General features: G+C 72.6%; 79 protein-coding genes, 2 tRNA genes, 1 other RNA gene and 1 riboswitch (1 of these 83 only partly in view). Of the genes, 21 read left to right on the plus strand and 61 right to left on the minus strand.

Annotated elements, in window-relative coordinates:
• The 8 genes from ACIBEC_RS24320 to ACIBEC_RS24355 all read right to left on the minus strand — a co-directional run.
• Positions 1-99, minus strand: the 5' portion of a protein-coding gene (locus ACIBEC_RS24320; protein WP_360496958.1) for a DUF4097 family beta strand repeat-containing protein. 741 nt of this gene lie to the left of the window's left edge; only the first 99 of its 840 coding nucleotides appear in the window; its start codon is at positions 97-99; its stop codon lies off the left edge, out of view.
• A gap of 119 nt (positions 100-218) precedes the next feature.
• A complete protein-coding gene (locus ACIBEC_RS24325; RefSeq protein ID WP_360496955.1) occupies positions 219-794 on the minus strand; it encodes a toxin-antitoxin system HicB family antitoxin in 576 nt (191 codons plus the stop codon).
• A gap of 201 nt (positions 795-995) precedes the next feature.
• Positions 996-2,060, minus strand: a complete 1,065-nt coding sequence (locus tag ACIBEC_RS24330) for an adenosine deaminase (RefSeq protein ID WP_360497245.1) — start codon at positions 2,058-2,060, stop codon at positions 996-998.
• Between the two features lie 116 nt (positions 2,061-2,176).
• Positions 2,177-3,472, minus strand: coding sequence for a DUF445 family protein (locus ACIBEC_RS24335; protein ID WP_360496952.1), 1,296 nt, complete (start codon positions 3,470-3,472; stop codon positions 2,177-2,179).
• Between the two features lie 426 nt (positions 3,473-3,898).
• Complete coding sequence (locus ACIBEC_RS24340) at positions 3,899-5,125, minus strand: glycosyltransferase family 2 protein (RefSeq protein WP_360496949.1); 1,227 nt, start codon at positions 5,123-5,125, stop codon at positions 3,899-3,901.
• A gap of 262 nt (positions 5,126-5,387) precedes the next feature.
• Complete coding sequence (locus tag ACIBEC_RS24345) at positions 5,388-6,347, minus strand: ATP-binding cassette domain-containing protein (protein ID WP_360496946.1); 960 nt, start codon at positions 6,345-6,347, stop codon at positions 5,388-5,390.
• A 74-nt stretch (positions 6,348-6,421) separates the two neighbouring features.
• Entirely contained in the window at positions 6,422-7,357 is a 936-nt protein-coding gene (locus tag ACIBEC_RS24350) for an ABC-2 family transporter protein (RefSeq protein WP_360496943.1), read from the minus strand.
• Complete coding sequence (locus ACIBEC_RS24355; protein ID WP_360496941.1) at positions 7,350-8,231, minus strand: ABC-2 family transporter protein; 882 nt, start codon at positions 8,229-8,231, stop codon at positions 7,350-7,352. The genes ACIBEC_RS24350 and ACIBEC_RS24355 overlap by 8 nt, the downstream gene beginning before the upstream one ends.
• Before the next feature lie 312 nt (positions 8,232-8,543).
• Here ACIBEC_RS24355 and ACIBEC_RS24360 point away from each other — a divergent pair, with 312 nt between their 5' ends.
• Positions 8,544-10,892: a transglycosylase domain-containing protein gene (locus tag ACIBEC_RS24360; RefSeq protein WP_360496938.1), complete on the plus strand. Its 2,349-nt coding sequence runs from the start codon at positions 8,544-8,546 to the stop codon at positions 10,890-10,892.
• Between the two features lie 27 nt (positions 10,893-10,919).
• Here the strand turns inward: ACIBEC_RS24360 and ACIBEC_RS24365 are convergent, their stop codons facing one another.
• A complete protein-coding gene (locus ACIBEC_RS24365) occupies positions 10,920-12,101 on the minus strand; it encodes a winged helix DNA-binding domain-containing protein (RefSeq protein WP_360496935.1) in 1,182 nt (393 codons plus the stop codon).
• The gene (locus ACIBEC_RS24370) at positions 12,098-13,009 is read right to left on the minus strand and encodes a LysR substrate-binding domain-containing protein (RefSeq protein WP_360496932.1); all 912 of its coding nucleotides are present in this window, start codon (positions 13,007-13,009) and stop codon (positions 12,098-12,100) included. The genes ACIBEC_RS24365 and ACIBEC_RS24370 overlap by 4 nt, the downstream gene beginning before the upstream one ends.
• A 174-nt stretch (positions 13,010-13,183) precedes the next feature.
• Between ACIBEC_RS24370 and ACIBEC_RS24375 the strand changes: the two genes are divergently transcribed.
• Complete coding sequence (locus ACIBEC_RS24375) at positions 13,184-13,903, plus strand: SDR family oxidoreductase (RefSeq protein ID WP_360496929.1); 720 nt, start codon at positions 13,184-13,186, stop codon at positions 13,901-13,903.
• A 54-nt stretch (positions 13,904-13,957) separates the two neighbouring features.
• Here ACIBEC_RS24375 and ACIBEC_RS24380 read toward each other — a convergent pair whose 3' ends face one another.
• The 3 genes from ACIBEC_RS24380 to ACIBEC_RS24390 form a co-directional block, all read right to left on the minus strand.
• The gene (locus tag ACIBEC_RS24380) at positions 13,958-14,278 is read right to left on the minus strand and encodes a hypothetical protein (protein WP_360496926.1); all 321 of its coding nucleotides are present in this window, start codon (positions 14,276-14,278) and stop codon (positions 13,958-13,960) included.
• Positions 14,279-14,295: 17 nt separating this feature from the next.
• Entirely contained in the window at positions 14,296-14,598 is a 303-nt protein-coding gene (locus tag ACIBEC_RS24385; RefSeq protein ID WP_049655715.1) for a co-chaperone GroES, read from the minus strand.
• Between the two features lie 224 nt (positions 14,599-14,822).
• Complete coding sequence (locus ACIBEC_RS24390) at positions 14,823-15,164, minus strand: DUF3618 domain-containing protein (protein WP_360496923.1); 342 nt, start codon at positions 15,162-15,164, stop codon at positions 14,823-14,825.
• Positions 15,165-15,337: 173 nt separating this feature from the next.
• On the opposite strand from ACIBEC_RS24390, the gene bcp reads away from it, so the two are divergent.
• Entirely contained in the window at positions 15,338-15,811 is a 474-nt protein-coding gene (bcp, locus tag ACIBEC_RS24395; protein ID WP_360496920.1) for a thioredoxin-dependent thiol peroxidase, read from the plus strand.
• Positions 15,812-15,905: 94 nt separating this feature from the next.
• Here bcp and ACIBEC_RS24400 read toward each other — a convergent pair whose 3' ends face one another.
• Positions 15,906-18,218, minus strand: coding sequence for a chitinase C-terminal domain-containing protein (locus ACIBEC_RS24400; protein ID WP_360497242.1), 2,313 nt, complete (start codon positions 18,216-18,218; stop codon positions 15,906-15,908).
• A 392-nt stretch (positions 18,219-18,610) separates the two neighbouring features.
• Here ACIBEC_RS24400 and ACIBEC_RS24405 point away from each other — a divergent pair.
• A tRNA-Leu gene (locus tag ACIBEC_RS24405) sits at positions 18,611-18,694 on the plus strand.
• Positions 18,695-18,773: 79 nt separating this feature from the next.
• On the opposite strand, the gene rdgB is transcribed toward ACIBEC_RS24405, so the two are convergent.
• From rdgB to ACIBEC_RS24425, 4 genes are all read right to left on the minus strand, one after another.
• The gene (gene rdgB / locus ACIBEC_RS24410) at positions 18,774-19,379 is read right to left on the minus strand and encodes an RdgB/HAM1 family non-canonical purine NTP pyrophosphatase (RefSeq protein ID WP_360496917.1); all 606 of its coding nucleotides are present in this window, start codon (positions 19,377-19,379) and stop codon (positions 18,774-18,776) included.
• A gap of 31 nt (positions 19,380-19,410) precedes the next feature.
• Positions 19,411-19,800 carry a hypothetical protein gene (locus tag ACIBEC_RS24415; RefSeq protein ID WP_360496914.1) on the minus strand — a complete coding sequence of 130 codons (390 nt, stop codon included), beginning with the start codon at positions 19,798-19,800 and terminating at the stop codon, positions 19,411-19,413.
• Between the two features lie 170 nt (positions 19,801-19,970).
• On the minus strand, positions 19,971-20,696 hold the full coding sequence (rph, locus tag ACIBEC_RS24420; RefSeq protein ID WP_360496911.1) for a ribonuclease PH: 726 nt from the start codon (positions 20,694-20,696) through the stop codon (positions 19,971-19,973).
• A gap of 219 nt (positions 20,697-20,915) precedes the next feature.
• Positions 20,916-21,149 carry a glucose PTS transporter subunit EIIB gene (locus ACIBEC_RS24425; protein ID WP_030284095.1) on the minus strand — a complete coding sequence of 78 codons (234 nt, stop codon included), beginning with the start codon at positions 21,147-21,149 and terminating at the stop codon, positions 20,916-20,918.
• Positions 21,150-21,551: 402 nt separating this feature from the next.
• Between ACIBEC_RS24425 and ACIBEC_RS24430 the strand changes: the two genes are divergently transcribed.
• On the plus strand, positions 21,552-22,853 hold the full coding sequence (locus ACIBEC_RS24430; RefSeq protein WP_360496907.1) for a PTS transporter subunit EIIC: 1,302 nt from the start codon (positions 21,552-21,554) through the stop codon (positions 22,851-22,853).
• Positions 22,854-23,334: 481 nt separating this feature from the next.
• The gene (locus ACIBEC_RS24435) at positions 23,335-24,606 is read left to right on the plus strand and encodes a PTS transporter subunit EIIC (RefSeq protein WP_360496904.1); all 1,272 of its coding nucleotides are present in this window, start codon (positions 23,335-23,337) and stop codon (positions 24,604-24,606) included.
• A gap of 186 nt (positions 24,607-24,792) precedes the next feature.
• Here the strand turns inward: ACIBEC_RS24435 and ACIBEC_RS24440 are convergent, their stop codons facing one another.
• Entirely contained in the window at positions 24,793-25,806 is a 1,014-nt protein-coding gene (locus tag ACIBEC_RS24440) for a helix-turn-helix transcriptional regulator (RefSeq protein ID WP_360496901.1), read from the minus strand.
• Between the two features lie 201 nt (positions 25,807-26,007).
• Here ACIBEC_RS24440 and ACIBEC_RS24445 point away from each other — a divergent pair, with 201 nt between their 5' ends.
• A complete protein-coding gene (locus tag ACIBEC_RS24445) occupies positions 26,008-26,922 on the plus strand; it encodes a branched-chain amino acid transaminase (RefSeq protein ID WP_360496898.1) in 915 nt (304 codons plus the stop codon).
• Between the two features lie 68 nt (positions 26,923-26,990).
• Here the strand turns inward: ACIBEC_RS24445 and ACIBEC_RS24450 are convergent, their stop codons facing one another.
• Entirely contained in the window at positions 26,991-27,737 is a 747-nt protein-coding gene (locus tag ACIBEC_RS24450; RefSeq protein ID WP_360496895.1) for an MBL fold metallo-hydrolase, read from the minus strand.
• 232 nt (positions 27,738-27,969) lie between these two features.
• Entirely contained in the window at positions 27,970-28,161 is a 192-nt protein-coding gene (locus ACIBEC_RS24455; protein ID WP_360496892.1) for a MerR family transcriptional regulator, read from the minus strand.
• A gap of 225 nt (positions 28,162-28,386) precedes the next feature.
• Between ACIBEC_RS24455 and ACIBEC_RS24460 the strand changes: the two genes are divergently transcribed.
• Entirely contained in the window at positions 28,387-28,845 is a 459-nt protein-coding gene (locus tag ACIBEC_RS24460; protein ID WP_396288846.1) for a type II toxin-antitoxin system PemK/MazF family toxin, read from the plus strand.
• A gap of 30 nt (positions 28,846-28,875) precedes the next feature.
• Here ACIBEC_RS24460 and ACIBEC_RS24465 read toward each other — a convergent pair whose 3' ends face one another.
• From ACIBEC_RS24465 to clpS, 7 genes are all read right to left on the minus strand, one after another.
• A complete protein-coding gene (locus ACIBEC_RS24465) occupies positions 28,876-29,844 on the minus strand; it encodes a cysteine synthase (RefSeq protein WP_360496889.1) in 969 nt (322 codons plus the stop codon).
• Between the two features lie 107 nt (positions 29,845-29,951).
• Complete coding sequence (locus ACIBEC_RS24470; RefSeq protein ID WP_360496886.1) at positions 29,952-30,230, minus strand: MoaD/ThiS family protein; 279 nt, start codon at positions 30,228-30,230, stop codon at positions 29,952-29,954.
• Positions 30,231-30,350: 120 nt separating this feature from the next.
• On the minus strand, positions 30,351-30,470 hold the full coding sequence (locus ACIBEC_RS24475) for a putative leader peptide (protein WP_317621128.1): 120 nt from the start codon (positions 30,468-30,470) through the stop codon (positions 30,351-30,353).
• A 139-nt stretch (positions 30,471-30,609) separates the two neighbouring features.
• A complete protein-coding gene (locus ACIBEC_RS24480) occupies positions 30,610-31,041 on the minus strand; it encodes a M67 family metallopeptidase (protein ID WP_360496883.1) in 432 nt (143 codons plus the stop codon).
• Between the two features lie 124 nt (positions 31,042-31,165).
• Positions 31,166-32,620, minus strand: coding sequence for an amino acid permease (locus ACIBEC_RS24485; RefSeq protein WP_360496881.1), 1,455 nt, complete (start codon positions 32,618-32,620; stop codon positions 31,166-31,168).
• Between the two features lie 352 nt (positions 32,621-32,972).
• Positions 32,973-33,545 (minus strand): DUF2017 domain-containing protein, encoded by a 573-nt coding sequence (locus tag ACIBEC_RS24490; protein WP_360496878.1) that lies wholly within the window; start codon positions 33,543-33,545, stop codon positions 32,973-32,975.
• A 106-nt stretch (positions 33,546-33,651) separates the two neighbouring features.
• Complete coding sequence (gene clpS / locus ACIBEC_RS24495) at positions 33,652-33,945, minus strand: ATP-dependent Clp protease adapter ClpS (RefSeq protein ID WP_360253397.1); 294 nt, start codon at positions 33,943-33,945, stop codon at positions 33,652-33,654.
• 216 nt (positions 33,946-34,161) lie between these two features.
• Between clpS and ACIBEC_RS24500 the strand changes: the two genes are divergently transcribed.
• Together ACIBEC_RS24500 and ACIBEC_RS24505 are read left to right on the plus strand one after the other, a co-directional pair.
• Positions 34,162-35,496 carry a nicotinate phosphoribosyltransferase gene (locus tag ACIBEC_RS24500; protein WP_360496875.1) on the plus strand — a complete coding sequence of 445 codons (1,335 nt, stop codon included), beginning with the start codon at positions 34,162-34,164 and terminating at the stop codon, positions 35,494-35,496.
• 314 nt (positions 35,497-35,810) lie between these two features.
• Positions 35,811-36,401 carry an isochorismatase family protein gene (locus ACIBEC_RS24505; protein ID WP_360496872.1) on the plus strand — a complete coding sequence of 197 codons (591 nt, stop codon included), beginning with the start codon at positions 35,811-35,813 and terminating at the stop codon, positions 36,399-36,401.
• Positions 36,402-36,470: 69 nt separating this feature from the next.
• On the opposite strand, the gene ACIBEC_RS24510 is transcribed toward ACIBEC_RS24505, so the two are convergent.
• Positions 36,471-37,475, minus strand: coding sequence for a hypothetical protein (locus ACIBEC_RS24510; protein WP_360496869.1), 1,005 nt, complete (start codon positions 37,473-37,475; stop codon positions 36,471-36,473).
• Positions 37,476-37,731: 256 nt separating this feature from the next.
• Here ACIBEC_RS24510 and ACIBEC_RS24515 point away from each other — a divergent pair, with 256 nt between their 5' ends.
• Entirely contained in the window at positions 37,732-38,382 is a 651-nt protein-coding gene (locus ACIBEC_RS24515; RefSeq protein ID WP_360496866.1) for a hypothetical protein, read from the plus strand.
• 661 nt (positions 38,383-39,043) lie between these two features.
• Complete coding sequence (locus ACIBEC_RS24520) at positions 39,044-39,484, plus strand: hypothetical protein (protein ID WP_360496864.1); 441 nt, start codon at positions 39,044-39,046, stop codon at positions 39,482-39,484.
• Between the two features lie 30 nt (positions 39,485-39,514).
• On the opposite strand, the gene ACIBEC_RS24525 is transcribed toward ACIBEC_RS24520, so the two are convergent.
• On the minus strand, positions 39,515-40,120 hold the full coding sequence (locus tag ACIBEC_RS24525) for a DinB family protein (protein ID WP_360496861.1): 606 nt from the start codon (positions 40,118-40,120) through the stop codon (positions 39,515-39,517).
• A gap of 89 nt (positions 40,121-40,209) precedes the next feature.
• Positions 40,210-40,614 (minus strand): helix-turn-helix domain-containing protein, encoded by a 405-nt coding sequence (locus tag ACIBEC_RS24530; protein ID WP_360496858.1) that lies wholly within the window; start codon positions 40,612-40,614, stop codon positions 40,210-40,212.
• A 145-nt stretch (positions 40,615-40,759) separates the two neighbouring features.
• Here ACIBEC_RS24530 and ACIBEC_RS24535 point away from each other — a divergent pair, with 145 nt between their 5' ends.
• Entirely contained in the window at positions 40,760-41,446 is a 687-nt protein-coding gene (locus ACIBEC_RS24535; RefSeq protein WP_360496855.1) for an NAD(P)H-binding protein, read from the plus strand.
• Positions 41,447-41,623: 177 nt separating this feature from the next.
• On the opposite strand, the gene ACIBEC_RS24540 is transcribed toward ACIBEC_RS24535, so the two are convergent.
• The 4 genes from ACIBEC_RS24540 to ACIBEC_RS24555 all read right to left on the minus strand — a co-directional run bounded on the left by ACIBEC_RS24540 (position 41,624) and on the right by ACIBEC_RS24555 (position 45,723).
• Complete coding sequence (locus tag ACIBEC_RS24540; protein ID WP_360496852.1) at positions 41,624-42,757, minus strand: S8 family serine peptidase; 1,134 nt, start codon at positions 42,755-42,757, stop codon at positions 41,624-41,626.
• 202 nt (positions 42,758-42,959) lie between these two features.
• The gene (locus tag ACIBEC_RS24545) at positions 42,960-44,411 is read right to left on the minus strand and encodes a hypothetical protein (protein ID WP_360496849.1); all 1,452 of its coding nucleotides are present in this window, start codon (positions 44,409-44,411) and stop codon (positions 42,960-42,962) included.
• Between the two features lie 38 nt (positions 44,412-44,449).
• Complete coding sequence (locus ACIBEC_RS24550) at positions 44,450-44,926, minus strand: type VII secretion target (RefSeq protein ID WP_360496845.1); 477 nt, start codon at positions 44,924-44,926, stop codon at positions 44,450-44,452.
• 95 nt (positions 44,927-45,021) lie between these two features.
• A complete protein-coding gene (locus ACIBEC_RS24555) occupies positions 45,022-45,723 on the minus strand; it encodes an endonuclease V (protein ID WP_360496842.1) in 702 nt (233 codons plus the stop codon).
• Positions 45,724-45,969: 246 nt separating this feature from the next.
• On the opposite strand from ACIBEC_RS24555, the gene ACIBEC_RS24560 reads away from it, so the two are divergent.
• The gene (locus ACIBEC_RS24560) at positions 45,970-46,281 is read left to right on the plus strand and encodes a hypothetical protein (RefSeq protein WP_360496839.1); all 312 of its coding nucleotides are present in this window, start codon (positions 45,970-45,972) and stop codon (positions 46,279-46,281) included.
• 30 nt (positions 46,282-46,311) lie between these two features.
• Here the strand turns inward: ACIBEC_RS24560 and ACIBEC_RS24565 are convergent, their stop codons facing one another.
• Positions 46,312-47,076: an RDD family protein gene (locus tag ACIBEC_RS24565; protein ID WP_360496836.1), complete on the minus strand. Its 765-nt coding sequence runs from the start codon at positions 47,074-47,076 to the stop codon at positions 46,312-46,314.
• A 120-nt stretch (positions 47,077-47,196) separates the two neighbouring features.
• A complete protein-coding gene (locus ACIBEC_RS24570) occupies positions 47,197-48,690 on the minus strand; it encodes an RDD family protein (protein ID WP_360496833.1) in 1,494 nt (497 codons plus the stop codon).
• Positions 48,691-49,155: 465 nt separating this feature from the next.
• On the opposite strand from ACIBEC_RS24570, the gene ACIBEC_RS24575 reads away from it, so the two are divergent.
• Positions 49,156-49,572 (plus strand): SsgA family sporulation/cell division regulator, encoded by a 417-nt coding sequence (locus tag ACIBEC_RS24575; protein WP_350634093.1) that lies wholly within the window; start codon positions 49,156-49,158, stop codon positions 49,570-49,572.
• A 119-nt stretch (positions 49,573-49,691) separates the two neighbouring features.
• Here the strand turns inward: ACIBEC_RS24575 and ACIBEC_RS24580 are convergent, their stop codons facing one another.
• The 4 genes from ACIBEC_RS24580 to ACIBEC_RS24595 form a co-directional block, all read right to left on the minus strand.
• Entirely contained in the window at positions 49,692-51,089 is a 1,398-nt protein-coding gene (locus ACIBEC_RS24580) for a glycosyltransferase 87 family protein (RefSeq protein ID WP_360496830.1), read from the minus strand.
• Positions 51,090-51,262: 173 nt separating this feature from the next.
• The gene (locus ACIBEC_RS24585; protein WP_360496827.1) at positions 51,263-52,819 is read right to left on the minus strand and encodes a cellulose binding domain-containing protein; all 1,557 of its coding nucleotides are present in this window, start codon (positions 52,817-52,819) and stop codon (positions 51,263-51,265) included.
• Between the two features lie 261 nt (positions 52,820-53,080).
• Complete coding sequence (locus ACIBEC_RS24590) at positions 53,081-54,496, minus strand: HAMP domain-containing sensor histidine kinase (RefSeq protein ID WP_360497236.1); 1,416 nt, start codon at positions 54,494-54,496, stop codon at positions 53,081-53,083.
• Positions 54,497-54,513: 17 nt separating this feature from the next.
• Positions 54,514-55,218 (minus strand): response regulator transcription factor, encoded by a 705-nt coding sequence (locus tag ACIBEC_RS24595; RefSeq protein WP_360496824.1) that lies wholly within the window; start codon positions 55,216-55,218, stop codon positions 54,514-54,516.
• 133 nt (positions 55,219-55,351) lie between these two features.
• Here ACIBEC_RS24595 and ACIBEC_RS24600 point away from each other — a divergent pair, with 133 nt between their 5' ends.
• Both ACIBEC_RS24600 and ACIBEC_RS24605 read left to right on the plus strand, forming a co-directional pair.
• Positions 55,352-55,888, plus strand: a complete 537-nt coding sequence (locus tag ACIBEC_RS24600; protein WP_360496821.1) for a hypothetical protein — start codon at positions 55,352-55,354, stop codon at positions 55,886-55,888.
• A gap of 118 nt (positions 55,889-56,006) precedes the next feature.
• Positions 56,007-56,573 (plus strand): Lrp/AsnC family transcriptional regulator, encoded by a 567-nt coding sequence (locus ACIBEC_RS24605; protein WP_360496818.1) that lies wholly within the window; start codon positions 56,007-56,009, stop codon positions 56,571-56,573.
• A gap of 33 nt (positions 56,574-56,606) precedes the next feature.
• Here ACIBEC_RS24605 and ACIBEC_RS24610 read toward each other — a convergent pair whose 3' ends face one another.
• From ACIBEC_RS24610 to ACIBEC_RS24620, 3 genes are all read right to left on the minus strand, one after another.
• The gene (locus ACIBEC_RS24610) at positions 56,607-57,413 is read right to left on the minus strand and encodes a S16 family serine protease (RefSeq protein ID WP_360496815.1); all 807 of its coding nucleotides are present in this window, start codon (positions 57,411-57,413) and stop codon (positions 56,607-56,609) included.
• A 102-nt stretch (positions 57,414-57,515) separates the two neighbouring features.
• On the minus strand, positions 57,516-58,166 hold the full coding sequence (locus tag ACIBEC_RS24615) for a helix-turn-helix domain-containing protein (protein ID WP_355671840.1): 651 nt from the start codon (positions 58,164-58,166) through the stop codon (positions 57,516-57,518).
• A gap of 418 nt (positions 58,167-58,584) precedes the next feature.
• On the minus strand, positions 58,585-60,417 hold the full coding sequence (locus ACIBEC_RS24620) for a DEAD/DEAH box helicase (RefSeq protein WP_396288879.1): 1,833 nt from the start codon (positions 60,415-60,417) through the stop codon (positions 58,585-58,587).
• 307 nt (positions 60,418-60,724) lie between these two features.
• Here ACIBEC_RS24620 and ACIBEC_RS24625 point away from each other — a divergent pair, with 307 nt between their 5' ends.
• Complete coding sequence (locus ACIBEC_RS24625) at positions 60,725-61,150, plus strand: SsgA family sporulation/cell division regulator (protein WP_360496808.1); 426 nt, start codon at positions 60,725-60,727, stop codon at positions 61,148-61,150.
• Between the two features lie 93 nt (positions 61,151-61,243).
• On the opposite strand, the gene ACIBEC_RS24630 is transcribed toward ACIBEC_RS24625, so the two are convergent.
• From ACIBEC_RS24630 to ACIBEC_RS24640, 3 genes are read right to left on the minus strand one after another with little or no spacing between them, the layout of a single operon-like run.
• The gene (locus ACIBEC_RS24630; protein WP_360496805.1) at positions 61,244-63,829 is read right to left on the minus strand and encodes a DUF2156 domain-containing protein; all 2,586 of its coding nucleotides are present in this window, start codon (positions 63,827-63,829) and stop codon (positions 61,244-61,246) included.
• Complete coding sequence (locus ACIBEC_RS24635) at positions 63,826-65,151, minus strand: alpha/beta hydrolase-fold protein (protein WP_360496803.1); 1,326 nt, start codon at positions 65,149-65,151, stop codon at positions 63,826-63,828. Before ACIBEC_RS24635 ends, ACIBEC_RS24630 begins: the two co-directional genes overlap by 4 nt.
• Positions 65,148-65,792: a class F sortase gene (locus tag ACIBEC_RS24640; protein WP_360496800.1), complete on the minus strand. Its 645-nt coding sequence runs from the start codon at positions 65,790-65,792 to the stop codon at positions 65,148-65,150. The genes ACIBEC_RS24635 and ACIBEC_RS24640 overlap by 4 nt, the downstream gene beginning before the upstream one ends.
• A gap of 404 nt (positions 65,793-66,196) precedes the next feature.
• On the opposite strand from ACIBEC_RS24640, the gene ACIBEC_RS24645 reads away from it, so the two are divergent.
• Positions 66,197-67,507, plus strand: coding sequence for a hypothetical protein (locus ACIBEC_RS24645; RefSeq protein ID WP_360496797.1), 1,311 nt, complete (start codon positions 66,197-66,199; stop codon positions 67,505-67,507).
• Between the two features lie 3 nt (positions 67,508-67,510).
• Here the strand turns inward: ACIBEC_RS24645 and ACIBEC_RS24650 are convergent, their stop codons facing one another.
• Positions 67,511-68,950 (minus strand): MFS transporter, encoded by a 1,440-nt coding sequence (locus tag ACIBEC_RS24650; protein WP_360496794.1) that lies wholly within the window; start codon positions 68,948-68,950, stop codon positions 67,511-67,513.
• 93 nt (positions 68,951-69,043) lie between these two features.
• On the minus strand, positions 69,044-69,358 hold the full coding sequence (locus ACIBEC_RS24655; RefSeq protein WP_360496791.1) for an SMR family transporter: 315 nt from the start codon (positions 69,356-69,358) through the stop codon (positions 69,044-69,046).
• Positions 69,359-69,401: 43 nt separating this feature from the next.
• Positions 69,402-69,467: riboswitch (guanidine-III (ykkC-III) riboswitch) on the minus strand.
• Between the two features lie 85 nt (positions 69,468-69,552).
• Here ACIBEC_RS24655 and ACIBEC_RS24660 point away from each other — a divergent pair.
• Positions 69,553-69,624 (plus strand) — tRNA-Cys (locus ACIBEC_RS24660).
• Between the two features lie 68 nt (positions 69,625-69,692).
• Here the strand turns inward: ACIBEC_RS24660 and ACIBEC_RS24665 are convergent.
• From ACIBEC_RS24665 to ACIBEC_RS24690, 6 genes are all read right to left on the minus strand, one after another.
• A complete protein-coding gene (locus ACIBEC_RS24665) occupies positions 69,693-72,020 on the minus strand; it encodes a xanthine dehydrogenase family protein molybdopterin-binding subunit (protein ID WP_360496789.1) in 2,328 nt (775 codons plus the stop codon).
• Positions 72,017-73,252: a 2Fe-2S iron-sulfur cluster-binding protein gene (locus ACIBEC_RS24670; RefSeq protein WP_396288860.1), complete on the minus strand. Its 1,236-nt coding sequence runs from the start codon at positions 73,250-73,252 to the stop codon at positions 72,017-72,019. The genes ACIBEC_RS24665 and ACIBEC_RS24670 overlap by 4 nt, the downstream gene beginning before the upstream one ends.
• Positions 73,249-74,115, minus strand: coding sequence for an FAD binding domain-containing protein (locus ACIBEC_RS24675; protein ID WP_360497233.1), 867 nt, complete (start codon positions 74,113-74,115; stop codon positions 73,249-73,251). The genes ACIBEC_RS24670 and ACIBEC_RS24675 overlap by 4 nt, the downstream gene beginning before the upstream one ends.
• A gap of 298 nt (positions 74,116-74,413) precedes the next feature.
• Positions 74,414-76,135, minus strand: a complete 1,722-nt coding sequence (locus tag ACIBEC_RS24680; protein WP_360496786.1) for a beta-N-acetylhexosaminidase — start codon at positions 76,133-76,135, stop codon at positions 74,414-74,416.
• Positions 76,136-76,222: 87 nt separating this feature from the next.
• A complete protein-coding gene (locus ACIBEC_RS24685) occupies positions 76,223-76,507 on the minus strand; it encodes a DUF3039 domain-containing protein (RefSeq protein WP_188304149.1) in 285 nt (94 codons plus the stop codon).
• A gap of 61 nt (positions 76,508-76,568) precedes the next feature.
• Positions 76,569-77,153: a YqgE/AlgH family protein gene (locus tag ACIBEC_RS24690; RefSeq protein WP_360496783.1), complete on the minus strand. Its 585-nt coding sequence runs from the start codon at positions 77,151-77,153 to the stop codon at positions 76,569-76,571.
• A 299-nt stretch (positions 77,154-77,452) separates the two neighbouring features.
• Between ACIBEC_RS24690 and murA the strand changes: the two genes are divergently transcribed.
• Entirely contained in the window at positions 77,453-78,793 is a 1,341-nt protein-coding gene (murA, locus tag ACIBEC_RS24695) for a UDP-N-acetylglucosamine 1-carboxyvinyltransferase (protein ID WP_360496780.1), read from the plus strand.
• 77 nt (positions 78,794-78,870) lie between these two features.
• Here murA and ACIBEC_RS24700 read toward each other — a convergent pair whose 3' ends face one another.
• The 6 genes from ACIBEC_RS24700 to ACIBEC_RS24725 form a co-directional block, all read right to left on the minus strand.
• Positions 78,871-79,155 carry an HU family DNA-binding protein gene (locus tag ACIBEC_RS24700; protein ID WP_030242980.1) on the minus strand — a complete coding sequence of 95 codons (285 nt, stop codon included), beginning with the start codon at positions 79,153-79,155 and terminating at the stop codon, positions 78,871-78,873.
• Positions 79,156-79,663: 508 nt separating this feature from the next.
• The gene (locus ACIBEC_RS24705; protein WP_360496777.1) at positions 79,664-81,136 is read right to left on the minus strand and encodes an NAD-dependent malic enzyme; all 1,473 of its coding nucleotides are present in this window, start codon (positions 81,134-81,136) and stop codon (positions 79,664-79,666) included.
• 397 nt (positions 81,137-81,533) lie between these two features.
• Complete coding sequence (locus tag ACIBEC_RS24710) at positions 81,534-83,837, minus strand: UvrD-helicase domain-containing protein (protein ID WP_360496774.1); 2,304 nt, start codon at positions 83,835-83,837, stop codon at positions 81,534-81,536.
• Between the two features lie 151 nt (positions 83,838-83,988).
• Positions 83,989-84,371: a transfer-messenger RNA gene (gene ssrA / locus ACIBEC_RS24715) on the minus strand.
• 114 nt (positions 84,372-84,485) lie between these two features.
• A complete protein-coding gene (gene smpB, locus ACIBEC_RS24720; RefSeq protein ID WP_350521768.1) occupies positions 84,486-84,962 on the minus strand; it encodes an SsrA-binding protein SmpB in 477 nt (158 codons plus the stop codon).
• Between the two features lie 44 nt (positions 84,963-85,006).
• Positions 85,007-86,146 (minus strand): S41 family peptidase, encoded by a 1,140-nt coding sequence (locus ACIBEC_RS24725; protein WP_360496771.1) that lies wholly within the window; start codon positions 86,144-86,146, stop codon positions 85,007-85,009.
• Between the last annotated feature and the right edge of the window lie 180 nt (positions 86,147-86,326).

The raw sequence follows: 86,326 nt of genomic DNA on the forward strand, positions 1-86,326 counted from the left end.
GACGACGGCGTCGGTGCGCTTGCCGGCGGTGATCCACACCGCGCCGATCTCGAACTCGAAGGCAGCGGAGATCGGTCCGTCGGTCTCGTACGTAGGCATGGCTGTCCCGTCCTCTTGGCTCGTGTGGGTGTTCCCGCTGGTCGGAGCGGGGGTGACGTCGAAGGTGCGAAGGCTGTGGGAGGTGCGAAGGCTGTGGGGGTGCGGGTGGTGCGGAAGCGTCAGTGGACCCAGCCGGTGAAGCCCTGGCCGCCGAGGGTGCGCGGGGCGCGGGCACCGGAGTCGGCGGCCACACCGGCGGCCGGCCGGCCGCCGTCCAGTGCGCCGGCCACGGCCCGGACCAGCCAGGCGTTGAGGGAGAGGCCCTCCTGTCCGGCGGCCTCCTCCGCCCGGGCCTTGAGGTTGGCGGGCAGGCGCAGGTTGATCCGCGCCGTGCCGCTCTCGTCCGACTCCGGCGCCACCGGCGGCACTATCGGCGGCACCACGGGTGGCACCACGGGCGGCACCACGGGCGGAGCCATGACCGGCACATCGCCGTGGAAGCTGTCGGAGCCCGGCGGAGCGGTCACCACGAACTCGGGGTCGAGCCCGCGCAGGCGCACGTCCACCGAGCCCGGAGCGAGGTCGCGGGTGACCTCGCCCATGGCGGCCGAGAGCGCGTTGAGCAGGGTCAGCCGCACGGCCGACTCCAGCGGGAGCGTCAGCCGGTCGGCCAGCGCCCGGGCTTCGTCCCCGCCGGCGGCGGCGGCCACCGCGAGCTCGTTCCGGAGGTTTTCGACGTACGGCGTGAGGTCCATGGCTTCAGCATGGCACAGCGATGGTGCCATGTCGAGGCATTAGTGGTGCCACTTTGGCGCCATCGGGCGGAGGGGTCCGGCGCCGCAACGGAAACCGCCCCGCCGACCTGGCGGATCCAGGGGTCGACGGGGCGGTCCACGAGGGGGACGTCAGCCGGCGGTAGGCGTCAGCCGGGGGAAGGCGTCAGCCGGGGGAAGGCGTCAGCGCTGCCAGCCCGCGAGGTAGGTGTCGATCTCGCCGACCAGCCGCTTCTTGCCCGCCTGGTCCAGGAAGGAGGCCTCGACCGCGTTGCGGGCCAGCGCCGCCACCCCGGACTCGTCCAGCCCCAGCAGCCGCGCCGCCACCGCGTACTCGGTGTTGAGGTCGGTGCCGAACATCGGCGGGTCGTCGCTGTTGACCGTCACCAGCAGGCCCGCGTCCACCATCTGCTTGATCGGGTGGTCCTCGATCCGCTCCACGGCCCGGGTGGCGATGTTGGAGGTCGGGCAGACCTCCAGCGGGATCCGGTGCTCACCCAGGTAGTCGACCAGCGCCGGGTCCTTGACCGCCTGGGTGCCGTGCCCGATGCGCTCGGCGCCCAGCACCCGGATGGCGTCCCAGACCGTCTCCGGCCCGGTGGTCTCGCCCGCGTGCGGGACGCTGCGCAGGCCGGCCGCCCGTGCCCGGTCGAAGTACGGCTTGAACTGCGGGCGCGGCACGCCGACCTCCGGGCCGCCCAGGCCGAAGCTGACCAGGCCCTCGGGGGCCAGCTCGGTGGCCAGCCGGGCGGTCACCTCGGCCGACTCCAGACCGGCCTCGCCCGGGATGTCGAAGCACCAGCGCAGCACGACGCCGAGCTCCTTCTCGGCGCGCAGCCGGGCGTCCTCGATCGCCTCCATGAAGGCGACGTCGGGGATGCCGCGCCGGACCGAGGAGTACGGGGTGATGGTCAGCTCGGCATATCGGATGTTCTGGCGCGCCATGTCCTCGGCCACGCCGTAGGTGAGCGCCCGGACGTCCTCGGCGTCGCGGACCAGGTCCACGACGCTCAGGTAGACGTCGATGAAGTGCGCGAAGTCGGTGAAGGTGAAGTACTCGGCGAGCGCCGCCGGGTCGGTCGGCACCTTGGACTGCCCCGCGTGGCGGGCGGCCAGTTCGGCGACGACGCGCGGCGAGGCCGAGCCGACGTGGTGGACGTGCAGTTCCGCCTTGGGCATCCCGGCGATGAACGCCTCGATGCCGCTCGGGCCTCCGGTGCTACCGGTGCTCCCGGTGGGGTTTCCGATCCGACTTCCGTCCGGCTGGACCACGGTGGTTCCCTTCTTCCTTCTCCGTGCCTTCTACGCGCGTATCGCGGACACCGGCCCAGGATAGGCCCAAGCCGGCGGGCCCGGTCGGGCGATCACCCGCCGAGCGCGACCGCCGCGGTGTGGATCAGCAGCCCGGCCAGGGCGCCGACCACGGTGCCGTTGATCCGGATGAACTGCAGGTCGCGGCCGACGTTGGCCTCGATCTTGCGGGAGGCCTCGTCGGCGTCCCAGGCCGCCACCGTCTCGGAGATCAGCGAGGTGATCTCGGCCCGGTAGGTGTCGACCAGGTACTGCGCGGCGTCCTGCAGCCAGCCGTCCACCTTGGCCTGCAGCTTGCGGTCGGTGGCCAGGCGCTCGCCGAAGCGGCGCACGCCGTCGCGGATGCGCCGGCGCAGTTCGCTGTCCTCGTCCTCGGCCGCGCCCATCACCAGGGTGCGCACGGCCGCCCAGGTGGAGTTGATCAGGTCCTGCACCTCGGGGCGGGTCAGCAGCTCGCCCTTGGCCCGCTCGACCCGGGCGATGGTCTCCGGGTCGGTCTGCAGCTCGGTCGCGAAGTCGGCGAGGAAGTTGTCGACGGCGCCGCGGGCCGGGTGGTCCGGGTCGTCCCGGATGTCGGTGACGAAGCGCAGCAGTTCCTTGTAGACCCGCTCGCCGACCTGGTGGTCGATGAACCTGGGCGTCCAGCCCGGGGTCTTCTGGGTGACCTTCTGCACCACGTCCTCGTGGTTGGCGGTCAGCCAGTCGTGCACCCGGACGGCGACCAGGTCCACCACACCGTGGTGGCCCCCGTCGGCGACCACCTTGCCGAGCATCCGGCCCATCGGCTCGGCCACCGAGGTGGCGGCGGCCCGCCGGGTCACCGCCTCGGCGACGACCGCCCGCACGTCGTCGTCACGGAGCACCGCGAGCAGGCCGCGCAGCGCCGCCGAGGCCTCCTTGGTGACCCGCTCCGCGCTGCCCGGCGCGGCCAACCACTCCCCCAGCCGGCGGCCGATGCCGAGCGCCGCGAGGCGCCCGCGCACGACCTGGCCGGAGAGGAAGTTGTCGCCGACGAAGTCGCCGAGCGAGCGGCCGAAGGCGTCCTTCTTGGTCGGGATGATCGCGGTGTGCGGGATCGGCAGGCCGAAGGGGCGACGGAACAGCGCGGTCACCGCGAACCAGTCGGCCATCGCGCCGACCATGCCCGCCTCGGCGGCGGCCGCCACGTACCCGGCCCACGGCCCGGCACCGGCCGCCTTGGCCCAGGTGGAGAGGGCGAAGACCAGGGTCGCGAAGGCCAGCAGGCCGGTCGCGATGGTCTTCATCCGGCGGACGCCGCGTCTCTTCTGCTCGTCGGCCGCGGTGAACCGGACCCCGGGGCCGGTCCCGCTGAAGGCATCGTCACTCACCCCGCCAGTCTGCCCGTTGCCCGGCGCGGACGGGGGCGTGCCTCGCGATCACGCGCCCCGGGTCTGCGGCCCGCCCTCCCGCAAGCCCCCTCACGCCCCGCCCGGCACGATCCGCCGTACCCCCTCGACCGCCCACCGCGCCCGGTCCGTGCACCGCCGCCCGTCCAGCAGCACGGTCGAGGCCCGGCCCCGGCGGCGGCGGTGGCGGTGGTGTCGGCGGTGGCGGCCCGGAGCAGGCCCTCGTCGACGACCTGCCTGAGCGCCTCGTCCGGCCCCTCCTCCCGGGGGAACGGCGACACGCCCCGATTGTCGCTGTCCACCATGCCGGGCGGGATGTCCGCGCCGGTCACCCGGTGGCCCTTCAGCGCGAACTGCACCGCCGGCGGCAGGCCCACCTGCCCAGCCCGACCACGCCGACGTCCAGGCTCATCCCCGTCCTCCGTTCACCGAGTTGGCCAGCCGGCGCCACGCCGGGTGGCGTCGCAGCCCGCGCCGCACCTGCGCCGGGACGGCGCCGCGCCACAGCTGCTGGGCGGCGTTCAGCGGCGGGACCGCCTGCACGAGCGGCTCCTCGCGCAGCAGGAACAGTTCGTCCGGCAGCCCGAGCCGGGCGTCCCGGAACGCCGGGAAGCCCGCGTAGTGCCGCCGGCCGTCCACGACCACCGGCGGATCGCCGTGCGCGGCCTCGTACCGGATCTGGTCGCGCAGCGCCTCCGGCCGTCCGGCGGCGGCGAGTTCGAGCCGCATCCGGGCGGCGGCCGGCAGCCGGTGGTACACCTCGCGGGCGCCGAACCGCTCGATCAGTCGGGCGACTTCGGTGCAGACCCGCTCCTGCAGCCCGTCGTCCAGCAGCAGGAATCCGCCCTGCAGCAGGCGCGGCACGTCCCAGGCGAAGTTGCGGGCCCGCAGGGCGTCCAACTCCCCACCGGGCTCGGCGAGCTCGGCGGCCACCCGCTGGAGCGCGGCGATCCCGCGCAGCCGGTCCAGCACACCGGCCCGCTCGGTGAGGTTGCCCAGGTCCTCGCGCAGCACCAGGAAGTAGCAGTCGTAGTCGGCGAGGACGGACACCCGGCGCGCCCGCAGGCAGGCCTCCAGGGTGAACGGCTGGTCCGAGAAGACCTTCAACTCCTCGTCGCGGCGCAGCCCGTGGCGCCGCAGGAGGTCCAGCCGGAACAGCTTGGTGTCGCCCAGCGCCCAGGCCAGCGCGGAGTCGGCGAAGCCCACCGACTCCGCGTCGGCGTGGAAGAGCCCCTGCGGCACCAACCGCCCGTTCACCCCGACCTGCTTGGGCACCACCACGTCCGAGCCCCAGGCGTCGGCGGCCGCGACCAGCCGCTCCAGCGCCTCCTCGCCGAGCCAGTCGTCGGCGCCGAGGAACAGCACGTAGCGGCCGCGGGCCAGCGCCAGACCACGGTTGGTCGGGCCCGCCGGGCCGCCCGAGTTGGGCTGGTGCACCACCCGGAACAACCCGGGATGGCGGGCCGCGTACTCCTCCAGCAGCTCCCCGCCGCCGTCAGTGGAGCCGTCGTCCACGGCCACCACCTCCAGCCGCCCCGGCGCCAGGGACTGCCCGACCAGCGAGTCCAGGCAGGCAGTGAGGTACGGGATGGTGTTGTAGACCGCGACCACCACGGTCACGTCGGGTACGGTCATCGGGCGGTGGGCCTCCGGTCCTGGTCGCGGCGTGCGACGCAGGGTCAACTCGGCGCGAAAGCCCGGGGTCACGACCGTCACCCGCACCGGCGACGGGGACCAGAACAGGCACCCGGCCGCCGTACGGACGCACGGCGGCCGGGAGGCGGGAGACAGCCGGGGAGGCGGGAGAACGGGCCTCCCGCCCGACGAGCCGCCCGACGAGCCGCCCGACGAGCGGCCCGGGAAGCCGCCTGAGGAGCCGCCCGGGGAACGGCCCCGCTCAGCCGATCGCGACCTCCGCGTACATCCGGGCGATCACGTCCTCGATGGCCGGCTCGCGCACCGACAGGTCCACCAGCGGGTACCGCTCCGCGACCGCCGCCACGATCGGCGCGGCGCTCTGCTGCGCCGGGAAGGCCAGCCACTGGCGCGGCCCCTCGACCTTGACCACCCGGGCCCCGGCCACCTCGATCGGGGACCGGGCCTCGGCGAGGTCCACCACCAGTGTCCGCTCGCTGCGCCCGGTGGCGTGCAGGCCTTCCAGCCCGCCGTCGTACACCACCCGGCCGTGGTCGATCACCATGACGCGGCCGCAGAGCTGCTCGATGTCGGTCAGGTCGTGGGTGGTGAGCAGCACGGTGGTGCCCCGGTCGCGGTTGACCTCGCGCAGGAACTCGCGCACCCTGCCCTTGCTGACGACGTCCAGGCCGATGGTCGGCTCGTCCAGGTAGAGCACCTGCGGGTCGTGCAGCAGCGCGGCGGCGAGGTCGCCGCGCATCCGCTGACCGAGCGAGAGCTGGCGGACCGGGGTGTCCAGCAGGCCGCCCAGGTCGAGCAGTTCGACACAGCGGTCGAGGTTCTCGCGGTACCGCCGGTCGGGGATGCGGTAGATGCGGCAGGCGAGTTCGAAGGAGTCGCGCAGCGGGAGGTCCCACCAGAGGGTGGTGCGCTGCCCGAAGACGACGCCGATCCGGCGGGCCAGGGCCACGCGTTGGCGGGCCGGATCGACCCCGGCGACGCGCAGCCGTCCGGAGCTGGGGACGAGGATGCCGGTGAGCATCTTGATGGTGGTGGACTTGCCGGCGCCGTTGGGCCCGATGTAGCCGACGCACTCGCCGGCGTCGACGGTGAAGCTGAGTCCGTCGACCGCGCGCACCTCGCGCTTGGTGCGGCTGAACCGGCCGGCGCGGGCCCGTACGGTGAAACTGCGGTGGACGTCCTCGAGTTCGATCAGTGCCATGGAAGCTCCTTAAGGGCGACGGGGGATCCAGACGGAGGGGGGTACAGACGGAAGGGGTGCAGACCGGGGCGGGTTCAGCTGCCGGTGCCGCGGTAGGCGCGCAGCCCGGCGCGCCAGGCGAGCCCGGCGGCGGCGACGCAGAGGGCGGCGGCGACCGGGGAGGCGTACTGGAAGGCGGTGGGCAGGCCGAGCGGGTCGGGCCGGTCGAGGATGCGCAGGGCGGGCAGCCAGTTGACGAAGGCCAGCGGGACGCCGAAGACCACCCCGGCGACCAGTTCCTTGGCGAAGATGGTCGGCGGGTAGTGCAGCAGGGTCGCGCCGCCGTAGGTGAAGGAGTTCTGGATCTCCTTGGACTCACCCCACCAGAACTGGACGGTGGCGCCGCCGATGTAGATCGCACCGAAGATGACGCTGCCGCAGACCAGCAGGACGGGCACCAGCAGCACCCGGTCCCAGGTCCAGTGCACGTCCAGGGCGGTCAGCGACCAGGCGAGCACCGCTGCGGCCTGCAGCGGCCGGCCCAGCCGGCGCAGCGAGAAGCGTTCGGCGCACAGTTGGGAGAGCGCGGGCGCGGGCCGGATCAGCATGGTGTCCAGCGTGCCGCTGACGATCCGCGCGCCGAGGCCGTCGGCCGAGCCGACCAGCATGTTGGCGACGCCGAGGGAGAAGGTCGCGGTGGCGTAGAGGAAGGCGATCTCCGGCAGGCTCCAGCCGCCCAGCCGGTCGGTGTGCCGGAACATGATCACCAGTACGACGAAGTCGAGGGAGTGGGTGACCAGGCTCGCCAGCAGGTTCAGCGCGAAGGAGGCCCGGTAGGCCATCATCGAGCGCATCCACATCCGGGCGCAGAGCCACCAGGAGCGGACCGCCCAGGCGGTGCGGGCCGCGAAGCGCTCCCCCACGAGCGGCTGCCCGTCCCCGAGGTGACCGTTCCCGAGATGCCCGTCCGGGAGGTGCCCGTCGGGGAGTTGCTCCTCCGCGCGGTGCGCGTCCACGAGTTGCTCAGCCACCCTGCACCACCACCCGGTGGGTCGCCAGCCACTGCGCGCCGCGCCCGGCGGCGAGCAGCGCGGCCGCCCAGGCGAGCTGGAAGCCGAACGCGCCGAGCAGCCCGCCGCCGCCGGCGCGCTCCAGGAAGACGTCCGTCGGCACCTTGATCAGCGCCGCCCAGGGCAATACCCGGCCGAGGTCGCCGAGCCAGCCGGGGAACAGCGCGATCGGCAGCAGCATCCCGGAGAAGAACATCGAGACCACCAGCATCACCGAGCGCACGCCTTCCGAGTCGTGCAGCCAGAAGCCGGTGATGGAGACGAGGAAGCGCAGCCCGAAGCTGACGACCACCGCGAGCAGCACCGAAAGCAGGAAGAACGCCCAGGTCAGCGGCTGTTCGGGCATTCGGATGCGGAACACCAGGGCGCCCACCAGCAGCGGCACGGTGCCGCGGATCAGCAGTTGGAAGGCGGCCCGGCCGAGGTCGGTGGCCAGCCACCAGCTCTGGAAGTCGACCGGGCGGTAGAGGTCGACGGCGATGTCTCCGCTGCGGAAGCGGTCCTGGACGTCGTCCTGGAAGCCGCCGCCCCACACGGCGACGGTGACCAGCAGGGCCTGGCTGACCCAGATGTAGGTGACGGCCTGGCTCTGGTCGTAGCCGCCGAGGTTGGGGCGGGCCTGCCAGAGGGCGAGGAAGGAGGAGGCGAGGATGATGCCGAAGACGGTGTTGGTGAAGGTGCCGGCCAGGGTGGCGGCCCGGTAGGTGGAGTAGCGGCGGAAGGCGCCGCGGGCGACGGCCGCGTACAGCCCGAGGGAGGCGGCGAGGGCCGCCGTGGGATCGGGGGGTCGTGCCTCGGCGGGGGGTCGTGCCTCAGCAGGGGTAGCGTTCAGCATATTGTCTCCTTGTCGACAAATGCGAGCAGAGGACTGCCCGCACGCGTCCACACACGCCCCAGTGGCTCCGATCGGCCGTACCCGGGGGTGCCGGGCCAGGCGGGCGGAGCTGCCGAAGTGGGTGCGCTATGAAGTTCGCATCTTTCACCGTACCTCCGGCCCCCACCGCCCGCACCCGGTTTTCCGGCAACCACGGGGCGTTCGCAGCCGGACGCCCGCGACGGCGCCAAAGACGGCGCCCGAAGCACACAGCCGCGCACGTCAAAGCCCCACCCGCCGCTGATCGGACGTCAAATAGCACATAATCGCGGCATGACCTTGAGCACCCGACGCCAGGCCAGACGGGCCGCCCGCCGCGAGGCCCGCCGCGCCCTCCCGCTCTGGCGCCGAGCCCTGCCCACCTGGCGAGTCACCCTCGGCACGCTCACCACGCTGTTCCTGCTCGCCGTCGGCAGCTTCGCCGTGCTCTACGTCATCGTCCCGGTGCCCGACCCCAACGCCCACGCCGTCGCCCAGAACAACATCTACCTCTACGCCGACGGCACCACCGAGATCGCCCGCACCGGCGCCGTCAACCGCACCGACGTCACCATCGACCAGATCCCGCTGCAGACCCAGCAGGCCGCCGTCTCCGCCGAGGACCGCACCTTCTACCAGAACCGCGGCATCGACCTGAAAGGCATGGTCCGGGCCGGCTGGAACACCCTGACCGGCAAAGGCATGCAGGGCGGCTCCACCATCACCCAGCAGTACGTCAAGAACTACTACCTGACCCAGAGCCAGACCATCGAACGCAAGGGCCGCGAACTCCTCATCGCCCTCAAGGTCGACCAGCAGCGCGACAAGAAGGACATCCTCGCCGGCTACCTCAACAGCAGCTACTACGGCCGCGGCGCCTACGGCATCCAGAGCGCCGCCCACGCCTACTACGGCGTCGACGTCTCCGAACTCACCCTCACCCAGAGCGCCTACCTCGCCTCCCTGCTCCAGGCCCCCAGCCTCTACGACGTCAAGACCGCCACCCCCGCCAACCGCGAGAAGGCCATCGCGCGCTGGAACTACACCCTCGACGGCATGGTCCAGCTCGGCTTCCTCACCACCGCCGACCGCGCCGCCGCCACCTTCCCCGACCCGATCGACCCCCAGCCCGCCACCGGCCTCTCCGGCCAGGCCGGCTACCTCGTCGGCGTCGCCGACGACTACCTGATCTCCTCCGGCACCATCGACGCCGCCACCCTCAAGGCCGGCGGCTGGCGCATCACCACCACCTTCGACAAGCCCAAGCAGGACGCCCTCGTCAAGGCCGTCCAGACCGAACTCACCGACGAACTCGACCCCAGGGCCCGCCCCACCACCGACACCGACGTCCGGGTCTCCGGCGCCTCCGTCGAACCCGCCACCGGCCGCGTCGTCGCCGTCTACGGCGGCCCCGACTACGCCAAGCAGCCCTACAACGACGCACTGCGCCAGGACAACCAGATCGGCTCCACCTTCAAACCGATCGACCTCACCGCCGGCCTGCTCGCCCAGCACACCCTCGACGGCCGCCCGATCACCACCGAGTCCCACTACGACGGCACCAGCGAACGCCCCGTCACCGGCGGTCCCACCCCGTACGCGCCACCCAACGAGGACAACGTCGACTACGGCAGCATCAGCCTGCGCTACGCCATGGTGAAGTCCGTCAACTCCGTGTACGCGCAGGAAGGCGTGGACGCCGGGCTCGCCCGCGTCCGGGAGACCGCCGTCAAACTCGGCATCCCCGACAGCGTCCGCGGCATGGACCCGGCCAACACCTCGATGACCCTCGGCACCGCCACCCCCAGCGCCCTCGACCTCGCCGGCGCCTACGCCACCCTCGCCAACCACGGCCAGGCCCACACCCCGTGGTCCGTCCTCAAACTCGAACGCAGCAACCCCGGCGGCGCCATCGACGTCCCCAAGACCCCCGAGCACAACCCCACCGACGCCATCGGCCGCGGCATCGCCGACGCCGTCACCGACGTCCTGCGCGACGTCGTCAGCCCCCGCGGCACCGGCGCCGCCGCCCTCGACCTCGGCCGCCCCGCCGCCGGCAAGACCGGCACCACGGACGCCAACCTCTCGGCCTGGTTCGCCGGCTACACCCCCGAACTCACCACCACCATCGGCATGTTCCGGGAAAACCCGAAGACCCACGCCAAGGAACCCCTGGCCGGCACCGCCGGACTCACCCGCATCAACGGCGGCGCCATCCCCACCAAGATCTGGACCGCCTACATGACCGCCGCCCTCGACGGCACCCCCACCCAGCAGTTCGACCTGCAGGCCGGCCACGACAACCCCGGCACCGACACCTGGCCCACCGCCACCGGCAGCACCTCCCCCCGCACCGGCCCCACCCTCACCCCCGGCCCCGGCCCCACCGCAGCGCCAAGCGCCACCATCCCCGGGCTCGTCACAGCCCCCATCCACGCCCCCAGCGGACCCCCAGCCGCCACCGGCCCCGCCCCCGACCCGACCACCCCCAGCCCGCAGCCCCCCAAGCCCAAGCCCACCGCCAGCCAGGAACAGCCCAGCCCCACCGCCCGACCCACCCAGACCCAGCCGCCCCGGCCCACCGACCCGCCCACCGCCACCGGCGGCCCCGCCACCCGGCCGGCGGCCACCCCGACACCGTAGGCGCCGACCGGACCACCGGACCGGGCACTACCGCCCCGCCGCCAACTCCTTCTCCACCGACGTCCGGAACCGCGGCGTCACCCGCACCTCCCCCAGCCACCCCGCCAACCGCTCCGCCTCCGCCGCGACCGCCCGCCCGGCCTCCGCCCCGACGTCCCGGAACAGCCGCCACACCACCTCGCCGTCGGCACGCTGCGCCCAGCCGCCCACCACCTCACCGCACCACCACACCGTCGGCCCGGCGTTGCCCGCCCGGTCGAACAGCGCCGGCACGTCCTCCGGCCGCAGGTACCAGTCCCGCCCGCGCCAGCCCATCACCGCCGGATCCAGCGCGGGCAGCAGCGCCGCCCACGGCTCCGGCTCCGCCACCGGCGCGTCATCGCCCGGCAGCACCAGCCCGGCCACGCCGCCCGCCAACTCCATGTCCTGCGCGCCGACGTCCGCCAGCGCCCTGCGGACGTCCCCCAACGTCCACCCCGTCCACCACTTCACGTCCTCGACCGTCGCCGGACCGTACGCGGCCAGCCAGCGGCGCACCACCTCCGCCTTCGCCTCCCGCACCGGCACCTCCGGCCACTGCGGCACCAGCGCCCACGGGTAGCTGCTGCTCAGCCACGAACCGCGTGGACGACAGCGCCGCACGTGCCCGTCCGAGGCCAGCAGCCGCAGCAGCCGACTGCCCACGCTCTGCTTCGCCTCGTACGCCTTGCCCGCCGACATCAGCATCGTCTCGCGCAACTGCGGGACGTCATCGCCGAGTTCCTTGGTCGTCGCCTCGCCGCGCACCGCCAGCGCGGCCAGCACCGCCCGCTCGGTCGCGGCCAGCCGCCCCTCGTCCCAGCCCTCGGCGTGGTCCCGCAGGTGCTTGAGCAGCGTCGCCCGCTCCTTGGCCGCGATCGCCCGCGCCGCCGCCGAACTCACGTACGGGGCGAAGCCCTCCGCCACCGCGAAGATCGTCCGCCGCATCGACAGCAGCTTCACCAGCGAGACGTCCTCGTACAGCGCCCGCTCCACCGCCGCCGCCGAGGGCTCGGCCAGCCGCGCGCACGCCGACAGGTACACCGTGGCCGCGTCCGTCGCGTGCAGCCCGACCACCGCGTCGGTCACGTCCTCCACCCGCGCCGCCCGCACCGAGGGCGCCAGCAACTGCCGCCGCCCCAGTCGGGCCCGGCGCTCACCATCACCGATCACCGGCACACGCCTCGTCATACCCGGACCCTAGCCCCGACCGCCGACAGTTCGGGCTCCGCGCCATCCGCCGCCAGTTCCACCGCGAGCTCCGCGAACTCCACGAGCAACGGCGACGTCCGCCCCGCCGCCCAAGCCAGGCAGACCCGGTTGGGCGCGATGTCGGAGACCGGCACGTGCACCACGTCCGAGCGCGTGTAGAACGCCGCCACCGACAACGGCAGCACCACCATGCCCTCGTGCGCCGCCACGTACTCCAGCTTCTCCTCCACGGTGTCCGCACTCGGCCGGGCCCGCTCCGGCCGCCGCCCGGCCGGCACCGGCAGATCCCGCCACTCCGGCACCGCATCCGGCTCCTGCAGCAGCCGCTCGCCGCCCAACTCGGCCATCACCACCGACCGTTCACCCGCCAACCGGTGCCCCGCCGGCAGCACCGCCACCCGCGGCTCCGCGAACAACGGGCGCAACGCCAGACCCCGCTGGTCCACCGGCAACCGCACGAAGGACACGTCCACCCGACCGTCCAGCACCACCTGCGCCTGGTCCCGCCAGGAGGTCCGGACCACCTCCACCGCCAACCCCGCATGCCGCCCGCACATCGCCCGCGCGACGGCCGTCACCGTGATCCCCGGCATGAACCCCACCACGAACCGCGCCCGGTCGTCCGCCGACCGTCCCACCCGGCGCCGCAACGCCTCTGCCGCCGCCAGCAACTGCGGCGCATCCTCCAGCAACTGCCGCCCCGCACACGTCAGTTCGGTCGACCGCCGATCCCGCCGGAACAGCTGGGCACCGAACTCCGCCTCCAACGCCCGGATCTGCCGGGACAGCACCGGCTGCGCGATGTGCAACTCGGCCGCCGCCCGCCCGAAATGCAGCTGCCGCGCCACCGCGACGAAGTACCGCAGCTTCCGCAGATCGACGTCCATCGCCCGCCCTCCCGCTTCCCACCTCCGCTGATACCCCGAGGGTATGACAGCGGACGGAACAAGTCTTGGACGACACCGACCCGCGCGACACAGGATCGAAGCACCTTCCCCCAACCGCGCTCCTCCCGAACCGCGCCGGCACCCCGAAACACCCGAAGCCCGAAAGGCACCACCATGACCCTCACCGACCAGCGCATCGTCGTCCTCGGCGGCACCTCCGGTATCGGCCTCGCCACCGCCGACCTCGCCGCCCGCCAGGGCGCCCGGGTCATCGTCGCCTCCAGCCGGACCGACAGCGCCGAACGCGCCCTCGCCACCCTCCCCACCGGAACCACCGCCGAAATCGCCGACCTCACCGACAGCACCCAGGTCACCGCTCTCTTCGACCGCCTCGGCCCCATCGACCACCTGGTCTTCACCGCCGGCGAACCACTCGCCCTCATGCCCCTCGACGACCTCGACCTCGACGCCGCCCGCCGCTTCTTCACCCTGCGCTACTTCGGCGCCCTCGACGCCGTCCGCGTCGCCGCCCCCCGGCTGCGCCCCGGCGGCTCGATCACCCTCACCTCCGGCACCGCCGGCCTGCGGCCCGGACCGGGCTGGAGCGTCGCCGCCGGCATCTGCGGCGCGATCGAGTCCCTGGTCCGGGCCCTGGCCGTCGAACTCGCGCCGATCCGGGTCAACGCCGTCCGGGCCGGCATGATCCGCACCCCGCTCTGGTCCGGCCTGCCCGACACCGACCGCGAACAGCTCTACGCCGCGACCGCCGCCGGCCTCCCCCTCGGCCGGATCGGCGACCCCGAGGACGCCGCCGAGGCGTACGCCTACCTGATGCGGCAGCGCTTCGCCACCGGCACCGTCGTCACCGTGGACGGCGGCACCCTGCTGGCCTGAACGCCCCCGGCCGACCTGCACCCCCGGCTGACCTGCCCCCCGGCCGGCGACCGCTCACCGGACCGGGTGGAGCCCGTCCACGACCGTCCACCCCGGGCCGAGCTCCCGGCGCAGCGCCTCCCGGGCGGCCCGGGCGGCGGCGTCGAAGCGGACCGCCTCGTCCCGCGACCACGGCGACGGACCGCCCGGGTCGGCCCAGTCCAGCGAGGACTGGTACCAGGAGGACAGCCTGTCCAGCTCGGCCGCGAGCGCGGCACTGATCGGCAGGCGGTCGAGCTCGGCCGGGTAGCCGTACGGGCTGTCCACGTCGTCCGGCCACAAGGCGGTGCCGACCACCCCGGCCTCGAAGAAGTACCGCAGGCGCTCCGCGCTCACAGGTACAGCCCGACGGCTCACAGGTACAGCCCCGTCGAACCCTCCGTGTCACCGAAGCGGGTCGCGGCCACCGCGTGCAGGTCGCGCTCGCGCAGCAGCACGTAGGTGGCGCCCCGGACCTCGACCTCCAGCTTGTCCTCCGGGTCGTACAGGACGCGGTCACCGGGCTCCACGGAGCGCACGCTCTGGCCGACGGCGACAGCCTCCGCCCACGTGCACCTCTTGCTCAGCTCCGCGGTCGCCGGGATCAGGATGCCGCCGGTCGAGCGGCGCTCGCCCTCGCCGCCCTCGATGCGCACCAGCACGCGGTCGTGCAGCATCCGGATCGGCAGCTTCTCGCCCAGCCGGTCGTGCCGGACGGCATCGTGCGGGTGGTCGGAGCGGGTCTCGTCGTTCGTACTCACGGTCCCGAAGGTACCGCTCCCGGGCGCGGAGCGTGACGCTGGCCCGGCATACGGAAGGCCGGGCGCGCACCGCGCCCGGCCCTCAACCGCGTACCCGCGTGCTCGCGTACCCGCGCTTCCCGCGTACGCGTGTTCCCGCGTCAGCCCTTGCGGCGCTTGCGCGACGAGGCGACCAGCAGCACCAGGCCCACGCCGACCAGCGCGGCCGGAACGATCCGCTCCCGCCGCGGCTGCCCCTTCTCGTCCACGAACTGCGCCTTGACCTTGTCCACCATGCCGCTGGCGGCGACGTACGCCCGGCCGGCCCTCTCCTCGACGGCGGCCGCCGCCCTGGCCTTGACCTGGGCGGAGATCGTGCTCGGGTGAACGCGTACGGCCAGCTCGTCCAGGGTCTCCGCCAGCCGGCCGCGCGTGCTCTCGATGTCCGCCTCGATCTGGGCGGTCGTCCGCGCCGACTTGTCCTGCGTGCTCGCCTCGCCCACTCGGGCCACCCCATTCACTTGCCGATGTTGATCTGTGCGATCCGTTGCGATCTGTACGACTGACCCAGTGTGTCAGCTGCCGCGCACGGCCGCGCGGCCCCACCCACCATCGGAGGTAAGTTTGCCGTGGTACGACCGCCCGTCACAGCAGCACGCACCAGGAGAGTCCACCCATGACTGAGCGTCTCCAGCCCGGCGACACCGCGCCCGCCTTCAGCCTGTCCGACGCCGACGGCAACCAGGTGTCCCTCGCCGACCACGCGGGCCGCAAGGTCGTCGTCTACTTCTACCCCAAGGCGCTCACCCCGGGATGCACCAAGCAGGCCTGCGACTTCACCGACAACCTGGAGGTCTTCGCGGGCGCCGGCTACGACGTCATCGGCATCTCGCCGGACCAGCCGGAAAAGCTCGGCAAGTTCCGCGAGACCGAGAACCTCAAGGTCACCCTGCTCTCCGACCCGGACAACAAGGTCCTGGAGGCGTACGGCGCCTACGGCGAGAAGCAGAACTACGGGCGCACCTACCTGGGCGTGATCCGCTCCACGATCATCGTCGACGAGCAGGGCAAGGTCGAGCGCGCGCTCTACAACGTCAAGGCCACCGGCCACGTCGCCAAGCTGCTGCGCGACCTCAAGATCGAGGCCTGACCGGCCCGCCCCGACACGACGAAGCGGTGGCGGCACACCCCCCGACCGGGTGCGCCGCCACCGCCGTCCCTCACCTCGACGGGCCGCTGTCAGCTCAGCAGGCCCCGAGGTCGCTCCAGACTCCCCACGCGCCACTGGCCGCGGGGTCGTCGCCCTTGGTCCACCACTTGTTCTGGTAGTAGTGGCCCTTCCAGGACACCTTGGTGGGCGTCGCGTAGGTGGTGCCCGCGTCCCAGCCCGGCGCACCCGCGCAACCGGCCGGCGTGGTCGGCGGCGTCGTGGGCGGAGTGGTCGGCGGCGTCGTGGGCGGAGTGGTCGGCGGCGTGGTCGGCGGAGTCGTACCGCCGTCGGTCGCGCCCCGGGTCAGGTCGCCCTTGATCCCGTACAGCGTGCCGCCCACGTTCACCGTCCAGTTCGACGGCGTGGACACCGGCAGGTAGTAGACGAAGTCCATGTCGACCGAGGCGCCCGGCGCCAGCGACTGCCAGCCCGGCAGCTTGACCGACACCCGGTTGTAGGTGCCCTTCAGACCGCCCACGTTGCCCGGGCCCGGATTGTCCTGCCGGATGACCTGCAGCCCGAACCCGGACTGGTCCTTGGCGTTGCCCGGCGCCGAGTTGCCGTAGTCGAACCGGAACTCGGTGCCGCCCGGCAGGGTCAGCGTCGAGTTGTTGACGATGTGCAGCTTCGGGTTGATCGGGTAGTTCGAGTCGCCCAGCGCGAAGTTGGTGAACGACACGTCGACCGGCAGGGTCTGCTGCGGCAGCGCGACCGTCGAACGGGTCGCGCCGTACGGGGCCGCCGACTTGAACTTGTCGTACATCAGCGAGGTCAACGTCGAACCGGGCACGTACTCGCCCTTGCCGCCGTTCGCGGCGGCGTCCCACTTGTAGTCGCCCGCGAGCTCCCAGATCATCGCGCCGCCGGCGCCCTGGTTGACGATGTAGTCCGCCTTGGCGCCCACCGACTGCTCGTCCTCGGTGGAGAGGAACACCTTCTTGGTGTCGTTCCACAGCCACGGCGCCACCAGGGCGGAGCTGTAGTTGCGGGCGTAGGTGCCCTGCAGTGCGGTGTCCGTCACCCCGTACTTGGCGAGGTAGTCGGGCAGGATGCCCTTCTCCAGGTTCTTCGCGTGCCACATCGGGTTCGACCCGGCCGGGGACTCCTTGCCCGCGTCGTCCTTGTCGTTCCAGATGTTGTCGATGCCGACCGCGCCGTCCCCGCAGGAGGTCAGACCGGCCCCGACCGGACAGGTCGTCGCCGACGCCGTACCCCAGAGGCCGTTGGTGCCGCCCTGCACGTTCTTGAACCCGCGGGTGTAGTACGGCAGGCCGACGTTGATCCGGCCACCGGGCATCGCGCCGCGGAAGTAGTGGTACGACCAGTCGGCGTTCAGATAGCCGATGCCGCCGTACTGCCCGGTGCCGTACACGTTGGCGGCCGCCAACTCGCCGTCCTTGCCGTCGTCGAACAACGAGGCGTTCGGGCCGACGTACTTGTTCCAGGCGCCGTGCAGGTCGTACGACATGATGTTGACGTAGTCCAGGTACTGCGCCACCTGGAAGGTCTCCATGCCGCGCAGCAGATAGCCGGACGACGGGGCCGCGACCGACAGCAGGTAGTGCCTGCCGTCGGCGGCACCGGCCTTGTCCAGGCTCTCCCGCAACGTCTTCATCAGCGCCGCGTAACCCTTGGCCAGCGAACCCCGCTTGGAGTTGGCGAGCTGCCAGTCCAGCGGGTTCCCGGCGTCCTTCATCGAGGTCGGGTACTCGTAGTCGATGTCGACACCGTTGAAACCGTACGTGCGGATGAAGTCGACCGACGAGGCCGCGAAGGTGTCGATGCCCGCCTGGTTCACGCTGCCGTCCGGGTTGACGGTCATCGAGTAGAAGCCGCCGGAGTTCACCCGCTTGCCGTCGTCCCCGAAGTAGCCGCCCGTCTCGGTCCAACCGCCCACCGAGATCAGCGTCTTGACGTTCGGGTACTGCTTCTTGAACTTCGTCAGCAGATTGAAATGACCCTTGTACGGCAACGTCGGATCCAGCTCGGCCCCGGGCACTCCCGGGAAGGAGATCCCGGTCGCCTCGTTGGTCGGGCCGTCCGCGCCGACGGACAGCTTGTTGTCGCCGCCGACGTGCCCGAAGGCGTAGTTGAGATGGGTGACCTTGTCCCAGGGAATGTCGCTCACCAGGTACGGCTGATCGCCGTTCTTGCCGGTGCGCCAGCCGGTGAAGTAGCCGATGATGCGGCGCTGGTGGTCCGCACCCATCTTCTCGCGCCCGCCGGTGTCGTAGACGGAACAGTACGGGACGTCCACCCCGGGGGTCTGGTACAGCCCGTCCGGCCGACAGGCCGCGTTGTCGACGGCCGCCGCCGCCTGCGAGGGCGCCGCACCCAGCGTCGCCATCAGCAGCCCGGCCAGCGACGCCGCCACCAACGAGGCCACACCAGCCCGGCCCGCCGGACTCCTACGTCGCCGAACGGCGGTGGGACGCCGTTCGGCAGTGCTTCGGATCAACACTCGGTCCTCCAGGAGAGAGTGTCGGCGCGTGCCTGTGGGAGAGCACGCACGTGGGGGATTCCAATTGGCGCAGAAGCTATGTGGTCTGAACCACATAGGTCAATAGGTCTGTACCAATTGGTAATCAGCAGCCGAACATCCACCGGCCCCGGTGTCCGAAGTGCCCGAACTGCCGCCCCGTCACGGATGCGCGCTGCGAACGGAACAGGAACAGGCGCACGGCGCCGCGCTGAATCTCGCTGTTCCCACCGGAAGTGAAGCCCTAGACTGGAGGCCATGCGGCCTTGGCGGAGCAGGCAGACGCGCCGGACTTAGGATCCGGTGGGGGAAACCCCGTGAGGGTTCGAATCCCTCAGGCCGCACTAGCCTTACACCTAAGGTTTGAAGGCCCTCCCCGAGAAGCATCTCGGGGAGGGCCTTCGGCGTTCCGCGGACGGCGCGTCAGCCGATGAGCTCCTTGACCACCGGCGCGAGGGCGCGGAAGGCCTGGCCGCGGTGGCTGATGGCGTTCTTCTCGTCCGCCGTGAGCTCGGCGCAGGTGCGGGTCTCGCCGAGGGGCTGGAGGATCGGGTCGTAGCCGAAGCCGCCGTCGCCGGCCGGGGTGGTGCGGAGGGTGCCGAGGAGGCGGCCTTCGACGACGCGTTCGGTGCCGTCGGGGAGGGCGAGGGCGGCGGCGCAGAAGAAGTGGGCGCCCCGGTGCGGCTCGGCGATGTCGGAGAGTTGGGCGAGCAGCAGGTCGAGGTTGGCGCGGTCGTCGCCGTGCTTGCCGGACCAGCGGGCGGAGAAGATGCCGGGTGCGCCGTTGAGGACGTCCACGCAGAGGCCGGAGTCGTCGGCGACGGCGGGCAGGCCGGTGGCGCGGGCCAGGGCGTGGGCCTTGAGCAGGGCGTTCTCGGCGAAGGTGACGCCGGTTTCGGGGACGTCCGGGATCTCGGGGTAGGCGTCGGCGCCGACGAGTTCGACGTCGAGGCCGGCGTCGGTGAGGATGGCGCGGAGCTCGGCGACCTTGTGCTGGTTGCGGGTGGCGAGGATCAGGCGGGTGGACATATCGCCCACCCTATCCGGCGTCGAGGGGCCGTCAGCCGGTGCAGACCGAGGTGAGGTTGCCGGCCGCGTCGCCGAGCGGCTTGAGGTCGGGGACCTGGTTCTTGTCGGCGGCCCGCTGCACGTTGTCGACCTGCTTCTGCAGGTCGGTGACGGCCTTGGCGACGTCGGTGTTCTTGGAGTTCTTCCCGACCTGGTCGAGGTCGGTCTTGAGCTTCTGCAGCGCCTTCCCGGCGGCGGCCGAGTCGTTGCTGGCGTTGTCGTAGGCCTTGGTGACGTCGGCGATGTCGCCGGTGATCTTCACGGCGGTGTTGCCGCAGTCGATGGCCTTCTGTGCGGCGGAGCAGCTCACCATGCTGAGCGGGAGGATCGCGATCAGTCCGGCCACGGCGAGGGCGGCGGGGCGGGCGATGCTGGACGGCATCCGGTCCTCCTGTGGGGCGCGGGTTCCGTGGTGTGGGACGCGCGCCGGGGGGTGCGCGGTTCCCGCAGCGGGGGTGCTGCGGGAACCGTACGGTCTCCGGGCCCGGCCTGTACAGCAGGCCGGGCGGCGGGGCGTCCGACCTGGATCACGGTTGTGGGGCCCGCGCCGGTTCAGCCTTCGAGGGCCTTGCGCTGGATCTGGTCGAGCTCCGCGCAGCCGAGGCTGCCGAGGTCGAGCAGCTGGTCGAGCAGGGCGCGGTCGAACGGCGCGCCTTCGGCGGTGCCCTGGACCTCGACGAAGCGGCCGTCGGAGGTGCAGACGATGTTCATGTCGGTTTCGGCGCGCACGTCCTCCTCGTACTGGAGGTCGAGCATGGGGACGCCGTCGATGATGCCGACGCTGACGGCGCTGACGCCGCCGGTGATGGGCTGGCCCTTGGCGCGCAGGAGCTTCTTGTCGCGGGCCCAGGCAACGGCGTCGACGAGGGCGACGTAGGCGCCGGTGATGGCGGCGGTGCGGGTGCCGCCGTCGGCCTGGAGGACGTCGCAGTCGAGGACGATGGTGTTCTCGGCGAGGGCGCGGTGGTCGACGACGGCGCGCAGCGAGCGGCCGATGAGCCGGCTGATCTCGTGGGTGCGGCCGCCGATGCGGCCCTTGACGGCTTCGCGGTCGCCGCGGGTGTTGGTGGCGCGCGGGAGCATGGAGTACTCGGCGGTGACCCAGCCTTCGCCGCTGCCCTTGCGCCAGCGGGGGACGCCCTCGGTGACACTGGCGGTGCACAGCACCTTGGTGTCGCCGTAGGAGATGAGGACGGAGCCTTCGGCGTGCTTGCTCCAGCCCCGTTCGATGGTGATGGGGCGGAGCTGTTCGGGGGTGCGGCCGTCGATGCGTGACATAGGCACTGAGCGTAGTGGCTTCGGGTGGCGGGGCCGTGTCGGTGCGCCGGGGCCCGCTGTCCGGGTGCGCCGCGGCCCGCCGTTCCCTCGGGTGGGGTGGCGGGCCGGGCGGGTGGGCCCGGGTGGCTCGGTGGGTGAGCCCGGGTGGCTCGGTGGGTGAGCCCGGGTGGCTCGGTGAGTGAGCCTCGCGGCTCGATGGGTGGGCCCGGGTGGTTCAGCTCACATCATGTCTTCGATGTCGGCGGCGATCGGGTCGGCGTCGGTGCCGATGACGACCTGGATCGCGGTGCCCATCTTGACGACGCCGTGGGCGCCGGCGGCCTTGAGGGCGGCCTCGTCGACCAGGGCGGCGTCCTTGACCTCGGTGCGCAGGCGGGTGATGCAGCCTTCGACCTCTTCGATGTTGTCGATTCCGCCCAGACCGGCGACGATCTTCTCAGCCTTGCTGGCCATCTGATTTCTCCCTCTGTCTCGGCTCGCCGGCCGCTCTGCCGGGTGCCGTCGTGCGCTGTGCTGTGGGGGTTGTCCCTCGGCCGCGGGGCGGCGAGGTCCGTGCGGCTGACGCGGGTTCAGCTGCGGTCGTGCTGCCGGGCAGCGCGACCAGCATCACCCGCGCAGGTCCGGTTTGCCACGTTAGGCCACATTTGGCCCACTCCGGCGGGCAGGCTCCCGATCGCCGCCCGAGGATGACGATCAGCGGGGCCGGAGTCCCGGAGTGCGACCTGCGTCCGATGGTGGTCTACACCAATATATGTGTACTCCGATGAACGCGGAACCGGCCCCGGGCGTTCCTGAGCCCCGCCCGAGGGTCCCGCAGGGGGCCACCGGCCGGCAACTGCTCCCGGAAGGCGAAGGATGAGTTCGGCAGGCGCCACAGCCCCGCAGACGACGTGGTGGCACTCCTTCTACGGCGGCCTCCAGAAGATGGGCCGTTCGCTGCAGCTGCCGGTGGCCGTGCTCCCGGCGGCGGGCATCCTGAACCGGCTCGGCCAGCCCGACGTGTTCGGCAAGGACGGCCTGGGCTGGGACAACGTCGCCAGGGTCTTCGCCGCCGCCGGCGGCGCGCTGCTCGACTCCTCCTTCGGCCTGCCGATGCTGTTCTGCGTCGGCGTCGCGATCGGCATGGCGAAGAAGGCGGACGGCTCGACCGCGCTCGCCGCCGTGGTCGGCTTCCTGGTCTACTTCAGGGTCCTGCACGCCTTCCCGGAGCGCTGCAAGGGCGGGACGGTCCCGGTCCCGGACGCCTGGACCGGCCAGTGCGTGGACTACTCGTCGGCGAAGATCGCGGCCGCGACGTACCAGAATCCAGGGGTGCTGGGCGGCATCCTGATCGGCCTGCTGTCGGCCTGGCTCTGGGTCCGGTTCCACCGCACCAAGCTGGTGGACTGGCTCGGCTTCTTCAACGGCCGCCGCCTCGTGCCGATGATCACCGCCCTGGTGGGCCTGGTGATCGCCGTCCTCGCGCTCTGGATCTGGCCGCCGATCGGCCGCGGCCTCAACGACTTCTCACAGGACCTCGCCGACCTGGGCGCGGGCGGCTCCGGCATCTTCGGCGTGTGCAACCGCGCGCTGCTGCTGATCGGCATGCACCAGCTGCTGAACACCTTCGTCTGGTTCCAGTTCGGCGACTTCACCAAGGCCGACGGCGCGATGGTGCACGGCGACATCCCACGCTTCCTGGCGGGCGACCCGACGGCCGGACAGTTCCTGTCCGGCTTCTTCCCCATCATGATGTTCGCGCTGCCCGCCGCCGCGCTCGCGATCGCACACTCGGCCAAGCTGCACCGCCGCAAGGAGATCTACGGCCTGATGCTCTCGGTCGGCCTGACGTCCTTCGTCACCGGTGTCACCGAGCCGATCGAGTACTCCTTCGCCTACATCGCCCCGGCCCTGTACGCGGTGCACGCCCTGCTGACCGGCGCCTCGATGGCGGTGACGTGGGGGCTCGGGGTGCATGACGGGTTCAGCTTCTCGGCCGGCCTGATCGACTACGTGATCAACTGGGGGCTGGCCACCAAGCCGTGGCTGATCATCATCATCGGCCTCTGCTTCGCCGTCGTGTACTACGCGCTCTTCCGGTTCATCATCGTCAAATTCGACCTGAAAACACCGGGGCGCGAGGACGAGGACGAGGTCGAGGACGTCACCAAAGCCTGAAACAGAGCGCCCCGGGCAGCATCCCGCAATGGCCTCCGGACCCGCCGGTCCGGGGGCCTTCGGCATTTCGGGAAAGGACTTGTTTCCCTGCCCGGCTGACGTTCGAAAGGCAATTCGGCCGCGATACGGCCACCGACGAAGCGCTCCCAGGCGGCGACCGACCGCGACGGCGGGAAGCCCCGGTCAGGCGGATCTGCGACACCGCGGTCACTCTCAGCTCCCGCCACCGCGACCCCGGCGGCGGCGGGCTCTTTTTGTTGCGCAAATAGCCAAAATCCCAATCACACACGTAATCAAGATCGTCGTTCCGCGACTAGGTTTCGATTTCATAGCGCTTCCCCGCGACGGCGCTTTCCGGGTTCCCCGCCTTCTCCACCCGTGCTAGAAACTGGTCTACACCACCCGTGGTGTAGACCAGTACGCGGTTGGCCCCCTGTGCCCAGCCCCCGACCGACCGCCATGCCGTTAGGAACCCACCCCCATGAGTCAGTCTGCGCAGGCACCGGCGCCCGCCACGGCTCCGGCCGCGCCAAGCCCCGCCAAGAAGTTCGGCCAGAACGTCCTCCAGGGCCTGCAGAAGATCGGCCGCAGCCTCCAGCTGCCGGTCGCCGTCCTCCCGGCCGCCGGCATCCTGCTCCGGCTCGGCCAGCCCGACGTCTTCGGCAAGGACGGACTCGGCTGGGGAAAGGTCGCCGAGGTCTTCGCCACCGCCGGTGACGCCGTGTTCAGCAACCTGCCGCTGCTGTTCTGCGTCGGTGTCGCGATCGGCTTCGCCAAGAAGGCCGACGGTTCCACCGCGCTGGCCGCCCTGGTCGGCTACCTGGTCTTCCACAACGTGCTGACCGTCTTCCCGATGGACGGCACCGTCACCGCGGCACTGCCGGCCGGAAAGCCGCAGAACCCGGGCGTCTTCGGCGGCATCGTCGTCGGCCTGCTCAGCGCCGTGATCTGGCAGAAGTACCACCGCAAGAAGCTCGTCGACTGGCTCGGCTTCTTCAACGGCCGCCGCCTCGTGCCGATCATCATGGCCTTCGTCGGCACCCTGCTCGGCGTCGTCATGGGTCTGGCCTGGGGCCCGATCGGCACCGGCCTGACCCACGCCAGCGACTGGCTGACCGGTCTCGGCGCCGCCGGCTCCGGCATCTACGGTGTCGCCAACCGCGCGCTGATCCCGGTCGGCATGCACCAGTTCCTGAACACCTTCTTCCAGCAGCAGGTCGGCAGCTTCACCGACGCCTCCGGCCACACCTGGACCGGCGACATCCCGCGCTTCTTCCACAACGACCCGACCGCCGGCCAGTTCATGTCGGGCTTCTTCCCGATCATGATGTTCGGCCTGCCGGCCGCCGCCCTGGCGATCGCCCACACCGCGCGCCCCGAGCGCCGCAAGGCCGTGCTCGGCATGATGATCTCGGTCGCGCTGACCAGCTTCGTGACCGGTGTCACCGAGCCGATCGAGTTCTCGTTCATGTTCATCGCCCCGGTGCTCTACCTGATCCACGCGCTGCTCACCGGCCTCTCGATGGCCATCACCTGGAGCCTGGGCGTGCACGACGGCTTCGGCTTCTCGGCCGGTCTGATCGACTACGGGCTCAACTGGAACCTGGCCACCAAGCCCTGGCTGATCATCCCGATCGGCCTGGTCTTCGCGGCGCTGTACTACTTCCTATTCCGCTTCGCGATCACCAAGTTCAACCTCAAGACCCCCGGTCGCGAGGACGACGACGAGATCGAGGACGTCACCAAGGCCTGACGCCCGCGTCCCTCCCGTCCGAAGGGCCCCGCCCCGCCGCCGCTCCCCCGGCGGCGGGGCGGGGCCCTTCGCGCACCCGGACGCCCTGGCGTTCCAGCGCGTGGAAAGGGCGGCGGACGAACCGACGGAAGCCCCGGTCAACTGAGGCGGTGAACGCCTCGTGCCTCACGCCCCCCTGGGCCGGCCCTAGATCCACCCGCGCCGGGCCGCGTGCACGCCGGCCTGGAAGCGGCTCTCCGCGCCCAGGCCGGCGGTCAGTTCGGCGACCAGCCGGCGCACCGTGCGCTCCGACACCTCCAGCTTCCGGGCGATCGCCGCGTCCGTCAGCCCGGCCGCCAGCAGTCGCAGCACGGCGAGTTGACGATCGGTCATCTCGCGTTCCTCCGGTCCGAGCTCCGGCGGCGTCCAGGCCGCCGACCAGAAGTACTCGAACAGCTCCGCCACCAGTTCGACCAGCGCCGGCTCGCGGACCACCACCGCCGCCTCGGCGGCCGGAGCGTCCCCGCCCGGTCCCGAACCGGGCGCCGGCAGGATCGCCAGCCGGGCGTCCACCACGATCAGCCAGAGCGGCAGCGAGTGCGCCGCCCTGATCCTGGCCCCGGCCCCGGTCAGCTCCCGCACGTGCGCCAGCACGGCCGGGCGGCGCAGCGCGGCGGCCGGGTAGATGGTGCGCAGGGCGGCGCCGTGGGCGAGGGCGAGGCGTTCGCGGGCGAGTTTGCCGGCCAGGGCGGGTCCGGAGAGGTCCTGGCCGGGGCGCAGGGAGAGAGCTTCGGTGCGGGCGCCGCGGGCGGCGTCCTCGAGCAGGGCGGCGATCCGGTCGGCGCCGCGGACGAGTTCGAGGCCGGTGCCGGTTCCGCTACCGGTTCCGGTGCGGTGGCGCTGTTGGACGGGCAGGTAGCCGGTGTGCAGCCGGTCGACGGAGTCGCGGGCGTGACGCAGGGCGGCGACGAGGGCGGTGACCTGGGTGTCGGCGTCGAGCAGGAGCTGGCGGACGGCGGTGTCGACCGAGACGGCGGTGCCGGTGGGGGCCGTGTCGGGGGCGGCGGCCGGCTGGAGCAGCCCGAGGGTGTGCAGTTCTGTGGTGGCGGCGGCGAGCCGGGGGGCGTCCCAGTCGAGGCCGAGTGCCTCGGGCGGGTGGCCGGGTTCGGCGAGCAGGCGGGCGTAGAGCCGGGTGGCGTCGGTGCCGGTGGTGCTCTCCATCGGGCGCAGCCTAGTGCGGGTGGGGCGGGGCCGGTCGGGGGTTTCCGCTCCGCGAGACGGCGCGGTCGCCGTCGGCCCGCGGGCCCGGGCGGCCCCGGCGGAGTCCGCGTTGCGGGACGGGTCTTCCGCTCCCGGTCATGGCCGGTTCCGGTCGGCCCGGGTGGGCTGACCTGCGGTGCGGTGGCGCGCAGGATGTGCGGCATGGCTCTTCCCGAAGCTTCGACGATCTGGTTGGACGGCCCCCTGGTGCCCTGGCGGGAGGCCCGGGTGCACGTCCTCACGCACGGCCTGCACTACGGCACGGGGGTGTTGGAGGGCACCCGGGTGTTCGCCACGGCGGACGGTCCGGCGGTGTTCCGGCTGTCCGAGCACCTGCGCCGGCTGGACCGCAGTGCCCGGATGATCCGGATGGAACTCCCGTACGATCTCGCCGACTTGACGAAGGCGACGGTGGAGCTGGTGCGCGCCAACGGCCACCGGGAGTGCTATCTGCGGCACTTCGCGTTCCTCGGGTACGGCTCGATGGGCATCGACATGCGGGCGGCGCCGGTCACCGTGTCGATCGCGAGCTGGGAGTGGCTGGGCCAACTCCCGCCCGCGGAGGGCGGGATCACGTTGAAGACGAGCAGCTGGCGGCGGAACGACCCGAACGCGGTGCCGCCCGCGGCGAAGGCCACCGGCCCGTACCTGAACTCGGTGCTCGCCCGTCGGGAGGCGAATGACGCGGGCTACGACGAGGCGCTGCTGCTCGGTCCGGACGGCACGGTGAGCGAGTGCACCGGGGAGAACGTGTTCACCGTGCGGGACGGGGTGCTGCGCACGCCTCCGTCGAGCGCGGGCGCTCTGGAGGGCATCACCCAGGACACGGTGCTGACCCTGGCCCGCGACCTGGGGGTGGAGGTCCGCGTGGAGGGCCTGCTGCGCTCGGATCTCTACGCGGCGGACGAGCTCTTCGTCTGCGGCACGGCGGCGGGCGTCATCCCGGTCCGGGCCCTGGACGACCGTGCGCTCCCCGAGTCTCCCGGCCCGGTCACCGTCCGGTTGCGGGAGGCGTACCAGGCGGCCGTGACGGGCGCCGACCCGCGCTACCGGCACTGGCTGACGCCGGTGCTCTGACCGGGGTCGGCCGCGACACCGTACGGGTCCCGGCCGCGAACGGGCCCCGGCGGGGCGGGTCGGCCCGGTCAGACCTCGTACACCGCGCCGGCCCGGGCGATGTCGACCGGGCCGGTGTAGGCGGCGGCCGCGTCGCGGCGGTTGTGCTCGGCGTCGGTCCAGGGGGGGATGTGGGTGAGGACGAGCCGGCGGGCACCGGCGGCGGTGGCGTGCTCGCCGGCTTCGCGGCCGTTGAGGTGGACGGCCTGGTAGGTGTCGCGGCCGTCGATGTACGCGGCCTCGCAGAGGAAGAGGTCGGTGTCGCGCGCGAGTTCGACGAGTTCGGCGCTCTCGCCGGTGTCACCGCTGTAGACGAGCGAGCGGCCGCCGTGTTCGAGGCGGAAGGCGAAGGCGTCGACGGGGTGGTTGACCTGGGCGACGTCGATCCGGAACGGGCCGAGGTCGAAGCTGCCAGGGGTGAGGGTGCGGAACTCGAAGACCTCCTTCATGCCCGGGTTCTCCGGCATGTCGTAGGCACGGGCGAGCCGCTCGGCGGTGCCGGCCGGGCCGTACACGGGGAGCAGTTCGGGGCAGCCCTCGGCGCGGTAGTTGCGGGCCACCCAGTAGGCGCACAGGTCGACGCAGTGGTCGGCGTGCAGGTGGCTGAGCAGGACGGCGTCGACGTCGTAGAGGCCGGTGTACTTCTGCAGGGCGCCGAGAGCTCCGTTGCCGAGGTCGAGGACGACGCGGTAGCCCTCCGCCTCGACCAGGTAGCTGGAGCAGGGCGAGTCGGCGGACGGGAAGCTCCCCGAGCACCCCACCACGGTCAGTTTCATCCGAGCCCCTCCACCCCGACACGTCCTGGCTGCTGTTGGAAAACGGCATGGAAAACGGCAGGCCGGGCCGGTGGACCGGCCGGTAGCACTGCGTTGGTGTGTCGAGGGTAAGGGTGGAGCGGCACTTTGCCCCCGTCCCCGTGCCGGGCTGTGGCTGGAATCACCAGAACGCCGGGGACGGGACCGGGGGCGGGAGCGGAGATGGGGGCAGGGGCGGGGGTGTGGGTGGGGATCAGCGGTGCCGGGGGCGGTTCCGGGCCCAGGCGCGGATGGTGTCGGGGTACCAGCGGGGGTGGCCGTTGGCGTCGGTCACGTCCGGGTCGGGCAGCAGACCGTGCCGCCGGTAGTTGCGGACGGTCTCGGGCTGGACGTTGATGTGGCGGGCGATCTCGGCGTAGGACCACGGTTCGGCGCTACGGCTCATGCGCACCGTCCGGTTGTTCGCTCGCTGCGCTCACTCACGAGGCACCTCCGGGGGGCGGGGGCGGACGTTCGTGACGCAGCCTGTCCGGGCGCGGGTCGGACGTACGGCGCGGAACGGGCACGGTGGCGGTTTCGTGACGAACCGGGAGCAACGCGCGGACAAATACTCAACTGTCACAGGCGACACGGTGGTGGCGTCCGCCCCCGGCCCGGTACGGTTCGCCGCATGAACGGCATGACTGGTACCTGGGTCGTCCTGGCAGTGGCCGGCGTCGCGCTGGTGGCGACGGTCGTGGCGCTGATGGCACGGCGCACCCGCCCGGCCCCGCGCCCGGCGGGGCCGACCGGCCCGCGTCCGCGCCCGAGCACCAGGGCCCGCCCGGAGCCGCAGGAGATCTGGTGGGCGGAGGTGCCGTTCGAGGACGGCCCCGGGTCGAAGGACCGCCCGTGCCTGGTGCTGCGGGTGAACGGCCGGACCGCCACCGTCGCGAAGATCACCAGCAAGCACCACGCCGAGCGCCCGGGCGTACTGCCGCTGCCGCCCGGTTCGGTGGGCGACCGGCAGGGCCGGGTCAGCTGGCTGGAGACCGACGAGCTGCGCGAGGTGCCGCTGTCGACCTTCCGCCGCCGGGCCGGCACGGTGGACCGGCAGGTGTGGGCCCGGGCGCAGCAGGTGCTGAACTAGGGCCTGCCCCGAGGCGGGCCCGCGAGCGGGCTACGCCCAGAGCTGGCCCTGCAGCGCCTCGACCGCCGCCTCGGTGGACTCGGCCGTGTAGATGCCGGTGGACAGGTACTTCCAGCCGCCGTCGGCGACCACGAAGACGATGTCCGCGCGCTCCCCCGCGGCCGCGGCCTTGCGGCCGACACCGATCGCCGCGTGCAGGATGGCGCCGGTGGAGACGCCCGCGAAGATGCCCTCCTGCTGCAGGAGTTCGCGGGTGCGGCGGACGGCGTCGGCGGAGCCGACCGAGAAGCGGGTGGTGAGCACCTCGGCGTCGTACAGCTCGGGGACGAAGCCCTCGTCGAGGTTGCGCAGCCCGTACACCAGGTCGTCGTAGCGCGGTTCGGCGGCGACGATCTTCACGCCGGGGACCTTCTCGCGCAGGTAGCGGCCGACGCCCATCAGGGTGCCGGTGGTGCCGAGGCCGGCCACGAAGTGCGTGACGGTCGGCAGGTCGGCGAGGATCTCGGGGCCGGTGCCGGTGTAGTGGGCGCCCGCGTTGTCGGGGTTGCCGTACTGGTAGAGCATCACCCAGTCGGGGTGCTCGGCGGCGGTCTCCTTGGCGATCCGGACGGCGGTGTTGGAGCCGCCGGCGGCCGGGGAGGGGATGATCTCGGCGCCCCACATGCGGAGCAGTTCGCGCCGTTCCTCGCTGGTGTTCTCGGGCATCACGCAGACCATCCGGTAGCCCTTGAGCTTGGCGGCCATGGCGAGCGAGATGCCGGTGTTGCCGCTGGTGGGCTCGAGGATGGTGCAGCCGGGGGTGAGCCGGCCGTCGGCCTCGGCGCGCTCGATCATGTGCAGCGCCGGACGGTCCTTGATCGAGCCGGTCGGGTTGCGGTCCTCCAGCTTGGCCCAGAGGGTGACCAGGCCCTCGGTGTTGCCGGGGACGGCGGCGGACAGCCGCGGCAGGCGGACCAGCGGGGTGTTGCCGACGGCTTCGAGCGGACTGTCGTAACGCAAGGGAGGCCTCCGGCCACGGCGGTGAGGGTCACACGGCGGTGAGGGTCACGAGGGGTGGTTCCCCCGCCGGTGGCGGGGGAACCGGGAGGTCGGCGGGGTAACCGGGATCAGCGGGCGCCGCCGGCCACGGCGGGCAGGATGGTGACGCTGTCGCCGTCGGCGAGGGCGGTGGAGATGCCCTCCAGGAAGCGGACGTCCTCGTCGTTCAGGTAGACGTTGACGAAGCGGCGCAGCTCGCCGCCGTCCAGCAGGCGGGCGGCGATGCCCGGGTGGCGGGCGTCGAGGTCGGTGAAGAGTTCCCCGAGGTTGCTGCCGTTGCCCTCGACGGCCTTGGCGCCGTCGGTGTAGGTGCGGAGGATGGTCGGGATGCGGACCTCGATGGCCATGGGTGCGCTCCTGTGCGAGTCGTGGAGTGGTGGGCCGCAGCGGGCGCGGCAGGGCGGACGGGTGCCCGGGGCTCGGCGCCGCCGCGGGAGCGGCGGGCCCGGGTGGGGGTGCGGCGGCTCTCAGCGCGAGCGCGCGGGCGTGCCTGGACAGATCGCGCCGGCGTGCCGGCACAGGTCGATGTGCAGGCGCGCCACGAGGCGGGTGCCCGGGGCCTGGTTGCTCACATCGACGGAACGCATGGGCTCATCGTATAGATTCCCGGGCCCGCTTAGACATGCCCGTCTCGGGATCCGGATGTTCCCGTTCCCAGTGCTGAGACGACAGGGGCCCGCCGACCGTTCGTGAGGGGTCGGCGGGCCGCGTCCGGGTGGGTGCCGGTCAGGCCTGGTAGGCCTCGACGACCTGGACGTCTTCCTCTGTGATCTCGCCGTCCACGATGCGGAACGAGCGGAACTGGTAGGGGTCGCCCTCGCCGTTGCCGTCGGCGGTGGAGACCAGGACGTAGTGGGCGAACGGCTCGGAGGCGTAGCTCACGTCGGTGCGCGAGGGGTAGGCCTCGGTGGCGGTGTGCGAGTGGTAGACGATCACCGGCTCCTCGTCGCGGTCGTCCATCTCGCGGTAGAGCTTGAACAGGTCGCCCGAGTCGAACTCGTAGAAGGTGGGCGAGCGGGCGGCGTTGAGCATCGGGATGAACCGCTCGGGCCGTCCGCTGCCGGCCGGCCCGGCGACCACGCCACAGGCCTCGTCCGGGTGGTCGGCGCGGGCGTGGGCCACGATCCGGTCGCGGAGTTCTCGGGTGATGGTCAGCATGCGGTCAGGATAGCCACGCCCCGGCGGCTGTCCGCCGGGGCGTCCGAGGCCCGGGCACCGGGCGTCCGAGGCGCGGTCAACGGGTGTCCGCGGGGCGGTTCCGGTGCCCGTACGAGGGCCGGGTTCAGCCGGCCTGCGGGTTGTCGACGGCCTGCGGGTTCTCGGCGGCCTGCGGATTGTCGACGGCCTGCGGGTTGCGGCGCTGGAGGAAGCGGTAGCCGATCACCAGCAGCAGCGCCCAGCCCGGGAAGACGTAGAGCGAGATCCGGTTGTCCTCGTCCAGGCCGATCAGCACCACGACCAGGGCGAGGAAGGCGAGCGCGGCCCAGCTGACCCAGGCGCCGCCGGGCGCCTTGAAGGAGGGTGCGGGCAGGTGGCCGGCCTTCCAGGCCTTCCGGTAGCGGATCTGGGAGATCAGGATCATCGCCCAGGTCCACAGGCCGCAGACCGTGGCGACCGAGGTGATGTACTCGAACGCCCGTGCCGGGACAAGGTAGTTGAGCACCACGCCGATGCCCATCAGCAGGCTGGAGACGGTGATCGCGAAGGCCGGGGTGCGGCGGGAGTTGAGCTTGGTGAGCTGCCCGGGGGCCTGTCCGCGCAGGGCGAGGTCGCGCAGCATGCGGCCGGTGGAGTACATCCCGGAGTTGCAGGAGGAGAGCGCGGCGGTGAGTACCACGAAGTTGATGATGCCGGCCGCCGCCGGGATGCCGATCTTGCCGAAGGCGGCGACGAACGGGCTGACGCCGGGCTGGAATTCGGTCCACGGCACGAGCGAGAGGATGACGACCAGGGCGCCGATGTAGAACAGCGCGATGCGCCAGGGCAGGGTGTTGATGGCGCGCGGGAGGGTCTTCTCGGGGTTCTCGCTCTCGCCCGCGGTGACGCCGACGAGTTCGACGCCCAGGTAGGCGAACATGACGATCTGAAGGGTCATCACGGTGGAACCGATACCCTTGGGGAAGAGGCCGCCGTCCTGCCACAGGTGGGTGATCGACGCGGTGTCACCGGCCTTGCTGAAGCCGAGGGTGAGCACCCCGACGCCGATCAGGATCATGCCGATGATGGCGGTGACCTTGACCATGGAGAACCAGAACTCGATCTCGCCGAACAGCTTCACCGAGATCAGGTTGGCCGCGTAGAGGACGACCAGGAAGGTCAGCGCGCTGGTCCACTGGGGTATGCCGGGTGCCCAGAACTTCACGTACACGGCGGCGGCGGTGGTCTCGGCCATGCCGGTGACGACCCAGAACAGCCAGTACGTCCAGCCGGTCACATAGCCGGCGAAGGGGCCGAGGAACTCCCGCGCGTACTCGGCGAAGCTGCCGGAGACCGGGCGGTAGGTGAGGAGTTCGCCGAGGGCGCGCATGATCACGAAGATCACCAGGCCGGCGATGGCGTAGGAGAGGATCAGGCTCGGGCCGGACTTGGAGATCGCGGTGCCGGCGCCGAGGAAGAGGCCGGTGCCGATCGCTCCGCCGATCGCGATCATCTGGATCTGGCGGCTGCCGAGTCCCCGCTCGTAGCCCTCCTCGTCCGGCTTGGTCTCGACCACATGGTCGGACAACTTCTCGGCCATGATGCACCGTCCTGGTCGTCTCGGGGGTGGAGAAGTCGTACCACGCGACGTCCGGACAGCGGTGCCCATCTGAGCGATATTTGAGCATAACCTGTCAGGGTTTGTCCTATTTTGCAGGGAAAGGACCCAACGAATCGTCCACATGCTGGACGAAACAGCCTGGGCTTGCCCGAAACCGGGCAGGCTTGCCCCGGAAACGCGAACGGGAGCGGACCGAGCCGCTCCACGTTCGCGCAGGAATTGCCTTGAGTTCAGGCCCTGTTCACTTGTCCGGGACTCTGCTCACCCGACCGGGCCCTGCCCACGCGGCCCTGCCCCACGCGGCCCGGACCGTTCGCCCGGCCGACGCCGCTCAGTCGGCCATCGCCTCCAGCAGCGACTCCTGCAGCGCCCCCAGCCACAGGTACGCCATCACCAGCGGCTTGCGCTCGTCGCCGTCCGGCAGCGCATAGAGGCCCTCCTCCTCGTCCTCGGTGACCTCCAGCCGGACGCCGAGGGCCAGCCGCAGGTCGTTCAGCGCACCCAGCCAGCGCGGGCAGTCGGGGGTGCCCAGCTTGAGCACCCCGTCGCCGCCGAGGCCGTCCAGCGCCCGGATGACGAACAGCGCGTCGTCCCGCTTGCGGGCCCGCAGGTCCAGCTCGGTGAAGCGGCGGAACTCCCCGGACGCGGCCGTGGCCTCGTCGTCGTCCGGCTTCTCCGGGTCCCCGTAGGCGTCCGGGAAGAACCGGGCCAGCACCGGGTCGGCGGGCGCCTCGGTCGGCCCCTCGGCGAACAGCGCGGCCAGCGGGTCACCGCCCTCCCCGCCCGGGCCGGGGCCGATCAGCTCCAGCAACTGCACTTCCAGCGAGCGGAGGATGGAGGCCTCCCACTCGTCCAGCGCGATCGTCGCGCCGCCACCGCCGGTGCTCTCGAACAACCCAGCCATCTGTATCGGTCAGCCCGTCTTCGTCGTCTTCGGTCATGCGGCCGGCGGTCCGGCTCCAGTCGCGCCGCAGCGCCGGTCGTGCCGCAGCGCCGGTGATGCTGCGGCGTCAGTCGTGCTGCAGCGTCGCCCAGAGGCCGTAGCCGTGCATCGCCTGGACGTCGCGCTCCATCTCCTCGCGGGAACCGCTGGAGACCACCGCCCGCCCCTTGGTGTGGACGTCCATCATCAGCTTCCGGGCCTTGTCCTTCGGATAGCCGAAGTAGGCCTGGAAGACGTACTGGACGTAGCTCATCAGGTTGACCGCGTCGTTGTGCACGATGGTCACCCAGGGCGTGTCCGGCTCTGCCACCGGCAGCCCTTCGACCTCAGGGCGCTCGATCTCCGCGGGCGCGACACTCACGCCGGGTCCTCCTCGCTGCACACTCGTCCGTTACTCCTCAAGCCCCATGCTGCCATCCGGGGGACACCCGGGCGATTCCGACCCGGCCCACCGGCCCGAGCCGAAGGGCGCGTCGGCGCCGACCCTCGGCACCGGATCCCGGGCGCCCGGGGGCCCGCCGACGAATCACTCCGAGAAATCGTCACTCTGACGCTAAGTGGTAGTAGCATCATCCGCATGGACGCCACTTCAGTGCGCGCGGCCGGCTCGACCGCGCTACTCACCGACCGCTACGAGCTCACCATGCTGCAGGCCGCCCTGCGCAGCGGGGCCGCGCACCGCCACTCCGTCTTCGAGGTGTTCACCCGTCGCCTGCCCGGCGGCCGCCGTTACGGCGTCATGGCCGGCACCGGCCGGGTGCTCGACGCCGTCGAGAACTTCCGCTTCTCCACCGCCCAGCTCGACTGGCTGGCCGGCCAGGGCGTGGTCGACGAGGACACCCTGCGCTTCCTCGCCGACTACCGCTTCCGCGGCGACATCCAGGGCTACCCCGAGGGCGAGGTCTACTTCCCCGGCTCGCCGCTGCTCACCGTCGAGGGCAGCTTCGCCGAAGCGGTGATCCTGGAGACGGTGATCCTCTCGATCCTCAACCACGACTCGGCGATCGCGGCCGCCGCCTCCCGGATGACCGCCGCCGCCGGCGGCCGCCCGGTGATCGAGATGGGCGCCCGCCGGGCCCACGAGCAGGCCGCCGTCGCCGCCGCCCGGGCCGCGTACGTGGCCGGGTTCGCCGCCACCTCCGACCTGGAGGCCGGCTTCACCCACGGCATCCCGACCACCGGCACCGCCGCGCACGCCTTCACCCTGGTGCACGACAGCGAGCGGGACGCCTTCCGCGCCCAGATCGCCTCGATGGGCAAGGGCACCACGCTGCTGGTCGACACCTTCGACCTGCGCGAGGCCGTGCGCACCGCGGTCGAGGTGGCCGGCCCCGAGCTGGGCGCCGTCCGGATCGACTCCGGCGACCTCACCCTGCTGGCCCACCGGGTCCGCCGCCAGCTGGACGAACTGGGCGCCGAGAAGACCCGGATCATCGTCACCTCGGACCTGGACGAGTACGCGATCGCCGCCCTGGCCGCCGCCCCGGTGGACGGCTACGGCGTCGGCACCAGTCTGGTCACCGGCAGCGGGCACCCGACCTGCGCCATGGTCTACAAGCTGGTCGCCCGGGCCGGGACCGACGGCGGGCCGCTGGTGCCGGTGGCCAAGCGCGCGGCGGGCGGCAAGACCAGCATCGGCGGCCGCAAGTGGGCCGCCCGCCGGCCCGACGCCGACGGTGTGGCCGAGGCCGAGGTGGTCGGCACCGGGCCCGTCCCGGACGCGCTGCGGCCGCACCTCGTGCAGGTGCCGCTGGTCCGGGCCGGCGAGACGGTCGGCCGGGAGCCGCTGAGCGCCGCCCGCGAACGGCACATCCGCGCCCGGGCCGCGCTGCCCCTGTCGGCCACCCAGCTCTCCAAGGGCGACCCGGTGCTGCCGACCGAGCTGGTCCTGCCGACCGACCCGACCCACTGACCCGTACGGCCCACCGAACCGTACGACCCACTGACCCGACCCGACGCGGTCCACTGACCCGTACGGCCCTCCGGCCGACGCGGTCCGCCGACCCGGCCCGTCGTCAGTCGGTCGCCACGCGGAGGCCCCGGGTCCGGCCACCGGGCCGGCCCCGGGACTTCCGCCCCCGCGCGGCACTCCCTAGAGTCAGCCGTAGAGTTCCCCGGAGCTCCCCGAGAACCCCCGAGCCCCGCACCGCCGGGCCGAGTACTCCCGAGGGCTCCCCCACCGGGGCGCCGCCTCCCGCGGGCCCCCGACATCCGAGGATGCGAGCCATGCACCGGGCACTGATCGTCGTCGACGTTCAGAACGACTTCTGCGAGGGCGGCAGCCTGGCCGTCACCGGCGGCGCCGAGGTGGCCGCCGCCATCACCGACCTGATCGCCGAATCCTCCCCCGGCTACCAGCACATCCTCGCCACCCGCGACCACCACATCGACCCGGGTGCGCACTTCTCCACCGAGCCGGACTACATCGACAGTTGGCCGCCGCACTGCGTGGCCGGCACCGAGGGCGTGGGCTTCCACCCGAACTTCGCGCCCGCCGTGATCTCCGGCGCGGTCGAGGCGGTCTTCGAGAAGGGCGCCCACTCGGCGGCGTACAGCGGCTTCGAGGGGCTGGACGAGAACAACCGCGGTCCGGTGGAGTGGCTGCGCGAGCGGCAGGTCGACGAGGTCGACGTGGTGGGCATCGCCACCGACCACTGCGTCCGGGCGACCGCGCTGGACGCCGCCCGGGCGGGCTTCGCCACCCGCGTCCTGCTGGACCTCACCGCCGGGGTGGCCGCGGAGACCACCGCCGCCGCGCTGGAGGAGCTGCGGGCGGCCGGGGTCGAGCTGGTCGGCACACCGGTGGTCCGTTCCTAGCGCCCCCGCCTGAAGCCCCCTGACGCCCCGTGATGCCGCGCCGACGGCACCGGGAGGGCACCGGGAGGTTCAGACCACCAGAAGCTCCACCACGTCCGTGCCGCCGACCCGATGGGCCTCGCGCAGCTCGCCGCCGACCGCGTCCGGGTCGGCGGCCAGCCGGGCCCCGGAGACGTACACCACGCGGATGCCCAGGTACTCCATCCGGTGCTGGCCGCCGCGCACCCAGGCCGCCTCGCCCTCGCTGACGCAGCGCAGGTCCGAGTCCACCTCCACCGCGACGCCGCGCTCCGGCCAGTAGAGGTCCGGGACGGCGATGTACGTGCCGCGGCGCATCCGCAGCTCGGGGGCGTTCAGCGGGACCGGCAGCAGCCACTCGTCCACCAGGTGACCGACCCGCTCCAGCACCGAGTCCCGCTCGGCGGCGAGGAGTTCGTCCAGCGCGGCACGCACCCGGGGCTCGTCGGTCAGCCCGGACTCGATCAACTCGGCGGCCAACTCGCGCACCGTGCAGCCGTTCTCGCCACGGGAGACGGCTTCCCGCAGCACCGCGCGCACCGGCGCCGGAGCCCCCGGGTCCGCCGTCCACTCGCCGAGCGCGTCCGCGACCGCCCGGGCCACCGGCGCACAGGCCAGGCCGTGCACCGAGCGGGCCACCAACTCCCGTTCGGTGCGCCGGATCCGCACCTCGCCGATGTCCTTCAGCCGACGCTGGCGGGGCACCAGGACGTCCACCCCGGTCACCGCGGGCAGTCGGGGCACGGCCGCGAAGCCGTACAGCGCCAGCGCGGCCGCCCCGGTGATCACCGCGCCCTCGCGGCGGCCCTCCTCGCGACCGTTCTGCGCCGCGTACAGCAGCGCGGCCCAGATCCGCTGCTCCGGGGTGGGCTCGTCGGACTGCAGCAGGTAGACCCTGGGCAGCAGCCGCCGCCAGGGGCCGCCCCGGCGGCAGTGCTCGGTGACGACACGAGCCGGCACGCCCCGGGCGCGCAGCTGACTCGCGGTGACGACGTTCTGCTGACGCTTCGCCAGCTCCTCCAGCGACGGCGGAGGCGAGGGAATCCGGTAGCTCATGCCGACACCATCCCCAACCGCCGCGACCCGCGACCGGTAGCCTGACGCACTGTTACGCAACCGTCGCGAAACCGGGACCAGCCCGCACTAAAGTCCTCATACCCTCACTCATTTGGAGTAATTGACGCCCATACAGTTGTCATATCTGATTGAAAACGATCGCCGACCTGGTCGCCTGACCCAGAGTGACCAAGGGCATACGGCGAGGGACCCTCCGGGCGTCAATCCCACCCCAAGGATTGCCTAGGCTTACGTCATGTCACGTGACGAGACCGCCGGCCTCCGCGCGGCCCAGCTCCGCCTCGGCCGCCTGCCCGGATACGTCCGCCGCCCGGACCCCGCCCGCCGGAGCGGCGAAAAGGGCCATACGTACAAGAAGGGCTGGGAGGTCCGCTTCACCGCCCGCAGTGAAGCCGAGATAGCAGAGATCCGCGACCTGGTCGTCGCCGCCGGATTCGCCCCGGCCAGACCGTTCTTCAAAGGCCACCAGCTCATCCAGCCGGTCTACGGCATGGCGGCGGTACAGGCCTACCTGGCCGCCAGACAGGCGGCCGAGGAACACGCCGCCCGGGCCGCGGTCGGCCGACGCCGACGAGCCGCGACGGGACGGCCTCCCGGAGGACACGGCACCACCGGCGGACACACTCCGGCGGTGCACGCGGCCGGGGCGCACGGCCCTGGCTCGCACGCCTCCGGGGCGCACGCGACCGGGGCGCACGCCGTCGGTGCGGCACACCGGTGCGAGCGCGAGGAGGCCGCCGCCGGAGCAGCTGCGGCGGCTGCGGCCGCAGCCGCCACGGCCGCGCAGGCCGCCCGGCGACGGGCCGTCGAGTCCTTCCCCGCCCAGCTCGAACGGGACACCGCCCCCGACCGGCTCTCCCCGTCGGAGGCCGGGACGACCTCCTGACGGACAGCCTCCCGACGGACGAGCTCCCGGCGGGCGACCGCACCACTCGTCCGCTTCGGCCGCCCGCTTCGCCCGTCCGCTTCGCCCCGGCCGCCGAAGCCAGCTTCCGGCCGCCGGGGCGTGGTCGATGTGCACGGGGGCGACCGGCAACCGCAGGACCACCCGGATCAGCGGCCCCGCCCCCCGACCACGGCCCCGGATGCGGCCATGCGTGTGGTCGTACGGGCGGTCGTGGTGACGCCCTCGTCCCTGTCCGCACCCCTCGGCGCGTTGATCGCCGCGGTAATCGTGAGCGCGGTTGCGCGGGTGGTTGTGCGGGCGCGGGTTCGCGCCGGGGGCGTGGACGTCAGCCGTCACAAGCCCTACGGTGGCACATCAACTGCCTTGCAGTCATGGCCGTCCTATACCCTCTGACCAGCTGCGACGCGCTCGCACCTACGCCTCCCCCGCCACTGCGCGGCACCGCCCCGCCGGCCCCGCGCCGGTCCGCCGCCCGGCCGCTCCACCACCGCTCCGCACCCGGTCGTCACCGGAACCGGCCGGGCGGCGGCGGGTTCCGGGCATTCCATCGGATTGGTCACCCAGCGCACCGAGGGCCTACCGTAGAGTGAGCACAGATGATCGACCGCCAGAGACCCATCTCCCTTTCCGAGAAGACGAGATGACCAACCGTCACACGACTTCCGCCGAGCCACCCCCGGGGCCCGGCGAGCCGGAGGACGTACCTCTGGAGTTCACCGCATTCTGCGAACTCCACCGCCCCCGGTACCTCAGCTACGCCCGGGTGTGGCTGACCGAGCGCAGCGACGCGGCCACCGCCGTCCAACAGGCCTTCGCCGAAATCGCGGTGCACTGGCGCGAGTTGATGGGCAGCTCCAACCCGACCGCGCACGCCTGGGAGATCCTGCGCGGCACCGTCGCCCAGCACACCCGGCGGGAGTCGCCGGACCCGGACCGCCACCCCGCCGAGGACGACCTGGCGATCCTGCACTACGTCGTCGGCCTCGCCGCCCCCGAGATCGCCGACGTCATCGGCACCGACGCCGCCAGCGTCGCCGGACGACTGCGCCGCACCATGCTGCGCGAGGCCTCCGGCTGGTGACCTCGCGCCCCGCGCGACCCTCGGAGGGTCTCAGACCCGCTCGCCCGTCACGTCGCACAGGTGGTGCACCGGGTCGTGGATCAGGTACCGGGAGAACGACTCGACCGTGAACCGCGCCCCGTCGGAGCGGCTCCCGGTCCGCAGCCACTGCTCGCCGGCCACCCGCTCGAAGGCCGCGGCCAGCGTCTCCGCAGCCTCCGCCAGCTCCCCCGCCACCACCTGCGGCAGCTGCTCCCCGTAACGCTCGGCGACGGCCGTCTCGTCCTGGTCCCAGTTCGCGAACAGCGGGTCGTCCCGGTCGAGCATGAGGTTCAACCGGACGTGGAACAGCCGGAAGACGTCCCGGACGTGGCACGCGTACTCCAGGTCCGACCAGACACCCGGCTCCGGCCGACGGCGCAGCCCGTCCTCGTCCCCGGCCAGCACCGCCAGCCAGCCCTCCGCATTGGCCCTGATCATCCCGGCGACATCCGCGGGCACCACCTTCGGCGTGTCCAACCCACAGTCGGAGCACGGGCGTTCGAGCACCCAGGTCCAGTCCTTGGTGTCGGGGACGATCTCCCCGGCGGCGGCGCCGGAGGCGTTCGTGGCGTCCGTGGCGTTCGCGGTGTCCGTGGCGTTCTCAGAAGTGCTCATGGGCCCAGCATGGCCGCCACCGCAAGCATCCCACCAGCGGCATGAACGCCAGCGGCCGCCGAAATACTGCCAGCCCCGTCGGGCCCCGCTCAGCGCTCCCGCTCGTACTCCACCCGCGCCGCCAGCAGACCGCCCAGGTGCTCACGGCTCCACGCGCACACCGCGTCCATCGGCCCCAGCAACGTCCGGCCCAACGACGTGAGCGCGTACTCGACCCGCGGCGGATTCCCGCCGTACTCGGTGCGGTCCACCACACCGTCCTGCTCCATCGAACGCAGCGACTCCGCCAACACCTTGGCGGTGATCCCCACCAACGGCACCCGCAACTCCGAGAAGCGGCGCGGACCGCCCTCCAGGCAGCGCATGATCTTCCACGCCCACTTCCGGCTGCCCAACACCGGCACGGCCGGCACCGGGCAGTCCGGGAAGAAGTCCGCCGTCAACGGCACCGCGGCGCCACCCTGCTCCACACTCACTGCCGTACCCCCAGTCATACCCCGACCGTACCCGCCGCCGCCCCGGCATCACCCGACGTCCCCCCAGTACCGCCCCGGTACCGTTGAAGTAACCGGCACCCCCCGGTCTACCGTCACCACACCGGCGGGCAACAACGTCCGCCCCAACGGACGGAAGACCGCCATGACCAGCAACGACACCACCGACGCCACCGCCCCGAAGGACGCCCAGCACACCACGGACGTCATCGTCTACGGCGCGGGCGGCCAGGTCGGTCGCGCCGTCATCGCCGAGGCCCTCCGGCGCGGACTCACCGTCACCGCCGCCGTCCGCCAACCCGAACGCCACGCCGACCTCGACCGCGACGGCGTCACCCTCCTGCGCTGCGACGTCACCGACCCCGCCGCCATCGCCACCACCGCCCCCGGCCACGCCGCCGCCGTCAGCAGCATCTACACCCCCGGCACCCCCTCCACCGACTTCTACCGTGCCGCCACCACCGCCCTGGTCACCGGCCTCGGCCAAGCCGGCGTGCGACGCCTCGTCCACGTCGGCGTCGCCACCACCCTGCAGACCACCCCCGGCACCGCCATCCACGACGACCCCGACTTCCCCGACGCCTACCGCGCCTTCTCGCTCGGCCACAGCGCCGCCCTCGACCTCCTCCACGCCTCCCCCGCCGCCCTCGACTGGGTCGTCGTCACCCCGCCGATGGACCTCGACCGCACCGCCCCCGGCACCGGCCGCTACCGCGTCGGCGGCCCCCACGTCCTCGGCCCCCGCATCGCCCAGGCCGACCTCGCCACCGCCATCGTCGACGAACTCGCCACCCCCACGCACCACCGGGAACAGATCGCCGTCGCCGAATGAAACGCGTGGACGAACCGGAACCACCCGGCCATCCTGAGCCGCACGACCGCCGGCCCGCCCACACCTACGCAAATCCGGCTTCACCCTCGAAGACCGCGCCCGCGAGGCCCACCACTGGGACAACCACTACTGGGACGTCCTCCACATGGCCGCCCTACGGGAGGAATGGCTGAGCACTCACTGATACGTCCCGCCAAACGGAGGCTGCTGGTACCCCCCGCCGGCCGCCGCCCGCTTCCTCGCCCGCACCACCAGCGCAACCACCACACCCACCACGAGCACCACCCCACCGGCCGCCGCCCCCACGACAAGCCCCATCCCGTTCCCGCTACTCCCCCCACCATCCGCCCCAGGCGCGACAGCCACATCCGAAGCCTCATCCGTCGGATCATCCGCCGGCGGCGCGCCCCGCGACTCCGGCCGATTCACCAACGGGTTCCCCAGAGGCCCGTTGTCCACGGCAGGATTCGCCTCCAGAGCCTTCGCAGGCGCGAGGATCCCGTACCCGTAATGGTTGTTGGGCACCACCGTCCCATCGGTGGGAGGGGTAGCCGACTTGATCATCCGATTGATGACCTGCCCGGCCGACAGGTTGGGGTACTTGGAGCGAATGAGCGCGGCAGTGGCGGAAACGTAGGCAGTGGAATCGGAGGTGCCGTTGGCAACCCCGTAGCCTGTCGAGGACTTGGCACTCGCCCGGTAGATCTCTGCGCCGGGTCCTGCAAGAGTGGTCTCCGGTCCGTACGTGGACTTCTCCCACAAACGCCCCTGCCGATTCACCGCGCCCACCGCCACCACGCCCGGAAACGCGGCCGGATACTCGACAGGCGCCGCCTCCTGCCCGCTGTTTCCGTTCGACGCGACGAGGACCACATCGTGGTCGATGGCGTACTTGACGGCCGCCCTGGTCTCCTGGTCGGTTCCCGAGTAGCCGCCGATCGACATGTTGACCACCTTGGCGCCGTGGTCTACGGCGAACCGGATGCCCTTCGCCAGCCCACTCTGCGCCACGGCACCATCGGTGCTCCAGCTCACCCGGACCGGAAGGATCTTGGCCTTCGGAGCCAGTCCCATGATCCCGGCGTTGTCACCGTGGCCATGCCCGGCGATGAGGCTCGCCATGCCGGTCCCGTGGCCGTCCTTGTCGATCGTGCCGTCACTGCCCTCGCCGGTGAAGTCGGCACCAGCGAGCACTTGGCCGACCAGGTCCTGATGACTATTCATAACCCCGCTGTCGATCACAGCTACCGTGATGCCGCTGCCTTGCGACACCGGCCACAGCGCGCTTCCAGCGTCGTAGTTGGTCAGCACCCACTGCGCGTCACGGGTACTGTCCGCACAAGCCGGGCCAGCACTGATCGCGGCAACCAAACCTCCCGCCATCAGCGCAGTCACCCCACGCCGAAGCTGCCAGTCTCCCAAGGCCGGTCACCCCACTCAGCACAGCGACGGCCCCGCGGTCCACGAACCACGAAGGCCCTGATCGAATCACCTGGTCTCCTGAGGACCAGGGTCATTTCACCACGTCAGGATTGGCGGGCTCGTCTGACGCCCAGGTCTCCTCGTCCTCCACCAGGTAGCCCGGCCGCTTGCGATCCTTCTCCTTGTCCTTGCCCCGCCCATATCCCCCTCCGAGCGGAAGCGCCGAGCTTGAGGAACCTCCAGACGTGGCCGCCGACTCCGCCCGAAGCCTGCCGCGCTGTCCCAGACCAGACCCGCCCTCGGTGAAGGCCCGCTTGCCGCCCGGCATCGCTTCGCCCGCAGACGCCTTGCCTCCTGGCACAGCTCGCTCGCCTGCCCCGACCACGGTGCCACCCTCTCGGCCGCTTTCGGGGCCTGCCATGCCGGGGCTGCCCCCGTGGATACCCTCAGCGGCGCGTGCCGAGCCGCCACGGACTGCTCCCGGGCCTATCGGATGGTCACCCCGGCTGGCAATCCCTCGCTCGACGAATGCCTGCTTCTGCCCTCCACCGTCGAACAGGCCGGGTTCGGGTTTTCCCCGGCTGGGGCCGAGCCAAGTAGGGCTGGCACCGGTCTGCGGTCCGGATCCGGTCGGGGTCGGCGTGCCCGTCACCCCGACGGGCGACGGCCCGCCCGCCGTCGGCTTCGAAATGGTGTTCACACCGTCGACCGCGGTTCCCGCACCGAAATTGGCCGCCTCGGGCTTCCCTGCAGCCTTTGCCGTTCCGCCCGCGATCCCGGGCTCCGATGGAATCGACGCGTTTCGTGAGGCGGTCGACGGCTTCGGAGCAACCACATCACCCCTGCTCCCGCTGCGGTTCCGGGGCTCAGCCGGGGCATCCATGGACTTGCCGAAGGATCCTCCAACCGAATTGAGATTGCCGACGTTCATTCCGGTCATCACACCGCCCACTGCGGCGAATGCACTCGGGTCACCGGCGGTCTGATCGGAAAAGTCGTCCCGTCCGCCGGGAGTCACCGGCGGCTTCTTCGGGTCATAGGGCGGCGGAGCCTTCAGGGCCGGGGTCGCGATGCGGTAGTGCATGGCGAGGGTTTGCATGATGGTGGCGGCTTCGGCCTTTTTGCGGTCGGCGATGGGGATGTGTTCGTCGTCGCTGTCGCTGAAGACGGCGGAGACGCCGTCGCCGACGGTGTCCTTGAACTTGTCCCAGTTGCCGGGTTCTTCGGGCATGTCGCGTTTGGCCTTGGCCATGGCCTCGGAGACGTTGTGGAGGATGTTGGCCGCGTCGTTGGCGTAGGCGGCGGCGTTGTTGATGCTGGCGGCCAGGTTGAGCATGCGGGTGTGGAAGGCGTCGCTGGTGGTGCCTTCCCAGGTGGTGGCGGCTTCGGTGCTGGCTTTGGTGAGGGTGAGGCGGATCTGCTTGAGGGTGTCGGCGGCGGTGCGCCAGGGGTCGCCGGCGGCCATGACCGTGCCGGGGTCGAGAGCCTGTGCCATGGCGCGGAGTTGGGCGTGGCTGTATTTGGTGAAGTCGGTGTAGACCACGGGCGGTTCGCCTCCGTTCGTGTCCGGGCGGGCGGCGGTCAGATGGTGGCGTTGCCGCGGTTGGACGGGGTGAGGTTCTTCTCGTACGCGGCTTGGCTGGTTGTGGAGGGTTGTTCGACGGACCAGCCGTCGCCGCCGAGTTTGAGTTTCTGCGCGGTGTGCTGGTCGTGTTCCTCGTACGTGGTGGCGGTGAGGTCGGCCTTCTGCTGGGCTTCGTTCACGGCTTCTTGGAGCTGGTTGAGGACGTCGCGCAGCGCGTCCCGCATGGTGCTGTAGCGGTCGTGGATCTCGGTGGCTTCGGCGAAGGTGCCGAAGGTGTTCTTGCCGACGCCGCTGCGTCCGTGTGTGGCGGTGCCGTCGGCGTGTTTCTGGAAGTCGGCGAGCAGGAGCCGTACTTGGCCGGCGAAGGTGCGGAGTTGTTCGGTTTCGACGCGGTAGCCCTGTCCGGCTCCGCCGGTGGATCCGGTACCGGTGCCGGTACCCGTCCCCTTGCCTGTCCCCGTGCCTGATCCCATCTCGGCGCCCCCCGTGCGTCCGTCCCTGGCGGTCGGGGCCGGGCCCCGGTGTCTCATGTCTAACACACGGGGCCCGAATCCCGCCCGGGGCTTGGTCAGTTCGCGGTCGTCCCGCTGCGCTGGGCTTCGGCGAGGGCGCGGCGGCACAGGGAGTCCGCGTGTCGGGTGGTTTCGGGGAGACGGTAGCGGTGGGCGAGGTCGAGGGTGGTGCGGACGGCGGTGTCGAGGCCGATGCGGTGGCCGACGGAGACGAAGACGGGTTTGACGCCGGGTCGGGTGCGGACGGCGCGGCCGACTTCTTCGCCGGTGGTGGGGTCGGTGAGCGGGGTCCAGCAGCCGCGGGCTGCGTCGGGTTCGTGGTGGTCGAAGGTGAAGGGGGTTTTGGCGACGCCGAGGGTGCGCAGGCCGGTGAGGACGCCGAGGTGGCTGGCGAGGCCGAGGCGGCGGGGGTGGGCGAGGCCGTAGCCGTCGCAGACGACGGTGTCGGGGGTGTGGGTGAGGGCGGCCAGCGCGTCGAGGACGGCGGGCAGTTCGCGGAAGGCGAGCAGTCCGGGGACGTAGGGGAAGGCGATCCGGCCGACGGCGGTGGCCTGTTCGACGACGTCCAGGGTGTCCTGGTCGAGCAGGACGGCGGCGGCGACGACGAGGTCGCGGTCGTCGTCGTAGGCGACGTCCACGCCGGCGATCAGCCCGCCGGGGGGCTCCCGGTCGTCGTGGGCCTGAACGAGAGGGCGCAGTCGCTGTTGTTCGGCGAGCGCCTCGGCCTCGGTGGTGGGCCAGTCGGCGGGAATGGGCACGGTCGGTTCCCCCGGTGAGTGGTGATGGTGCGCTGCGGCGCGTGGTGGTGCGTAGTGGTGTGTGGTGTCGACAGGTTCCGCTTCACCGTACAGACCGGGGCGGACGACCCTGGGGTGAGCCCGTGCGCCCCCTGTGCCCCCGGGCCGGTGGATTAGCCTGGAGGTAGCGAACTGCCTTGCCGGGTAGGACTTCTGGAACCGGCACCATTCCCGCCCGTTTCCTCCGACGTGCGAAGGACCCCCGCCATGCCGCGTCCCTCCGCTGCCCAGGCCTGCCTCGGCTCGTTCACTGTCGTCGCCGCCACGGTGGCGCTGCTGGCTGTCTCGGGCGCCTCGGGCGTCCTGGCGGTCGCGGTGCTGGTGGTGTTCTCGCTGGCGCTCGGCACCGTGGTGACGGTGCTCTCGCTGTCCGCTTCGGCCACCGCCGCGAAGCCGGGCCCGGCCGGGACCTCCCACGCCACCCCGGCGCCCGCTGCAACCCCGGCCACCCCCGCCACCCCGGCCACCCCTGCCACCCTTCCCGCCGCCGCCGAACGCGCGTACGCCCGGCAGCAGTGATCCGCCGCCGGGCGCGTCCCGTGCCGCCGCTCAGACGTTCGTGGTGACCACCACGGTTTTCGCGGCCTTGTCGTGCACGCACTGCCGATACGGCTTGTCGAAGACGCCGAAGATCCCGTCGATGACCCACCAGAGCACGGCGCAGCAGAGTACGGCCGGGAGGATGAAGACCGCCGAGCGGGTCCAGGCGGCGGACTGGGTCGGGGTGTTGCCGTCGATGAGCATGGCGACGCGGATGTTCATCGCCTTCTTGCCGAGGGTCTGGCCGTCGTGGCTGAGCATCAGGGCGTCGTAGATGAGGTAGATGCCGCAGGCGAGCCAGAAGGCCTCGGCCGAGCCGTTGCGTTCGCTGAGGTCGACGAAGGGCGCCACCACGAGCACGGCGATGGCCTGAACGATGAGGTAGTCGATCAGCCGGGCGCCGATCCGCTTGGGCCAGGTGCCGAGCGGCGGCATGCCGGGGACCGGTCCGGCGCCGGGGGTCCCGTATGCGCCGGGGCCGTAGCCGGTGCCGTAGCCGGACGGCGGCGGGCCGTACGGGTTCTGGCCCTGCAGGTTCTGACCGTGGGCCGGTCCGCCGTACGTGGTTCCTCCGTAGGTGCCCTGGTACGCGCCGGGGCCGCCGGCCGCACCGTCGGGCGGGCCTTCCGACGTGCCTTCCGACGGGCCCTCGGACGGGGTCGGGCCCGACGGCTCGCCTTCCGGCGTGCCGCCGCCCGGCTGCGGGGACTGCTTGTCGAAGGAGGGCTTGCCGCCCCCCTCCGGCTGGGAGCCTGAGGGGTCGTGGGTGCTCATGCCCCGAGTAGAACATCGCACATTCTTGAGGTTCGGGATATTTCGTCCGTTTTGCTGCCTCAGGCACGGAAAGGGCCGAGGGCTGCAGGGCCCACCACCTCGGCTGCGGGGCCCACCGTCTCAGGCCCGCACCACCCGGGTCCGGGCCGCTCGGTCCTGCCACCCGCGCCTCGCCGGACGGTCGAACACCGGCCAGACCAGGCCGAGCAGCAGCACCACGCCCACCTGTCGGACGGCCCACCGGAGCAGCGAGCGGCCGAGGCTCAGCCGGGTCTTGGCGGCGGGGGCGGCGGCGTCCACCACGCGGATCCGGGCCAGCCTCTTGCCGAAGGTCTGGCCGGTACGGGCGATCGGCAGCACCTCGTGGAGCAGGCTGACGAAGAGCAGGATGCCGATCAGCACGGCGATCTTGCCCAGCACCACGTCGTCCACCAGCCAGACCTGGACCTGACGGCGGGTGAGGGCGCTGACCATCCGGGCCTGGTCGAGCTTCTGCTGGAGGTGCTCGGACACCGAGTTGCCGAGTGGGATGCCGGCGGCGACGGCGACCACCAGCAGCACGGCGGTGTCCACTGCCCGGGCCGCCAGTCGGCGTCCCAGCCCGGCCGGCACGGCGGCGGGGGCCGCGGAGCGACGACGGGCAGCGGCCTGCCGGGCCGGCCGCACAGCGGGCAGCGGAGTGGTGGGGGCGACTGCGGCGGCCGCGACCGGCCGCGTGGACGCAACAGGCCCAATGGACACAGCGGACACGACGGACGCAGCGGGCGCGGCCGGGCCCGACACCGAGATCGCCTGCTCCGAGGCCGCGCCCGAGCCCGAGCGCGTGCCCGCGCCCGTGCCCGCCATCGCTTCCTCGATCACCGACGCCGTGACCGCCGGCGCGACCACCACCGGCACCGCGCCCGAGGCCTCGACGAATGGCGTCGGGGCCGCCCGCACCACCGCCGCCGTGGCGGGCGCGACGGCGGCGGCCAGTTCCACGGCAACAGAAGCGCGCTCCGGTTCCGCGCGCCCTTCTTCCTCCTCGGACGCCCCCGGAAGCACCCCCCAGGAGACCCAGCGCGGCGCATCGCCGGTGTCCATCAGTCCCCGTTGCGCCCGCGGATCGGCCTGCCATCCCGACTCCCCGGGCATCGCCTCGGCCGCGGCCACCGCCTCGGGTGCCGTACCGACCACCGGCTCGTCGATGCCCCCTGCCGTCGGCCCGACGGTTCGGAACACCGGCCCGCCGATCACCTCCGCCACCCGCGGCCCGAGCACGAAGGACGCCCCGCCCGAGGTCTGGTCGAAGTACACCGGCCCGGTGTCGCCCCCGCCGGCAGGTGTCCGCCCCTCCGCCGCAGGCACCGACATCGGCACGGCCGCCGGAACCGCGGCCACCGGCACCACCGGCGGCGGCACCGCTCGCGCCGGCGGCCCGGCCTGGTTGGGCCGGCGGGTCGCGTACCGGGGCGGCTCCAGCACCTCGCCCTCGGCGGGCGAGGGTCGGCTGGTGCCGGGCACCCAGGCCGAGCCGCCCCAGTACCGGACGAAGCCGGGGATGGAGGGGTCGGGGTAGTAGCCCGGCTCGGGTGCGACGGCCGGGTCGCCGTCGGCGAAGGAGCGGTCCGTCATGGGGGTCTTCTTTCCTGGCAGGTCCTGATGAGGGCAAGGAATGGGGGCAAGGAAGAGGCGAGGAAGGACGAGGGGCGGCGACGTAGGCCACGGGGGCGGCCGGTGGATCGGCGTGGTTCGACTGCGACGTGTCCGCCCGCGCGCACAACCCGGCCCACGGTCGGCGCTCGGCGGGCATGGGGGCGCCACCGATCGGCGGACAGTCGTCGGACAGTCACAAAGGGTAGTACCTCGTCGAAGTCGCGACGGGAAGTTCGCGAATCCCCGGACAGCTGAGGGCCGCTCGCGGTAGAGAACCAGGCGCGCGAGCAGCATGCGCGCGCCATGCAACCGCCCGTTCACCACCCCTCGCCGAACATCCCGAAGAAATCCCGGAAACGTGTGTAAGAGCCGGTGCGGACCGCCCTCTCAAAGGTCACAGGGCCCGGAACCGGGCACGCCCCGAAGGCAGAGAGGAAGACGATCATGGAACGCCCCGTCAGCGTCGTCGAGCACGAGCTGGAACTCAACCTGGTGCTCTCGCCGGAGCACAGTGTCCCCGTCCCGGCGCGGCTGTCCTACGGCAGCCACGACCCGTACGCGGTCTACATCACCTTCCACCTGGACACCGGCTCCCCGGTGACCTGGGTGTTCGCCCGCGAGCTGCTGGTCGAGGGCACCTTCCGCCCGTGCGGCCAGGGCGACGTGCGGATCTGGCCGACCCGCTCGGGCCGGCGCAGCGTGCTCTGCCTGGCGCTGAGCTCGCCCGCCGGGGACGCGCTGCTGGAGGCGCCGCTGCCGGCCGTCGCGGCCTGGCTGGAGCGGGCGCACCGGCTGGTGCCGCCGGGCAGCGAGCTGGCCGCGCTGGACCTGGACGGCTCGCTCGCCGAGCTGCTCGCTTAGGCGTGCGTCACAGCGCGCACCACAGCGTGCGTCGCGGTGTGCACCGGCACGCGCCCGAGCCCGATCGAGGGGGCACACGACGGAGCACACGAGGGAGCAGGAGCGGCGCCCCCGCCGGCTCAGCGGGCCGCGGGGGCCTGCTGACGGCCGCGGGCGGCGTCCGGGCCGCCGTCGCGCTGTCCGGGCAGCCGGACCGGCGGAGCGCCGGCGGAGCGCCGCCGCGCCCTAATCCGGATCGCGGCGGCGAGCAGGAAGCAGAGTCCGACCCACGGATAGACCGAGGTCGGCAGCTGGCGCCACGGTGACATGTGGAGGACGGCCGGGCCGAGCGGCTTCGCCGCCCACATGGCGAACGAGAGGAAGGCGACCAGCGTGGCCCAGAAAACGGCCCGCCAGCGCAGTCGGCGGACGCCCGCCGGGCGGGCGTGCTCGACGGAGGCCTCGGCGGCGAGCAGGACGAGCAGCGGTACGCACCAGACCCAGTGGTGGGTCCAGCTGATCGGCGAGATCAGCACGGCGGTGACGGCCGCGCAGCAGACGCCCCAGGCCTCGGCCCGGGGCAGCCAGCGGCCGCTGCGGGCGGCCCAGGCGGCGACGGCGAGGCCGGCCAGCGCGACCAGGCCGGCCCCGAGGGTGGCGACGGTGCCGGGCTCGGCGGTGTGCAGCAGGCGGGCGAAGGCGCCGCGCAGCGACTGGTTGTCGACGATCTGGGTCTTGCCGACCCGGGAGGAGTCGTAGAGGTACTTGGTCCAGAAGCCCCAGGTCGCGTCGGGCAGGACGAGGGCGCCGAGCAGGAAGGTGCCCAGGAAGGTGAGGCCGGCCACGAAGGCGGCCCGGATCCGGCCGGTGATCAGCAGGTAGACGGCGAACAGGCCGGGGGTGAGCTTGATGCCGGCGGCGATGCCGATCGCCACGCCCTTGCTGCGGCGTTCAGCCGGACGGGTGAGGTCCCAGAGGATCAGGCAGGCGAGCGCGAGGTTGATCTGACCGTAGCGGAGCGTGGTGAAGACGGGCTCGAGCCAGACCCCGAGGCCGGTCACCAGGATCACGCCGATCGGCCGCAGCTCACGGCGCGGCCAGCCGACCAGCTTGAACGACAGGTGGGTCAGCAGGGCGAGCAGCCCGAGGTTGCCGAGAGTGATCGCGATCCGGAGGAAGGAAACCGGGAACCAGGTGGTCGGCACGAACAGCATCGCCGCGAACGGGGGGTAGGTCGCGGGCAGGTTCCACTCGGTGACGCGCAGCCCGTACAGGTCGGTGCCGTTGGCGACGGCGGCGCCCTCGGCCCGGTAGACGATCATGTCCACCATCGAGGTGTGGACGAAGTGGCGCACCACTGCGTACACGACCAGGGACAGCAGCGCCAGCGCGGAGGCGGCCAGCAGCGGACGGCGGGGGGCCTCCCGCACGGCCCGGACGGGAGCACCGAGCGTCCGGCGCAGCCGGTCCGACAGCGGGGCGGGCGAGGGATCGGGTGCGGTCCGCACCGGGCTGCGCTCGTCTTGCACCGCTGTCACTGCTCACTCCGTCCACCGCTCGGCCAACCAGCGACGATACCGGATGCCTCCCGAACGGGGCCGGACACGTTCGACTACACAGTGTGACAACAGGGCGCCGGCCGCCCGAGCCCTGCCCGCGGGCAGCTCACGGGCAGGGCACGGGCGAACGGCGTCCCGGCCTCGGAGAGGCCTCAGCGCGTGTACGCCCCCAGGGCCCGGGTGAAGTCCAGCGGCTGCTGGACGACGCTGCTGCAGGTGGCATCGGCGTAGGCCTTGGCGCCGCCCTCGCAGGCCTTGTCCCGGGTGCCGGACCACATGGCCAGCCAGGCGAGGTGCTTGGCCGTGGCGAAGTCGGCGAGCTGCTTGGCGTCGGCGACGGTGAAGACCTCGCTGGCCACGTCGTTGACGCCGATCATCGGGGTGACCGCGACCTTGCGCCAGGCGGCCGCGTCGTCCAGCCCCAGCACGCTCTTGACCTGGGCCTGGGTGGCGGTGGCCGCGGCGATCGCGTACGTGCCCATCCGGCCCTGCGGGTTGGGGGCGACGCCGTCGCCGAAGTCCATCGCCATGATGTTGACGGCGCCGATCGCGACGCCGTTGGCCTTGGCGTCGGCGACCAGGTTGACGCCCTCCTGGGTCAGGCCGGAGGGCAGCGCGGGCAGGGTGAAGGAGACGTCGAGGGCCTTGCCCTCGGCGGCGGCGTTCTTCTGCAGCTGGGCGACGGCCTGGGCGCGCCGGGTGTTGGCGGCGGTGTCGGCGATCGCGCCGCCCTCGACGTCGAAGTCCAGCCTGGTGGCGCCGTACGCGTCCACGACCTTCCGGTACGCGGCCGTGAGGTCGGCGGTGGAGCCGCAGGCGAGGGCGAGCTCGCTGCCGTTGGCGCCGCCGAAGGAGATCCGGACGTCGCCGCCGGTCGCCCGCAGCGCGCCGATCTGGGCGGCCACCGCGTCGGCGGACAGATCGCTGACGCCGCCCCACTTGGGCACGCAGCCGCCGCCGGAGACCACGAAGGCGAGGTTGAAGGTCTTCACGCCGCTCGCCTTGGCGGTGGCCACCAGGTCGTACGGCGGGTAGAGCGAGGTGTCCACGTACGGGGCGAAGCCGGCGCCGACTGGCGGAACGGGCACACCGGTCGCCGTGGGGGTGACGGTCGGGGTGGGGGTCGGCGCCGGGGTGGTCGGTTTCGCCGTGGCGGTGGGACTGGGCTTGGCGGTCGCGGTCGCGGTCGGAGGAGTCGTCGGAGAGGCAGTGGCAGTGGCGGTCGGACGCCCCGAGGGGGTGGGCGCGGTCCCGTCGCCCGCCTTGCAGGAGGCCTTGTTGATCAGGCAGTTGGCCGGCTCGGCCTGCGCCGCGCCCGCGCCCTGGGCGACGAAGCCGACCACCACGCTCTTGCCGGGCTCCAGCCGCTTGCTCCAGGCCTCCGGCCTGACCGTGACGTGCTGCCCCTCGGCGGTGTAGGTGGCGTTCCAGAGCGAGTCGATCTTCGCTCCGGCCGGCAGGTCGAAGCTGAGCGTCCAGTCATCGATCGGGCTGCTGTCCGGGTTGGTGACCAGGTACTGGCCGGTGTAGCCGGCGTCCCAGGTGCTGGTGCGGCTGTAGACGGCGCCGAGCGAGGCCGCGCTGGCCGAGGAGGCGAGGACGACCGTCCCGCCCACGACCAGGGCGGCGGCGACCGCGGCGGCCCCGATGATCGCGCCCTTGCGGTCGCGCCTGCGGTGGCCGGAGCGGCGGGTGGGCTGGATGGTCATGGCGCGTTACCTCCGCGGGTGCCTTCGGTCGGCCGCCGTCCGGGCACGGGGGTGCCTGCGGATGTCCGGGCGGCCGGTCCGGCTCGGTCGGGTGACCGGCGCGACCGACGCTAGCGGCGGCCGGGGGGCCGAACCGGCGTGCTGAGCGAGGGGTAGAACTCCCTTAGGCCGCAGTTAAGGAAGACCCCTCGAAGACCCCCACCCAAGACCCCGGCAAGACCCCCGCCAAGACCCGCACCAAGCCTCCGCCGCGTCACAGCGTCACCGCTGGAAGAGCGCTCCCCGGCTGCGCCGCCGCCCGGTCCGCGTGAGCGCCGCCTCCTGCGGCCGGGTGCGCAGCCGTAGCCGGGTCTCGGCGCCGCCGAGGACGGCGGAGCGGCCGAGCGCGAGGTCGCCGCCGGTGGCCTCGGCGAGCTTGCGGACGATGTCCAGGCCGAGGCCGGTCGAGCCCTCCCCGCCGTGGCCCTCGCCGCGTTTGAGGGCGGCGGCCGGGTCGCTGTACCCGGGTCCGGCGTCGCCGACCAGCACGATCACCGAGCTGTCGGTGGCCAGTACGTCCACGGAGAAGGCGGTGCCGATGGCGGTGTGCCGGAAGACGTTGCCGAGCAGCGCGTCGACGGCGGCCGCCAGGTCGCCGCGCTGGACAGGTACGGGTGCCGCCCGTTCGGCGCCGGCCAGCTGCCAGCGGCGCCCCTCGTCCTCGGCCAGCGCGGACCAGAAGCCGACCCGTTCGCGGATCACCTCGGCGGCGTCGCAGCCGACCGTGACGGCGGGCGCGTCCTCGGGGGCGCGGCGGGCCGAGCGGATGATCTGGTCGACCTCGCACTCGAGTTGGGCGACCGCGTGCCGGGTGGCGTCGGCCGCGTCGCCGTCGCCGAGCGAGGCGGCGTTGAGCCGCAGTACGGTCAGCGGGGTGCGCAGGCGGTGGGACAGGTCGGCGGCCAGTTCCCGTTCGGCGGCGAGGAGTTGGACCACCCGATCGGCCATGGTGTTGAACGCGTGGGCGGCTTCGCGCAGTTCTTCGGGGCTGCCGTCGATCTGCTTGCCCTCCACCGGGACCCGTACGGCGAGGTTGCCGGCGCCGAGCGAGCGGGCGGCGCCGGCGAGCCGCCGGGCGGAGGCGACGATCCGGTTGCCCATCCGGTCGGCGACCAGCACCGAGATGGCGACCAGGCCGAGCGCGACGGCGGAGAGCACCAGCCAGGCGGTGGTGACGCCCCGGGTGAGGTCGCTCTCGGCCACGAACACCTCGACCACGGCGGTCCGCCCGGTGTCCACCGCGACCGGCTGGAGCAGTGCGTAGCCGCCCGGCACCTGCACGGTGAAGGAGCGGCCCTGCCCGCCGGCCGTGGCCACGTCGCCGTCGGCGGCCCGGCCCTCCCCCAGGGTCGGGCCGCCGGGCCCGCCCGTCCCGGGGGTCTCGGGCTGCCCCGCGGCCGGCAGGTGGACCGCCATCCGTCCCTGCCCGCCCGCGTCCGTGCTGGCCAGGGCCCGGGTGACGGCGTCCTGGTCGGTGGTGATCGCCAGGGCCGGTCCGAGTGCCGCCGCCTGCCGGTCGGCGGCGGTGAATGCCCGGTCCCGGGCGGTCTGCTGGACCATCAGGCCGAGCGGGATGAGGAAGGCCAGCGCGACCATGGTGGTCCCGGCCACGGCGGCCTTGATCAGGGCCCAGCGCAGCGAGTGCCCGAACCTCCTCATGTCCGGTGCCCCGCCGGGCCCCCGGTGGCCTCCAGTCGCACCCCCACGCCCCGGACGGTGTGCAGGTAGCGGGGGTTGGAGGCGGTCTCGCCGAGTTTGCGGCGCAGCCAGGAGAGGTGGACGTCGATGGTCTGGTCGCCGCCGTAGGTCTGCTGCCAGACCTCGGCGAGGATCTCCTTGCGCGGCACGACCACGCCGGGCCGGCCGGCGAGGAAGGCCAGCAGGTCGAATTCACGGCGGGTCAGGTCGAGCGGCCGACCGTCCAGGGAGGCCTCGCGGCGCTGGAGGTCGATGGCCAGGCCGCCGACCCGCAGGACCTGGGCGACGGGTGCCGCGCCGCTGCCGAGCCGGCGCAGCACGGCGGCCATCCGGGCGCTGAGGTGTTCTCCGGAGAAAGGTTTCACCAGGTAGTCGTCGGCACCGTCGTTGAGCAGCCGGACGATCTCGGCCTCGTCGTCCCGGGCGGTGGAGATGATCACCGGCACGTTGGTCAGGCCCCGGATCATCTTGAGTGCCTCGCTGCCGTCCAGATCGGGCAGGCCCAGGTCGAGGATCACCAGGTCACAGCCGACCTGGGCGACCTCCCGCAGCGCCTCGAGTGCGGTGCCCACGCTGCGGACCGCGTGGCCGGTGTCCGTCAGGTGGCGGATGAGGGCGGAACGCACGAAGGGGTCGTCCTCGACCACGAGCACTGTTGCCATGGGCCTGCACGGTACGCCATCGGCGGACAGTGGTCTGTACCTCGGGGGCCGGTCCGGACATTGTGCAACTGCCCTGAGGAATACCGGGGGTGCCGGTCTCGGACAGGGGGAAATACGGCAGGATGTGCGGACGATGCGGAACGGACTGGTACAGCTCGGCGCCTGGGCGGCGGCCACCGGGGCGGCGGTGGCGCTGTCCTGGTTCGGCGTGCACGCGGTGCTGACCGGCGCCGCGTTCGAGCGGCCCACGGCACTGCCGCTGCCCTCCCCGAAGGCCGACGGCACGCCGTACTCCCCGACCCCCGCCCCCGAGCAGCCGCGCTCGGCGGCGCAGTCCGCGACCCCGGCCCAGCCGACCTCCCCGCCCGCCACCGCGACGCACGGGCCGGCCCCCGTCACGACCGCCCCGCCGCCCACCCGCCGGCCCGCGCCGGCGCCCACCGCGACGTCCACGGTCAGGAGCTATCCGATCCCGGGCGGCAAGGTCGCGCTGGACCTCCAGGCCGACCGTGCCTCGCTGGTGTCCGCCACCCCGGACCCGGGCTGGCAGATGCAGGTGTGGGACGGCCCCCAGTGGATGCGGATCGACTTCACCAGGGACGCCCAGGCCAACTCGGTCTTCGTCTCCTGGAACGGGCACCCCCCGACCGTGGAGACGGCCGTCCGCTAGCAACCCGTCCGTTCGGCACGCCGACGGCCACCCCGGAGTCGCTGGTCAAGCCGTGCCCCGGGGCGGGAGAATCGGCCGCGCCGCTGTACAGAAATGCCCACCGGAGGACGGTGCCGCGATGCCCCCCGCCCCATCCCCGAGCTCACCCAGCTCCCCCAGCTCCCCCGGCCCGGCCGACCCCGTCGCCCCGCAGGGCGCCGTCGCGGGCAGCACGAACGACACCATCGACGCCCTGGACGGCCGACTGATCCGGCTGCTCGCCGAGGAGCCCCGGATCGGGGTGCTGGAGTGCTCGCGCCGGCTGCAGGTCGCTCGGGGCACCGTGCAGGCCCGGCTGGACCGGCTCCAGGCCAAGGGGGTGATCGGCGGCTTCGGCCCGGAGGTGGACCCGGCGGCGATCGGCTACCCGGTGACAGCCTTCGCGACCCTGGAGATCTCCCAGGGCCAGGGCACGGACGTGCGGGCGCACCTGGCGGGCGTGCCGGAGGTGCTGGAACTGCACACCATCACCGGGATCGGGGACATGATGGTGCGGATCGTGGCCCGTTCCAACGCCGATCTGCAGCGGGTGATCGACCGGGTGGTGGGCTTCGACGGGATCGTCCGCTCGTCCACCGCGATCGTGCTGGAGAACCCGGTGCCGTACCGGATCCTGCCGCTGGTGGACCAGGCCGCCGCCGAGTAGGACGGGGTCCGGCCGTCGGCAGGGCGCGCCCGGTCAGCAGGCGGGGACGCTACCGCCGCTCTTGAGTGCCTGCAGCACCGAGACCGCCTCGCCGAGCGTGCCGACCGGCACCAGTCGCAGCGACGCCGGCGTGTTCACCTTGGCGTCCGTGCACTCGTCCCTGGGGAGCAGGAACACCGTCGCGCCGTCCCGGGCGGCCGCCTGCGTCTTCAGCGGGACGCCGCCGACCGGGCCGACCGTGCCGTCCTTGTCGATGGTGCCGGTGCCCGCGATCGTGCGCCCGCCGGTGAGGTCGCCGCCCTGGCCGTCGCCGGCGAGCTTGTCGACGATGCCCAGCGCCAGCATCTGGCCGGCGCTCGGGCCGCCGACGTCGCCCAGGTCGACCTTGACCTTCACCTGGTCCGGCGACAGGTGGAGGTAGCTCAGCGCGGCCGCGGTGGCGCTGTTCTGCGACTCGGCCATCTGCTGGGCCGTGACCTCCTCGGCCTTGGCCGGGTTGCCCTGCGGGTACACGGTGTCGGTCGGGCGGACCGCCTCCTTCGGATTGAACCAGGCCTGCATGGACCGCAGGAAGGTGTTGCGCTGGTCCGGGTTGGTCGCCGTGATGGTGACCATCCGCAGCTCGCCCTCGGTGGTGCGCAGTGGTGCCCCGGTGATGGTGAGCACCGGCTTGTCCTGGTAGCTGCCCAGGGTGTCCGCGGTCAGGCCCGGCCAGGTGACGGTGTACGGCAGCGGGACGAAGGCGGCCACGCCGAACAGCGCGGTGACCAGCGCTCCGCACAGCGCGAGCGCGCGGGTCCGCGGGGCGGTGAGGGCCTTGGAGAGCTTGGTGTCGGACACAAGGGGAATCCAAACACACCCGACGCCCCGCCGTGGTGCGCCCGCTCGCCTCGGGGCGATCGGGGGCGGGGGCTCTGCCTCAGGGCGCTCGGGGCCGGGGCGCTACCTCAGGGCGTCGGCCACCTCGGTCGCCGCCTCCACCACCCGGGGCCCGACCCGCTCGGGCACCATGCCGTTGAGCATCACCACGCCGACGCTGCCCTCGATGCCGCTCAGTCCGAGCAGCGCGGCGGCCGCCCCGCACGCCCCGGACTGCTCCTCCGCGCGGGTGATGACGAAGCCCTGCTCGGGCCGCCGCTGGCTGGGGAAGGTGCGGGCCTCCAGGATCGCCCGTCCGGCCGCGCTCTCGGTGAGCGGGTGGCGCAGGCCGGTCCGGTAGGCGACGTGGAAGTCGGTCCAGCTCGGCTCGACCACGGCGACGGCCAGCGCCTCGTTGCCGTCCACCAGGGTCAGGTGGGCGGTGGCGCCGAGGTCCTCGGCGAGGCTGCGCAGGGCCGGCAGTGCAGCCTCGCGCAGTAGCGGGTGCACCCGGTGCGCGAGCCGCAGCACGCCGAGGCCGACCCGGGCGCGTCCGCCGATGTCCCGGCGGACCAGGCCGTGCTGCTCCAGGGTGGCCAGCAGCCGGTAGACGACGGTGCGGTTGACGGCCAGCCGGGCGGCGAGTTCGGTGACGGTGAGCCCCCGCTCGGAGTCGGCGAGGAGTTTGAGGACCCGGACGCCTCGGTCCAGGGTCTGGGAGGTCTCGGCTGTCACGACGGGCAATCCTTTCCGCGGCGCTCGCGGGGCGGGCGGCGCCGGCCGGGGGTCGGTGTCGCGCGCAGGTGGGGGTGGCCGCGCTCGGGCCGTACGCGGTGTCGTCCTTGACGCCGGCACGGTCCTGCGACGCCGTCCCGCGGGGGTTGCCCGGCGGAAGAGCGTGGGGGAAAGGTAGTGAAGGAAATGTCGCGGCGGAAGTAGTTGTCCAAAATTCGGGCGTGATCGACTTCAACATCGCCGCAGATTCCGGACAAACACCCACAATTCGCCGGGCAGATCAGGGCATGCGTTCGACTCAGGTCCGAAGTCCGGACACTCCCGGACACGGACCACAGAGTCGGACCGCAGCGTCGGGCCACAGAGTCGGACCGCAGGGTCGGGCCGCGGGGTCGAACCGCGCGCTCCCGCCGAACCGTTACTTCGCCCACTCCCGGATCTTGGCGATCCGCGCCGTGAGCTGGTTGGCGGTGGCCTGCGCGGTGAGCGGCCCGCCGCACTGGCGGCGCAGCTCGTTGTGGATGGTGCCGTGCGGCTGGCTGGTGCGGTGGTGCCAGGCGGCCACCAGCGCGTTCAGCTCCTTGCGCAGCTCGCGGAGCTCCTGGTGGGTGACGACCGGCCGCTGCTCGGCCGGCAGCTCCAGCAGGTCGGCCTCCTCGGCGGGCTTGGTCTTGCTGCGCTGGATCTGCCGGTGCTGGCGCTTCTGCAGCAGCATCTGCACCTGGTCCGGCTCCAGCAGGCCCGGGATGCCGAGGTAGTCCTCCTCCTCCTCGCTCCCCGGGTGGGCCTGCATGCCGAACTCCATGGCGTTGTACAGCACCCGGTCGAAGACCGCGTCGGAGCCCAGCGCCTCGTAGGAGAACTCCTCGCCGCCCGCGCCGTCCGGCCCGTCGTTGGCTCGTTCGGCCTCGGCGAGCAGCCGGTCCTCCTCGTCGAAGAGGCCCTCGCCCTCCTTCTTCGGCCGGTCCAGCACGTGGTCGCGCTGGACCTCCATCTCGTTGGCGAAGCCCAGCAGCATCGGGATGGTCGGCAGGAACACCGAGGCGGTCTCGCCGCGCTTGCGGGCTCGCACGAAGCGGCCGACGGCCTGGGCGAAGAACAGCGGGGTGGAGATCGAGGTCGCGTACACCCCGACGGCCAGCCGGGGCACGTCGACGCCCTCGGACACCATGCGGACCGCGACCATCCAGCGGGAGGTCCCGGCCGAGAAGTCGGAGATCCGCTGGGAAGCCTCGGTCTCGTCGGAGAGCACCAGGGCGACCTTCTCGCCGCTGATCTCGCGCAGCATCTTGGCGTACGCGCGGGCCACGGTCTGGTCGGTGGCGATCACCAGCCCGCCGGCGTCCGGGATCGCCTTGCGGACCTCGCTCAGCCGCCGGTCGGCGGCCTGGAGCACGGCCGGGATCCACTCACCCTGCGGGGACAGCGCGGTGCGCCAGGCCTGGGCGATCAGGTCCTTGGTCATCGGCTCGCCGAGCCGGGCCTCCAGCTCGTCGCCGGCCTTGGTGCGCCAGCGCATGTTGCCGCTGTAGCTGAGGAAGATCACCGGGCGGACGACATGGTCGGCGAGCGCGTGTCCGTAGCCGTAGGTGTAGTCGGCGACGGACTTGCGGATGCCGTCGCCGCCCGCTTCGTACTGGACGAAGGGGATCGGGTTGGTGTCCGAGCGGAACGGCGTACCGGTCAGCGCCAGTCGGCGGGCGGCCGGCTCGAAGGCCTCGAAGCAGGCCTCGCCCCAGGATTTGGAGTCACCGGCGTGGTGGATCTCGTCCATGATCACGAGGGTCTTGCGGGCCTCGGTGCGGTTGCGGTGCAGCATCGGGTTGACCCCGACGCCCGCGTAGGTGACCACGATGCCGTGGTACTCCCGGGACAGCGGCCCGGAGGAGTACCCCGGGTCCAGCTTGATGCCTATCCGCGCGGCGGCCTCGGCCCACTGCTTCTTCAGGTGCTCGGTCGGCGCGACCACGGTCACCTGCTGCACCAGGTGGTTGTGCAGCAGGTACGAGGCGAGGGTGAGCGCGAAGGTGGTCTTTCCTGCGCCCGGGGTGGCGACCGCGAGGAAGTCACGCGGCTGCGACTCGATGTACTTGTCCAGCGCACCCTGCTGCCAGGCCCGCAGCTTGCCCGCGGTGCCCCAGGGGGCACGGCCGGGGAAGGCCGGCGACAGGTGGTGCGAGCCGACGGGCGCGGCATGGCCGACGGCCCGGACGGGCTCCTGCGGCTCCGACGTGTCGGAGAACAGCGGCATCGAGGAGGCGGCGGCAGTACTCACGGTCTCCGAGGGGGATCATCGCAGGTCAGGGGCGGTTTTGCGGCCCCGTCCCGCGGTCGGGCGGCGATCGGACAACCCGCCCAGCCTACCGGTCCGGCGCCGTTCGGGCCTCCAGGCGAGGCCTCGCGCCCGGCTCGCGCGGCCGGAAATCGATGTGACGCGGCTCACGTCCGATCGCTCTCGAAACCCGGTAATCACGGCGGTCACCAGGACTCTCACCAGGGTGAGGCCGCACCGACCCCCTGCCCCAGCGCGGCCTCGCACCGAACCGAAGGGACCGCCCGTGCGCACCGTCGAAGAGACCGTCCAGGCCCGCCTGATCCTCTCCCCCCACCGCTCCGCCCGGCTGCGGGTCGTGCTGTCCTACCTGCCGGAGGACCCGCTGGCCGTCCGGATGGCCTTCCCGGCCGAGTTCTCCCTGGACGAGGCCGAGGAGGGCCAGAGCGCCGAGGACATCGTCTGGGTCTTCGCCCGCCGGCTGCTCTCGTCCGGCATCGAGCTGCCGGCCGGTGTCGGCGACGTCCACGTCCGGCCCGCGCTCGGCCACCGCACCATGGTCGAGCTGCGGGCCCCGGAGGGCGCCGCGCTGCTCCAGTTCGACACCGGCGACCTGCGCCGCTTCCTGTGGCGCAGCCGGCTGCTCGTCCCCGAGGGCGAGGAGCACCTGCACCTGGACGCCGACCGCGCCCTCGCCCAGTTGCTCGGCTGACGGGCGAGCCGGCGTCCGGGAGCGCCCCCGCGCTTCCGGGCCGCCTCTCGCCCGCCTGCCACTCGCCCATCCAGTCGCCTGCTCGCCCCTTCCTCAGCCCGACAGCTTGCGCATCAGCCGGACGCCCTGCGCCGCCGTCAGGTGCGGCAGGTACGCCTTGCCGATCGCCCTGGTGATGCCGGGCAGCGCGGCCGGGTCGGGGTAGGCCATGTACATCGGCCGGTACTCCGGCTGGAACTTCGCCTTGAACGCGAGCAGCGAGCGGAAGCCGTACACCGGCTCCAGCGCCTTGCCCATCCAGTCCAGCATCCGCTGCAGCCCGGTGGGCCCCTCGTCCTGCCCGGTGCGGGCCAGCGGCGCGCCCGACAGCGACAGGAAGCGGGCGCCCTCCTCCTTGAAGCCGAGCGCGGCCGAGGCGATCAGGAACTCGCTGACACCGCGGAAGCCGTCCGAGCGCCGGCGCATGAAGTCCAGCGTCCAGCCGACCGGCACGCCGTTCTCGTACACCGGCATCCAGCTGGTCAGCCCATGCACCACCCGCTGCTCGTCCACCGCGACCAGCACCCGGACGTCCGGGTCGTCCAGCTCCTCAAGCCCGCCGAGCGTGAAGCCCATCTCCGGCAGGCCCTTCTCGGAGACCCACTCCTCGGAGATCGCCCGGATCTGCTCCCGCAGGGCGAGCGGCGCCTCGTGGTACGCCCACCACTCCGCGGTGATGCCCTGCTTGCCGGCCTTGTTGAGGGCGGTGCGGATGTCCTGCCACTTGCGGCCGGTGAAGGCCAGCTCGGGCAGCGGGACCACGGTGTCCTCGGCGACCTGCACCGAGCGCCAGCCGAGCTGCGCGGCGGCGTCCCTGGTCTGCCCGTAGACGCTGTAGAAGCACGGCGTCCAGCCGCGCGCGTCGCAGTACCGGGCGAAGCCGGCCACCGCCCCGGCCCGGTTCTCCGGCGCGCCGAACGGGTCGCCGGTGGTCAGCGCGATGGTGCCGATCACCCGGTAGGCGACGCCCGCCCGGCCCTGCTCGTCGAACCAGTAGTGGTTGCCGTCCCAGGTGGTGATGAAGGACAGCGTCCCGCCGCCGTGCTCGGTCAGCAGCGCCCTGGCCCGGGCCGCCGCCTCCGCGTCGGTATGCAGCACCGGCCGGCGGAAGGCCGACAGCAGCGCGACCAGCGCCACCACCCAGAACGCCAGCCCGGTGTACGTCTCCAGGAAGCGCGCCACCGATCCGACCGCGATCGGGTAGTCCGGTGTCAGGTCGTTGTACGCGGGCGGCAGGAACTGCGCCGGCAGCCCGTGCAGCAGTCGGCGGACGTTCGCCCCCGGCTCGAACTGGTCGGCCACCAGCCGTCCGAGCCCGACGTACGCGGCCGAGGAGAGGAGCGCGGCGCAGCCCGGCACCAGGGCCAGTCGGCGCACCGACCGGCCGGACAGCCGCACCCGGAACCGCTTGTGGGTGGCCAGCAGCAGGCCGGTGGTCAGCAGTGGCAGCAGCATCGCCTCGACGAAGTACTGGACCACGTCCCGGCTGACCGGCCCGGCGTCCAGGTACAGCCAGCCCAGCAGCGCCACCCAGAGCAGTTCGGTGGCGATGGTGACCAGCCAGGCGAACCGCAGCCCCCTGCGCAGCCCCTCGGCGAGCACCAGCAGCAGGGCCGGGAACAGGGCGGCCATCAGCCGGCCGGGGGTGTCGAAGATCCGGACGACGGCGTGCGCGCGGGCGCAGTCGTGCGCCGAGAGCGAGCAGAAGTCGGCGACCTCGTCCGGGCTGAGCCGGTGGGAGAAGTACAGCTCGGAGAAGGCGTTGAACGGTCCGCTGGCGTTGTCGTACAGCGAGGCGATCAGCGGCCCGAAGGCGGCGACGACCAGGCAGAGCGCGACCAGCACCCGGGTCTCGGAGTGCGAGGAGCGGTGCGAGCGCAGGTACGGGCGGCCGCGGCTGAGCAGCGCGCCCACGCCGAGCCCGGCCAGCGCGGCGGCGCACCGCTGGACGCTCTGCAGGTGGCCGACGTACAGCGTCATGACCAGCGGGACGAGCAGCACCAGCAGGTGCAGTCGGCGGCGCCAGAGCACGGTGAGCCGGTACCCGAGGACCCCGGCCAGCGCGAACAGGCCGACGCCGGGGCCGACCGAGATCTGGTCGGCCACCGAGGCGGTCCACTGTTCCCCGGCCGAGGAGCCGAACGCGATGAGCCCGGCGCCCAGCAGGGTGCCGACGACCTGCCCGCCGACCAGCACCGCGAGGGTGCGCAGGCGGCCGAGCCGGTGTTCGGCGGCCGGGCCGACCAGGAGCAGCAGCAGGCTGGTGAACACGTACGAGCCGCTGCCGGAGCACCAGGCCATCGAGGTGACCGGCGTCCACCAGTGGCCTTCGCCGAGCGTGGGCAGGCCGACCCCGGCCTGCTCCAGCAGCCGGTCGGACGGCCCGCTGCCCAGGCTGCCGGTGGCCGCGCCGACCAGCCAGAGCCCGGCCAGCAGCGCCAGCGTCAGCGGCGCGGCGCGCAGCCGGGAGCCGAGCGCCCGGGCCGCCCGCCGCACCCGCTGCGGGCGCGGCTCCGGCGTCCGGGTGACCGGCGCGCGGTCGGCGCCCCGCTCGGAGTCGCGCCGCGCGCCCCGCTGGCCGACGACCTGTTCGGACGTCTGCGCGTGCTCGCCGGCGACCGCGGTGCCCGCCCCGCTCACCGGGTCAGCCCGGTCTGTTGGGCGATCCACGGGATCTGCCGGACGATGCCGGGGCGGAAGACCACCCAGCCGTGGCCGCCCGGCATCAGTTCGAACTTCGCCTTCATCCCGGCCCCCTGAACAGCCTGGTAGATCTTCTCCATCTGCGGCCTGAACTCGTCGTCGGTCTCGCCGACGAGGAGGGCGACGCTGGTGTCCGGGAACTTCCTGCGGGCCATCACGTGGACCGGGTCGACCGCGTCGAACTTCTTCGCGTCGCCGCCGAACGCGGCCCTGATGGTGCCCTCCCGGTTGCCCAGGGTCGGCTCGTCCTGCCCGGACATGTCCAGGACGGTGCCGTACACGTCGGGCGCGTTGACGCCGAGCTGGAGCGCGCAGGTGCCGCCCATCGAGGCGCCGCCGATCGCCCAGCTCTTCCGGCCGGTGGCGGTCTGCAGGTTCTCGTGGATCCAGTCGGGAACGTCCGACGCCAGGTAGGTCTGCATCTTGGCGAGCTTGGAGTCCATGCAGAGCGTGTTGAACCAGGTCGAGCCGAGCTCGTCGGGCATCACGACGATCGGCGCGAGGCCGTTGTGCTGCGCGGCGAACGCGTCCATCGTCTCGTTGATCTGCCCCGAGAGCACCCAGTCCCCCGGCGCCCCGGGCTGGCCGGTGAGCATGACGACCACCGGCAGCAGCGGTCGCGGGGTGGCCTGGTAGGCGGGCGGGAGGTAGACGTAGGCGTCGCGGGCCTTGAAGCCCGACCTGAGGCCGGGGATCGGCACCACCGAGACGGTGCCCTTGTCGGGCAGGTTCGACGGGGCCTGCCAGACCTCGTCGAGTACCTTGTCCGGCGGGGCGGCCACGGTCTGCCCGACCTTCGCGGGGACCAGCCCACTGGTCTTGGTCAGCCACGGCGCCAGCATCACGCGCCCGCTCGGGTACTGCCCGAAGCCGATGTTGACCTCGGAGGCGGCCATCAGCAGCACCAGCCCGCTCAGGCCGAGCGCGATCCCGCGCCGCCGCCAGGTGAGCCGGCGGATGCGGTAGCCGACCAGGCAGAACCCGAGCAGGGCGATGGCTATCCACCAGGTGACGTACTCGGGCGTGCCCTCCGGGAAGGGGTGCCACCAGCCGTCGACCACGATGTCGAGCAGCAGGCTGAGGGCGGCCGCGGTGGCCAGCGCGGCGGGCAGGCGGAACCGCCACCAGCTCCGGTCGCGGCCGACGGCGAGCGCGAACAGCGCCGCCCAGCCGGCCGCGAGCACGGCGTGCGGGATCGGGCCCTCGGTGAGCGGCCAGTCGATCGGATTCCAACGGGTGGCAAGGGTGAGCGTGCTCATGCGGCTATGCCCGGATGGGTGGTGTCGGCCAGGAAACCGTAGGCGACGACGTTGCCGTCGTAGCCGTGTTCCTCGCTGTACGCGCCACCGCAGGTGATCACCCGCAGCTGCGCGTCCGAGGCCTGACGGTAGACCCGTTCGTCCGGGAAGTCCTTTCGATCGTGCACTTCGATGGCGTACAGCTGGTAGACGGCGGTGGCTCCGTCCGCCCGGGCGATCTCGATCCGGTCCCCCCGACGGAGCGCGCCCAGATGATAGAAGACGGCCGGACCCGCCTTGTTGTCGACGTGCCCTGCGAGGATCGCGGTGCCGCGCTGACCGGGGCTGGCCCCACCGCGGTACCAGCCCGCCAGGTTACGGTCCGCCTCGGGCGGGGCCTGCAGGTGGCCCTCGGAATCCAGCCCGAGCGTGGTGACCGGGGCGTCCAGGCGGACGGCCGGGATGCGGATCCGGGTCGGCGCGGACGGCCCCAGCGGCGGGACGACGGAGACCGGCGCGATGCCGGCCTGGGCCTGGCCGCCGTCCGGGGCGGGCGGCAGCACCGGCGAGCCGCCGCCGTGCAGCAGCCAGGCACCGAGCACCAGCGCGGCTCCCGCCGCCAGGGTGCCCGGCCAGGGGCTCCTGCTCTGCTGGACGCCCACGGGCGCTCCCCTCTGCCGACGGATTCCCGCTTTCTGGGAGTTTCCTGGGAACAATTCAACCGGATCGGACTGTAAAGCACGTCCATACGATGGTCATACTGACACCCGCCGATCGGCAGGGCTGCCGGCCGCTTTCCTGCCCGACGTGCGCGGCCGGTCGCGGAGCGCGACGAATACCTCCCGCCGGCGATCACTGCGGGCACCGCGCCCGACACGAGCCAGCGACGGTTCTACGGCCGCGATCGGTTGCGGCGTTCGGGCGATCGGTTACGACCATCCGCTGCGCCTCTTCGACCACTTCTGCCCGCATGCCATGCTGACGCGGTTACGGGTTCGATCCCCCGGATGTCAGATCGGACCCCGCACTCCCGCACGCTGCCGACCGCCTCACGAACGGAGTGACCATGGACGCTCTCTCCCGCCGCACCCTGCTGGCGGCCGGCGCCGCCACCGCCGCCACCCTGGCGGCCGGCTGCGGCAGCAACCACGCCGCCGGCGGGGAGCGGGCGACCGGTTCCGCCAAGCCCACCGGTAGCGCGGACGCCGGGCAGAGCGCCACTCCCACCCCGGCCCCGGCCCCCAAGCCGCAGGCCGTCCTGATCGGCGACGGCTCCACCTCCGACACCGGCGTCCAGCCGCGCCAGCCCGTCCCCGAGCGGCTGCAGCCCGGGCAGCGCCCGCCACAGTTCGTGGTCTTCTCCTGGGACGGCGCCGGCGAGCTCGACAACGGCCTGTTCGCCCGCTTCCGCCGGCTGGCCCAGGATCACGACGCGAAGATGACCTTCTTCCTCAGCGGCCTCTACCTGCTGCCCGAGTCCAAGAAGGACCTCTACCGCCCGCCGCAGCACAAGGTCGGCGCCTCCGACATCGGCTACCTCAGCGACCGGCACATCCGCGACACCCTGGAGAACGTGCACGCGGCCTGGCTGGAGGGCCACGAGATCGGCACCCACTTCAACGGCCACTTCTGCGGCGCCACCGGCGTCGGCAAGTGGTCCCCGGAGGAGTGGGACAGCGAGATCCAGCAGGCGATGGACTTCGTGACGAACTGGCGCACCAACACCGGCTTCACCGACCTGCCCGCGCTGCCCTTCGACTACCGCAAGGAGCTGATCGGCAGCCGCACCCCCTGCCTGGAGGGCCAGCGCAACCTGCTGCCCACCGCGGTCAAGCGCGGCTGGCGCTACGACAGCAGCGGCAACGGCACCCAGGTGTGGCCGCAGAAGATCCAGGGCGGCGCGCTGTGGGACCTCCCGCTGCAGTCCATCCCCTTCCCCGGGCACACCTTCCAGGTGCTCTCGATGGACTACAACATCATGTACAACCAGTGCGGCCCCAACACCAAGGCCGACCCGGCGCTCCACCCGGGCTTCCAGGCCCAGGCTCGCGACGCCTACCTGATGGGCTTCGACCGCACCTACAACGGCAACCGGGCGCCGTACATCATCGGCAACCACTTCGAGGAGTGGAACGGCGGCATCTACATGAACGCCGTCGAGGACGTCCTCAAGACCGTCGCGGGCAAGTCGGAGGTCCGGCTGGTCTCCTTCCGCCAGCTGGTCGACTGGCTGGACGCCCAGGACCCGGCGGTGCTGCGCAAGCTGCAGACCCTCGCCCCGGGCCAGTCCCCGACGGGCGGCTGGGAGGCCTTCCTCGGCACCCCGGCGGCGGCGCCCGTCCCCTCCTCCGCCGGCACCGCCACCACCGCCGGCTGACCGTCAGGACCGGGTACGGACCCGGCCGGAGAGCAGCGCTCCCAGCAGGGCGACCCCGGCCATCACCAGCAGGATCACCGCGAAGGCGCCGGGCGAGCCGGCGCCTTCGGCCTGTCCGTGGCCGGCCGCCAGGGCTCCGCCGCCCAGCGCCGCGAACAGCACCCCGGCCAGGCCCGTGAGCAGCACATTGCCCAGCGCGTCGCTCATCTGCAGCGCGGCCGAGTTCGCCCCGGCGTCCTCCGGCGCGGAGAGCTTCATCATCAGCACGCTGACGCTCGCGATGGCCAGTCCCATCCCGACGCCGCCGATCCCCCAGGCCACCGCCGCCACCCAGGCCGGCACCCCCGGGACCAGCACCAGCGCGGCGCCCGCGATCGCCGCCGCGGTCAGCACGAAGCCGCCCCGGATCATCGCCTCGCGGTAGCGCTCGGCCCCCGGCCGGCCCTGCAGCCAGGAACCCAGCGCCCAGGAGAGGCCGCCGCTGGTCAGGGTGAGCCCGGCCAGCGTCGGCGACAGGCCGCGCTGGGTGGTCATCATCAGCGGGATGAAGGCCTCGGCCGCGAAGAACGCCCCCGCGGCCACCCCGCGCAGCAGGATCACCGTCGGCAGCCCACGCCCCGCCCGCAGGGTCCGCTTCGGCAGCAGCCCCAGGACGGCCGGCACCAGCAGCGCCGCCCCGGCGATCCCGGGGAGCAGCCCGATCAGGTCGCGGCGCTGGCCCGCGTACTGCAGCAGCCCGGCACCGAGCGCCGCCATCGCGGCCAGCACGGTGCGGCGGCGGTCGAAGTCCGCGCCCTTGGCCACCGGGTGCTCCCGCTCGGAGCGGGCCAGCGCCGGGCCCATCACGGCCAGCGGCAGCAGGATCAGCACCGGCACGGCCAGGAACACCCAGCGCCAGCCGAGGTGCTGGGTGACCGCCCCGGCGACCAGCGGGCCCACGATCGAGGGCAGCACCCAGGCCGAGGAGAAGGCCGCGAACACCGACGGCCGCAGCCGCTCCGGATAGGCCCGGCCGACCACCACGTACAGCGCGACGATCACCAGCCCGCCGCCCAGGCCCTGGATCGCCCGGCCGGCCACGAACACCCACATCCCGGGCGCCGTCCCGGCCACCAGCAGGCCGACGCCGAACACCCCGATCCCGGTGAACAGCGGCTGCAGCGGCCCGCGGCGGTCGCACCACTGGCCGGAGACGACCAGGGCGAACAGCGTGGTGGTGAAGTAGCCGGAGAAGGCGAAGGCGTACAGCCCGAGGCCGTGCAGCTGGCGGGCCGCCGTCGGCATCGCGGTGTTGACGGCCGTCGCCTCGAAGGCGATCACCAGGACCACCGAGACGATCCCCAGCGTCAACGCGCGGTAGCGGCCGCTGAGCACCCCGCCGCCGGGGTCGTCGTCGAGGGGTATCGGTACGGGGTCGACCGAAGTGGGGGAGGCAGTGGTCATACGTGACATCGTAAGAGCCGTCCGCCCCGATGACCCCTGACCAGAGTCGGTGACCGACTGGTCCCGTGGGCCTAGGTCCCCGTCGGTGCCACGTCAGTGCAGCACCTTGAGGCCGACCACACCGGAGACGATCAGCAGCAGGCAGGCGATCCGGGCCATGGTCACCGCGTCCCCCAGGGCGGCCATCCCGTAGAGCGCGGTGCCGACCGCGCCGATGCCGACCCAGACCGCGTACCCGGTGCCGATCGGAATGGTGCGCATCGCGTACGCCAGGCCGCCCATGCTGAACAGCAGCGCGACGCCGAAGACGAGGGTGGGAACGAGGCGGGAGAAGCCCTTGGACGATTCCAGGGCGACCGCCCAGACGGTCTCCAGGAGTCCCGAGACGATCAGAACGAGCCAGGCCACGACGGTGTACCTCCGCAGTCCACAGCGGCCGGATTGCCGCTGAACTGCGCCGTCTTGTCGTCACCGGGTACGACGCGCTCGTCCGGGGTGGCGTGAATACCGCCACCGCTCTTCGACCGTAGCACACATTGCCATACAGAATTTACAAAACTTCGTTGACCCTCCTCCCCCGGATCCGCCACCATGAATTCACTGGCCGTGTGCCCGAGTGGCTGAGGGGACCGTCTGCAAAGCGGTGTACGCGGGTTCAATTCCCGCCACGGCCTCGATGAAAAAGGAATTGCCGGTCGACCCGGAAAAGTCGACCGGCAATTCCTTTTGCGCATTTCCCCGCTCAGGCCGTGACGGCGTCCTCCGGCCGGATCGGCAGCCGGCCGACCGGCAGGGCCGTGGCGGCGCGGACGGCCGCGGCGACGGCCGCCGGTGCGACCACCGCGGGGGCCGCGCCGACCGCCTTGGCACCGAACGGGGCGACCACGTCGCGCTCCTCCAGCAGCGCGGCGATCCGCACCTGCGGGGTGTCCAGCGCGGTGGGCAGCCGGTAGCCCGTGAGCGAGGGGTTCTGCAGTACGCCGCCCTCGGTGCGCAGGTCCTCCAGCAGTGCCAGGCCGACGCCCTGGGCCACGCCCGCCTCGATCCGGTCCTCGATCTGCCGCGGGTTCAGCGCCCGGCCGACGTCCTGGGCGACCGTCATCTCGACCACCCGCACGGCGCCCAGCTCGATGTCCACGTCCACCACCGCGCGCATCGCGCAGAACGAGATGGAGACGAAGGCGTCGCCCTGCCCGGCCTCGTCCAGCGGCTCGGTGGGGTGCGGGCGGCACTGCGCGGTGGCCCAGAGCTCCTTGCCCTCCAGCGCCTCGGCGACCGGCATGCCGAGCACCCCGTCGTACGAGGTGATCTTGCCGTCGGCGATCTGCAGCAGCTCCGCCGACATCCCGAAGTTGGCCGCGATCGGCTGCAGCAGCTGGTGGCGGACCATCAACGCGGCCCGCTCGACGGCGCCGCCGGAGACCCAGGTGTGCCGGCCGCGGGCGGAGGGCCCGGCGATCGACTGGTCGCTGTCGGCCGGCGCGATGTAGACCTCGCTGACTCCCAGCACGGTCTGCACGATCTGCCGGGCCAGCGTGGCGAAGCCCTGCCCGGCGTCGACGGCCGCGCAGATCACCGTGGCGTGGTCGCCGCTGACCCGCACGGTCGCGGTGGACACCTCGTCCTCGCCCTCGGCGCCCAGCATGTGCACCATGCCGACGGCGTAGCCGATGCCGCGCCGCACCGCCGCCGGGTCGCCCGCGCCGCCGGGCCCGCCCGGCAGCAGCCACTCGGCGTCCGGGTCGTCCACCGGCAGGGCCGGCAGCGGCTCGTCCGCGACGGCATCCAGCAGCGCGCGCACCGGCGCCGGGCAGGTGACCGCCTGCCCGGTGGGCAGCAGGTCGCCGGTGGACATCGCGTTGCGCCGGCGGATCTCCACCGGGTCCACGCCCACCCGGGCGGCCAGCTGGTCCAGCTGCGACTCGTACGCGAAGCAGGCCTGCAGCGCGCCCTCGCCGCGCATCCGCCCGGCCGGCGGGTTGTTGGTGCGCACCGCCCAGGCGTCCACGAAGACGTTGGGGCAGACGTACGGGCCGGCCGAGAAGGCCGCCGCGGCGGCCAGCGCCTCGGCGGAGACGTCCGCGTAGGCGCCGCCGTCCAGCAGGATCTGCGCCTCGACCTTCACCAACGTGCCCTCGGCGTCGGCGTGGTGGCGGTAGCGCAGGAGCGCGGGGTGGCGCGAGGTGTGGGTCTGGAAGGACTCCTCGCGGGTGAGGGTCATCTTCACCGGGCGGCCGGTGCGCAGCGCCAGCAGGGCCAGGGTGACCTGGAAGGAGATGTCCTCGCGGTCGGTGGTGGCGCCGGGCACGCCGGTGACCACCAGCCGGACCCGGTCGGGCTCCAGGCCGAGGCAGGCGGCGGTGCGGTCGCGGTCGCCGTGCGGGTCGGTGGAGGACAGGTGCAGCTCGACGCCGCCGTCCGGGCGCGGCACGGCCAGGCCGGCCTCGGCGCCGAGCGGCGCCGGGTCCTGCCGGCCGACCTGGTAGAGGCCCTCGACGACGATCTCGCCGACCGCCTCGGAGTCCCCGGTGCGCAGCGGCAGGTGGCGGAAGAGGTTGCCGTCCGGGTGCAGCGGCGGCGCGGTGAAGGCCTGCTCGGGGTCGGTCACGGCCTCCAAGGGCTCGTAGTCGACCGTGATCAGACCGACCGCCAGCCGGGCGGTGTCCGGGTGGTCGGCGGCCACCGCGGCGATCGGCTCGCCGTGGTGGCGCACCACGCCGGCGGCCAGCACCGGCCGGTCGGCGACGACCGGGCCGGCCGGGGCGCCGTCGGGGGTGCCGTCCGGGCCGGGCGGCAGGTCGGCGGCGGTGACCACGGCGTGCACGCCGGGCAGCGCGAGCGCGGCCGAGGTGTCGATGCCGCGGATCCGGGCGTGCGGGTGCGGCGAGCGCAGCACCGCGCCCCACAGCAGCCCCTCGGCCCACAGGTCGGCCGCGTACGGGTAGATGCCGAGCGCCTTGGGCAGCGCGTCGCTGCGCAGCGGGGAGCTGCCCAGGCCGAACGGCTCCGGTGCGCCGCCCTCGCCGCCGTCCTGCTGGAGTGCTGCGCCGATGTCGGTAGGCGACGTCATGATGCGTGGTCGTCCTCGGGGAGCCGGATGCCGTGGGCGGGGGTGGCACCGTACGGGACGCCGGCCGGGGCACCGCCCTCGACCGGGGCACCGTGCGGGTGCTGGGCGGCGTACGGGGTGCCGTGCGGCGGCGTGCCGTCGAAGGCGGCGCCGGGCAGCGGGGTGCCGTGCGCGGGGGTCGGCTCGTAGACCGGGGCGTCGTACCCGGTGTCGTAGCCGTTCTGCTGCTGGTGGCCGTCCGGGTAGGGCAGGTAGGTGCCGTGGGCGGGGGTGGTGCCCTGGTACGGCTGCTCGGGGTAGCCCTGCGGCGGGTAGTAGACCTGGTCGCCGGAGGCCTGGGCGGGGATGCCGCCCTGGAGCGGGGCCGGGACGGTGTCGTACACGCCGGTGTCGTAGCCGCCCGACGGGTCGCCGTACGGCGTCGGGGCGTGGGCCTGCTCGACGGGCTGCTGCTCGACGGGCTGCGGCGCGGCCGGGTGGGCCTCGACGTGCTGCGGTTCGAGGTGCTGCGGCTCGACCTGCTGGTGGGGGACGTGCTGCTGCGGGACGTGCTCGATCCAGGCGTCGGCGTCGGTGTAGACCGGCAGCTCGACAGCCGGCTCGGGTTCGACGGCCACAGCCGCCTCGGCGGACCGGTCGTCGGCCTCCGGAGCGGGAGCGGCGGCCTCCTCCGCTTCCTCGGCCACCGCCGCGCGGGCCTCCGCGACTGTCTGGACGGCGGCCAGCACGCCCTTGTAGCCGGTGCAGCGGCAGAGGTTGCCGCAGAGCGCCTGCCGGGCCTCGACCTCGGTGGGCCGGTGGTTGCGCTGGAGCAGGTCGTGCACCGCCATCGCCATGCCGGGGGTGCAGTAGCCGCACTGCACGGCGCCGGAGGCGGCCAGCGCCTGCTGGACGTCGCTCGCGCCGCCGGCGGCGGACAGGCCCTCGACGGTGTTGATCTCGCTGTCGGCAGCCAGCGCGGCGGGCACCAGGCAGCCGGCCACCAGCTGGCCGTCCACCTGCACCGAGCAGGCCCCGCACTCACCCTGTTCGCAGCCGTCCTTGGCGCCGGCCAGGCCGAGCCGCTCGCGCAGCACGTAGAGCAGGCTCTCGCCGATCCAGGCGTCGGTGACGGGCCGTTCGAAACCGTTGACCCGCAGCGTGTAGGAGGCGCACGGGCGCAGCTCGCGGCTGACCTGCGGGGAGAGGCCGAGCGGGTCGGCGTCGAGGGTCTCGATGGGGTCTGTGGTCACTTCAGCGCCCTTCCCAGTGCCCGTCGGGCCAGCACCGCTACGGTACGCCGCAGCCGAACGGCCGCTGCGGTCGGCCCCTCGGTCACGGCCTCCCAGGCGCCCTCGGCGCCGTAGTTGTCGGGGACGCAGGCGGTGGCCACGTACTCGCCGAAGGCGGCGTTCGCGGCCGGGTCGATCTCCCGGCTGCCGTCCCAGTCGATGCAGCCGGCCACCCAGGCCTCGGCTTCCAGCGGGCGCAGCGGCACCGGGGCGACGGCGCCGACGGCGCAGCGCACCGAGCGCCGGGCCGGGTCGAGGACGAGGGCGACGGAGGCGGTGGCGCGGGCCGGGCCGCTGCGGCCGGTGGCCTTGAGGAAGACCTGCGGGGCGTGCAGCAGCGGGACGCGCACCCAGGTGAGCAGTTCGCCGGGGCGCACCGGGTCGAGGCCGGTGAGCAGGTGACTGACCGGCACCTCGCGGCTGGCGCCGGCCCGGGCGAGGGTGACGGTGGCCTCCAGTGCGGCGAGCACCGGGAGGGTGTCGCCGGCCGGGGCGGCGGTGACGATGTTGCCGCCGAGGGTGCCGACGTTGCGGACCTGCGGCGGGCCGGCGGTGCGGGCGGCGTCGGCGAGCGCGGGGATGAGCGCGGCGAAGTCGGGGCGGTCCATCCGGGCGTGGGTGAGTCCGGCGCCGAGGACGGCGGTGCCGCCGTCCTCGTAGCGCCAGCCGCGCAGTTCGGTGATCCGGCCGAGTCCGACCAGGGCGGCGGGGCGCAGCCGTCCTGCGTTGACGGCTTCCATGAGGTCGGTGGCTCCGGCCACCGGTACCGCGGCCGGGGCGGCGGCCAGCGCGTCGACGGCCTCGTCGAGCGAGGCCGGCAGCATGATCGTCCGGTTCACCTGGGTCCCACCGTGCTCCACTTGCTCATCGATCGCCTGCCGCCCGCGGCCTTGGGCCGTGGTGTCCGCGTCAGCAGCCCGGCCTGGCCCGTAGGGTACGGGCGATCGGGCCGGGTTGGGCAACTCTGGCACACAATGCTCGATGATCACTTCGGGGCCGGTGAACGGGACTGCCCGATTGGGACGGATACCGGGCGGTATCTGCCCCGTCCCTGGCCGGGCCAGGGCAGATGTTCATCAGTTCTTGACGTCCGACGACCACTCAGAAGTTCCCGGAAGGCGATCACCGCACCGGCGGCGGGCCCGCGATCGGCCGGCCGGCCACGCCGGGGCGGCGCTGCCAGGGCAGCGGCCCGTCGGCCGGGCGGTACTCGACGCCGAGCGCGTCCAGCACCTTCAGGTGCGTCGCCAGCCGCCGCTCGAAGCCGGCGAAGTCGCGCTCGGCCGGCCCGGCGGGCAGCTCGGACCAGGCGACCTCGGCGAAGGCGACCAACCGGGGGAAGGCCCGGTAGTCGATGTCCCGGGCGCTGTCCATGAACTCGCTCCACAGGTTGGCCTGGGTGCCGATCACGTACCGCGCCGCGGCCTCGTCCAGCTGCGCGGGCACCGGCTCGAAGCGGTAGACGTCCTCCAGCGTGCGCACGAAGCCGACCGGGATCGGCTCGTCCGGCCCGTCCGCCTGCCGGTGGTCGAAGTAGACGTGCTGCTCGGGGCACATCACCACGTCGTGCCCGGCCTCCGCGGCGGCGATCCCGCCGCCGAAGCCCCGCCAGGAGGCGACAGCGGCACGGGACCGCCCCCACGCCTCCGGGCGCTCGGCACCCGGAGGCGACGGTGTCCCCCAGCCTGGCGGCCGGGAGGTGCCCCCACCCGCCGGCGCTCCCCCCTTCGGCGTGGTGGCAATGGCGAGCCCGCCCTCCAGGATCTCGTCCCAGCCGATCAGCCGGCGGCCGCGCTCGGCCAGCCAGCGGTCGAAGTGCCGGATGAGGTGGCTCTGCAGCTCGTCCTCGTTGGCCAGGCCCAGCTCGCGGATCCGGGCCTGGGCGGCGGCGCTGTCCTTCCACTGCTCCTTGGGGCACTCGTCGCCGCCGAGGTGCACGAACTCGGACGGGAAGAGCTCCAGGACCTCCTCCAGCACCCCCTCGAAGAAGCGCAGGGTCTCCTCGGAGGCGTTGAGCACGTGGTGGCTCACCCCCCAGTCCGTCCAGACGCCGAGCGCGGCGGTGTCCACCACGTCGGTGTTGCCCAACTCGGGGTAGGCGGCGACGGCGGCCTGGGTGTGGCCGGGCAGGTCGATCTCCGGGACGACGGTCACCCCGCGCGCGGCCGCGTACGCGACGATCTCGCGCAGGTCGTCCTGGGTGTAGTAGCCGCCGTGCGGGCGGTCGTCGCGGCGCCCGGCGGACCGGTAGCCGACCATCGAGCGCTCCCGCCAGGCGCCGTGCTCGGTCAGCCTCGGGTAGCGCCTGATCTCCACCCGCCAGCCCTGGTCGTCGGTCAGGTGCAGGTGCAGCACGTTGAGCTTGTGCGCGGCCAGCAGGTCGACGAAGCGCAGCACGTCCGACTTGGGCAGGAAGTGCCGGGCGACGTCGAGCAGCGCGCCGCGCCAGCCGAACCGGGGGGCGTCCTCGATGTCGGCGCCGGGCAGCACCCAGCCCTCACGGCGCAGCGGCGACCGCCGGTAGGCGTCCGGCCCGAGCAGCTGCCGCAGGGTCTGCGCCGCCCACAGCGCTCCCGCCGGGCCGCCCGCGGCGAGCAGCGCGTGGCCGGGGCGCACCGTGATCCGGTACGCCTCGGCGGCGAGCGTGCCGTCCCGGACCAGTTCGATGCCCGCGCCCGGCCGGCCCGGGCCGAACGGCAGCCCGGTGGCGGCGGACAGCGTGCCGCGCAGCCAGCGCTCGGCGTCGGCCAGCGCGGGCGGTGCGGTCAGCGTGGTGGCGGCGTCGAGTGGGAAGTCCTCGTCCGGGCGGCGAACGGCGCTCGAAGGAGCGGGAATGAGGTCCATTCCGACATCCTGCCCACGCCCCGGACGATTGGCATAGACCACCTCGGAAACGCGGTGCCATGCAAAACGGCGCCGCGCACCGGCGGGCTACTTGTTGTTGTTGTCGCCGTCGCCGCCCTGCGGCTTGCCGATGCCGTCGTAGATCTCCTTGCACATCGGACAGACCGGGTACTTCTTCGGGTCGCGCCCGGGCACCCACACCTTGCCGCAGAGCGCCACCACGGGAGACCCGGAGAGCGCGCTCTCCATGATCTTGTCCTTCTGGACGTAGTGCGCGAAACGCTCGTGGTCGCCGTCGCCGTGGGACACCTGTGGGACGGGCTCGACCAGGGTGCCGGTGCCGAGGCCGCGCTCGGGCTCAAGAGTGCTCATGGGTGCCAAGTCTATGGGCGCCCCGGGAAACCGGGCCAGTGTCGCGCGGCGGGCCCGCGGCTCAGTTCATCGTCGGGTCGTCCGGGTAGGTCGCCAGCAGGGCGAGCGGACCGCGCTGGCGGCGCAGCACCGAGCGCCACAGCCGCTCCGGCTCGGGGCTGGAGACGTCCCCCGGCTCGCAGTCCACCAGGTACCAGGCGCCGCTCTCCAGCTCCGCCTCCAGCTGCCCCGGCGACCAGCCGGCGTACCCGGCGAAGATCCGCAGGCTGCCCAGCTCGCCGGCCAGCACCTCGGGCGGCGCCTCCAGGTCCACCAGGCCGATCGCGCCGTGCACCCGCCGCCAGCCCAGCGGCTGGCCGGTGCCGGGCTCCCCCGGCGCCACCGCGAGGCCGAGCGCCGAGTCCAGCGCCACCGGTCCGCCCTGGAACACCACGGCCGGCTGCCCGACGAGTCTGCCCCAGCCGTCCAGCACGCTGCCCACCTCGACCGGCGTCGGCCGGTTGAGGACCACACCGAGCGCCCCCTCGGCGTCGTGGTCGAGGAGGAGCACCACCGCCCGCGCGAAGTTCGGGTCGGTGAGCAGGGGCGTCGCGACGAGCAGACGGCCGGTGTGGGACCGGCCTCCGTGCGAATGGGCCGCCGTCATGCCTCACATGATCCCGCAGAACGGCACCGGTCGGGCACCGCAACGCCCGAAACCACGCCACGCCGGACCAACACCCGTACGGCCGCATCGGCGGGCCCCGTACCCCCGGAGAGAGCACCATCACGGGGAGAGGCTCACGGGAACCAACGGCACGCCCACTACCATCTACGTCTGGTGGACGCCTATACGGTGCCGACTCGGTTCTGCCGGGGGCCCGAACGCGCCCGTACGACCGGTCCACCACCGGCTCTCTACCGGAGCCCTTCCCCACTCCTCTGGCACCCCGGATTGCGAGAACGATGACCGACGACGTCCTGCTGGTCCACGGCGGAAACCCGCTCGAAGGCGAGATCCGCGTCCGCGGAGCGAAGAACCTGGTCCCCAAGGCCATGGTCGCCGCCCTCCTCGGCCAGGGCCCCAGCAGACTGCGCAACGTCCCGGACATCCGCGACGTCAAGGTGGTTCGCGGCCTGCTGCAGCTGCACGGCGTGACGGTGCGCGCCGGCGACGAGGACGGCGAGCTGATCCTCGACCCCTCGCACGTCGAGAGCGCCAATGTGGCCGACATCGACGCACACGCCGGCTCCTCGCGGATCCCGATCCTGTTCTGCGGCCCGCTGCTGCACCGCCTCGGCCACGCCTTCATCCCGGGCCTGGGCGGCTGCGACATCGGCGGCCGCCCGGTCGACTTCCACTTCGAGGTGCTGCGCCAGTTCGGCGCCACCATCGAGAAGCACCCGCAGGGCACCTACCTGGTCGCCCAGCAGCGCCTGCGCGGCACCAAGATCGAGCTGCCCTACCCCTCGGTCGGCGCGACCGAGCAGGTGCTGCTCACCGCAGTGCTCGCCGAGGGCGTCACCGAGCTGCGCAACGCGGCCATCGAGCCGGAGATCGTCGACCTGATCTGCGTCCTGCAGAAGATGGGCGCGATCATCACGCTGGGCACCGACCGGACCATCCTGATCACCGGTGTGGACGAGCTGAACGGCTACAACCACCGCGCCCTCCCGGACCGCCTGGAGTCCGCCTCCTGGGCCTGCGCGGCGCTCGCCACCAAGGGCGACATCTACGTCCGCGGCGCCCGCCAGCTGGAGATGATGACCTTCCTCAACACCTTCCGGAAGGTCGGCGGCGCCTTCGAGGTGGACGACGAGGGCATCCGCTTCTGGCACCCGGGCGGCGAGCTCAAGGCGATCGCCCTGGAGACCGACGTGCACCCGGGCTTCCAGACCGACTGGCAGCAGCCGCTGGTCGTCGCGCTGACCCAGGCCACCGGCCTGTCCATCGTCCACGAGACGGTGTACGAGTCGCGGCTCGGCTTCACCGGCGCGCTGAACCAGATGGGCGCGCACATCCAGCTCTACCGCGAGTGCCTGGGCGGCACCCCGTGCCGCTTCGGCGCCCGCAACTTCCTGCACTCCGCGGTCGTCTCCGGCCCGTCCAAGCTGATGGGCTCCGAGCTGGTCATCCCGGACCTGCGCGGCGGCTTCTCGTACCTGATCGCGGCGCTGGCGGCCGAGGGCACCTCGACCGTGCACGGCATCGACCTGATCAACCGCGGCTACGAGAACTTCATGGAGAAGCTGCGCGACCTGGGCGCCCACGTCGAGCTGCCCAGCGAGCAGCTGGTCGACGCCTGATCACCGGCCCGACATACGGCGAGAGGCCGGGCTCCCCCCGCGGGGGGAGCCCGGCCTCCGGCCGTTCAAGGGGTGGCTCAGGCAGCGCCCTTGGCGGCTTCCTTCAGCTTGGAGCCGGCGCTCACCTTGGCGCTGTAGCCCGCGGCGATCTGGATCGGCTCGCCGGTCTGCGGGTTGCGGGCGGTGCGGGCAGCGCGGTGGGTGCGCTCGAAGGTCAGGAAACCGGGGATGGTGACCTTCTCGTCGCCCTTGGCGACGACCTCGCCGACGATCTCGGCGAAGGCGGCCAGAACGGCGTCGGCGTCCTTGCGAGTCACCTCTGCGCGCTCGGACAGCGCGGCCACCAGCTCACTGCGGTTCATGTGTACTCCTGTGGTCTGTTCGCTTGCGGTGTGCGGGGGCCCATCGGTGCTCCCACCGGGGGGCACCCGGATAGGCCGCAGGTCCGCACACTGTGCTCATGCAGGCAATGCGTGGTCGCAGGCCGGGTCCGTACCCGATGCCGCGCGCCCGTGCCTTCGAAGGCCCGCCCGCCTGCCTGGATACGAATCCTGCCCCGACCGGCCCCGAGAAAGCCAATCGGGCCCCGACCGAGGCACCCGAACAACGCCCGCCCGTTGGAGGTGTGACGCTCCGTCGGCTCCGGCGGACCGGGCGCGGACGGCGGTCGGGACGACTCGCCGGAAGACCAGGGGGACGTTCCGTACTTGTCGGACACGCCTGCCCCGTGCAGGGCTACCGTACGCCCTAGGACTGACAAGCCCAAACACGCCCCTCGCCCTTGTGTCGCAAGGGTTCGGGGCGGGCTGGGCGGGTATGACCGCTATTCGCACATTTGAGCGACCAACGGCACGTCCGCCGGTCGGGCCGTCAGAGCTTGACGGTGGGGAAGGCGGAGGTGTCCAGGGTGCCGACGATGCCCGGGGTCGGACGGGCCGGCACGGGGGCCTCCACGGCGTCCGCCAGGGCCGCATCACGCACGGCGGCGGCGACGGTCTTGGCGACATCCTTGTGGAAGACGCTCGGGATGATGTAGTTCGCGTTCAGCTCGTCGTCGGCGACGGTGGTGGCCAGCGCCCGGGCGGCGGCGATCATCATCTCGGTGTTGACCGTGCGGCTCTGGGCGTCCAGCAGGCCGCGGAAGACACCCGGGAAGACCAGCACGTTGTTGATCTGGTTCGGGAAGTCGCTGCGGCCGGTGGCGACCACGGCGGCGGTCTGCCGGGCGACGGCCGGCTCGACCTCCGGGTCCGGGTTGGCCAGGGCGAAGACGATCGCGTCCTCGGCCATGGTGGCCAGGTCGTCGCCGTCCAGCACGTTCGGGGCCGAGACGCCGATGAAGACGTCCGCGCCCGCCACGGCCTCCTTGAGGGTGCCGGTGCGGCCCGAGCGGTTGGTGTGCTCGGCGATCCAGCGCAGGCTCTCGTTGAGGTCCTCGCGGCCCTGGTGGACCACGCCGCGCACGTCCGCCACGGTGGCGTGCTCGACGCCGGCCGCCATCAGCAGCTTGAGGATCGCGGTGCCGGCGGCGCCCGCGCCCGACATCACCACGCGGATGTCGGCGATCTCCTTGCCGACCACCTTCAGCGCGTTGGTGAGGGCGGCCAGCACCACGATCGCGGTGCCGTGCTGGTCGTCGTGGAAGACCGGGATGTCCAGGGCCTCGCGCAGCCGGGCCTCGATCTCGAAGCAGCGCGGCGCGGAGATGTCCTCCAGGTTGATCCCCGCGAAGCCCGGGGCGATCGCCTTGACGATGGCGACGATCTCGTCGGTGTCCTGGGTGTCCAGGCAGATCGGCCAGGCGTCGATCCCGGCGAAGCGCTTGAAGAGGGCCGCCTTGCCCTCCATGACCGGCAGCGCGGCCTCCGGGCCGATGTTGCCCAGGCCCAGCACCGCCGAGCCGTCGGTGACCACGGCGACGCTGTTGCGCTTGATGGTGAGGCGACGGGCGTCCTCGGGGTTCTCCGCGATCGCCATGCAGACCCGGGCGACACCCGGGGTGTAGATCATGCTGAGGTCGTCACGGTTGCGGATCGGCAGCTTGGACGACATCTCGATCTTGCCGCCGAGGTGCATCAGGAAGGTGCGGTCCGAGACCTTGCCGATCGCGACGCCGTCGATCGCCCGCAACTTCTCGACGATCTCCTCGCCGTGCGCGACCGAGGAGGCCGCCACCGTGACGTCGATCCGCAGCGCCTCCAGGCCGGAGGCGGTGACGTCGAGACCGGTCACCGACCCGCCGGAGGACTCCACGGCCGTGGTGATCGCACTGACGGCGTTGCCCCGGGCCGGGACCTCCAGCCGTACCGTGATCGAGTTGGAGACACTGGGCACCGTCGCCATCGACGCTTCCTTCTTCCGTCTGTCCCGCAGGCTCAACATTTTGTTGAAGGCATCGCCTGCGCATGCTAGACCTCGATCGTCGCACCTTCCAAGGGGTAGCCAGAAATAACGTTCATTGAGTGTGCGGATCCGACAATCCCGGCCGGCTTCCGCCGACCTCCCCGCGCCTACTCCTTGCCTCTCCGGGCCGATGCGTTACATTGGACAGGCACCGGCTCGATCCAAGCCCCCGGGCCCAACCTTCGTCCCTTCGAGGGACCACTTGCCGCGAGGCGAGCATGGCGGGTCGGTGTACTAAACGTCTGAAGGCCCCTCACCAGCCGGTGAGGGGCCTTCTTCCGTAGGTCCTGCGGGACCCGCGGGACCCGTGTGGTTCCCGCGAGTCCCGTACGGTCCGTCAGCCGTGCAGCAGCGCGGGCACGCCGGCCGCGTCCGGCAGGTCGTCCGGGCCGGACAGCACGGTCAGCCGCTGGGTCGCCCGGGTCAGCGCGACGTACAGCACCCGCAGGCCGGCCTCCGACTCGCCCGCGATGCCGGTCGGGTCCGCCACCACGGTCGCGTCGTACTCCAGGCCCTTGGCCTCCAGGCTGCCCAGCACCACCACGCGCTCGCCCAGGCCCTCGGCCCACCCGGCCGCCTCGGCCCGGCGGTCCATCGGCACCACGATCGCCACGGTGCCGCCCACCTCGGCCAGCAGCTGCTCCAGCTCCGCCCGGGCGGCCTTGCCGAAGGCCTCCGGCGAGGGGTCGGTGACGGCCGCGAAGCGCGGCTCCACGCCGACGTGGCGCACCGCGCTCGGCGAGGGCGTGCCCGGCGCCGCCAGCGCCAGCACCTTGGCCGCGACCTCGGCGATCTCGGCCGGGTTGCGGTAGTTCACGGTCAGCGTGAAGCGGCGCCGGGGCTTGCCGGCCAGCACCTCGTCCAGCGCGGCCTGGGCCTCCTGCGGGAACGGCCAGGAGGACTGCGCCGGGTCGCCGACGATCGTCCAGGTGGCCATCCGGGCCCGGCGGCCGATCATCCGCCACTGCATCGGGGTGAGGTCCTGGGCCTCGTCCACGATGATGTGGGCGTACTCCGTGCGCTCCACCGGCTGGCGCTCGCGCTGACGGGTGCTGCGGTCGGCGAAGGTGGTGACCTCCTCCAGGCCGGTCAGCAGGTCCATCGCGTTCACCTCGCGGACCTTCGGCCGGGCCGGCTCTCCGAGCAGAACCTGGAGCTCGTCCACCAGCGCGACGTCGTGCGCGGACAGCGCGCCCTCGCCCGCCGGGGACAGGTGGCGCCAGGAGGCGGCCAGCAGCCGCGCCTCGTCCGGGGTGACGGCGCGGCGGGCGATCCGGTTGGTGTGGCGGTGCTGCTTGAGCGTGGCCAGCACCCGGCGCGGGGTCAGGGCGGGCCACCAGGCGTCCAGGAAGTCCAGGAACGGCGCCTCGTCCGAGACGTACTCGTCGAAGCTCTCCTTCTCCTCCTGGCGCTGCTCCCGGCCGTAGTGGTCGGTGGGCTTCGGCAGGTGCTTGACGACCTCCTGCCACAGGGCGTCCAGGAGCAGCCGGCGGGCGCGCGGGCGCAGCAGGTTCAGCGGGGTGCCGCCGGAGCCCACCACGTTGCCGCGGACGGCCCGCAGCCGGCCCGCGTCCAGCTTCAGCACCTCGCCGCGGGCGACCACCTTCAGCTCCTGCGGCGCGCCCAGCTCCAGCGCCCCGCGGGCGGCCCGGCGCAGCAGCTGCGTCATCCGGGCCGAACCCTTGATCCGGGCCACCTCGGGGGTGTCGTAGGTGCCCGCCTCGATGCCGTCCACCAGCGAGCCGACGGCCCGGATGGCGACCTGGCCCTCCTCGCCGAGCGCGGGCAGCACGCCCTCGGTGTACGAGACCAGCAGCGGGGTCGGCGAGACCACCAGGATGCCCCCGGCGTAGCGGCGGCGGTCCTGGTAGAGCAGGTACGCGGCGCGGTGCAGAGCGACGGCGGTCTTGCCGGTGCCCGGGCCGCCGGTGACCAGGGTGGCGCCCGCGGCGGCGGCGCGGATCACCTCGTCCTGCTCTCTCTGGATCGAGGAGACGATGTCGCGCATCGAGTGGCTGCGAGCGCGGCCCAGCGAGGCCATCAGCGCGCCGTCGCCGACCACGGCCAGTTCCTCGCCGTCCAGGGTCGGGGTGAGGTCGGGGCGCAGCAGGTCGTCCTCGACGCCGATCACCTTGCGGCCCTTGGAACGGATCACCCTGCGGCGGATGACCCGGCCTGGCTCGACCGGGGTGGAGCGGTAGAACGGGGCGGCGGCGGGCGCGCGCCAGTCGATCACCAGCGGGCCGTACTCGGCGTCCAGGACGCCCAGGCGGCCGATGTGGAGGGTCTCGGCGACGGCCGGGTCGGCCGGGTCGAGCGGGGTGTTCGAAGGAATGCCGTGCTCCTCCGGGGCGTCCGCCCGCTGGAGGTCGATCCGGCCGAAGAGGAAGTCCTCGAACTCGTTGTTGAGCCGCTGGAGGTGCGCGCCGGCCCGGTAGACCTGGGCGTCGCGCTCGGCGAGCGCGCCGGGGGTGCCGACCTGGACCCGCTTGGCGGCGTCCTCCAGGATGTACTCGGCTTCGGCGAGCTTCTCCTCCAACCGGTGGTAGACGGTGTCGAGGTGCTGCTGCTCACCGGCGATCTCGCGAGCGCGGACGGTCTCGTGATCGGCGGTGGGGGTGGTGTCCGTGTTGCTCTGCATGGCCTCGGTGGTAGCGACGGAATCCGGCTCCGGAAAACGAGCGGACGGATGATCCTACGCCGCGACCCCCGGGCCGCGCTGCTCCGGAACGTACAAAATTCGAAGGCCGCCCTCCGCGGAGCGGTGGGCGGCCTTCGGTATGAACATGGGGTGGTGGAGATGCCGGGAATCGAACCCGGGTCCAGTGGAGTTAATTCAGGGCTTCTCCGAGCGCAGTCCGCTGTGCTTTTCTCGGCCCTGGCGGTCACACGGACAAGCCGCCAACAGGCCCAGCTGCTGTTTGATTTCCCATCCACCCTCGCAGCCCGGGCGGACGGTTGAGTTCCCTAGATTATGCCAGGGTCCGGGTCGGGAACTCCCCGGTCTGACACCCAAGCGCTATCGGTGCTTAATTAGGCAGCGAGAGCGAACTGCTGGGAATCGCGCTTAGAGTTGGCGATTATTTTTTTGCGACACGTGGTTTACGAGATCATTGCCGCGTTCCTCGGCTCGCTTCCCCTGTTTCAACATCCCCTGTCGAAACCGATCATCCCCATGTTTTTTTGAGAAACAGCTCGGACGATGACCGTCCGTGTTGCTTGCGCCATAGTACGCGAGGCGACGGGCGAGGGTCCAGCGGATTAACCCTGGCGTCCCAACCCTGGCGTCCTAACCCTGGCGTCGCCGGGCGGCCGCCACGGCGCGGGCCGTCTCGCGGGTGTCCTGCTTCTCGCGCAGCGTCTGGCGCTTGTCGTACAGCTTCTTGCCGACCGCGAGCGCGAGCTCCAGCTTGACCCTGCCGTCCTTGAAGTACAGCGAGAGCGGGATCAGGGTGTGGCCCGCGTCGCGGACCTTGGTCTCGATCTTGCGGATCTCCAGCTTGTGCAGCAGCAGCTTGCGCTTGCGCCGGGCCGCGTGGTTGGTCCACGTCCCCTGGGTGTACTCGGGGATGAAGACGTTGTCGATCCAGGCCTCGTGGTTCTGGATGTAGGCGTAGCCGTCGACGAGGTTGGCCCGCCCCTCGCGCAGCGACTTGACCTCGGTGCCGGTGAGCACGAGGCCGCACTCGTAGGTGTCGAGGATCATGTACTCGTGTCGCGCCTTCTTGTTCTGCGCGATCAGCTTGTGTCCGGTTTCCTTTGCCATAACGCGGTCATTCTCGCACTTCGGGACCGGATCGGGCAGCTGCTTTAGGCGCGGGTGCCGAGCCCCGCGAGGACGCGCAGGGCGAGCGCGTCGGCGTCCTCGCCGGTGGTCGCCGGGACGTCGGGGGCGAGGCCGGTGCCGTCCGGGGAGCGGCCGGCCGGGGTGAAGTAGCGGCCGACGGTCATCTCCAGCACCGCGCCGTCGGCGAGCCGGCTGGGCTGCTGCACGGTGCCCTTGCCGAAGGTCCGTGCGCCCACCACCACGGCGCGGCTGCGGTCCTGCAGGGCGCCGGCGAGCAGTTCGGCGGCGCTCATCGTGCCGCCGTCCACCAGCACCACCAGCGGGGTGCGCTGGTCGCCGCCGCGCGGGGCGGTCAACTCCCGGGTCTCGCCGCGCTCCTGGTAGGAGCCGACCGGGCCGCCGTCCAGGAAGATCCCGGCGGTGTCGGCCGCCTCGTCGACCAACCCGCCGGAGTTGCCGCGCAGATCGAGCACCACGCCGGTGTGCGGGGCCCGCAGCGCGGCGCGCACCCGATCGGCCACGCCGCTGGTGAAGGCCCGTACGGTGATCCGCAGGACGCCCTTGTCCAGACGCTCCGCGGCGACCTGCTCGCTGTCCAGCAGCGCGCGCCGCAGCCGCAGTTCGCGCACCGCGCCCTCGCCGCGCCGGACCGCCAGGGTGACCTCGGAGCCGGCCCTGCGCTCGTCGCCCCGGCCGCGCAGCCGCGCGACCACCTCGGTGACCGGCAGGTGGTCGGCCTGGTCCGGGCCGACGCTCAGCAGCCGGTCGCCGGGCGCGATCCCGGCCGCGGCGGCCGGGCCGTCGGGCGCGACCTGGGAGACCTCGGTGACGCCGTCCTCGCCGCGGCCGACCGAGAGGCCGACGCCCAGGTACCGGCCGTCCAGGCCCTGGCTGAACTCGGCGTACTCCCGCGCGCTGTAGTACGCGCCCCAGCGGTCGCCGTTGGCCCCGAGCAGGTGCTCGGCCTGCTGCTCGGACAGTGCGGTGCCGGCCGGGTCCGCCGGGAGCCCGCCGCCCGCGGCCCGGACGGCGTCGGCGGACGGGCGGGGCGGCAGGCCGCTCGGGCCGCCCCAGGCTCCGGTGGCGGCGCCGACCAGCAGGACGGCGCCGAACACCAGGCTGAGGGCGGCCACCTGATGTGCCCTGCGCGGAGTTTGCAGCATGGCATCGGAGTGTAGACACCGCGTCGCGCGCGACGGGCCGGAACGAGGGAGCGCGGAACGGCGGCGGGCCCCCCCCCCCCCCGGGCGGGGGGGGGGGGCCCCGCGGGCGGGGGGGGGCGCGGGGGGGCCCCCCCGCCCCGGACAAAAACCCCCCCCACCCCCCCACCCCAAACCCCCCCC

This window comes from Kitasatospora sp. NPDC051164, from assembly GCF_044455625.1.
In the GTDB taxonomy this organism is placed as follows: domain Bacteria; phylum Actinomycetota; class Actinomycetes; order Streptomycetales; family Streptomycetaceae; genus Kitasatospora.

Coding starts and splice junctions, on each gene's coding strand:
- ACIBEC_RS24325 (WP_360496955.1), bottom strand. CDS start 794: ATGGACCTCACGCCGTACGTCGAAAACCTCCGGAACGAGCTCGCGGTG.
- ACIBEC_RS24340 (WP_360496949.1), bottom strand. CDS start 5,125: ATGACCGTACCCGACGTGACCGTGGTGGTCGCGGTCTACAACACCATC.
- ACIBEC_RS24345 (WP_360496946.1), bottom strand. CDS start 6,347: ATGGCACTGATCGAACTCGAGGACGTCCACCGCAGTTTCACCGTACGG.
- ACIBEC_RS24355 (WP_360496941.1), bottom strand. CDS start 8,231: ATGCTGAACGCTACCCCTGCTGAGGCACGACCCCCCGCCGAGGCACGA.
- ACIBEC_RS24360 (WP_360496938.1), top strand. CDS start 8,544: ATGACCTTGAGCACCCGACGCCAGGCCAGACGGGCCGCCCGCCGCGAG.
- ACIBEC_RS24365 (WP_360496935.1), bottom strand. CDS start 12,101: ATGACGAGGCGTGTGCCGGTGATCGGTGATGGTGAGCGCCGGGCCCGA.
- ACIBEC_RS24370 (WP_360496932.1), bottom strand. CDS start 13,009: ATGGACGTCGATCTGCGGAAGCTGCGGTACTTCGTCGCGGTGGCGCGG.
- ACIBEC_RS24375 (WP_360496929.1), top strand. CDS start 13,184: ATGACCCTCACCGACCAGCGCATCGTCGTCCTCGGCGGCACCTCCGGT.
- ACIBEC_RS24385 (WP_049655715.1), bottom strand. CDS start 14,598: ATGCTGCACGACCGCGTGCTGGTGCGCATCGAGGGCGGCGAGGGCGAG.
- bcp (WP_360496920.1), top strand. CDS start 15,338: ATGACTGAGCGTCTCCAGCCCGGCGACACCGCGCCCGCCTTCAGCCTG.
- ACIBEC_RS24400 (WP_360497242.1), bottom strand. CDS start 18,218: ATGGCGACGCTGGGTGCGGCGCCCTCGCAGGCGGCGGCGGCCGTCGAC.
- rdgB (WP_360496917.1), bottom strand. CDS start 19,379: ATGTCCACCCGCCTGATCCTCGCCACCCGCAACCAGCACAAGGTCGCC.
- ACIBEC_RS24415 (WP_360496914.1), bottom strand. CDS start 19,800: ATGCCGTCCAGCATCGCCCGCCCCGCCGCCCTCGCCGTGGCCGGACTG.
- rph (WP_360496911.1), bottom strand. CDS start 20,696: ATGTCACGCATCGACGGCCGCACCCCCGAACAGCTCCGCCCCATCACC.
- ACIBEC_RS24425 (WP_030284095.1), bottom strand. CDS start 21,149: ATGGCCAGCAAGGCTGAGAAGATCGTCGCCGGTCTGGGCGGAATCGAC.
- ACIBEC_RS24430 (WP_360496907.1), top strand. CDS start 21,552: ATGAGTTCGGCAGGCGCCACAGCCCCGCAGACGACGTGGTGGCACTCC.
- ACIBEC_RS24435 (WP_360496904.1), top strand. CDS start 23,335: ATGAGTCAGTCTGCGCAGGCACCGGCGCCCGCCACGGCTCCGGCCGCG.
- ACIBEC_RS24440 (WP_360496901.1), bottom strand. CDS start 25,806: ATGGAGAGCACCACCGGCACCGACGCCACCCGGCTCTACGCCCGCCTG.
- ACIBEC_RS24445 (WP_360496898.1), top strand. CDS start 26,008: ATGGCTCTTCCCGAAGCTTCGACGATCTGGTTGGACGGCCCCCTGGTG.
- ACIBEC_RS24450 (WP_360496895.1), bottom strand. CDS start 27,737: ATGAAACTGACCGTGGTGGGGTGCTCGGGGAGCTTCCCGTCCGCCGAC.
- ACIBEC_RS24455 (WP_360496892.1), bottom strand. CDS start 28,161: ATGAGCCGTAGCGCCGAACCGTGGTCCTACGCCGAGATCGCCCGCCAC.
- ACIBEC_RS24460 (WP_396288846.1), top strand. CDS start 28,387: ATGAACGGCATGACTGGTACCTGGGTCGTCCTGGCAGTGGCCGGCGTC.
- ACIBEC_RS24470 (WP_360496886.1), bottom strand. CDS start 30,230: ATGGCCATCGAGGTCCGCATCCCGACCATCCTCCGCACCTACACCGAC.
- ACIBEC_RS24475 (WP_317621128.1), bottom strand. CDS start 30,470: ATGCGTTCCGTCGATGTGAGCAACCAGGCCCCGGGCACCCGCCTCGTG.
- ACIBEC_RS24480 (WP_360496883.1), bottom strand. CDS start 31,041: ATGCTGACCATCACCCGAGAACTCCGCGACCGGATCGTGGCCCACGCC.
- ACIBEC_RS24485 (WP_360496881.1), bottom strand. CDS start 32,620: ATGGCCGAGAAGTTGTCCGACCATGTGGTCGAGACCAAGCCGGACGAG.
- ACIBEC_RS24490 (WP_360496878.1), bottom strand. CDS start 33,545: ATGGCTGGGTTGTTCGAGAGCACCGGCGGTGGCGGCGCGACGATCGCG.
- ACIBEC_RS24500 (WP_360496875.1), top strand. CDS start 34,162: ATGGACGCCACTTCAGTGCGCGCGGCCGGCTCGACCGCGCTACTCACC.
- ACIBEC_RS24505 (WP_360496872.1), top strand. CDS start 35,811: ATGCACCGGGCACTGATCGTCGTCGACGTTCAGAACGACTTCTGCGAG.
- ACIBEC_RS24510 (WP_360496869.1), bottom strand. CDS start 37,475: ATGAGCTACCGGATTCCCTCGCCTCCGCCGTCGCTGGAGGAGCTGGCG.
- ACIBEC_RS24515 (WP_360496866.1), top strand. CDS start 37,732: ATGTCACGTGACGAGACCGCCGGCCTCCGCGCGGCCCAGCTCCGCCTC.
- ACIBEC_RS24520 (WP_360496864.1), top strand. CDS start 39,044: ATGACCAACCGTCACACGACTTCCGCCGAGCCACCCCCGGGGCCCGGC.
- ACIBEC_RS24525 (WP_360496861.1), bottom strand. CDS start 40,120: ATGAGCACTTCTGAGAACGCCACGGACACCGCGAACGCCACGGACGCC.
- ACIBEC_RS24530 (WP_360496858.1), bottom strand. CDS start 40,614: ATGACTGGGGGTACGGCAGTGAGTGTGGAGCAGGGTGGCGCCGCGGTG.
- ACIBEC_RS24535 (WP_360496855.1), top strand. CDS start 40,760: ATGACCAGCAACGACACCACCGACGCCACCGCCCCGAAGGACGCCCAG.
- ACIBEC_RS24550 (WP_360496845.1), bottom strand. CDS start 44,926: ATGGGATCAGGCACGGGGACAGGCAAGGGGACGGGTACCGGCACCGGT.
- ACIBEC_RS24560 (WP_360496839.1), top strand. CDS start 45,970: ATGCCGCGTCCCTCCGCTGCCCAGGCCTGCCTCGGCTCGTTCACTGTC.
- ACIBEC_RS24565 (WP_360496836.1), bottom strand. CDS start 47,076: ATGAGCACCCACGACCCCTCAGGCTCCCAGCCGGAGGGGGGCGGCAAG.
- ACIBEC_RS24570 (WP_360496833.1), bottom strand. CDS start 48,690: ATGACGGACCGCTCCTTCGCCGACGGCGACCCGGCCGTCGCACCCGAG.
- ACIBEC_RS24575 (WP_350634093.1), top strand. CDS start 49,156: ATGGAACGCCCCGTCAGCGTCGTCGAGCACGAGCTGGAACTCAACCTG.
- ACIBEC_RS24585 (WP_360496827.1), bottom strand. CDS start 52,819: ATGACCATCCAGCCCACCCGCCGCTCCGGCCACCGCAGGCGCGACCGC.
- ACIBEC_RS24595 (WP_360496824.1), bottom strand. CDS start 55,218: ATGGCAACAGTGCTCGTGGTCGAGGACGACCCCTTCGTGCGTTCCGCC.
- ACIBEC_RS24600 (WP_360496821.1), top strand. CDS start 55,352: ATGCGGAACGGACTGGTACAGCTCGGCGCCTGGGCGGCGGCCACCGGG.
- ACIBEC_RS24605 (WP_360496818.1), top strand. CDS start 56,007: ATGCCCCCCGCCCCATCCCCGAGCTCACCCAGCTCCCCCAGCTCCCCC.
- ACIBEC_RS24620 (WP_396288879.1), bottom strand. CDS start 60,417: ATGCCGCTGTTCTCCGACACGTCGGAGCCGCAGGAGCCCGTCCGGGCC.
- ACIBEC_RS24635 (WP_360496803.1), bottom strand. CDS start 65,151: ATGAGCACGCTCACCCTTGCCACCCGTTGGAATCCGATCGACTGGCCG.
- ACIBEC_RS24645 (WP_360496797.1), top strand. CDS start 66,197: ATGGACGCTCTCTCCCGCCGCACCCTGCTGGCGGCCGGCGCCGCCACC.
- ACIBEC_RS24650 (WP_360496794.1), bottom strand. CDS start 68,950: ATGACCACTGCCTCCCCCACTTCGGTCGACCCCGTACCGATACCCCTC.
- ACIBEC_RS24665 (WP_360496789.1), bottom strand. CDS start 72,020: ATGACGTCGCCTACCGACATCGGCGCAGCACTCCAGCAGGACGGCGGC.
- ACIBEC_RS24675 (WP_360497233.1), bottom strand. CDS start 74,115: ATGCTGCCGGCCTCGCTCGACGAGGCCGTCGACGCGCTGGCCGCCGCC.
- ACIBEC_RS24680 (WP_360496786.1), bottom strand. CDS start 76,135: ATGGACCTCATTCCCGCTCCTTCGAGCGCCGTTCGCCGCCCGGACGAG.
- ACIBEC_RS24685 (WP_188304149.1), bottom strand. CDS start 76,507: ATGAGCACTCTTGAGCCCGAGCGCGGCCTCGGCACCGGCACCCTGGTC.
- ACIBEC_RS24690 (WP_360496783.1), bottom strand. CDS start 77,153: ATGACGGCGGCCCATTCGCACGGAGGCCGGTCCCACACCGGCCGTCTG.
- murA (WP_360496780.1), top strand. CDS start 77,453: ATGACCGACGACGTCCTGCTGGTCCACGGCGGAAACCCGCTCGAAGGC.
- ACIBEC_RS24700 (WP_030242980.1), bottom strand. CDS start 79,155: ATGAACCGCAGTGAGCTGGTGGCCGCGCTGTCCGAGCGCGCAGAGGTG.
- ACIBEC_RS24705 (WP_360496777.1), bottom strand. CDS start 81,136: ATGGCGACGGTGCCCAGTGTCTCCAACTCGATCACGGTACGGCTGGAG.
- ACIBEC_RS24710 (WP_360496774.1), bottom strand. CDS start 83,837: ATGCAGAGCAACACGGACACCACCCCCACCGCCGATCACGAGACCGTC.
- smpB (WP_350521768.1), bottom strand. CDS start 84,962: ATGGCAAAGGAAACCGGACACAAGCTGATCGCGCAGAACAAGAAGGCG.
- ACIBEC_RS24725 (WP_360496771.1), bottom strand. CDS start 86,146: ATGCTGCAAACTCCGCGCAGGGCACATCAGGTGGCCGCCCTCAGCCTG.